The sequence below is a fragment of the Gemmiger formicilis genome (assembly GCF_024462815.1).
In the GTDB taxonomy this organism is placed as follows: Bacteria; Bacillota; Clostridia; order Oscillospirales; family Ruminococcaceae; genus Gemmiger.
On record NZ_JANGCG010000002.1, the window covers coordinates 1 to 114,908 of the forward strand.

General features: G+C 57.9%; 102 protein-coding genes, 5 tRNA genes and 1 pseudogene (1 of these 108 running past the window's edge). 37 read left to right on the plus strand and 71 right to left on the minus strand.

Annotated features, from left to right (window positions below; genetic code table 11):
• Positions 1-270: 270 nt before the first annotated feature.
• From NE623_RS02470 to NE623_RS02510, 9 genes and pseudogenes are all read right to left on the minus strand, one after another.
• A complete protein-coding gene (locus NE623_RS02470) occupies positions 271-567 on the minus strand; it encodes a hypothetical protein (protein WP_256271832.1) in 297 nt (98 codons plus the stop codon).
• Between the two features lie 133 nt (positions 568-700).
• Positions 701-892 carry a transposon-encoded TnpW family protein gene (locus tag NE623_RS02475; RefSeq protein WP_129872992.1) on the minus strand — a complete coding sequence of 64 codons (192 nt, stop codon included), beginning with the start codon at positions 890-892 and terminating at the stop codon, positions 701-703.
• Positions 893-971: 79 nt separating this feature from the next.
• Positions 972-2,843, minus strand: a complete 1,872-nt coding sequence (locus tag NE623_RS02480) for a recombinase family protein (RefSeq protein ID WP_256271831.1) — start codon at positions 2,841-2,843, stop codon at positions 972-974.
• A gap of 32 nt (positions 2,844-2,875) precedes the next feature.
• Positions 2,876-3,166: pseudogene (locus NE623_RS02485) on the minus strand (conjugal transfer protein TraG); the annotation flags it as partial.
• Complete coding sequence (locus NE623_RS02490) at positions 3,163-3,654, minus strand: PcfB family protein (RefSeq protein WP_256271830.1); 492 nt, start codon at positions 3,652-3,654, stop codon at positions 3,163-3,165. The pseudogene NE623_RS02485 and the gene NE623_RS02490, both read right to left, overlap by 4 nt.
• Positions 3,655-4,551, minus strand: a complete 897-nt coding sequence (locus NE623_RS02495; RefSeq protein ID WP_256271829.1) for a DUF6017 domain-containing protein — start codon at positions 4,549-4,551, stop codon at positions 3,655-3,657.
• A gap of 170 nt (positions 4,552-4,721) precedes the next feature.
• On the minus strand, positions 4,722-5,036 hold the full coding sequence (locus tag NE623_RS14990) for a DUF5720 family protein (RefSeq protein ID WP_442490232.1): 315 nt from the start codon (positions 5,034-5,036) through the stop codon (positions 4,722-4,724).
• Positions 5,037-5,316: 280 nt separating this feature from the next.
• A complete protein-coding gene (locus NE623_RS02505; RefSeq protein WP_114000934.1) occupies positions 5,317-5,514 on the minus strand; it encodes a helix-turn-helix domain-containing protein in 198 nt (65 codons plus the stop codon).
• A gap of 469 nt (positions 5,515-5,983) precedes the next feature.
• A complete protein-coding gene (locus tag NE623_RS02510) occupies positions 5,984-6,220 on the minus strand; it encodes a hypothetical protein (RefSeq protein WP_370866668.1) in 237 nt (78 codons plus the stop codon).
• Positions 6,221-6,412: 192 nt separating this feature from the next.
• Between NE623_RS02510 and NE623_RS02515 the strand changes: the two genes are divergently transcribed.
• The 4 genes from NE623_RS02515 (at position 6,413) to bsh (ending at position 12,086) form a co-directional block, all read left to right on the plus strand.
• Entirely contained in the window at positions 6,413-7,723 is a 1,311-nt protein-coding gene (locus tag NE623_RS02515) for a chloride channel protein (protein ID WP_256271827.1), read from the plus strand.
• Between the two features lie 64 nt (positions 7,724-7,787).
• Positions 7,788-8,969, plus strand: a complete 1,182-nt coding sequence (gene alr / locus NE623_RS02520; protein ID WP_256271826.1) for an alanine racemase — start codon at positions 7,788-7,790, stop codon at positions 8,967-8,969.
• Entirely contained in the window at positions 8,969-10,777 is a 1,809-nt protein-coding gene (lepA, locus tag NE623_RS02525) for a translation elongation factor 4 (protein ID WP_256271825.1), read from the plus strand. Before alr ends, lepA begins: the two co-directional genes overlap by 1 nt.
• Positions 10,778-11,111: 334 nt before the next feature.
• Positions 11,112-12,086, plus strand: coding sequence for a choloylglycine hydrolase (gene bsh, locus NE623_RS02530; RefSeq protein WP_256271824.1), 975 nt, complete (start codon positions 11,112-11,114; stop codon positions 12,084-12,086).
• An 88-nt stretch (positions 12,087-12,174) separates the two neighbouring features.
• Here the strand turns inward: bsh and NE623_RS02535 are convergent, their stop codons facing one another.
• Genes NE623_RS02535 through NE623_RS02550 form a run of 4 tightly spaced genes read right to left on the minus strand, consistent with a single transcriptional unit; the run spans position 12,175 to position 17,931 of the window.
• Positions 12,175-14,574: a glycoside hydrolase family 2 TIM barrel-domain containing protein gene (locus NE623_RS02535; RefSeq protein ID WP_256271823.1), complete on the minus strand. Its 2,400-nt coding sequence runs from the start codon at positions 14,572-14,574 to the stop codon at positions 12,175-12,177.
• A 13-nt stretch (positions 14,575-14,587) separates the two neighbouring features.
• Positions 14,588-15,328, minus strand: coding sequence for a polysaccharide deacetylase family protein (locus NE623_RS02540; RefSeq protein ID WP_256271822.1), 741 nt, complete (start codon positions 15,326-15,328; stop codon positions 14,588-14,590).
• A 2-nt stretch (positions 15,329-15,330) separates the two neighbouring features.
• Positions 15,331-16,455 (minus strand): GDSL-type esterase/lipase family protein, encoded by a 1,125-nt coding sequence (locus tag NE623_RS02545; RefSeq protein ID WP_256271821.1) that lies wholly within the window; start codon positions 16,453-16,455, stop codon positions 15,331-15,333.
• Between the two features lie 12 nt (positions 16,456-16,467).
• A complete protein-coding gene (locus NE623_RS02550; protein WP_256271820.1) occupies positions 16,468-17,931 on the minus strand; it encodes a family 43 glycosylhydrolase in 1,464 nt (487 codons plus the stop codon).
• Between the two features lie 88 nt (positions 17,932-18,019).
• Here NE623_RS02550 and NE623_RS02555 point away from each other — a divergent pair, with 88 nt between their 5' ends.
• Positions 18,020-19,042 (plus strand): AraC family transcriptional regulator, encoded by a 1,023-nt coding sequence (locus NE623_RS02555; protein WP_256271819.1) that lies wholly within the window; start codon positions 18,020-18,022, stop codon positions 19,040-19,042.
• A gap of 3 nt (positions 19,043-19,045) precedes the next feature.
• Here NE623_RS02555 and NE623_RS02560 read toward each other — a convergent pair whose 3' ends face one another.
• Positions 19,046-20,518 carry an MFS transporter gene (locus tag NE623_RS02560; protein ID WP_256271818.1) on the minus strand — a complete coding sequence of 491 codons (1,473 nt, stop codon included), beginning with the start codon at positions 20,516-20,518 and terminating at the stop codon, positions 19,046-19,048.
• Between the two features lie 576 nt (positions 20,519-21,094).
• On the opposite strand from NE623_RS02560, the gene NE623_RS02565 reads away from it, so the two are divergent.
• Positions 21,095-21,289 (plus strand): hypothetical protein, encoded by a 195-nt coding sequence (locus NE623_RS02565; RefSeq protein WP_256271817.1) that lies wholly within the window; start codon positions 21,095-21,097, stop codon positions 21,287-21,289.
• A gap of 112 nt (positions 21,290-21,401) precedes the next feature.
• Here the strand turns inward: NE623_RS02565 and NE623_RS02570 are convergent.
• A tRNA-Tyr gene (locus NE623_RS02570) sits at positions 21,402-21,486 on the minus strand.
• A gap of 212 nt (positions 21,487-21,698) precedes the next feature.
• Here NE623_RS02570 and NE623_RS02575 point away from each other — a divergent pair.
• Entirely contained in the window at positions 21,699-22,775 is a 1,077-nt protein-coding gene (locus tag NE623_RS02575; protein WP_256271816.1) for a 6-phosphofructokinase, read from the plus strand.
• 53 nt (positions 22,776-22,828) lie between these two features.
• Here NE623_RS02575 and NE623_RS02580 read toward each other — a convergent pair whose 3' ends face one another.
• From NE623_RS02580 to NE623_RS02610, 7 genes are all read right to left on the minus strand, one after another.
• Positions 22,829-23,632, minus strand: coding sequence for a tyrosine-protein phosphatase (locus NE623_RS02580; RefSeq protein WP_256271815.1), 804 nt, complete (start codon positions 23,630-23,632; stop codon positions 22,829-22,831).
• A 114-nt stretch (positions 23,633-23,746) separates the two neighbouring features.
• On the minus strand, positions 23,747-25,672 hold the full coding sequence (locus NE623_RS02585) for a PTS fructose transporter subunit IIABC (protein ID WP_256271814.1): 1,926 nt from the start codon (positions 25,670-25,672) through the stop codon (positions 23,747-23,749).
• Between the two features lie 30 nt (positions 25,673-25,702).
• Entirely contained in the window at positions 25,703-26,611 is a 909-nt protein-coding gene (gene pfkB, locus NE623_RS02590; RefSeq protein ID WP_256271813.1) for a 1-phosphofructokinase, read from the minus strand.
• On the minus strand, positions 26,608-27,363 hold the full coding sequence (locus NE623_RS02595; RefSeq protein WP_256271812.1) for a DeoR/GlpR family DNA-binding transcription regulator: 756 nt from the start codon (positions 27,361-27,363) through the stop codon (positions 26,608-26,610). The genes pfkB and NE623_RS02595 overlap by 4 nt, the downstream gene beginning before the upstream one ends.
• Positions 27,364-27,575: 212 nt before the next feature.
• Positions 27,576-30,050, minus strand: coding sequence for an excinuclease ABC subunit UvrA (locus NE623_RS02600; RefSeq protein WP_256271811.1), 2,475 nt, complete (start codon positions 30,048-30,050; stop codon positions 27,576-27,578).
• A gap of 51 nt (positions 30,051-30,101) precedes the next feature.
• The gene (locus tag NE623_RS02605; protein ID WP_256271810.1) at positions 30,102-30,401 is read right to left on the minus strand and encodes an AzlD domain-containing protein; all 300 of its coding nucleotides are present in this window, start codon (positions 30,399-30,401) and stop codon (positions 30,102-30,104) included.
• Positions 30,398-31,126 (minus strand): AzlC family ABC transporter permease, encoded by a 729-nt coding sequence (locus NE623_RS02610; RefSeq protein WP_256271809.1) that lies wholly within the window; start codon positions 31,124-31,126, stop codon positions 30,398-30,400. The genes NE623_RS02605 and NE623_RS02610 overlap by 4 nt, the downstream gene beginning before the upstream one ends.
• Before the next feature lie 163 nt (positions 31,127-31,289).
• Between NE623_RS02610 and NE623_RS02615 the strand changes: the two genes are divergently transcribed.
• From NE623_RS02615 to NE623_RS02630, 4 genes are all read left to right on the plus strand, one after another.
• Complete coding sequence (locus NE623_RS02615; RefSeq protein WP_256271808.1) at positions 31,290-31,988, plus strand: TraX family protein; 699 nt, start codon at positions 31,290-31,292, stop codon at positions 31,986-31,988.
• A gap of 133 nt (positions 31,989-32,121) precedes the next feature.
• Complete coding sequence (locus tag NE623_RS02620; RefSeq protein ID WP_256271807.1) at positions 32,122-34,170, plus strand: ATP-binding protein; 2,049 nt, start codon at positions 32,122-32,124, stop codon at positions 34,168-34,170.
• A gap of 137 nt (positions 34,171-34,307) precedes the next feature.
• Positions 34,308-34,380 (plus strand) — tRNA-Pro (locus NE623_RS02625).
• Positions 34,381-34,777: 397 nt separating this feature from the next.
• Positions 34,778-35,524 carry a hypothetical protein gene (locus tag NE623_RS02630; RefSeq protein WP_256271806.1) on the plus strand — a complete coding sequence of 249 codons (747 nt, stop codon included), beginning with the start codon at positions 34,778-34,780 and terminating at the stop codon, positions 35,522-35,524.
• A 445-nt stretch (positions 35,525-35,969) separates the two neighbouring features.
• On the opposite strand, the gene fucO is transcribed toward NE623_RS02630, so the two are convergent.
• The 11 genes from fucO to NE623_RS02685 form a co-directional block, all read right to left on the minus strand.
• Positions 35,970-37,118 carry a lactaldehyde reductase gene (gene fucO / locus NE623_RS02635; protein ID WP_256271805.1) on the minus strand — a complete coding sequence of 383 codons (1,149 nt, stop codon included), beginning with the start codon at positions 37,116-37,118 and terminating at the stop codon, positions 35,970-35,972.
• A 165-nt stretch (positions 37,119-37,283) separates the two neighbouring features.
• A complete protein-coding gene (locus tag NE623_RS02640; RefSeq protein WP_256271804.1) occupies positions 37,284-37,907 on the minus strand; it encodes a V-type ATP synthase subunit D in 624 nt (207 codons plus the stop codon).
• Between the two features lie 137 nt (positions 37,908-38,044).
• Positions 38,045-39,439, minus strand: coding sequence for a V-type ATP synthase subunit B (locus NE623_RS02645; protein ID WP_256271803.1), 1,395 nt, complete (start codon positions 39,437-39,439; stop codon positions 38,045-38,047).
• 16 nt (positions 39,440-39,455) lie between these two features.
• Positions 39,456-41,210 carry a V-type ATP synthase subunit A gene (locus NE623_RS02650; RefSeq protein WP_256271802.1) on the minus strand — a complete coding sequence of 585 codons (1,755 nt, stop codon included), beginning with the start codon at positions 41,208-41,210 and terminating at the stop codon, positions 39,456-39,458.
• An 11-nt stretch (positions 41,211-41,221) separates the two neighbouring features.
• Positions 41,222-41,812: a V-type ATP synthase subunit E gene (locus tag NE623_RS02655; RefSeq protein ID WP_256271801.1), complete on the minus strand. Its 591-nt coding sequence runs from the start codon at positions 41,810-41,812 to the stop codon at positions 41,222-41,224.
• 11 nt (positions 41,813-41,823) lie between these two features.
• On the minus strand, positions 41,824-42,129 hold the full coding sequence (locus NE623_RS02660) for a V-type ATP synthase subunit F (RefSeq protein WP_256271800.1): 306 nt from the start codon (positions 42,127-42,129) through the stop codon (positions 41,824-41,826).
• 4 nt (positions 42,130-42,133) lie between these two features.
• Positions 42,134-42,508, minus strand: a complete 375-nt coding sequence (locus NE623_RS02665; protein WP_256271799.1) for an ATP synthase subunit C — start codon at positions 42,506-42,508, stop codon at positions 42,134-42,136.
• 39 nt (positions 42,509-42,547) lie between these two features.
• Positions 42,548-44,464, minus strand: a complete 1,917-nt coding sequence (locus NE623_RS02670) for a V-type ATP synthase subunit I (protein WP_256271798.1) — start codon at positions 44,462-44,464, stop codon at positions 42,548-42,550.
• A 65-nt stretch (positions 44,465-44,529) separates the two neighbouring features.
• Positions 44,530-45,588, minus strand: a complete 1,059-nt coding sequence (locus tag NE623_RS02675) for a V0D/AC39 family V-type ATPase subunit (RefSeq protein WP_256271797.1) — start codon at positions 45,586-45,588, stop codon at positions 44,530-44,532.
• Positions 45,585-45,917, minus strand: coding sequence for a hypothetical protein (locus NE623_RS02680; protein ID WP_256271796.1), 333 nt, complete (start codon positions 45,915-45,917; stop codon positions 45,585-45,587). The genes NE623_RS02675 and NE623_RS02680 overlap by 4 nt, the downstream gene beginning before the upstream one ends.
• Before the next feature lie 182 nt (positions 45,918-46,099).
• On the minus strand, positions 46,100-46,576 hold the full coding sequence (locus NE623_RS02685) for a DUF2798 domain-containing protein (protein WP_256271795.1): 477 nt from the start codon (positions 46,574-46,576) through the stop codon (positions 46,100-46,102).
• 342 nt (positions 46,577-46,918) lie between these two features.
• Here NE623_RS02685 and NE623_RS02690 point away from each other — a divergent pair, with 342 nt between their 5' ends.
• Positions 46,919-47,623 (plus strand): YoaK family protein, encoded by a 705-nt coding sequence (locus tag NE623_RS02690; protein ID WP_256271794.1) that lies wholly within the window; start codon positions 46,919-46,921, stop codon positions 47,621-47,623.
• A 151-nt stretch (positions 47,624-47,774) separates the two neighbouring features.
• On the opposite strand, the gene NE623_RS02695 is transcribed toward NE623_RS02690, so the two are convergent.
• From NE623_RS02695 to prfB, 3 genes are all read right to left on the minus strand, one after another.
• Positions 47,775-50,141, minus strand: coding sequence for an HAD-IC family P-type ATPase (locus NE623_RS02695; RefSeq protein ID WP_256271793.1), 2,367 nt, complete (start codon positions 50,139-50,141; stop codon positions 47,775-47,777).
• Positions 50,142-50,303: 162 nt separating this feature from the next.
• The gene (locus tag NE623_RS02700) at positions 50,304-50,774 is read right to left on the minus strand and encodes a MarR family winged helix-turn-helix transcriptional regulator (protein WP_256271792.1); all 471 of its coding nucleotides are present in this window, start codon (positions 50,772-50,774) and stop codon (positions 50,304-50,306) included.
• A gap of 1 nt (position 50,775) precedes the next feature.
• Positions 50,776-51,897, minus strand: coding sequence for a peptide chain release factor 2 (gene prfB, locus NE623_RS02705; RefSeq protein WP_256271791.1), 1,122 nt, complete (start codon positions 51,895-51,897; stop codon positions 50,776-50,778).
• Between the two features lie 167 nt (positions 51,898-52,064).
• Between prfB and NE623_RS02710 the strand changes: the two genes are divergently transcribed.
• From NE623_RS02710 to NE623_RS02720, 3 genes are all read left to right on the plus strand, one after another.
• Entirely contained in the window at positions 52,065-53,081 is a 1,017-nt protein-coding gene (locus NE623_RS02710; RefSeq protein ID WP_256271790.1) for an RING finger protein, read from the plus strand.
• Between the two features lie 57 nt (positions 53,082-53,138).
• On the plus strand, positions 53,139-54,068 hold the full coding sequence (locus NE623_RS02715; protein ID WP_256271789.1) for a nucleotidyltransferase family protein: 930 nt from the start codon (positions 53,139-53,141) through the stop codon (positions 54,066-54,068).
• Positions 54,069-54,421: 353 nt separating this feature from the next.
• Positions 54,422-56,005: a UDP-glucose--hexose-1-phosphate uridylyltransferase gene (locus tag NE623_RS02720; RefSeq protein ID WP_256271788.1), complete on the plus strand. Its 1,584-nt coding sequence runs from the start codon at positions 54,422-54,424 to the stop codon at positions 56,003-56,005.
• Positions 56,006-56,110: 105 nt separating this feature from the next.
• Here NE623_RS02720 and NE623_RS02725 read toward each other — a convergent pair whose 3' ends face one another.
• The 3 genes from NE623_RS02725 to NE623_RS02735 are packed head-to-tail and all read right to left on the minus strand — an operon-like array spanning position 56,111 to position 58,117.
• A complete protein-coding gene (locus tag NE623_RS02725; protein ID WP_256271787.1) occupies positions 56,111-57,433 on the minus strand; it encodes a DUF4153 domain-containing protein in 1,323 nt (440 codons plus the stop codon).
• The gene (locus NE623_RS02730; protein ID WP_256271786.1) at positions 57,430-57,645 is read right to left on the minus strand and encodes a helix-turn-helix domain-containing protein; all 216 of its coding nucleotides are present in this window, start codon (positions 57,643-57,645) and stop codon (positions 57,430-57,432) included. Before NE623_RS02730 ends, NE623_RS02725 begins: the two co-directional genes overlap by 4 nt.
• A gap of 13 nt (positions 57,646-57,658) precedes the next feature.
• The gene (locus NE623_RS02735) at positions 57,659-58,117 is read right to left on the minus strand and encodes a DUF2975 domain-containing protein (RefSeq protein ID WP_256271785.1); all 459 of its coding nucleotides are present in this window, start codon (positions 58,115-58,117) and stop codon (positions 57,659-57,661) included.
• 185 nt (positions 58,118-58,302) lie between these two features.
• On the opposite strand from NE623_RS02735, the gene NE623_RS02740 reads away from it, so the two are divergent.
• Both NE623_RS02740 and NE623_RS02745 read left to right on the plus strand, forming a co-directional pair.
• On the plus strand, positions 58,303-60,033 hold the full coding sequence (locus NE623_RS02740; protein WP_256271784.1) for an SGNH/GDSL hydrolase family protein: 1,731 nt from the start codon (positions 58,303-58,305) through the stop codon (positions 60,031-60,033).
• Between the two features lie 32 nt (positions 60,034-60,065).
• Positions 60,066-61,835: an ABC transporter ATP-binding protein gene (locus NE623_RS02745; RefSeq protein WP_256271783.1), complete on the plus strand. Its 1,770-nt coding sequence runs from the start codon at positions 60,066-60,068 to the stop codon at positions 61,833-61,835.
• A gap of 146 nt (positions 61,836-61,981) precedes the next feature.
• Here the strand turns inward: NE623_RS02745 and NE623_RS02750 are convergent, their stop codons facing one another.
• Positions 61,982-63,298 carry an oligosaccharide flippase family protein gene (locus NE623_RS02750; protein WP_256271782.1) on the minus strand — a complete coding sequence of 439 codons (1,317 nt, stop codon included), beginning with the start codon at positions 63,296-63,298 and terminating at the stop codon, positions 61,982-61,984.
• A 168-nt stretch (positions 63,299-63,466) separates the two neighbouring features.
• Between NE623_RS02750 and NE623_RS02755 the strand changes: the two genes are divergently transcribed.
• The 4 genes from NE623_RS02755 to NE623_RS02770 all read left to right on the plus strand — a co-directional run bounded on the left by NE623_RS02755 (position 63,467) and on the right by NE623_RS02770 (position 71,034).
• Complete coding sequence (locus tag NE623_RS02755) at positions 63,467-64,291, plus strand: Mrp/NBP35 family ATP-binding protein (protein ID WP_256271781.1); 825 nt, start codon at positions 63,467-63,469, stop codon at positions 64,289-64,291.
• A gap of 40 nt (positions 64,292-64,331) precedes the next feature.
• Complete coding sequence (gene mscL, locus NE623_RS02760) at positions 64,332-64,754, plus strand: large conductance mechanosensitive channel protein MscL (RefSeq protein WP_256271780.1); 423 nt, start codon at positions 64,332-64,334, stop codon at positions 64,752-64,754.
• 241 nt (positions 64,755-64,995) lie between these two features.
• Positions 64,996-69,546: a glutamate synthase large subunit gene (gltB, locus tag NE623_RS02765; RefSeq protein ID WP_256271779.1), complete on the plus strand. Its 4,551-nt coding sequence runs from the start codon at positions 64,996-64,998 to the stop codon at positions 69,544-69,546.
• A 15-nt stretch (positions 69,547-69,561) separates the two neighbouring features.
• Positions 69,562-71,034, plus strand: coding sequence for a glutamate synthase subunit beta (locus tag NE623_RS02770; protein WP_256271778.1), 1,473 nt, complete (start codon positions 69,562-69,564; stop codon positions 71,032-71,034).
• 119 nt (positions 71,035-71,153) lie between these two features.
• Here NE623_RS02770 and NE623_RS02775 read toward each other — a convergent pair whose 3' ends face one another.
• The 4 genes from NE623_RS02775 to NE623_RS02790 all read right to left on the minus strand — a co-directional run bounded on the left by NE623_RS02775 (position 71,154) and on the right by NE623_RS02790 (position 74,344).
• Positions 71,154-72,476, minus strand: a complete 1,323-nt coding sequence (locus NE623_RS02775; RefSeq protein ID WP_256271777.1) for an alpha-amylase family glycosyl hydrolase — start codon at positions 72,474-72,476, stop codon at positions 71,154-71,156.
• Positions 72,477-72,494: 18 nt separating this feature from the next.
• Positions 72,495-73,034 carry a hypothetical protein gene (locus NE623_RS02780; protein ID WP_256271776.1) on the minus strand — a complete coding sequence of 180 codons (540 nt, stop codon included), beginning with the start codon at positions 73,032-73,034 and terminating at the stop codon, positions 72,495-72,497.
• A 167-nt stretch (positions 73,035-73,201) separates the two neighbouring features.
• The gene (locus NE623_RS02785) at positions 73,202-73,468 is read right to left on the minus strand and encodes an ROK family protein (protein ID WP_370866671.1); all 267 of its coding nucleotides are present in this window, start codon (positions 73,466-73,468) and stop codon (positions 73,202-73,204) included.
• A gap of 63 nt (positions 73,469-73,531) precedes the next feature.
• On the minus strand, positions 73,532-74,344 hold the full coding sequence (locus NE623_RS02790) for a polysaccharide deacetylase family protein (RefSeq protein ID WP_256271775.1): 813 nt from the start codon (positions 74,342-74,344) through the stop codon (positions 73,532-73,534).
• A gap of 112 nt (positions 74,345-74,456) precedes the next feature.
• Here NE623_RS02790 and NE623_RS02795 point away from each other — a divergent pair, with 112 nt between their 5' ends.
• Positions 74,457-74,885, plus strand: a complete 429-nt coding sequence (locus tag NE623_RS02795; RefSeq protein ID WP_256271774.1) for a hypothetical protein — start codon at positions 74,457-74,459, stop codon at positions 74,883-74,885.
• A gap of 114 nt (positions 74,886-74,999) precedes the next feature.
• Here NE623_RS02795 and NE623_RS02800 read toward each other — a convergent pair whose 3' ends face one another.
• Together NE623_RS02800 and trkA are read right to left on the minus strand one after the other, a co-directional pair.
• Positions 75,000-76,475 (minus strand): TrkH family potassium uptake protein, encoded by a 1,476-nt coding sequence (locus NE623_RS02800; RefSeq protein ID WP_256271773.1) that lies wholly within the window; start codon positions 76,473-76,475, stop codon positions 75,000-75,002.
• A 10-nt stretch (positions 76,476-76,485) separates the two neighbouring features.
• Complete coding sequence (gene trkA, locus NE623_RS02805) at positions 76,486-77,850, minus strand: Trk system potassium transporter TrkA (protein ID WP_256271772.1); 1,365 nt, start codon at positions 77,848-77,850, stop codon at positions 76,486-76,488.
• Between the two features lie 263 nt (positions 77,851-78,113).
• On the opposite strand from trkA, the gene rpsF reads away from it, so the two are divergent.
• From rpsF to rpsR, 3 genes are read left to right on the plus strand one after another with little or no spacing between them, the layout of a single operon-like run.
• The gene (gene rpsF, locus NE623_RS02810; protein ID WP_078785370.1) at positions 78,114-78,398 is read left to right on the plus strand and encodes a 30S ribosomal protein S6; all 285 of its coding nucleotides are present in this window, start codon (positions 78,114-78,116) and stop codon (positions 78,396-78,398) included.
• A gap of 11 nt (positions 78,399-78,409) precedes the next feature.
• Entirely contained in the window at positions 78,410-78,886 is a 477-nt protein-coding gene (locus NE623_RS02815) for a single-stranded DNA-binding protein (protein WP_256271771.1), read from the plus strand.
• A gap of 36 nt (positions 78,887-78,922) precedes the next feature.
• Positions 78,923-79,165 carry a 30S ribosomal protein S18 gene (gene rpsR, locus NE623_RS02820; protein ID WP_040917474.1) on the plus strand — a complete coding sequence of 81 codons (243 nt, stop codon included), beginning with the start codon at positions 78,923-78,925 and terminating at the stop codon, positions 79,163-79,165.
• 245 nt (positions 79,166-79,410) lie between these two features.
• Here rpsR and NE623_RS02825 read toward each other — a convergent pair whose 3' ends face one another.
• From NE623_RS02825 to NE623_RS02835, 3 genes are all read right to left on the minus strand, one after another.
• A complete protein-coding gene (locus NE623_RS02825; RefSeq protein WP_256271770.1) occupies positions 79,411-81,042 on the minus strand; it encodes a protein kinase domain-containing protein in 1,632 nt (543 codons plus the stop codon).
• Between the two features lie 123 nt (positions 81,043-81,165).
• The gene (locus NE623_RS02830; RefSeq protein WP_256271769.1) at positions 81,166-81,903 is read right to left on the minus strand and encodes a YebC/PmpR family DNA-binding transcriptional regulator; all 738 of its coding nucleotides are present in this window, start codon (positions 81,901-81,903) and stop codon (positions 81,166-81,168) included.
• A 99-nt stretch (positions 81,904-82,002) separates the two neighbouring features.
• Positions 82,003-83,370 (minus strand): RsmF rRNA methyltransferase first C-terminal domain-containing protein, encoded by a 1,368-nt coding sequence (locus tag NE623_RS02835; protein WP_256271768.1) that lies wholly within the window; start codon positions 83,368-83,370, stop codon positions 82,003-82,005.
• A 99-nt stretch (positions 83,371-83,469) separates the two neighbouring features.
• On the opposite strand from NE623_RS02835, the gene NE623_RS02840 reads away from it, so the two are divergent.
• The gene (locus tag NE623_RS02840) at positions 83,470-83,610 is read left to right on the plus strand and encodes a hypothetical protein (protein WP_256271767.1); all 141 of its coding nucleotides are present in this window, start codon (positions 83,470-83,472) and stop codon (positions 83,608-83,610) included.
• Between the two features lie 111 nt (positions 83,611-83,721).
• Here NE623_RS02840 and NE623_RS02845 read toward each other — a convergent pair whose 3' ends face one another.
• The 8 genes from NE623_RS02845 to NE623_RS02880 form a co-directional block, all read right to left on the minus strand.
• On the minus strand, positions 83,722-84,114 hold the full coding sequence (locus NE623_RS02845; protein WP_256271765.1) for a Mini-ribonuclease 3: 393 nt from the start codon (positions 84,112-84,114) through the stop codon (positions 83,722-83,724).
• 14 nt (positions 84,115-84,128) lie between these two features.
• Positions 84,129-85,412, minus strand: a complete 1,284-nt coding sequence (gene obgE, locus NE623_RS02850) for a GTPase ObgE (protein ID WP_256271764.1) — start codon at positions 85,410-85,412, stop codon at positions 84,129-84,131.
• A gap of 64 nt (positions 85,413-85,476) precedes the next feature.
• Positions 85,477-85,728 carry a 50S ribosomal protein L27 gene (rpmA, locus tag NE623_RS02855; RefSeq protein WP_007047068.1) on the minus strand — a complete coding sequence of 84 codons (252 nt, stop codon included), beginning with the start codon at positions 85,726-85,728 and terminating at the stop codon, positions 85,477-85,479.
• 14 nt (positions 85,729-85,742) lie between these two features.
• Positions 85,743-86,054, minus strand: coding sequence for a 50S ribosomal protein L21 (rplU, locus tag NE623_RS02860; protein ID WP_078785378.1), 312 nt, complete (start codon positions 86,052-86,054; stop codon positions 85,743-85,745).
• A 163-nt stretch (positions 86,055-86,217) separates the two neighbouring features.
• Positions 86,218-87,078, minus strand: a complete 861-nt coding sequence (folD, locus tag NE623_RS02865; protein WP_256271763.1) for a bifunctional methylenetetrahydrofolate dehydrogenase/methenyltetrahydrofolate cyclohydrolase FolD — start codon at positions 87,076-87,078, stop codon at positions 86,218-86,220.
• A 36-nt stretch (positions 87,079-87,114) separates the two neighbouring features.
• The gene (gene lgt / locus NE623_RS02870; protein WP_256271762.1) at positions 87,115-88,155 is read right to left on the minus strand and encodes a prolipoprotein diacylglyceryl transferase; all 1,041 of its coding nucleotides are present in this window, start codon (positions 88,153-88,155) and stop codon (positions 87,115-87,117) included.
• A gap of 17 nt (positions 88,156-88,172) precedes the next feature.
• Positions 88,173-89,471 (minus strand): EF-P 5-aminopentanol modification-associated protein YfmH, encoded by a 1,299-nt coding sequence (yfmH, locus tag NE623_RS02875; protein ID WP_256271761.1) that lies wholly within the window; start codon positions 89,469-89,471, stop codon positions 88,173-88,175.
• Positions 89,461-90,762 (minus strand): M16 family metallopeptidase, encoded by a 1,302-nt coding sequence (locus NE623_RS02880; protein ID WP_256271760.1) that lies wholly within the window; start codon positions 90,760-90,762, stop codon positions 89,461-89,463. The genes yfmH and NE623_RS02880 overlap by 11 nt, the downstream gene beginning before the upstream one ends.
• Positions 90,763-91,026: 264 nt before the next feature.
• On the opposite strand from NE623_RS02880, the gene NE623_RS02885 reads away from it, so the two are divergent.
• The gene (locus NE623_RS02885; protein WP_256271759.1) at positions 91,027-92,307 is read left to right on the plus strand and encodes an amidohydrolase family protein; all 1,281 of its coding nucleotides are present in this window, start codon (positions 91,027-91,029) and stop codon (positions 92,305-92,307) included.
• 123 nt (positions 92,308-92,430) lie between these two features.
• On the opposite strand, the gene NE623_RS02890 is transcribed toward NE623_RS02885, so the two are convergent.
• From NE623_RS02890 to NE623_RS02910, 5 genes are all read right to left on the minus strand, one after another.
• Positions 92,431-93,636, minus strand: coding sequence for an aspartate kinase (locus tag NE623_RS02890; protein WP_256271758.1), 1,206 nt, complete (start codon positions 93,634-93,636; stop codon positions 92,431-92,433).
• Positions 93,637-93,660: 24 nt separating this feature from the next.
• A complete protein-coding gene (gene thrB / locus NE623_RS02895; protein ID WP_256271757.1) occupies positions 93,661-94,551 on the minus strand; it encodes a homoserine kinase in 891 nt (296 codons plus the stop codon).
• Between the two features lie 15 nt (positions 94,552-94,566).
• The gene (locus NE623_RS02900) at positions 94,567-95,796 is read right to left on the minus strand and encodes a homoserine dehydrogenase (RefSeq protein ID WP_256271756.1); all 1,230 of its coding nucleotides are present in this window, start codon (positions 95,794-95,796) and stop codon (positions 94,567-94,569) included.
• Between the two features lie 25 nt (positions 95,797-95,821).
• A complete protein-coding gene (locus tag NE623_RS02905) occupies positions 95,822-96,250 on the minus strand; it encodes an ACT domain-containing protein (protein WP_256271755.1) in 429 nt (142 codons plus the stop codon).
• Positions 96,251-96,520: 270 nt separating this feature from the next.
• Positions 96,521-99,106 carry a transglycosylase domain-containing protein gene (locus NE623_RS02910; protein WP_256271754.1) on the minus strand — a complete coding sequence of 862 codons (2,586 nt, stop codon included), beginning with the start codon at positions 99,104-99,106 and terminating at the stop codon, positions 96,521-96,523.
• A 134-nt stretch (positions 99,107-99,240) separates the two neighbouring features.
• Here NE623_RS02910 and NE623_RS02915 point away from each other — a divergent pair, with 134 nt between their 5' ends.
• The 5 genes from NE623_RS02915 (at position 99,241) to NE623_RS02935 (ending at position 102,152) form a co-directional block, all read left to right on the plus strand.
• On the plus strand, positions 99,241-99,552 hold the full coding sequence (locus tag NE623_RS02915; protein WP_256271753.1) for a hypothetical protein: 312 nt from the start codon (positions 99,241-99,243) through the stop codon (positions 99,550-99,552).
• A 100-nt stretch (positions 99,553-99,652) separates the two neighbouring features.
• Positions 99,653-99,892, plus strand: coding sequence for an acyl carrier protein (locus NE623_RS02920; RefSeq protein ID WP_256271752.1), 240 nt, complete (start codon positions 99,653-99,655; stop codon positions 99,890-99,892).
• 64 nt (positions 99,893-99,956) lie between these two features.
• On the plus strand, positions 99,957-100,373 hold the full coding sequence (locus NE623_RS02925) for a MaoC family dehydratase (protein ID WP_256271750.1): 417 nt from the start codon (positions 99,957-99,959) through the stop codon (positions 100,371-100,373).
• A 50-nt stretch (positions 100,374-100,423) separates the two neighbouring features.
• Positions 100,424-101,164 carry an SDR family NAD(P)-dependent oxidoreductase gene (locus NE623_RS02930; protein WP_256271749.1) on the plus strand — a complete coding sequence of 247 codons (741 nt, stop codon included), beginning with the start codon at positions 100,424-100,426 and terminating at the stop codon, positions 101,162-101,164.
• Positions 101,157-102,152: a hypothetical protein gene (locus NE623_RS02935; RefSeq protein WP_256271748.1), complete on the plus strand. Its 996-nt coding sequence runs from the start codon at positions 101,157-101,159 to the stop codon at positions 102,150-102,152. Before NE623_RS02930 ends, NE623_RS02935 begins: the two co-directional genes overlap by 8 nt.
• A gap of 38 nt (positions 102,153-102,190) precedes the next feature.
• Here NE623_RS02935 and NE623_RS02940 read toward each other — a convergent pair whose 3' ends face one another.
• The 3 genes from NE623_RS02940 to NE623_RS02950 form a co-directional block, all read right to left on the minus strand.
• The gene (locus tag NE623_RS02940; RefSeq protein ID WP_256271747.1) at positions 102,191-103,087 is read right to left on the minus strand and encodes a YitT family protein; all 897 of its coding nucleotides are present in this window, start codon (positions 103,085-103,087) and stop codon (positions 102,191-102,193) included.
• A 148-nt stretch (positions 103,088-103,235) separates the two neighbouring features.
• Positions 103,236-103,308: transfer RNA gene (locus NE623_RS02945), tRNA-Pro, on the minus strand.
• Between the two features lie 35 nt (positions 103,309-103,343).
• Positions 103,344-103,417 (minus strand) — tRNA-Gln (locus NE623_RS02950).
• Between the two features lie 1,539 nt (positions 103,418-104,956).
• On the opposite strand from NE623_RS02950, the gene NE623_RS02955 reads away from it, so the two are divergent.
• The gene (locus tag NE623_RS02955) at positions 104,957-106,927 is read left to right on the plus strand and encodes a replication initiation protein (protein WP_256271746.1); all 1,971 of its coding nucleotides are present in this window, start codon (positions 104,957-104,959) and stop codon (positions 106,925-106,927) included.
• Positions 106,928-107,037: 110 nt separating this feature from the next.
• Here NE623_RS02955 and NE623_RS02960 read toward each other — a convergent pair whose 3' ends face one another.
• Positions 107,038-107,973 carry a CobW family GTP-binding protein gene (locus tag NE623_RS02960; protein ID WP_256271745.1) on the minus strand — a complete coding sequence of 312 codons (936 nt, stop codon included), beginning with the start codon at positions 107,971-107,973 and terminating at the stop codon, positions 107,038-107,040.
• A 2-nt stretch (positions 107,974-107,975) separates the two neighbouring features.
• A complete protein-coding gene (locus NE623_RS02965; RefSeq protein WP_256271744.1) occupies positions 107,976-108,947 on the minus strand; it encodes a Gfo/Idh/MocA family protein in 972 nt (323 codons plus the stop codon).
• Positions 108,948-109,205: 258 nt separating this feature from the next.
• Between NE623_RS02965 and NE623_RS02970 the strand changes: the two genes are divergently transcribed.
• The 4 genes from NE623_RS02970 (at position 109,206) to NE623_RS02985 (ending at position 112,534) form a co-directional block, all read left to right on the plus strand.
• Entirely contained in the window at positions 109,206-110,381 is a 1,176-nt protein-coding gene (locus tag NE623_RS02970; protein WP_256271743.1) for an IS110 family transposase, read from the plus strand.
• 244 nt (positions 110,382-110,625) lie between these two features.
• Positions 110,626-110,702, plus strand: a tRNA-Val gene (locus tag NE623_RS02975).
• Positions 110,703-110,942: 240 nt separating this feature from the next.
• A complete protein-coding gene (locus NE623_RS02980; protein ID WP_256271742.1) occupies positions 110,943-111,545 on the plus strand; it encodes a Type 1 glutamine amidotransferase-like domain-containing protein in 603 nt (200 codons plus the stop codon).
• A 221-nt stretch (positions 111,546-111,766) separates the two neighbouring features.
• Positions 111,767-112,534 (plus strand): zinc ribbon domain-containing protein, encoded by a 768-nt coding sequence (locus NE623_RS02985; RefSeq protein WP_256271741.1) that lies wholly within the window; start codon positions 111,767-111,769, stop codon positions 112,532-112,534.
• A gap of 72 nt (positions 112,535-112,606) precedes the next feature.
• On the opposite strand, the gene NE623_RS02990 is transcribed toward NE623_RS02985, so the two are convergent.
• The 4 genes from NE623_RS02990 to NE623_RS03005 form a co-directional block, all read right to left on the minus strand.
• Complete coding sequence (locus NE623_RS02990; protein ID WP_256271740.1) at positions 112,607-113,761, minus strand: FprA family A-type flavoprotein; 1,155 nt, start codon at positions 113,759-113,761, stop codon at positions 112,607-112,609.
• 141 nt (positions 113,762-113,902) lie between these two features.
• A complete protein-coding gene (locus tag NE623_RS02995; RefSeq protein ID WP_256276133.1) occupies positions 113,903-114,550 on the minus strand; it encodes a 4Fe-4S binding protein in 648 nt (215 codons plus the stop codon).
• Entirely contained in the window at positions 114,513-114,752 is a 240-nt protein-coding gene (locus tag NE623_RS03000; protein ID WP_256276134.1) for a (Fe-S)-binding protein, read from the minus strand. Before NE623_RS03000 ends, NE623_RS02995 begins: the two co-directional genes overlap by 38 nt.
• Before the next feature lie 18 nt (positions 114,753-114,770).
• Positions 114,771-114,908, minus strand: the final stretch of a protein-coding gene (locus NE623_RS03005; protein WP_256271738.1) for an electron transport complex protein RnfA. It continues 504 nt past the right edge of the window; only the last 138 of its 642 coding nucleotides appear in the window; its start codon lies beyond the right edge, outside the window; it ends in the stop codon at positions 114,771-114,773.

A 114,908-nucleotide genomic window follows, 5' to 3' on the forward strand; every position in this document is an offset into this window, starting at 1 on the left:
GTTTTGTCTGGCGGCGTTAATTGCACTTTGGCTGACGCTATTTGTGCTGCGTCCAGATTTTTATATGGTTTTTTCCCCATTGTAAACAGAAAGACCATTACCACAATGCACAATAAGACCATGCACACCATTGTGATTATTAACCATTTCTTTTTCATAACAGAAGCCTCCTTTATCTTTCATTTTTCTGTTATTTATATAGACGCAAAAAAGAGGAAAAGGTTTCATTATTCATAAATATCATAGCACAAGAGTATGAACAAATCCATATCAATTCAGCCTGTCGGCGGCATTGTTCTCTCTGGCATACTGACGCGCCTTTTCCCGGCGTTCCTCGCTGTATGGGGCGGTCAGACGGAAAGAGAAACGCTCCTTGCGGATTTCAAACTCCATGCAGCCCGTTTCGGGGTCTGCGTCGGTCTGGCGGCACACATCGGGGTGCTGTCCGGCGTAGGCGGCAAGCCGCTTCTTTAAGTCGGTGTTGTGGGTACGGATATGGATAATCGGGTTTTTCTCGTCAAACCAAATATCTGTGGTCTTTTCCTGCTTCGTAAGCCCTGTTCTCATAAACTCTCCTTTCTGCGCCCCTGTTACGCAATAGGGGCATTTTTCGAGTGTTTTTCCCGGCTCTTGACTTGGGGAAAATGAGGATTTTCAAATAGAAACCGCCCGGACGGGGAGTGTATCGTCAGGGCGGCTGTTATCGCAAGATTTCTGTTTTTTCCGGCTCTTGACCGTCAGACGCGGATAAACGCGAGCTGTCGGCAAGTGCCAGTTTGAGCAGCTTGTCGCGGAATGTTTCTGTGCTGCTTTGATTGAAAAATAACTCCGCAACAATGGTCTGCCCGTTCCTCTGGGTCGTGATGATACTGTCGGGGGTCTGTTCTGCCATAGGCGGCTCCTTTCTTTGGGCGCAAAAGAGGGATTTCCCGTAGTTCGGAAAATCCCTCTTGGTTGACTGTTATTCTGTTTTACTGTGCGGGCTGTGCGGCTGCCTGTGCCTTTCGCCTTGCCCGGTATTCCCGCGCTTTCATGCGGTCATACTCCCGCTGCTTTTCAAGGTTTCTCGCCCGGTACTCCCTTGAATACTGCCGGTGGTAGGCGCGGCTCTTTTCCTTTTTGGCTTCTTCGATTTCCTCCCGCATTTGCCGGATTTCCTGCTCGGTCGGTTCTGCAAGCTGCGTCACTTCATTCTCAAACTTGCCGATATAATTGAAATATATGCTGATGTGCTGGATTGCGTATCTCGCCCTTTTCTGGTCGCGCTCATGCACTTCAATCCGGCTGATAAACTCGTTGAGAATGGCGGGTGTAAGGTCGGTAAAGGCAGCATGGCGTTCCGTCAGCTTCAAAAACTTCTGCGCCCGTCCTCCCGCGTTCTCGTAAGCGGATAGCTGCTCTTGGAGCGTGGCAAGCTCCGCTTTCAGCGCGTAGTATTCTTCCGAATACTTCTGCGACATCTGCTCATAGCGGTCTTGCGGGATCGTGCCGAGGGCGTTGTCCTCGTAGAGCTTATTCAGCACCTTGTCAATCTGTTCAAGGCGCGTCATGATTTGCGGGATACGCTTCTGCTGCTTTTTGGTCTGGTCGGTCTGCTGCATGGCAAGGTTCTTTTTCACTAAGGCTTCAAACTCTGCCCGGTTGCTGATAGAATAGTCCTCGATTTTCTTCAGCACTTCCGCGATGGTCTGCATGAGCAAGTCCGCGTCCATGATGTGCGGGGAATGGCATTTGGGGTTCTTGGCTTTCCCCTTGTGGTACTCGCTGCAATAGGCAACATGACGCTTGCCGCCGTTCCGGTAATCTATACGAATGTGCATTTTTGCGCCGCAGTCTTTACAGAAAAGCAAGCCGGACAGAGGGTGGATTTCCCCGTCCCCGTTGGGGCGTTTGACGGGTGCGTTTTCCAAAATCCGCTGTACGGTTTCAAAATCGCTGCGGCTGATAATCGGCTCATGCACATTTTCTGTGATGTGCCACTGGCTCCGGTCTACATAGTGGTTATGTTTATCCCGGAAATGCTTTGTGGTCTTGAAGTTGACTACATCTCCGCAATACTCCTGCCGTGTGAGGATATTGGTCAAGGTGACTTTGTTCCACTTGCAGCGGTTATCCTCATTGAGCGTCTTATTTTTACAGGTTCCCCGCCCCCGGTCTTTCATGTAGAAAGTGGGGGTTGGGATTTGCTCCTGTGTCAGATATACGGCGATTTGATTGCGGTTCTTCCCGCCGATAAACAGACGGAAAATCAAACGGACAACCTCGGCGGCTTCCTCGTCGATTATCCAAAAATCCTTGTTGTCCGGGTCTTTGACATAACCGTAGGGGGCTTCGGTGACAATCGGCTTTCCGCTCATGCCTTTGGTCTTAATGCCCGTTTTCACTTTCTTGCTGATGTCCTTTGCGTACCACTCCGACATGATATTGATAAAGGGCGCAAACTCCAGCGTGTCGGGCTTCTCGCTGTCTATGCCGTTGTTGACCGCGATAAAGCGCACATTGTTCCGTCTGAATATCTCCATCGCGTTGCCGACTTGGAGATAGTCGCGCCCCCAGCGGGTAAGGTCTTTCATAATGCAGACACCGATTTTCCCGTTTTCCACATCGTCCATCATGCGGGAGTAGGCAGAACGGTCAAAAAACCTGCCGCTTTCGTCATCGTCGATGTAGTGCCGGATATTGGTTAGGTGCTGCCCTCTGGCATAGTTCTCTAAAAATATTTTTTGGTTCTGTATGCTGTTGCTCTCGCCGCCGTCCCTGTCCTCGTCGCCCACGGAAAGGCGGGAGTAAAGGGCTGTAATTTTGCTATAATCAGTCATGTGCATAACCTCCTGTGCGTCCATGTATGTGTCATTTACACTTAAAATTATGCACTCCAGCGGGCAGAACCATACTCGATCCCGTGGCGATACTTCTTAACGTTCTTGCCTTTCAGGTAGACCGCCATGCGAAGGATCACCGCACCCGCTATGCCGATCAACAGGTCCGTGGGATGGAAACTGAGCCACGGGGAGGAAAGGGCTGCCGTGAAGCCGTCCCCAATGGAGAGCAGCTTGCCGGAAAGGTCAGCACCGGGCGCAAGCCGGAAAGCCTGTGCCAGCTTATCGAAGGGATACACGAACAGAAGATACGGGAGATTCAGCAAAAACAGTTTTTTCATGTTCATCTCTGCACGCTCCGATCTTTGACCTTTACTTTCTCCCGGTCAATGGTGCGGTGTTCCACTTTCTCCGCCGCCTGTTCCTTCGCCTGGGTCAGCCGTTCCCGGATGTAGGGCTTTTCCTCACGGCTCATTTTCCGGCTGGCAAACTCCTGAAATGCCGCTGTGATGGCATCCGCGTCCCGGCTTTTGAAAAAGACCAGGTAACGGGGCTGCTCTGCAGTGGTGTCCTTCTTCAAGGCAAAATCCACATGGTATTTCTTCGCCACACGGGAGAAAGCCTTGATATTCTTGTCACTGATCTCGATATTGGCAAGACCGGCGTTCTGGCTGGCAAGCTGTTTAAGGCTCTGCCTGCCGCGGTAGATTTTGGGCTTCTGGCTTTTCTGGATTTCCTCCAGGAACTTTTTGACGGCTTTTTCAAAGACTTGCTCGCTTAGCTTGGCTCCGTCAACAATGAGCGTTACGGCGCCCCGCGTTACTTCCTCTTGCATTTAGCCTCGCCCCCTTTGCCCGTCCCCGTACATATCGTGCTGCACCAGGGAAGAATAGTAGCTGTTGATGGTGGTCGGGGCGTTATACAGCGCCGCCAAAAGATATTTCTTGATATTGCGGACATAGGTGGTGTTGTCCTTCATACAGTCCATGACATACTGAACATGGGAACTGTCCAGCTTCATAAACCGGGACTTTACCACCTCTGCCGGATAATCATCTCCGGCAATGCGGATGACTTTGCGGGCAGAACATACGGTATCCACGATCAGGTCAACGATCTCGTCAAGCTGCTCACGGTCGATATGGCTGTCCTGCACCAGATAGCTGTACTCGATGTTGTCCAAAATCACTTCACGATAACATTCTCTGGCTCCCATCCGATCCATTCCCATCCTTGCCCCTGCGGGGGTAGGGGGATTTGATGGGATAGGATTTGATATCTCCGTACTTGATAAATCAGTCTTTGTTTGATTAGTATTTAATTGTGCGGGGTTTTCCGTACACGGGTCCGCCGTATCCGGGATACCCATATCCGGGTTTTCCGTATATGGCTTTGCCGTACCCGGTAAAGGCGTACCTGGGCTTGACGGCGGCTCGCACTGAGGCATTTCGTAAATGACATACTCGGTATCCGTGATCTTGCCTTTTTCGTCCCGAAGCTGGGTGCGCCGGATATACCCGTGGGTCTCCAGCTCCTTCAATGCCGCGCCGATGCTGTCCACACCTTCCCGGCAGATCGCCGCAAGACCTCTGGTGGTGTAATTCCACTCGTCAGGGAGTGACAGCATCATGGACAGCAGCCCTTTGGATTTCAGGGTCAGCGTCCGATCTTTCAAGTGATGGTTCGACATGACCGTATAATCACGGGTCTTTTCAATACGAAAAACAGCCATCTTCGCACCTCCTTCCTGTGAAAATGAAAAGTGTTGATTTTGAGCGGTTTATCTGTCTGTACGCCTTCATAGCCTCCCGCATGGGAAAACATCCACGCCCTGTTCAGAACGCAAGCCACGGAGGAAGAAACAGAAGATATCCCACTGATTTTGATACATTTTTAGGGCGGCTACCTCTCACGGTCTTTATGGTCATAGTGGATGTCGCCGGAAAGCACCTTCGCATGGTTACGGATTTTGATATGTCCCTTTTCCTGATTTTCCAAAGCCTTGCTGTATCCGGTGTCGGTCAGGAACAGGCGCATTTTCTCACCCTTCCAGCCAACAGGCGAGTCATGGGTAAGAACATCAAAGACGATCATGTGTCTGGTTGCCGGGTCGAAACGCTCCAAAGCCATAATGTCATGGCCGGATAACTTCTGCGCCCCGGATCGTTGCCTGGCTTCTGCCAGCATTTCCCCGATGGTGCGGGCTTTCTCCGGCAGACGGTATTCGGCCTGCACCTTGCGGATCAAATCCATGCACTCCTGATCCGACAGTGGGCGGAGCTTGTCCAGCAGGCCTTCCGCCGTTTCTTTCGTTGCCGGGTTCGGCGCATAGCACCATGTCATGTAAATCTCATTCAGGGCAGCGTTCTGATTGGTACTTTCAATCTGAAACACCATCCTTATTTCTGCTTCTGTCAGTTTCATTGCCAGCCTCCTTCAAAAATGGGTATAAAAAAACGCCATAGGTTTTTTGAGCCTACGGCGTTTCTTGCGATATTCACAATTCCAAACTTTCCAGCCACTCGTCAAAAGATTTCTTGGAGACGCGGATCGCATTTCCTATGCGGACGATCCTGAACTCCTCCTGCTTGACGAGCTGATATGCGGTTGTGCGGCCAATGTTTAGCATGGCTGCAATTTGTTCCACGGTGTATGTGCGCGGTTCCGGCAGTGACTTTTTCTCTTTCTTGTCCATAGTAACCTCCATGTATTTGCCTTGTCATTTTGACTAAGGGAGTGGAGAATGGCAGTAGCAATCAGTTTTGGCTGGGTGTCCTCTTGCTAAGAATTTGCTAATAGGACCACCCAACGGATACATAAAACTGCGTCAGAATAGGTGTTTTGCACCATAAAGTTCGTTTACTACAAGTCATTCTGCGTAAGGGATGATATTGGAAGTTACATCCGAACCGTGTATCACATGGTAAGCCATACTCCTAAGCGTGGGGCCGGAGGTTCAAATCCTCTCTGGGACGCCAGAATGCACCGCTGCAAGCCTTTTTTCGGGGTTTGCAGCGTTTTTTGTTCCTCCTTCTCCCGGTAATTTCACTTCCGTTACTGGGAGATTTTTATACGCCGCAAGATGTATATTTGCTAATTGGACTCGAACGCTTTTCAGAAATTTGCTAAGAAAATTCTGCGTTTTGCTAATTCGATTTTTCGGATCACTTTGCCGTGGCTTGCGCCGCTATCAGAGCTGCGAGCGCACTCGCCAGCTCCGGCGACTTCTGAAGCTGCTCCACAAGGCTTTCAAGGTCCAGGGTCGCAGGCTCCGATTTTGCCGGTTCTTCCGGTGGACGGACGTTGCGAAGATCAGGCTTGGCATAGAAGGCTGTCTCGAATTTCTGAGCATTGACCTTTCTATCCTCGTCCAGAATGTGAGCATAGATACTGGTTATCATGTCAATCTCGGCATGGCCTGTATCGCCCTGGGTGGCTTTCAGATCACCGTGGTTGAGTTTCAGTTTGTAGGTGGTACTGGAATGCCGGAGAGAATGAAAGACCACCTTCGGCAGTTACGGCGTTTCTGTTGTCTTTTTTCTTAAAAAACGGTATAATAGCTTCAAATTCTGCATCGTGGGGAGGAAATCACTTTGGGACGTATCAAACGGCACCTGCGCAGTGCGGCAGGGTATCTGGCGGTCTGTGCCAAATGGCTGGTACTGGCGGCGCTGGTGGGCTGCCTTGTGGGGCCGCTGGGCGCGGCGTTCGGTCTGGCGTTGAACTGGGCCAATGCCACGCGGGCGGTGCACCCATGGCTTTTGTATCTGCTGCCCGCGGCGGGCCTTGTCATTGTGTTTTTGTACAATCACTTTGACCCGGACGGCGGCGGCTCAACCAATCAGGTCTTTGTGGCCGTGCGGGAGCACAAGCCCCTGACGCTGCGCACCGCGCCGCTGATCTTCTTTTCCACCGTCGTGACGCATCTGTTCGGCGGCTCCAGCGGCCGTGAGGGCGCTGCCCTGTTGCTGGGTGGCTCGGTGTCCGGGCAAGTGGGCCGGGCGCTGCATCTGGAAAACCGCGACTGCCGCCTGATGACGATGTGCGGTATGGCGGGCGCGTTCTCCGCCATCTTCGGCACGCCGCTGGCCGCAACCATCTTCACGCTCGAGGTTGTGGACGTCGGCTCGATGCAGTACGCAGCCCTTCTCCCCTGCCTCGTTTCAGCGCTGCTGGGCGTCTTTTTCAGCGGACAGATGGGGCTGCCCCCGGAGGCTTTCGTCCTGAAGGCCGAGGTTGCCGCCACGCCGCCGAACCTTGTTCGTGTTATCGTTCTGGGTGCGCTGCTGGCCGCGCTGAGCATCTTCTTCTGTGAGCTTCTGCACGCGGCACCGCGTGTTTATGCCAAGCTCCTGCCCAATCCGTATCTGCGTGTGGCAGTGGGCGGCGTGCTGATTGCCGCGTTGACCACCCTTCTGGGCACCACCGATTACAACGGTGCGGGCGGCGCGGTCATTGAGGCCGCCATGGACGGTGGAGCTATGCCCTACGCGTTCCTTTTAAAAATGCTCTTCACCGCGCTGACCTTGGGCGCTGGCTTTAAGGGCGGCGAAATCGTGCCCATCTTCTTCACCGGGGCAACCTTCGGCTGTGTTGCCGCGCCCCTGCTGGGTCTGCCGCCGCAGCTGGGGGCCGCGCTGGGTATGGTGGCGCTGTTCTGCGGCTGCACCAACAGCCCGCTGGCGTCCATCTGTCTGGCCATCGAGGTATTCGGCGGGCAGTGCATCTCGCTGTTTGCGCTGGCGTGCGCGGTTTCCTATATGCTGTCCAGCTATTTCAGCCTCTACCGGGAGCAGCACTTCCTGCACTCCAAGCTGCGCATTGTGGGTGTGCAGCGGGTACACGGCCACTGGTCCGAGACGGACGCCCAACATTTCCACACAAACGATGACGGCGAAAATTAGCGATTCAGTTGCAGCTACGCCGTTTTCATGCTATAATAAAGTGTTACGGAGGGGAAGGCGCACTATGAATGATTTTGCACTTGAAAAGCACTGCTGGGCTGAGATTGACTTGACTGCCCTGCGTGAAAACTTTGATTATATCTGCCGCACCGTCGGCGGGCCGGTCTGCGCCGTTGTCAAGGCGGACGCCTACGGCCACGGTGACACCGTTGTAGCCCGCGTGCTGCAGGAGCAGGGCGCGGCGGCCTTCGCGGTCAGTTCTTTGGGCGAGGGCCGTCATCTGCGCCGCAGCGGCATCACAAAGCCGATTCTGATTCTGGGCTATGCCGACCCGGCCTATGCGGCGGTGCTGGCCGACAATGAGCTGGCCACCGCCTGTTTTTCCACAGAATACGCCCGCGCTCTCTCTGCCGCCGCCGTGCAGGCCGGTGTGAAGGTCAAGGTGCATCTGAAAATCGACACCGGCATGGGCCGCATCGGCTTTGCGGTGCGCTCCGGGTTTGAGGAGACCATCCGCGAGCTGGAGGCACTGTATACCCTGCCGGGTCTGGACATCTGCGGCGTATTCCAACACTTTGCCGTGGCTGACAGTGTAGCCCCTGACGATGTAGACTACACAGATGAACAGCATTCCTTGTTTGCCCGCGTGGTGGCCCGCCTGCAGGCCGATGGCTTTGCCACCGGCACGGTGCACTGCGCCAACTCGGCCGCGCAGCTGCGCCACCCGGAGTGGCGGCATGACCTGACCCGCGCAGGCATCATCCTGTACGGGCTGGACCCTAGTGACGAGGTGCACTTCCCCGATCTGCGGCCGGTCATGTCGCTGAAATGCGTGGTCACCTTCGTGAAGGAGCTGCTGCCCGGACAAAGCGTCAGCTACGGCCGCACCTTCACCGCTGAGCACCCGATGCGCGCCGCCACGGTCTGCGTGGGCTACGCCGACGGCTACCCTCGCCGCCTGTCCGGCGGACTGGGCATCATGGGTGTGCATGGGCAGCCCGCCCCTGTGCTGGGCCGCGTCTGTATGGACCAGACGATGATTGACGTCACCGACATTCCCGATGTCAGAATGGGTGACGAGGTCACGGTCTTTGGCCTTGGCGGCGGTGATACCGCCGATACCATTGCCGCCAAAACCGGCACCATCAACTATGAGATTCTCTGCGGCCTTGCCCGCCGTGTGCCGCGTGTGTACAAGGAAAACGGCAAGGTCTGCGAGATTTGGAACGATTTGGAGGAAAACTGATGGCCCGCAAAAACATACGCAATTTCTGCATTATTGCCCACATCGACCACGGCAAATCCACCCTGTCCGACCGTATGCTGGAGCTGACCGACAGCGTTGACAAGCGCACCATGACCGACCAGGTGCTGGACGACATGGAAATTGAGAAGGAGCGCGGCATTACCATCAAGGCCCGCGCCGTGACCATGCGCTACAAGGCCGATGACGGCGAGACCTATGAGTTCAACCTCATCGACACCCCGGGCCACGTGGACTTTCAGTACGAGGTCAGCCGCAGTCTGGCCGCCTGCGAGGGTGCCGTTCTGGTAGTGGACGCCAGCCAGGGCGTGGAGGCCCAGACGCTGGCCAACTGCTATCTGGCACTGGACCACAATCTGGAGGTTGTGCCCATCCTGAACAAGATTGATCTGCCCAGCGCCGACCCCGACACCGTGGCCAAGGAGGTCGAGGACGTCATCGGCCTGCCCTGCATGGAGGCGCCCCGCGTTTCCGCCAAGCTGGGCATCGGTGTCAAGGAAGTGCTGGAAAGCGTGGTGCGGGATATCCCCGCCCCTACTGGCGACCCCACCCTGCCGCTGAAGGCGCTGATTTTTGACTCCATCTATGACAGCTATAAGGGCGTTATCGTCTACGTGCGCATCTTTGAGGGCAGCGTCAAGCCCGGCGATACCATCCGCCTGATGAGCACCGGCGCCGAGTTCCAGCTGGTGGAGGTCGGCCATATGGGTGCCACCAGCCTGACCCCCTGTGACAAGCTGGAGGCCGGCGAGGTCGGCTACCTGACAGCCAGCATCAAGACCGTGCGCGATACCCGCGTGGGCGACACGGTGACTCTGGCGGCGAACCCCACGCCGGAGCCGCTGCCCGGCTTCCGCACCGTGACGCCGATGGTGTTCTGCGGCATCTACCCCGCCGACGGCGCAGACTACCCCGACTTGAAGGACGCGCTGGAAAAGCTGCAGCTGAACGATGCCAGCCTGACCTTTGAGCCAGAAACCAGCGCCGCGCTGGGCTTCGGCTTCCGTTGCGGCTTTCTGGGCCTGCTGCACATGGAAATCATCACCGAGCGTCTGGAGCGCGAGTTCGACCTCGACCTCATCACCACAACGCCGGGCGTTCAATACCGCCTGACGCTGACTGACGGCACGGTGGAGGTTATCGACAATCCCTCCGCCTACCCCGACCCGACCCGCATCGTCAAGCAGGAGGAGCCGTTTGTCAACGCGCACATCTACACTCCCAACGATTACGTTGGCCCGCTGATGGATCTGTGCCAGACCAAGCGCGGCGTGCTGGTGGATATGAAGTATATGGACGAAACGCGTGTGGATTTGCACTATCAGCTGCCGCTGGGCGAGATTGTCTATGACTTCTTTGATGCCATCAAATCCCGCAGCCGCGGCTACGCCAGCTATGACTATGAGTGGGAAGGCTGGCACGAGAGCAAACTGGTGCGTCTGGACTTTTTGCTCAATGGCGAGGTTGTGGACGCACTGTCGATGATTGTGTTTGCCGACAACGCCTACGCCAAGGGCCGCCGCATCTGCGAGAAGCTGAAGGAGAATATTCCCCGCGCGCTGTTTGAAATTCCTGTGCAGGCGGCTGTGGGCGGCAAGGTCATTGCCCGCGAGACAGTCAAAGCCATGCGCAAGGACGTTCTGGCCAAGTGCTACGGCGGCGACATTACCCGTAAAAAGAAGCTGCTGGAAAAGCAGAAAGAGGGCAAAAAGAAGATGCGCCAGCTGGGCAGCGTGACCCTGCCCAGCGAAGCCTTCACCGCCGTGCTGAAGCTCGATTCGGATTCTTAATCGCGGGTTTTCCGGCCTTTTTGCAAAAAGGCCTCGGCGAAAAACTCCAATGCCTTGTAAAAAATGCACGTGGCCACGGCCATTGCGCAACTCCCCAAGCCTTCTCCCTCTGGGAGAAGGTGGCCCCGCAGGGCCGGATGAGGGGGCAGCTCCCCCTACAAATCCCTGTTTCCTTATAGTCACTGCGGCGCTGCCGTGCAGGCTCTTTCCTGTGCAGCAGCGCCGTTTTTAGCATTGCGGACGCAGCCCCGGTATTGTTCACAATTTACCGGTGGATTGTCCTGCCATAGCCGTGGTACAATACTATATTATAAAATAAAAAGGGGCGTTCATCATGTGTACCGCTGCAACGTATACCACAAAGGATTTCTACTTCGGGCGCAATCTGGATTATGAGTTTTCCTACGGCGATGAGGTCACCGTCACGCCGCGGGCGTATCCGTTCCGCCTGCGCTGCATGGGCGATTTCCGCACAAAGTATGCGATGATTGGTATGGCCTATATAGCCGGGGAGTATCCCCTCTACTATGATGCCGTCAACGAGAAGGGCCTCGGCATTGCCGGGCTGAACTTTGTCGGGAACGCCGTCTACCATCCGGTGGCCGAAGGCAAAAACAACATCACCCAGTTTGAGCTTATCCCCTGGCTGCTTGGCAGCTGCGCCACGCTGGCCGAGGCCCGCACCCTGCTGGAAAAGGCCAACATCGTCAACATTCCCTTCAGTGAGCAGCTTCCCCTTGCCCAGCTGCACTGGCTTATTGCCGACAAGACCGGCAGCATTGTGGTGGAGTCCACCGCCGACGGCCTGCACATTTATAACAACCCGGTGGGCGTGCTGACGAACAATCCGCCGTTCCCGCAGCAGCTTTTTGCGTTGAACAATTACCGCGCACTTTCGCCCCACACGCCTGCCAGCACCTTTGCCGAGGGGCTGGAGCTGCCGGTCTACAGCCGCGGGCTTGGCGCACTGGGTCTGCCGGGCGATTTGTCCAGCCAGTCCCGCTTTGTCCGCGCCGCCTTTGTGCGGATGAACGCCAAATCCGGTGACGGTGAGGCCGAGAGCGTCGGGCAATTTTTCCACATTCTGCATTCGGTCGAGCAACAGCGCGGCTGCTGTGAGCTGGACGGCGGCAAGTACGAAATCACCCTTTACACCAGCTGCTGCAACGCCGACAAGGGCATTTACTACTACACCACCTACGGCAACCACCAGATTACCGCCGTGGATATGCACCGGGAAAATCTGGACGGCGGCAAGCTGGCCCGCTATCCGCTGGTGCAGGGCGAGCAGATTGCCATGCAGAACTGACACACAATACAAGTACAAAAGGTGCTGCCGCACAGGATTCAACCTTGTGCAGCAGCACCTTTTTGTAGTATTAGCGTATGCCTTTTCCTCAGATCACATCCAATTCAAGCGTTTTGGCCTGCAGGCCTTTTGCTTTCACCGTGACCGTAATCTTTCCGGGGGCATCGCCGCCGCGGACCACGGCCAATGCCTTGCCGTAGTAGGTCGTGTGGGTATCGGAGAAAAAGTTTTCCCCCATGTTAGGACGTGCAGAACCAAGGGCCAGCAGCGTCCCGGCACCGTCAACCTCCACCGTGACCGCAGTATCCTCAGAAGATTTTGTGATGCCATCCGCCCCCGTCAGGTCAATGCTGATGTAGGCCAAATCCTGCGTTTTTGCCTGCAAGGTGCTCCGGTCGGCCACCACACGCAGTTCGGCAGGTCCTGCAGCTGTCTTCATGGAAGTCCGGCTCTGTTCTTTTCCCTCGCTATCGTAGCTGATTGCGGTGATGGTACCGGGCTCATAGACAACGTGTTTAAAGACAGCCTTGTATTCCTTCGTCTTTTTTCTGCCATAGGAATGCCCGTTGACAATGAGTTCCGCCGTTTCGCCGTCAGAGTAGACCGTGACCTTGGTTTTTTTGCCTTCACAGCCGGCCCAGGACCAGCTTGCCACTGCGTCTGTGTCACGCCACATGGATACAGAGCCGGTCTCCCCTGCGTGGGTATACGGTTCTACGCCGATGCCGGGGGTATGGTCCAGCCCCCAGACCAGCCGGTTCCACTGTACCTCGGGGCGAATCTTTCCGCAAAGGTCGATCACGCCGCAGCCGGCAGAGATGATGGGCGCGTCCTGACCGGGATTTTTGAAACTTTTGTAACGGACGGTACCTATGCCCGCCTCCCCCAGATAATCCCAGCCCGTCCACATAAAGTCGCCGATGACATAGGGGAATTTTTTCACCAGTTGCCAGTTATGATACAGGTTCTTGGGCAGGGTCTCGGACCCGACAATGACGCGGTCGGGATGGAGCGTACCGTCCTTCTCGTATCGGGACGCGGCGTAGTTGTAACCGCCAATATCCAGATAAGAGAAACTCACCTTTGTGGCATCGTCTGCGGCAGGTTTGGCGGCCATTTTTTCAATCATGCCCCCGGCCAGATTCATCAGCATATTGAAGAAGGCGCTGGTGGGAACGTTGTCCATCGTCTGACTGCCGTTTTTATTCTCTTCTCCATCCTTTTTGTTGCCGTATATGCCGCCACCCTTGGCCGACATACTGCACAGCATCAGGTTGACCCCCATCGTCACTGCTTTGTCCGGGTCCAGCTTTCGTGCCAGGACTGCTAATTTTTTACAGTACTCCTGTCCTTCGGGTATAGCCAGTTCGGAGATTTCATTTCCGATAGAGTTCATGACCACACTGGGATGGTTGTAGTTTTTGATGACCATAGCTGTGAGATCCTGCTGCCACCATGCGCGGAAATCCTGGTCCGCATAGTCGTAGGGGTTTTTATGTACCAGCCAGTTGTCGCAGAATTCATCCATGACATACAGACCCAGCCGGTCACAGGCATCCAACAGCGCCTTGGAGGCAGGGTTGTGGGCGGAACGTATCGCGTTGAAACCGGCCTCCTTGAGCAGACGGACACGGCGGAACTCGGCATCCTCAAAAGAGCAGGCGCCCAGAATACCATTGTCGTGGTGGACGCAGGCGCCACGGAGCAGCGTTTTCTTGCCGTTTACAAAAAATCCTCTGGTGCTCCAGCTAAGGGTACGGAATCCAAACCAGGCGTCCGCCTCATCCACCATCTCACCATTTTTCAGCAGTTCCGCTCTGCATCGGTACAGTTCGGGATGTTCCGCATCCCAAAGCCGCGGCTGGGAAACGGGAATGTCCGCCGACGCAGTGCCATCCTTGACCGCAGCTTCGGCCTGTGCTACCACCTTTTCACCATCCAGAACAGAGACTCTGACCGTATCACCACCGGTGACCGAAACTTTCACATGGGCCGCATCGTTTCCGGAGGTGGAGACGAGCAGTCCATCCGGGCGGATATGACTCTTATCCCCCAGGAAGAGGTTTACGCTGCGATAAATTCCGCTGCCGGAATACCAACGGGAATTGGGTACCGACGAGTTGTCCGCAATCACTTTGATTTCATTTTCTTCGCCATACTTCAGTTGTGGGTCCAGCACCACAAAGAAGTTGGTATACCCATACCGCTGTTCAGCCACAAGCGCATCGTTCACGAACACCTGCGCGTTTTGATAAACTGCCTCAAATTCCAGCACAGCGGACTGTGTCCGCCACGTTTCAGGCACAAGAAATCGTTTGACGTAGACATAGGCCCCGCCGGGAAAGTATCCGCACGCTCCCGCTGTTGCCGCATCCTTCGAGCGTTTCTCGTACAGCATGGCATCGTGGGGAAGCGTGACCGGCTGCATAGACGGTTCCTTTCCCACAGTGCCAAATAGCCAACCTCGGTTAAAATCTTTCTTTTCCACTTTCCTGCTCTCCTTAAATATGCGCGAATGCTTCGCTGTTTGTGCAATATACGATATCGTTTCGGCCTGCGATCGATTCAAAAAGCCGCTCCAAAGCATACCAACTGGCGTTTCCCTTGTCGTAGTCCATTTCATAACTGTGTGCCCACAGGAACAACAGCAGATCCTTTTCTCCGGGTTCCTCACATTTGAAACGTTCCACCAGCTTTGCGGCATTTTTCAGAATCAGCGAGGAGGAAGGCCGAAAGTTCATCGGATCCTCCGGGAACGCAAAGCCGCCGGAGGGAAAGACCACTCTGGCATATTGATACCCCTGCGCCTTCAGATACGCCTGGGCAGCCGGCGAGGTTGAACCCTGCGCATAGGCGTGACCCACGACCGTGGTGCCGAAGATTTTTTCCAGCGCGGCCTTGTCCGCATCCACCGATGCGCGCATTTCATCCTCGCTGACAGCCCCCAGCGGTTCATGCCGGAAACCATGGGTGGCAATCTCCATTCCCTCATAGACCTGGCACACCTCGTCCTGTGGGATTCGGTTGTGCTGCACATAGGAAAATGGAAACTTGTGCTTTACGCCTTCGGGGCAATCCTGAAAAGAGAAGGTTCCAAGCCCCTTCACCTCGCCGCGGGTGCCAAACAGGCCGGCATTGAGGTTGAAGGTTCCCTTGAGTCCGTATTGCCTCATGAGCCGGATTACCCGTTTGTCCTGTTCCAGTCCATCATCAAAGCTGAGCGTGAAATACTTTTTCCCCATGCCTACGCCTCCCCTGTCAGCTTTTGCAAATCATACGCCTGCGCCAGCAGCATTCCTCCGGCCTGATTCGGGTGCAGGTGATCCCCCTGGTGATAACGCTCGTCGGTGAACGAAGGATTCTTCGGATCGCGCAGCAGTGCATCCGCATCAACCATATAATCGAACAGCGCGCTATCCCGGATCCATTCATTGATGCTGACTCTCAGCGCCTCCATCTCCGGGGTATACCCTTTTTTCACAAAACCGCTGCGGGGCGGAAGCGTCTGGGCAATCACCCGGACACCGGCCTTATGAAGCCGATCCACAATATCGGTTACGGCCGAACCATATTGTTCCAGCGAGATGACCGCCCCTGTCTTTTGGGAATAGTAGGCTACATCATTGACCCCCAACGCCAAAATCACACCGCAGAGTTCTGAAAAACGGAGTACATCGCGCTCAAAGCGGGACACCCCTTTTTCCCCGTAGGAAACGCCCATCAGACCCGGGATATCATAAAGCAGACAATTCCCGCCGATTCCGGCGTTCATCAGTGCGTAGTCACCGCCGTACGCATCGAACAGACGCTTTTGCAACGGTTTTACCCAGCGGTTCATAGCCGTTATACTGTCCCCGAACGCCACGATGATTTTGGAAGGCTGACCGGTAAACACCTCGATCTGATCCATTCCGGGAATCGCTTCATAAAGGCTGTACTGTTCCATATATTTTTCCCGCCGGGGTGGGGGCAGCTCGCTGTCCGTCGTATGATTTCCCGGGTAGCTTACCGCATTTTCCTCGATCATATTGCTGTCCATGACCTTGGATGCATAGTAGAGTCTGATTTCCAGTTCTTCCCCCATCGTCACCGGGAGCGTCAACTCATCCGAATAGCAGCTTTCCCCCGCGGGAACCGTGAAAACACAGCTGCCGTCCCGCGTGACGGTATGCATCTCTCCCTGTGCCCACACGGTCAGTCCCCCAATGGTGTAGGGTTTCTTTCCATAGTGGTTGGAGAAACGGACCCGAAGTTTCTCGCCCGAAACCTGGGATATCACAGAATACACCACTGTTTTTTTCTTGCCCGCCAAAAAGCCCATCGCGAAGGCAGGGGCCGCGGCTTGGTGCCAGATTGGTGTCCAGTCCATCATTATTCTCCTTTATGCCAACGTAATATTCAAGATGTCAAGCGTTCCCTTTCCCTTATACCGGAAATACAGCGGGCAGGAATCAATGGGACGCCGGCACTCCGACGCCAAACGTCCGGCGTCGAATTTTACTCCGGCGGTTGTCCAGTCGGCTGTCCCGGCAAGGGGAATGGATGCTATGACAGAACCTTTTTCCCCGGGTAAGAGTTCCAGCACGCCGCCTGCGCCGCGAACCGTTACAGCAATGTGGGAGCTTTCAGTCAGATCAAAATATCGGAAACCGGCAATACTGCCATTCTTCATTTTGGAAATATACGCCTTTGGTGCCGCGCTCTCTGTCTCTATGGTCACTTCCCGTTCCGCGGGCTCCGGCGGCTCGTAGTCCGGACCATCCTGGGTGATCTCGGGTCCGTCCATCGGGTTGCGCAGACCAAACATTCCGGCATGGTGCAGGACGCAGGCAATGTAGGCCGGATAGGTCCCGGTTCCCTTCAAAGGGCCGCCATTCAATCCGCAGCTCGTGGACTCCACCATGTGGATGGTCCCGTCCTCACGGATCTCAATGGGCTCAGCTACCGCCTGCCGGTTTCGTTTGGCGCCATTGGTCGTTCGGTGGTCAAATATATACCATTGCCCGTGGACGCATACCATACCGCCGTGGCTGTTTCCCATCGGATATGCCGCATTCATGAGCTTTCTGCCCTCCAGACCGATATCACTTGAGGAATGGATCGGTCCCTTGTGGATAAATCCCTTGTCGGGGAACAAGCTCATCGCGTAATTGAGCCCGGTGATGTCCGTGGCCGGATAGACCAGATAATACCACTCACCGATGTGACGGATAGAGGGCCCTTCCCAATAGTTCGGTTTCTTGGGATCAAAATCCGCCGGCATGATGATGGTGGGTTCGCTGATGATGGTCAGCATATCAGAGCTGAGTTCCATCACAAACAGCCCCTTGATCTCGTGGCCGAATTGTCCGTTGGATTTCTGCCCGCTGCCCACGTAGAGAAACACCCGCCCGTCATCATCCACCAGAACGGCTGGGTCAAACATAAACCAATCCTCCGGCTTTGAGCCGTAGACTCGCCCGTCCGGGAAGTGAACATCGCCCAAATATTGGTATTTTCCCGCAGGTTTGTCACACACAGCGACCGATGTGATCGACGTATTGGCCACCGAATAGTAAAGGTAGTACCGTCCGTCTGTGCCGCGCACCACATCCGGTGCATAGTAGGACAGATTCTCTTTATTCCACGGCGTATCTTGCTTTTTGAAGATTACGCCTTCATACCGCCAGTCGGAAAGATCATCTACCGGGGTCGACCAGCATACGTAATCGCCCTCACAGTATTCCTTGGCGCCAAAGAGATCATGGCTCCCATAAATGTACAGCCGCTGACCAAATACTTTCGGTTCAGCATCGGGGATGTATTCCCAACTGGGAAGATAGGGGTTATAACATTGCCGTTTCACAGATATTTCCTCCTTCAAAAACACTCAATTCTATGTTATACTATACTCAATTCCATGCTATACTGCCGTAAAAAGGGGGGATGCTCGCATGGAACACCTGTTTTTTGACAGCATTGATGAAATGCGGAACCAGACCGGCAGCCATGGTCCGAACTATCTTCGCAACCATACGGCCGAACGGGACTATTTTTCTCCGTTGTCCATTGTAACCAGCATCCAGAAGCCTCAGGAGTATCTGTTTTCCAACTATATGGATGCATGGTCCTTTTGCGTTCACACTCCAAACAAACAAGAATTCTTTCATGAGACCTATATGCACAAGCATAATTTTTTTGAGCTGATGTATGTGCAGCGGGGTCGCGTCCGGGTGATGATTGAGGGAGCCGAGACCACCTATACGCAGGGAAACCTTTGTCTCCTCAATCGAAACACCATGCATCGCGAAACAGATATGTCGAATGCGGATATCGTTTACATCGGCATCGATGCCTCTCTGCTGACACAGTGGCCCAAATCATTTCCGCCGCCGTTTCAGTACAAAAGCATTCTCAATCAGTTTTTCAGCGACAATCTGTCGGAACGTGCCGACTATAAAAAGGACTACCTGGACTTTACCCTTTTAGGCGAAGATACGATCCCGCAGCTCACCCAGGAATTGATTCGCGCCTTTACGGTCAAGCGGATCGGATACCAGTTTGACATTTATTCCTCTCTGCTCCGGCTGTTTGCCGCCTTGGAGAATCCTGACATATACAAAGCAACACACATTTCGCTGAGGAACAGTCAAGAACTGCTGACGGCGGAACAGGTCAAGAAACTGATTGAAACTCACCACGGGGCTATCCAGCGGACCAATCTGGCGGAGGCACTTAACTACTCCTGCGAGCATATATCCCGCATCATCAAGACAAACACCGGATACACTCTGAAAGCGTACTGTCAAAAGGTACAGATGGCCGAGGCGGCGCGGCTTCTGAGAACCACAGAGCTGCCGGTCTGCCAGATTGCGGCATCCATGGGCTATGAAAACAGAACGCAATTCTACAAAGTGTTTCGGCGCGAGTACGGCCTCACCCCATTGGAATACCGCCGCCATATTGCGGAGGAATGATCCTTACCCGGCATTGCGGTGATCCAGGCATTCCCGGATTTTTCGGCGCTCATCGTCCTTGATCGGGTATGTCCGCAGGATCAAAGCCGACAATGCGCCGAGGATGGCAGGAACAAGACCCATGATAACGATAAACCAATTGAGCATGGTCGGAATCTGCGACAGTTCCCCCATGTATTCGGAGGTGACGGGATCCACGTTGTAGCCGATTGACATGAGCACAGCGCCAATAATTGCAGCCGAAAGCGCTGCCTGGGCTTTGACAATGAAACCGCCGGCAACCATTGTCAAGGCAGAACGATCCTTGCCGGTTTTGTAAATGTTGTAGTCCATAATCTCCATTTCCACCATGGATTGCGGGACAAAGTCAGTTCCCACCCCCACTGCCATGATGAACAGGGTAACGAAGAACAGCGCAGGAACCTTCGTAAGCAGACCCGCCATCTGGGTAATAAACAGGACCGCCCCGCCGACAGACTGCACAACCAGAAGGAAACAAGTCATTTTGATTGGGTTGTTCTTAAAGAGCTTCAAGAGCGGACGACCAATAACTGCACCAACCAGCAGCGGTATGAGCATCATCATGGAAGAAATGCCGTTGAGGACACCATACTGCTCCATGTTTGTGACGCCGGTGGTCAAATCCGTGCAGAATCCCCATTTTATGTAATACGCAGGCGTGGCAAAAATAAGGGACCAGATAAAACCGGAAAAGATGCATTTCAAATAGTAGACCACCATCGGCTTGTTCTCTTTGAACAGAAGAAAGAAGTCCTTGAACTTTACCGGCTCTGCCTTTTCTTCCTGCACACAGTGCTTTTCCTTGACAAGGAACCAGCCAATAAGGGAGAGCACCATCGCTGCACCAACAATACCGGTGATCAGGATGGCAAATGAGTCGTGATAGTTGCCCACACGTTCGTTGACCGCAACCAGCACAGCCGTAAAGGCGGACGTAACGACGCCCAGGATCATGGTCCAAACCCGCGGTCCGATAACCAGCTTGGAACGTTCGTTGGGATCATTGGTCATCGTTCGGAACAAAAGATTATCCTTATAAAAGGATGTTCCCACATCAAACAAAAAGTAGAAAACGATAACCCACACAACAACCATTACGGGCTTGGACGCCAACTCGGACGGGAACGAGTAGAGACATACACAGCCAATGCCGGTCAACAGTATGCTGAGGAGAAAAAAAGGCTTGTACTTTCCGATTTTGGTTCGTTTTCCGCGATCCATCAAAAATCCCTGAATGGGATCATCCACGGCATCAAAGATTCGCGCAAACAGAAGAAGCGATGTGGCCAAGGTCGCCCCCATAGCGCCCAGCCCGGCGTAGTCGGTCATATACTGCATAAACATACTGGACATAAACACGGTACACAGACCATTTACAGTAGACAGCACCGTTGCGCCGAAACAGTCCCGCAGTGTAATTGCGTCCGGATTTTTCACACAGACAGACTTGTGCATCATTATCCTCCTTATCATTTCATCAGTTATTCTCAACAATCAAAGCACGAATTCGTGCAATTCCAACAATTCAATGATAGAGTATTCCTTTGTATTCCACAATGACAAAAGGTCGCCCTTTTTCAATTTATTGTATCATTTTGTTTCTTTACGCCGAAGCGAGAAAGAATAATCACATTTTGTTACAACGCGGTATCTACCTTTCACAAAAATGGCGACAGATATCCCTCTTGGCCTTTCAAAAGCCTTCCGATGGGTACCCCATAAGTTCTGTGACATTATCGGGTGTAATCACAATCACATCACCAAACCTACAAAAACACAAATCCGAACGCATCTACAAAAAGTATGCGTTCGGATTTTTCAGTATGGTGCACAATTAGCGACCGGTCCCCGCGAGGCGAATGCAAGCGCTTGCGCGACGCATGAGCCAGCCCCGAAGGAGATGGTACAGTCCCCTTTTCCGGCCAATCAGGCCGTGGAGGGACTTGCGCTCTAAAAATGGTCCACTGCACCGTTTTGCCCGCCGGCACGCAGGGCGACACATTCGCATAATGGGGAAAGGAATGAAAGTGCGTGCAGTTTCCATTTTGCCAGCAACTGCAAAAAACGAAAAAATCGCGTCCAATGGGAAATTGGCTGCGGGAAATTGAAAACATTCTGAAAACAGCAGGATTTATTCTGTTTTTTCTCAAAAAAATTGCCCTCTCCCCTGCCAAATTCCGGAAAGCGGCAGGAAAAGTGGGCATCAAGTTGGGAAAACCGCACTAAAATGGTTGGACAACACTGTAAAACCGTGTTCAAAAATTGGTTGGCGAAATCGCTGATTTTCGACGATACAGCAAAGAAAAAAGACTGTGACATCTTTTTTGTCACAGTCTTTTGGTGGGAGCTGGTGGATTCGAACCACCGAAGCATTAAGCAGCAGATTTACAGTCTGTCCCCATTGGCCACTCGGGAAAGCTCCCATATTTTGTTTTGTATCCGCCGTGTCTCCCGGCGACGTATGTTATTATAGCAAAGCGCCACGCAAATTGCAAGCCCTTTTTTGAATTTTTTTAAAGTTTTTTCAAAAAAGTCCGTTTTGCACACAGCAGCGCGGAAAATCTTTTCTTGACATACGGTTTCGGTTAGCGTACATTTATAGTATACTAAAATTCTGCATCAGGAGGGTTTTACTATGGCAATTCGTGTTGGTATTCTGACTTCCGGCGGCGACTGCCCCGGTTTGAACGCCACGCTGCGCGGCGTGGCCAAGGCGCTGTACCACCGCATGGGTGACAAGGTCGAAATTGTAGGCATTATGAACGGCTATGACGGCCTTATCAACGGTAACTACCGCGAGATGTCCCCGGACGAATTTTCCGGCATCCTGACCGTGGGCGGCACCATTCTGGGCACCAAGCGTACCCCCTTCAAGAAGATGCGCGTGGTCGAGGACGACAAGGTGGACAAGGTTGCCGCGATGAAGAAAAACTACCGCGCTGCCAAGCTGGACTGCCTGCTCTGCTTAGGCGGCAACGGCACCCACAAGACGGCAAACCTCCTCAGTCAGGAGGGGCTGAACATCATTGGCCTGCCCAAGACCATCGACAATGATATCTACGGTACCGACGTTACCTTCGGTTTCCACACGGCAGTGGACATTGCCACCGAGGTCATCGACCGCATCCACACCACGGCGGGCAGCCACAGCCGCGTGATGTGCATTGAAATTATGGGCAACAAGGCGGGCTGGCTGACGCTGTACGCCGGTATTGCGGGCGGCGCAGACATCATCCTGCTGCCCGAGCTGCCCTATGACATCAAGAAGGTAGCCACTGCCGTGGAGAACCGCGCCAAGGCTGGCAAGAACTTCTCGATTCTGGCTGTGGCCGAGGGCGCGTTCTCGCTGGAGGAGGCCAAGATGAAGCGCAAGGAGTGGACCGCCAAACGCGCCGAGGCCGGTTACACCACCGCCACCGCCCGCATTGCCAAACAGATTGAGGAGATGACCGGCGCCGAGACCCGCATCTGCGTGCCCGGCCATATGCAGCGCGGCGGCAGTCCCAGCGCCTATGACCGCGTGCTGGCCACCCAGTTTGGCTCCTATGCGGCCGGTCTGGTTGCGGACGAGCACTACGGCGTGACCGTTGCCATGGTCAACCGCCACGTAACCGCCAACCCGCTGGCCGACATTGCCGGTAAGACCCGCGGCGTGCCCGGTGACTGCGATATGCTCAACGTTGCCCGCGCCATGGGCATCAGCTTGGGCTGATGCCTGCCAACAGTCTATAGCAAAACAGCTCCCTGCCGCAAGGGAGCTGTTTTTTATTCCAGATAAAAGTCCCGCATCGCCGCCAGCTTGTCGGCGGTCAGGCCGAACTCTGCCGCAAAGTAGGCTTCATAGCTGGGGTAGCGCTGCAAAATTGCATCAATCGCCCCCGCGCCCATCGGCTCACTGACGCCCTCAACCGGCAGCAGCAGCTCCCGCTCATCGGCGGGCTTATCGGCCAGAAAGCACTCAATGATTTTCCGGCGGTAGCGGTTTGTCAGCATATAGTCGGCCAGCGCGTCCTCCCGCGATACCCCCAGCGCCAGCAGAATCAGCATTGCCCCGATGCCGGTGCGGTCCTTGCCGCAGGAGCAGTGGAACAGCAGCGGCACACGGCGCTGCTCCAGCAGCGCAAACAGTGCGCGGTAGGCCGGGTTGCCAAAAGGCATCTGTGCGTATAGTACACTGAACCAGTAAAAATCGTGTACCGGGTGGCCGACACTGCGCTCATAGGCGTCCTTCTCCTGCTGTATCCGCGCAATGCCACGACTGGAAAAGTCCATCTCGCTGCCATCGGCGTTGCGCATACCACAGACCCGCTGGTAGTGGGCCCCGCGCACCGCGGGGTCCGGGTGCTGGTCGCTCTCCCCTTCACTGCGCAAATCCAGAATTTCCTTCAGGCCGAGGCCCTCCAGCTTTGCCCGGTCGGCAGCGCTGGTCAACGTATCCAGATTGCCGCCGCGGTAGAGCAGGCCGCGCCTGACATGCCGCCCATCGGCCGTGGGGTAGCCGCCCAGTTCACGGAAATTTTCCGCGCCCTCAAATGGAATTTCCGCCCCGGGGGTGAATCCTGTCTGCATAGTGTGTCTCCTCGTTTGTGTCGGTATTGTTTTTATTATAGCACAGCCCGGCGCATTTGGGTAGTCTATGCCAAAAGGCCGCCCCGTCCGGGGCGGCCTTCGTACAACAGCGTGTTATTCTTCTACGTAGTCCTTCTTGAGCAGGCTCAGGATGACAGCACCCACCGCGCTGCCGACGGCCAGCGCCACAACGTAGAGCAGCGCATGGTCAACGACCGGGAACACGAAGATGCCGCCGTGCGGGGCACGCAGGGCGCAGCCAAACACCATAGACAGTGCACCGGACAGTGCCGAGCCGATGATGCAGCTGGGCAGGACGCGCAGCGGGTCAGCCGCCGCATAAGGGATTGCGCCTTCAGTGACGAAGCAGAGGCCCATAACGTAGTTGACGATGCCGTTGCGGCGCTCATCGGGGCTCCACTTCTTGGGGCAGAAGGTGGTGGACAGTGCAATCGCGATGGGCGGAACCATACCGCCGACCATAACCGCAGCCATAACCTCGTAGTTGCCCATGGCCAGTGCCGCTGTGCCAAAAACGTAAGCTGCCTTGTTGAAGGGGCCGCCCATATCAATGCTCATCATACCGGCCACAATCGCGCCCAGCAGCACCTTGGACGTGCCGCCCATCGCTTTCAGCCAGTCGGTCATTGCCGTGTTGATGATGCCCATAACCGGGTTGACGCCGCACATAACCAGACCGGTGACGAGGATACCGCCCAGCGGGTAAATCAACATCGGGCGGATGCCGTTCAGACTGGCGGGCAGCTTCTCGGTGATTTTCTTGAGGAACTGGACGATATAGCCCGCTGCAAAGCCGGCCAGCAGTGCCGCCAGGAAGCCGCCGGAAATGCCGGTGGTCTCGCCGCTGGCCAACCCTGCAAAGTTGGTGCCGTTCATAGCCAGCACGCCGCCCGCAAAGCCGACAGCCAGACCCGGGCGATCCGCGATGGACATAGCGATAAAGCCCGCCAGAATGGGCAGCATATAGCCGAAGGCCGCACTGCCGACCGTCTTGAAGAAGGCTGCCACAGGCGTGTTCATACCGAAGTTGGATGGGTCAATCGTGTAATCGTCCAGCAGGAAGGCCAGCGCAATCATAATGCCGCCGCCCACAACGAAGGGCAGCATATGGGAAACACCGTTCATCAGGTGCTTGTACAGGCTGTGGGCAAAGGTATCGTTTGCGCCGCCCGCGCTCTGCTGGGTCTTGGCCCCGGCCTCGGCGTGGTAGATGGGGGCTTCGCCGTGGGCAATCTTCTTGATGAGCTCCTCCGGCTTATGGATGCCGTCATCCACGCGGGCAAAGATGACCGGTTTGCCGTCAAAGCGGGCGGTCTCGACGTTCTTGTCCGCCGCAATAATAATGCCGTCGCAGGCGGCGATTTCCTCTGCCGTCAGCACGTTCTTGGCACCGTCCGAGCCGTTGGTTTCCACCTTGGTGGGCAGACCCAGCTTATCGCCCATCTTGGTCAGGGCCTCCGCCGCCATATAGGTGTGGGCAATGCCGTTGGGGCAGGCTGTGACCGCCAGCACGCGGTAGCCATTCTGGGGGATTTCCTGCTGGGTGAAGCTCTCCTCCCCGAACTGGGCCTCCTCCTGCGCGTCAATGGCATCCAGAAACTCTGCGGGAGTTCTGGCGGCGCGCAGTTTGGCCACAAAGTCCTCGTTCATCAGCATCTGCATCATACGCGCCAGCATATCAATGTGCAGGCTGCCGTTTTCCGGCGCGGCAATGGCAAATAGCAGATCAGTCTTGCCCTCATCGTCGGGGTTATACTGGACCGGGCTGCTCAGCCGCAGCGCCGCAAGGCTGGGGCGGGTCACGCAGGCGGCGCGGGCGTGCGGCACCGTGATGCCGTTGTCCACATAGGTGGACGCCTCCGCTTCGCGGGCGTAGAGGGCCTTTTTGTAGGCGTCCGCATCGGTAATGTTGCCGTGGGTTTCCTGCAGTGCAACGAGCTTGTCAAGGATAGCCGCCTGATCCGGCGCAGCAATATCCAACGCGATGGACTGGGCAGTGAACAGTTCCGTGATACGCATAAGTAAGGTCTCCTTCTTTATATACTTAACTCAAATGGTTTTGAGCAGCTTCTCAATATCCTGCCGCGTGGCCAGCCCCAGACTGAAGGCTGTGGCACTGCCGCAGGCCGTGCCAAGGCGCAGCGCCGTGTCATAATTGCCGCCGCTTTGCTGGTAGCCCGCCACAAAACCGGCCACCATGCTGTCCCCCGCGCCAACGCTGTTGACCACCGTTCCCTTGGGGCAGCCGATGCGGTGGACGCCGCCCTGCTCGTCCAGCAGCAGCGCACCATCGCCCGCCATGCTGACCAGCACGTTGCGTGCGCCCTTCTCCTGCAGCATTTTTGCCGCCGTAACAACCTCGTTATCGTTCGTCAGCTTGATGCCCACAATCTCGCTCAGCTCATGGTTGTTGGGCTTGATGAGGAAGGGGCGGTAGCGCAGCACATTTACAAGCAAATCGCGTGTGGCATCTACCACAGCACGGACGCCGCGCCCCTCCAACCGGGCCAGCAGGCGCTCATAGGTGGTCTGGGCCAGACTGGCCGGGATGCTACCCGCCAGTATCAGAATGTCATCCTTCTGCAGCCGGTCGAGCTTTGTCTCCAGCGCCTGCATGGCGCCTTCCGGGATGTCGGGGCCCGCGCCGTTCAGCTCGGTCTCCTTCTCGGCCTTGATTTTTACGTTGATGCGCGTCATACCGTGCTCCAGATGGACGAAATCGGTTTTCAGCCCCTGCGCGGCCAGACCGCGCTCCAGCCAGGCACCGGTCTCCCCCGCCACAAAGCCGAGGGCCACGCTCTCGCAGCCAAGTTCGGCCAGCACGCCGGACACATTGATGCCCTTGCCGCCCAGCACGCAGTCCTCACCTCTGGCGCGGTTGACATCCCCCACCTTCAGTTCGCGGTCAAGCCGCACAACGTAGTCAATGGCCGGATTGAAGGTCACTGTGTAAATCATAGCTCTGTCTCCTTTACCAGTGTCAGCTGTTTGTATTTCGGTTCTGGGCAGCGGTTTGTCAGAATCGCACCGCCGTATAGCTCGCTGATGACCGCCGGGTAGATGCGCCCGAATTTGGAATCATCCACCAGAAACCACGTTTCCCTCGCACGGCGGGCCGCGGCGGCCTTGACGGCGGCCTCCTCCGGGTCAGGCGTTGTGAAGCCTGCGTTCAACGCCACACCGTTGGCACCCAGAAAAGCCTTTGTGAAGTTGAACTGCTGCAGCGAGGTAATCGTCGCCGCGCCGATGATGGCCTCGGTGCGGGGGCGCAGCAGCCCGCCGGGCACGCAGACATGGCAGCTTTTCTGTGCCAGCAGCCGCGCATGGGCGATGCCGTTGGTCACATAGTGGGCGTCCAGCGCGGGGCCGCCCAGCGCCCGGACCATTGCCAGCGTGGTAGAGCCTGCGTCAATGTAGACAAAGTCGCTGGCGCGAATCAGGCTGGCTGCGGCCTGCGCAATGCTGCGCTTCTGGCCGACCGCCAGGCTCTCCTTATCGGTCATGGTCGGCTCATCGGCCAGAAACTGGCCGTCCGGCAGCGTTGCGCCGCCGTGTACCTTGTTCAGCCGCCCTTGCCGGTCAAGCTCGGTCAGATCGCGGCGGATGGTGGATTCACTGGCGTTCAGTGCCTCGCACAGCTCCTGCACGGTGGCGGTGCGTTTTTCCGCCAGCAAGTTCAGAATCAGGGCAAAGCGTTCTTCGGCTAACATAGTGCTTGGTGCTCCTTTCCCGGTCTTGATTGAGCGATTTTGGTGATTTATGACGTTTCATGATTGACTATGGCTTTATTATAGCAGGTTTTCCGTCAAATTCAATCAGTTTCATTCATTTTCGTTCACCAAAATTAGCGTGCATTTTTTGTGCAGAATATACAAAGAAAAAGCCGGCAGAGGAAAATCACGTTTTCCTCTGCTGGCTTTCTTCAGATATAGCGTCCTGTCCGGCTCTCCGGGGTTGCTTTAATCTGCGCGGGGGTGCCTGCGGCCACAATCCGGCCGCCCTCCTCCCCGCCGCCGGGGCCCATATCAATGATATAATCCGCGCTGCGGATTACGTCCAGATCATGCTCAATGACCACCACCGTTGCACCGTTGGCGATCAGCGTGCGGAACACCCCCAGCAGGGTGCGCACATCCAGCGGGTGCAGGCCGATGGTCGGCTCATCAAAGACAAACACCGTGTCATGCTGGGCACGGCCCATCTCGCTGGCCAGCTTCAGCCGCTGTGCCTCGCCGCCGGAAAGGCTGGGCGTCTCCTCGCCAAGGGTCAGGTAGCCCAGGCCCAAATCCTGCAGCACCTGCAGGCGTTGGGTCACCAGCTTCAAATCCGTGCAGGCCTTCAGCGCCGTGTTGATGTCCATATCCATCAGCTCCGGCAGAGTGTAGCTGCCGCCGTGCTTGTTCTCGTGCCGTATCTCGTCCGCGTCCCGGCTGTAGCGGGAGCCGCGGCACTCGGTGCAAGGGATCTCCACATCCGGCAGGAACTGCACATCCAGACTGATAACGCCTGTGCCATCGCAGACCGGGCAGCGCAGCTTGCCGGTGTTGTAGGAGAAATCGCCCGCCTTATAGCCAAGGCGCTTCGCATCGGCGGTGCGGGCAAAAACCTTGCGCAGCTCGTCATGGACGTTGGCATAGGTTGCTACTGTGGAGCGCACATTGATGCCGATGGGCGTTGCGTCAATCAGCTTGACCTGACGGATGCCTTCTGCCTGCACCGCCTTCACGTGGGCAGGCAGGGCGCTGCCCGCCGCCTGTGCCGCCAGCGCCGGGACAAGGCTTTCCAGTATCAGCGTGGTCTTGCCGGAGCCGGAGACCCCCGTCACCACGGTCAGGCGGCCCTTGGGAAGCGTCACCTCCAGCGGCTTTACCGTGTGGATGGCACCAGTCGAAAGCCGGATGCACCCCTCGGCGAAAAGCTCCTCCGCCGGGCAGTCTGCGGGGGCGGCGTTCCCTGCCCCGCTCAGAAAGGGGCCTATCTGGGATGCCGAGTTCGCGGTCAGGTCGGCCACCGTCCCCTGTGCAATGACGCGCCCGCCGCCTGCGCCCGCCTCGGGGCCCATCTCAATCAGCCAATCGGATTCCGCCAGCACCTGGGTATCATGGTCAACCAGCACCACCGAGTTGCCGTCCGCAATCAAATCGTGCATCACACCGTTCAGCCCCACGATGTTGGAGGGGTGCAGCCCGATGGACGGCTCATCCAGCACATAGAGCACGCCAGTGGTGCGGTTGCGCACGGCGCGGGCCAGCTGCATCCGCTGGCGCTCCCCTGTGGAAAGGGTGGATGAGGCACGGTCGAGCGTCAGATAGTCCAGCCCTAAATCCATCAGCCGCTTGGCCCCAACGCGGAAGGACTCGCAGATGCTCTCGGCCATCGGGCGCATTTCGGGCGGCAGGCTGGCGGGTACGCCGTCCACCCAGTCGCACAGGGCGGTCAGCGTCATTTTGCAAGCCTCGTCCAGGCCAATGCCCCGCAGCCGCGGTGCGCGGGCCGCCTCCGACAGGCGCGAGCCGCCGCAGTCAGGGCAGACATCGGTGCGCAGGAACTTTTCCACCCGCTTCATACCCTTCTCGTCCTTGACCTTGGCCAGAGCATTTTCCACCGTGTAAACCGCGTTGAAATAGGTAAAGTCGAGCTCCCCGGCCTCCGGGGTGTTCTTGGCCTTGTAGAAGATATGCTTTTTCTCCGCCGGGCCGTTGAACACAATATCCTTTTCCCGGTCGGTCAGCTCCCGGAACGGCACATCGGTGCGCACGCCCATTGCGCGGCAGACGTCGGTCATCAATGACCACATCAGGCTGTTCCATGGGGCGACAGCGCCTTCATCAATCGTGAGGGAGTCGTCCGGCACAAGGGTGGTGCGGTCCACAGTGCGCACCAGCCCGGTTCCGTCACAGGTGCGGCAGGCACCCTGGCTGTTGAAGGCGAGCTCCTCGGCGGACGGTGCGTGGACCCGCGCCCCACATTCCGGGCAGTAGATGGGCTGCTCTGCCGCCACGTTCAGCGTCGGCGGGATGTAATGCCCATTGGGGCAGCGGTGGCTGGCGAGACGGGAGAACATCAGCCGCAGGCTGTTCAGCAGCTCGGTTCCTGTGCCGAAGGTGCTGCGGATACCCGGCACGCCGGGCCGCTGGTGCAGCGCCAGCGCCGCCGGGACGTAGAGCACCTCATCCACCTGTGCCTTGGCGGCCTGCGTCATACGGCGGCGGGTGTAGGTAGAGAGCGCGTCCAGATACCGGCGCGAGCCCTCGGCATAGAGCACACCCAGCGCCAGCGAGGACTTGCCGGAACCGGACACACCCGCAATGCCGACAATCTTGTTCAGCGGCACATCCACGTCAATATTTTTCAGGTTGTGCACCCGCGCCCCGCGGATTTTTATGGCGTCAATCATAAGTTTTCCTCATACAGCGAAGTAAAAGGGCGGCCATTGGCCGCCCGCCTTTTATACAAACAGCTCAATCACAAACACCAACACGCAGCAGATGACCGACACCGGGAACAGCCCGGCACCGCACCATGCGGCAACAATGCCCGCGGCCAGCGCCACCGCGCCGGAAATCGGCGTCTGGGTGGCCGCGATGATGGCCGGGAAGGTCATAACCGCCAGCGTGACATAGGGCACATAGTACAAAAAAGACTGAATGAACTGGTTCTTGATGGGCTTGCGAATCAGGGTAAGCGGCAGGATGCGGATGGTGTAGGACACCAGCGCCATAACCGCTATATAAATGTAGTTGTTCATTGGGCCGTCTCCTCCTGCTTAACCGGGAACAGCACCGCCGCTGCGGCGGAGATAACCACCGTCAGGATGATGGTGCGGGTGCCGTCACTCAGCGCCGACACACCCGGCAGATAGTTGCAGGCGAAGCTCAGCGCAAAGCTGAGGAGCACCAGCGCCGCCACAATGCGGTTTTTCCGCGCCGGGGGGATGATGATGGCCAGGAACATACCGTACAGCGCCACACTCAGCGCGCTGACAATGCGCAGGGGCAGCGCGTTGCCCGCCAGAATCCCCAGTGCCGTGCCGATGGCCCACGCGGGGGCCGCCAGCAGGATGGCGCCGTAGGTATAGTAGGGGTTCAGCGGCCCGGGCCGCGCAATCGTGATGCCGAACAGCTCATCCGTGACATCGTAGCCGATGAGCAGCCGGTGGAAAAACGGCGTTTCGGGCGCAAACCGCTGGGCCAGCGCGCAGCTCATAAGCAGATACCGTGCATTGGCAATCAGGGTAATGACAGCCACCTCCCAGTAGGTGGCCCTTGCGGCAATCAGCGTAAAGGCTGCATACTCCCCCGCCGAGGCGTTGTTGAGCAGGCTGGCCCAGAAGCCCTGCATCGGGGTAAGCCCCGCATTGCGCGCCGCAATGCCCAGCGAGAAGGAGACCGCAAAATACCCCAGCGCTATGGGGAAGCCGTCACGCATACCATCGCAGAGCACCTTGCGGCTGAACTGTGTTGACTCTTTCATCTTCCTATAACTTCCTTTCACCGGGTTTTATTATAACGCAGCTGTGGCAAGAAAGAAAGCACGGAGCGCGAAAAAAGTGCATTTTCTGCAATGACGGCCGGCGGTTTCTCGTGGTATACTGTAGAGCAGCTGCTCGTTATTTTGCAAAAAAGAGGTTTTCCTTATGTCACGCGATTCCATCAAAATGCTGGCCATGCTTACCATGCTGCTGAACCATATTGCCAATGCACTGCTGCCCGCCGGGGCGCCGCTTACCAATCTGTTTTTGTACATCGGCTACTTTACCGCCGTGACAATGTGCTATTTTCTTGTCGAGGGGTACGGCTACACCCACTCCAAGCGGCGCTACGCCGGGCGGCTGCTGGGGTTTGCAGTGCTGGCCCAGCTGCCCTACCAGCTGGCCTTCCCGGAAAATGGCATGGCGGGCTTTGTACAGTTCAATATGCTGTTCACCCTGCTGCTCTGCTTTCTGATTCTGCTGGTGCAGGAAAAAGTCTCCGACCCCATCCTGCGCGGCGCGGCCATCGTGCTGCTAATCTGCGCCTCGCTGTTCTGTGACTGGGCACTGCTGGCCCCGGTGTTTACGCTGCTCTTTTCGTGGGCCGGGGCTTCCCGCCCGCGCAAAAAGCTCGCCTTTGTCATTGCCGCCCTGCTGTACGGCGGTATGGCGTGGCTGGGCAGCGGGCTGCTGGCGGATGCCCTCGGCTGCGGTTTGCCGATTCTTGTCTCCGGCTTCTTTATTCTGTACCTGTACAACGGCCAGCGCACCGGGCACGGACGTACCTTTTATAAATGGTTCTTCTATGCGTTCTATCCCGCGCACCTGCTGATGCTGGGCCTGCTGCGGCTCGCCGTGTTGTAAAGTTCTTTTTCCTACCGGAAAGCTATTTATTTGTGTTCCTGCCTGGCAAATCCCTTGCAAATTCCCCCAGGATTTACTATAATGAACATATATTTGCCCTTATTCTAGAATTTTACGTAAGAGTGTACTATATATGAAACAAGAACACAAACAGACGGCCATACAGCGGCGGGCGAATCTTGTCTTTTTGCTCTGCTTTCTGCTGCTGGCCGCTGCCCTTGCCCTATTCAACCACACCACCAAGCAGCAGGAGCAGCTCAAGGCCGCCTACACGGCGGAATCCACCGTTGCCAATGTGGAGGCACAGCTCAACCGCTACCTTGCCGAATCTGATTTGCTGAAGAATATCGTCAGCAGCGGCTACACCATCAGCAATCAGGAGTTTGCCTCCCTGTCCGAGCTGATGTCCGATGAGGACGGCGTCATCAAGGCCATTGAGCTGGCCCCCGGCGGCGTGGTGCAGAACGTCTATCCCCTTGCGGGCAACGTGGACGCCATCGGGCTCAATTTCTTGCAGCACTCGGAGCGCAAGGTCGAGGCCAACCTCGCCAAGGAAAGCGGCCAGTACACGATTGCCGGCCCATTTGAGCTGGTGCAGGGCGGCACCGGCGCGCTGCTGTTTGACCCCATCTACACCGCCGATGAAAGCGGAAACCAGAAGTTCTGGGGCTTTTCCATGCTGGTGCTGGACTGGGAGAGCTTTCTTGACAAAATCCAGATTGACAAGCTGCAGAACGCCTCCTATGAATACCTGATTTGGAAAGCCGGCCACGAGGGCGAGCACGTGGTCATTGCGCAGGGTGACACCCCTGTGGGCGGTGACTGCTATGAGGTTGCCTGCGCGGTGCCCAATGACACGTGGTATTTTGAGATACGCCCCAAGGCCGGGTGGATTACCCCCACGATACTGGCGTTTGAGGTTATCATCCTGTTTGTGCTGCCCGCGTTGATTGCGCTGGGCTACTGGCAGACCGCGCTGCGCCGCTATAAAGACACCGTGCACGCTGCCGAGCTGGAGAAATCCGCCCGCGAGGCGCAAGCCGCCAACGCAGCCAAAACGCGGTTTCTGTTCAATATGAGCCACGACATCCGCACCCCGATGAACGCCATCATCGGCTACGCCCAGCTGCTGGAGGACCATCTGGACGAGCCGGAGCGCGCCCGCGATTATCTGGGAAAAATACGCTCCTCCAGCGATTTTTTGCTTTCCCTTATCAACTATGTGCTGGAAATGGCCCGCATTGAAAGCGGCAAGGCCACGCTGAAACCGGAGCCCTCGGACGTGCGGGAGCTGGTGGAATCCCTGTCGGCCGTCTTTGACCCGCTGGCCGCGGAAAAGCACATCGAGACAAAGTCCACCGTACATATTGAGCACCCCTATGTGCTCAGCGACCGCACGAAGGTGCGCGAAGTTTTCCTGAATATCCTCAGCAACGCCATCAAGTACACCCCCGAGGGCGGCCACGTCAGCTTTTCCATGACCGAGCTTCCCGGCGAGGAGCCCGGCACCCTGCGCTACAAGGTTGTTGTGCAGGATGACGGCATCGGTATGAGTGAGGAATATCTGCCCCACATCTTTGAGGAATTTTCCCGTGAGCACACCAGCACCGAGAGCCATGTTGTGGGCACCGGCCTTGGCCTGCCGATCGTGAAATCGCTTGTGCAGCTCATGCACGGCACGATTGATGTAACGAGCAAGTCGGGCGTTGGTTCCACCTTCACGGTCATTCTCCCCTTCCCCATCGCCACCGAGGAGCAGCTGCCCCGCCGCCGGGCACAGGCCGCCAACCCCGCCGCCGAGCTGGCGGGCAAGCACCTTCTTCTGGCCGAGGACAATGACCTCAACGCCGAGATTACAATTACCTTCCTGCAGGAGAACGGAATATTGGTTGACCGCGCCGCGGACGGCCTGCAATGTCTGGAACTGCTGCAGAGCAAGCCCGCCGGGTATTACGCCGCCGTGCTGATGGATATTCAGATGCCCAATATGGACGGCTATGCCGCCGCCCGCGCCATCCGCGCCATGCCGGATGACCGCGCCGGGCTGCCCATCATCGCCATGACCGCCAACGCCTTTGAGGAGGACAAGCAGCGCGCCTTTGAGGCCGGTATGAATGACCACATTGCCAAACCCATCAGCGTGGACACCCTGCTGGCCACCCTGCGGAAAAATATGAAGTAACCTCCGGCCTCCCTTCACCGGGAGGCTTTTTTGCAGCCTGTGCCCCGCAAAGTGCTATAAAAAAGTGCTATAAAAAAGCACACGCCGGGGCTTGACGCGCACGCCGCACGTGTATTATAATAGGTAAGTTATAAGAACGAGGTGTTGCGCAGTTGGTAGCGCGCGTGGTTTGGGACCACGAGGCCGCAGGTTCGAGTCCTGTCACCTCGATTATATCGAGTGTTCATAAGGTATTTGACCTATGGACACTCGATTTTTGTTTTTCTATATAATTTGATGTACGGCTAGGGATGTCCCTCGCTTTTTTGTTTATACAGGTTTTGTAATATATTTCACAGATGCGCCCTTTGCGTGTGTCTACCGTAAATACATTGTAACGGCAAGCAGACCATTTTTATATCCACATCATACAAACGGCAATTTAAGGTCACCCTAAGACCTGTTAAAAATCTTGACATTGAATGGTACAAATGATAGCATTAAATCAAGATTCTTTGTGTTGTTCTTACACCTCGTCAGGTGCTTTTTGAACGTTCACTAAATAAAGAGAATTGTATCTTTATTTTGTTATTTTTTATTATTACTTATAAAAAGGAGTTGTTCTTTTATGACAAGCAGCGGTCAAATTATTCGTAGCCTTGATGGTATTAAATGCATTTCCGAAATGCCACCGCATATGTATCTTTCGACCATTGTAGAGCCGTCTCTTCAAACCATCCTATTATCGAAATGGTCAACTTTTCCTCGCTTTTTATCGTTTATTATTTCTGCTATAATTGGATTTCTGTTCATATCCTATAGTACCGAAATTCCAATTCTTTTCGCATCGCCTGAATATGGCTCACAATATGCGTTCATCTTTTTTATCGTCTGTGTTCTTCTTTTATCCATATTCTTATTATACAATTCACGATTTTACTTTATATGGGCAAATAACTTATGGTATAAATTTATTCTAAAAAGAAATTTCCGTCGCTTTTCTGCTGCTGACTCATACTGCAGACAGTATGTTGAATTCCGAAGCGACAATTCTATACTTCACAACCACTTGTACAGACCATTTAATGATCAGCCGCTCAATGTCCTATCCAAAGAAAAACTTCTATGCCTTTTTATTGCCAGTGATTTTATAATGATCCTCGCACTTAAAAATCCTAAAAAGATTACCGCTACGTTTTCAAATTTTGATATTCTGCAAAATTTATATAAAAGCAATCTTTCTTTTAGCGATAGTATTTATATTCCATCTTCGCTGTTTAGTCGTTCTGACTGGGATACTTTGCAAAGCGAAATCAAAGGAATGGGTTTCCCAACAGTTGAGATTTCGTCACCGATTTCTTCCACCAATGTATAACGTGGTTTACTGTGTAGTACAGCGAATTTGTTCATTACTCACCGTTTGCTTTACCTAATTTTAAAATTCTAAAGTTTTCCCTTTCCTGCCGTACCTGAATTTCCTGTATTCGTTAGGTTAGACCATGTAAAACTTATAATGGGAAAGAGGAGCCACCGTTTTGTGTGGCTCCTCTTTTCAGTTTTGTTCGTTCAGAGCGCTCTTCTCTTATGCAAGGGCGGGAATCACCATAAGGAATGCCATAACTACAACAAGTGCGAATGTTCAAAATTTGAATACGATTGCGTCTGCCGATGAAACTTTACTAAATCTCTTATGAGTATCTGCACCACAAGATTGCCCCGGAGGCTGTGCCTCCGGGGCTGTTTTTATGCAGTCCTGCACAAACAAAAAGAGGGAGGCTGCTCTTGCGGGCAGCTTCCCTCTTACTTTATGCGATTATCAATTACAGCAGGCCGCGGTACAGCTCCTTGATTTCCTCCACGCTGGTGTCGCGGGGGTTGCCGGGGCAGCAGGCGTCTGCAAAGGCGGACTCAGCCAGGAACTGGACGTCCTCCTCCTTCAGGATGCCCTTCAGGTCGGCGGGGATGCCGACATCGGCAGAGAGCTTCTTGACGGCGGCAATCGTTGCATCGGCAGCCTCGGCATCGTTCATCTCGTCAATGCCGGTAACGCCCATAGCCTTGCCGACTGCGCGGTAACGCTCGCCTGCAACGGTCTTGTTGTACTCCAGACCGGTGGGCAGGATGATGGCGCAGGCAACGCCATGGGGGGTGTCATACAGGGCGGACAGGCCGTGTGCCATGCTGTGGACAATGCCTAAGCCCACATTGGAGAAGCCCATACCAGCGATGTACTGGCCCAGAGCCATACCCTCGCGGCCCTCCGGGGTGTTCTGCACGGCGCCGCGCAGATTCTCGGAAATCAGCTTGATGGCCTCCAGATGGAACATATCGGAGATGGTGCAGTGGCCCTTGGTGATGTAGCCCTCAATGGCGTGGGTCAGGGCGTCCATACCGGTAGCGGCGGTCAGGCCCTTGGGCATACTGGACATCATATCGGGGTCAACAACGGCAATCTCGGGGATGTCATTGGTGTCAACGCAGACGAACTTGCGCTTCTTCTCAACATCGGTGATGACGTAGTTGATGGTAACCTCAGCAGCGGTGCCGGCGGTGGTGGGCACTGCGATGGTAAAGACAGCGTGCTTCTTGGTGGGGGCCACACCCTCCAGGCTGCGGACGTCCGCAAACTCGGGGTTGTTGATGATGATGCCGATGGCCTTAGCGGTATCCATAGAGGAGCCGCCGCCGATGGTGACGATGCAGTCTGCACCGGCAGCCTTGAAGGCAGCAACGCCGTCCTGAACATTCTGGATGGTGGGGTTGGGCTTAATCTCGCTGTAGACGCTGTAAGCGAAGTTGGCAGCATCCAGCAGGTCAGTAACCTTCTTGGTGACACCGAACTTAATCAGGTCGGGGTCAGAGCAGACAAAAGCCTTCGTGTAGCCGCGGGCGGTCAGCTCGGGAACGATGTTCTCGATAGCACCGTGGCCGTGATAAGAGATCGTGTTCAGTACAATGCGACTTGCCATAGAATTTCTCTCCTTTTATTGTATCGGCCGTAATGGCCGATGATTTCATAGCCTGTCTTAATTATACCGTTATTTTTTTATCAGCGCCATTTAGAAAAGTAGCGGTCACTTTGTGAAAATTCCACTAAAAAAGACCCGGCACCGGGCCGGGTCAAAACGGAAGCCTTACGCTTCCTCTTTTTCTTTTTGTGCCTTGATAACCTTCAGGCGGCTGAACTCCTCGCGCTCGCGCTCGCTCAGGACCTCGTCAATGGACTTGATGGTCTTTTGCATCTGGGGTATCTGCACGTTGCCCAGCGCGTTTGCACGCTTCTGGGTTTTCTGGATAGCCTGCGCAAGGCGGATAACGCTGGTCTCCACCTCGGCCAGCTCCACGGTCAGGGTCTTGACCTCATTGAATTTGAGGTAGGCCACGTCCAGCGTGCCGTTGGTGGATTCCAAATCATAGTACAACCCCAGCGGCGCGGTGGTGTTCAGCTTCAGCGTGGGCAGCTCCACACCCATAACGCTGCGGGTGCTCATCTGCACCCCGCGCTCCACCGGTACACCGGCGGCATAGCCGCCGACGGAGCCCAGCATGATGTTCGCCTTTTTCAGCGCGTCATAGGCTTCGGCATAGGCCGCGGAAATGCGGTCCTGAATCCCGGCAGCGCGGTCGATGAGCTGCATCATCTCACGCACCAGAATGTTGCGCTTGCGGTCCATCAGGTCATAGCCCTGTGTGGCCAGTGCCAGACTGCGCTTGGTCGCCATCAGGTTTGATTTTGTGGGAAAAACCTGCTGTGCCATTGTGAACTCCTTAACTTTAGATAATAGATAAAAGATAATAGATAATAAATACGGTGGTTCGCCGCTGACGCGGCTTGAAATATATTTTGTTTTGGCCTTTCGGCCAAAACGCCACACTTTTTATTATCTTTTATCTATTATCTTTTATCTTTCTCAATTCTCGCCTTGGCGGGCTCGTAGTATTTATCCAGCGTGGCGGCATCGCAGCGGTCCAGCGCGTTGCGGGGCAGCGTGGCCAGCAGCTCCCAGCCCAAATCGAGCGTCTGCTCCATCGTGCGGTCGGTGTTGCCCTGCCCGATGAACTCCTGCTCAAAGGCGCGGCCAAAGGCCATCAGCTGCTTATCGCTCTCGGAGAGCTCTTCCTCGCCGATAACACTGGCCAGTGCCTTGGCATCCTGCACCTTGGCATAGCAGGCGAACAGCTGGTTGGACAGCGTGACATGGTCCTCACGCGTGTAGCCTGCACCGATGCCGTCCTTCATCAGACGGGACAGGCTGGGCAGCACGGACACCGGCGGATAGAGGCCGGTGGCGTCCATACCGCGGTCCAGCACAATCTGACCCTCGGTGATATAGCCGGTCAGGTCGGGGATGGGGTGGGTAATGTCATCGCCGGGCATGGTCAGAATCGGAATCTGGGTCACAGAGCCCTTGCTGCCCTTGATGATACCGGCGCGCTCGTACAGGCTGGCCAGATCGGAATACAGGTAGCCCGGGAAGCCCTTACGGCCGGGAATCTCGCCCTTGGAGGAGGAGAACTCACGCAGGGCCTCGCAGTAGCTTGTCATATCGGTCAGGATAACCAGCACGTTCTTGTTCAGGTCAAAGGCCAGATACTCGGCCACGGTCAGCGCGGCACGGGGGGTAATGATACGCTCAATGATGGGGTCATTGGCCAGGTTCAGCAGCATGACCACACGCTCCATAGCGCCGCAGCTCTCAAAGCTCTCGCGGAAGTAGGAGGCAACGTCATTCTTGACGCCCATAGCGGCAAAGACGATGGCGAAGTCAGAGCCATCGGCCACACTGGCCTGACGGACAATCTGGACTGCCAGCTCATTGTGCTTCATGCCGGAGCCGGAGAAAATCGGCAGCTTCTGGCCGCGAATCAGCGTGGCCAGGCAGTCGATGGAGGAAATGCCGGTGTGGATGTAGTTGCGCGGGTAGACACGGCTGACCGGGTTGATGGGCGCGCCGTTGACATCGCGGCGGGCCACCGGGTAGATATCGCCCAGACCGTCAATGGGGCGGCCCAGACCGTCCAGCACGCGGCCCAGCAGCTCGGGGCTCAGATCCATCATCATAGGGTGGCCGGTCATAACCGTGCGGTTGTTGACCAGACTCAGGCCGCGGGTGCCCTCAAACACCTGAATCACGCAGCGGTCGCCGTCCACACGGACAACACGGCCGACGCGGGTGGAGCCATCGTCCAGATGCAGCTCCACCATTTCATCGTACTGGACGCCGGGTACGTCATCCAGCACAACCAGACTGCCGTTGATTTGGGAAAGTCCGATATGTTCCAGAATCAATGTTATTCCCTCCTCATCAGCCCTGTGCCACGGCAGCCAGCTTGGTGTCGATTGCCTTCTGCAGCTCGTCCAGCTTGGTAAAATCGTCGTTGGGCACGGTATACTTCATCTGCACCAGCTCATCAAACAGGCCGGTGGCCAGCAGACGGCTGACTGGCACCTGCTTGGCGACAAGCGCGGCGCACTTATCATACAGATACAAAATGGTTTCCATCATCTTCAGCTGCTTTTCCAGCGGGACATAGGTGTCCACGGCATGGAAAGCGTTCTGCTGCAGGAAGCCGACGCGAATCACGCGGGCAATCTCAATCGTCAGCTTCTGGTCATCGGGCAGCACGTCCGAGCCAATCAGCTTGACAATCTGCATCAGGTTGTTCTCCTGCAGAAGCAGGTTGGCAATGCGCTCACGGCAGGTCATAAAATCGTGGCCGACATTGTCATAGTACCAGCCGCCCAGATCGCCCAGATACTCGCTGTAGGAGTCGTTCCAGTTGATAGCGGGATAGTGGCGGGCGTAGGCCAGAGACTTATCCAGCGCCCAGAAGCAGCGGGTAAAGCGCTTGGTGTTCTGGGTGACCGGCTCCGAGAAGTCATTGCCCTGCGGGCTGACAGCGCCGATAACGGACACAGAGCCCTCGGCACCGTTCAGCGTCTTTACGTAACCGGCGCGCTCGTAGAACTCGGCCAGACGGCTGGGCAGGTAGGCGGGGTAGCCTTCATCGGCGGGCATTTCCTCCAGACGGCCGCTGATTTCACGCAGAGCCTCAGCCCAGCGGGAGGTGGAGTCCGCCATCATGGCGGCGTGGTAGCCCATATCGCGGTAATACTCCGCCAGCGTGATGCCGGTGTAGATGGACGCCTCACGGGCGGCCACCGGCATATTGGAGGTGTTGGCAATCAGCACCGTGCGGTCCATCAGGCTCTTGCCGGTGCGGGGGTCAACCAGCTCGCTGAATTCCTGCAGCGCCTGGGTCATCTCGTTGCCGCGCTCGCCGCAACCAACATAGATGATAATGTCGGCGTCGCACCATTTTGCAATCTGGTGCTGGGTCATCGTCTTGCCGGTGCCAAAGCCGCCGGGGATGGCCGCCGCGCCGCCCTTGGCCAGCGGGAACATCGTATCAATGACGCGCTGGCCTGTAATCAGCGGGCGGGGCGAGGTCATACGCTCAGCCGAGGGACGCGGCAGGCGGATGGGCCACTTCTGGCACAGGGTCAGCGTGTGCTCCTTGCCCTTGGCGTCGGTCAGCTTGACGACAGGCTCGTTGACGGTGTAGCTGCCGTTGTCGGCCACCCACGTCACCGTACCGGAAACCGTCGGCGGCACCATGCAGCGGTGCTGGATGGCCGGAGTCTCGGGGCAGGTGGCGTAAATCTGGCCGGGAGTCAGGGTCTCCCCTGCCTTGACGGTCACGGTCACGTCCCACTTGGCGCTCTCGTCCAGAGAGGGCTCATGGGCGCCGCGCTCGATAAAGCTGCCCATATGGCTCTCGATGGCGGGCAGCGGGCGCTGGATGCCGTCATAGATGTTGCGCAGGATGCCGGGGCCGAGGGTGACGGACAGCGGGCCGCCCGTGCTCTCGACCGGCTCCCCTGCCTTCAGGCCGCCAGTCTCCTCATAGACCTGGATGGTGGTTTCCTTTTCGTTCATACGGATGACCTCGCCGACCAGACGTGCCTTGCCGACATAGACCATCTCCATCATTTCCAGATTGGTTTTGCCCTTGATGGTGACAACGGGGCCATTGATGCTGTAAATTTTATTTTCCATTGCTTTGCCCCTCAAATATTGATTTCCAGCCCGGCGTTCTGCAGGAACCACTCATGCTGGGCGTCCAGACGCGCCGCCAGTGTATCGTCTGCAGCCAGACCCTTGGCGGCGTTCCTGCCCTTCAGACCGCCGATTCCGATGGTATCATCGGCGGTCAGCGTAGCGCCTGCGGGCAGCTTCACGCCCTGCAGCAGCGGCAAATCCGCCTTGCGAGCGTAGAGCTCCACATTCTCGCCCAGAGCCTCGGCCAGCGCAACGGCCTCGGTCTGCAGCCACGCGGCGTATTTTTCACCGGCGGCAAAGGCGGCCAGCTGCTCACGCGCCTTGGCAAAGGTTTCGTCTGCAATCTGCTGGCGCTGGGCGGCCAGCGTGGCGCGGGCGGCCATACGGGCGGCACTCAGGTCGCGGTTGGCGCGGGTGCGGGCGCGCTCGGTCTCAAAGCGCAGGGTGCGCTCCACACGGGTGTTTTCGGCCTTGCGCGTTTCCTCCAGCTGGCTGTCAATCGTGCGCTCGGTTTCGGCGCGGATTGCGGCGCAGGCTGCCTCGCCCTCAGCGCGGATGGACGCCAGAAAGCGCTCTGCGCGGGTATCTAATTCGTTCATGGTCACACCTCTCAAATCTTGACGCCGATGGCCTCGCGGATGTAGCGGGTCAGGCGGTCCTTACCGGCAGCACCGCCGCCGGTGGAGGGCACGGTGATGAGCAGCGGCCCCCCGGCTGCGCGGGCATTGTCCAGCACAGCCGTGTAGGTCTCGGCGATTTTTTCCGTGACCAGCAGCACGGCGATATCCGGCTGGTTGGCGGCGTCGGCCAGTGCATGGCGCAAATCGGCCTCGCTGCGGGCAACGGTGCCCTCAATGCCCGCCAGACGCAGGCCGTTCATAGCGTCGGAGTTATCGCTGATGAGAAAGAACCGCATGGCGTTACACCAGCTTGGACAGAATCATGATGGAGATAACCAGACCGTACAGAGCAATGGACTCGCCCAGAGCGACGAAGATCAGGCTCTTACCGAAGGTCTTTTCGTTCTCGCTGTTGGCAGCGATAGCAGCAGGCGCTGCGGAGGCAACGGCCATGCCGCCGCCGATACCGGCCAGACCGGTTGCCAGAGCAGCGGCCACCAGACCGATGCTCAGGGAGGAGTTGTGGTCATTGTCATTGTTGACCGTCTCGGAGGCGGTGGTGGCAGCGGCGGTGTCGGCGGTATCGTCGGCAGCAAAGACGCCCAGTGCGCCGCAGCAGGTCACGGCGGCAACAATCAGAATGGTAACAAACAGCTTGCTGAACTTGGTTTTCATAACGGAACCCTCCATAATTTTAAGTTTATACTTTCCTTTTTACACTTTGTTCTTGGCCAGATTGAAGGCCGTGAACTTGCGCCCGCCGCCCTTGTAGCAGCGGCTGAACATCTCATAGAATTCCAGACGGATGCCCTGAATGGCGGACAGCAACGCCTCCAGACAGATGACCACGATGTTGCCCAGAATGACAACCAGAATGTTGTTGGGCGTACCGGCCAGCGTAAAGACAACCATCATCATACTGGCGTGGACGATGACGAACGCGCCCACACGCAGGAAGGAAATGGTGTTGGACAGATAGCTCAACACCGTTTCCAGCAGCTCAAAAACGCTCTGCATCAGGTAGTTGCCCATACCGCCCGCAGGCTTCCAGGGCTTGCCCTCCACCATCGGGGCCAGCAGCTCGGCAAAGAGCAGCAGAATCAGGCCTGCCACCATACCGACCACCGCCAGCGTCTGCGGCATAAAGGTCACAGCACCCATAAAGGCGCTGGCCAGATCCACGCCACACAGGTAGGTAATCATACCCACCACGCCGTTGGGCGAAAAGATGAACTCGCCCCACTCCTTGTGACGGGCGTGGGTGTACATATTCAGGCACATGGCTGCCAGCACCAGAATAACGCCGATATACACGGCCACCATCAGGATGCCGGTGATGGAATCCATAACCGAGACAGGCTTACCAGCCATGCCCAGTGCGTGGTAAAGCGGGTCAAGGGCCTCCTCGTAGCCAAAGAGAGAACCATAAACCAGTCCGAAAATCGTGCTCGAAATGCCGCAGGGAATCATCAGGTGGAACAGGTCATTGTGCTTGACCTTCCACATAAAGGTGCTGAACAGCGCCAGCACAATGCCCTGCCCGACATCACCAAACATCATGCCGAACAGCACAGTGAAGGTGATGGCTACAAAGCCGGTGACATCTGTCTCGCCATAGGCAGGCAGACCGTACATTTCGACGAAAAACTCAAAAGGGCGGCTCCACCAGGGGTTTTTCAGCTTGGTGGGGGGTGTCATCCTGCCGGCGGATTCCGGTTCATCCACCGTGACGCGCAGGCCGCGGATGGCCCGCGCCTTGCCGACTATCTCCTCCACCTCTGACGCCGGGACCCAGCCGACGCAGAAGAAGTGCTGCCCCTTGACTGCGGCCATACGGCGCAGGTCATAGACGGCGGCGTAATAGCAGGCTGTGTTGTACAGCAGCTGCACCTTGTCCGCATTGGCCTGCCACAGGGCGGCAATGCGGCCGTTGACATCGTCCACGCTCTTGTTGACAACGTCAAGGTTTTCCTGGAAGTGGGCGATGATTTCCTCCGGCGAGCCCGCTGCGCCGGGCACGTGCACCGGCTCAAAGTAGAGCATTGAGAAGATACCGTCTGTCTCCAGCGCCTTCTCCCGGGGGGTCATATAGACGCCCCAGTAGCCGGTCTTGGTCTGGCTGCAGGGCACGAACAGCAGATACGGGTCATCGCCGTAGTTGTTCATCAGCTTGTTGTAGCCTTCCGTCGGCAGGAAGCCGAAGCGGATTTTGACGTGCTGGCAGTCCAGAATATCATCCATGTTGACCTTCAGGCCGGTAAAGTGGCTGTACTGCGCAATGCCGTCCTCGCAGAGCTTCTTCTGGTCCAGCAGAACCTTGCGCTCCGCGCAGAGGTCATCAATCTGTTCCAGCAGGTCGCTCAGATAACTGCGGCCCTCGGCATCCACCGGGTCGCTGTGCTGCTGGCCCTCGTGCAGCTCTATGTCTGCCTCTTTGGCCATTGTCTCAATCTGGTCACGAATCGCGGTATGGGGGTTTTCCTCATTCAGGGCGCCGTACCCCAGCGATTCCGACATATATCTGGTTGCCGGTTCCAGGTCAAAGCGTCCGTCCATGCAGCACGAGCCGATAAACTCGTTCAGCTGGTCCATTGTGCCCTGCACCCGCACCAGTTTCATCTTTTCAACCAATCAGTTCACACTCCTTATGCCGTTTTCTGCAGGGGCGGCCCCTGCAGGGCTTTCGGCAGGCTTACTCAGTCGTTCTCATCAAATCCCATCAGCAGACCTTTGAGCTCCTCGGGCGGCAGCTTGTAATGCACACCCTCGATGATGTGGTCAAGGTCCTGCACCTCACACCGGGCCAGCCATACATAGCACAGCATAACCAGCGTGGGGTTGGTGGAAAAGCGCAGCCATTTGCGGCACCAGTCGCACCGGTAGTGGAAGAAGCCCTCCTTCAGCACCGAATACTCATGGTGGGCCAGCAACGGGCCATACTTAGTCTTGGCAAAGCGCGCCTTGAAATCCGCCAAATCGTGTGCCGCCAGCAGATACTCCCACTCGGCATCGGTCAGGGCCGTGCAGTCGCGGCGGGCGTTGGTGCGCACCACGGAATCCGGCGCGCCGATGCGAATCAGCCGCGCTGCGTTGGACACCGCGGAGGTATCGCACTCGAGCTCAATCAGCTCCCGCAGGCCCGGCTCCGCCGCCGTCCCCTTCCCTGCCGGGGCCAGCGCCACAAGCGCTTTGTGACGGCGGTCCTGCAAAAGGGGCTCTGCCTGTGCGGTCAGGCCGCGGTCGGTTCTGGCCGTTTTCAGCGGTGCCAGCACCTTTTCCCACGGCGTGCCCACCACGGCAGCCAGAATCCCATCCAGACCCGTGGCCTTGGCCAGCGCGTAGAGGTCAATGCAGCAGCGCTGCTGCATGAACTCCGGCAGGCGGAACAGGTAATCGCCGGGGCGGCCTGCATCCAGGCAGCGCATGGCGGCGGTCAGCTCGTCCACCTCACAGCAGAGGGTGAAATACTCATACACCTTGCTGCCTGCGCTGCGGTCATAGCGGCAAAGGCTGTCATAGCGGGCGTACAGGCTCTGGCGCAGCAGGCCTTCCAGCTGGGCGCGGCGGGCGTACTGGGGGTTTACCTCCGCCAGTGCCTCCGCGTACAGCGGGTACTCCTTCAGGGCTGTGGCCAGCTCCGGCATGGTACGGCAGCCCATCAGGCGGCGGTAATCGTCCGCCCGCAGGCGGCGGCCGTACAGGGCGCGGGCCTTGGCCAGCACGGCATTGCCACTGGCCTTACCCGTATTGCTCATTGTGCAGCCTCCCCGCCCAAGGTGCGCTGTACAAGCTCAGCGCACCATGCGGCCTCGTGGGCCTTGGCGGCGGCAGTCATGGCCTCGGCCGCCTGCTGGCGCTGCTTTTCCAGCGCAGCCATCGCGGCGGCGTTGCCCTCCTCGGCTGCCTTGGCGGCGGCTTCGGACTCTGCCTTTTCGCGGGCGTTGCACTCCGCGAAAATCTTCTGCTTCTGCTCGTCCAGTGCAGCCAGCCGGGCGGTGCGTTCCAGTTTGGCCTTTTCGGTGGCCTTGCGCTGGGCAGCGTCCATCTCCAAAATGGTCTGCATCAGGTCGTTCACATCATTCATGCAATGCACCTCACTCTTTGAGAGCTTTTGAACCGGGGATTTGTTCCTACTTAAATAAGTGTACCCATTTCCCAAGTCCAGCCGTATTATAGCACTATTGCCAAATTTGGCAAGTGGTTTTTGTGCAGTTTTATTTGGACAAAATGCGGATTGTGTTTTTTTGTCGATGCTTTGTGAAATAATTATCTATCTTTCTTGACCAGTGCCAGTCCCTTGCCGAACAGGAAGCGCACCAGCGGGCCTGCGGCGCACAGCTGCCACAGGAAGGCCATGGGATAGTTCAGCGCGGTGGTCTGCACCCAGATGGCAATGAAGTTCGCGTTGTGGCTGTCCTTAAAAAGAAGCGTGGCAAAGAAGCTCATCAGCGGGCACATCATCCACGCGGACAGGCAGGAGATAGCAGCAATCAGGAAAACCTGCTTGTCCTTGCCGGGGGTGAACCAGCTTGTGGCAATGCGCATCGCCGTGGGGCCAACAAGGAAGGTGTCCAACAGGAAAGCAATCACGCCCATAATGGGCAGCTCACTGAAGGCGGCTAGAAAGACAAAGTTCTGCATCCCGCCGACTTCCAGCGAGATGTTGTAGCAGACCATTGCATAGACCATAACACAGACCATCATAATGGTGTAGGCGATTTCCTGTTTCTTTGTTTGCGGCATTGTTGAATACTCCTCTATATTACGTTATTTTTTCCAAAACAAAAACAGCCCCCGGACGGTCTGCAACTCGTTGCGACTTCCGGGGGCTGTTGTCTCACTGCGTTGGAAAGTGAAGCCAGTATACCGCATCTTGCACGTCTGTGTAATACCCTTACACAAAAATCTGTGCTTTGTATAAAAGTTATCTCCGTTTTGCGGCCACACTTTAGGCAATACCGCACAAATTCAAAGAGATTTCTTTGGTACAAATCACCAGTTCTGTCACCGCACGGCTTTACAAGCGTCCTTCCCCTGCGCTATAATGTCGAGTGGATTATTAAGAATGAAGAGGGTTGGAGAATTATGTCAAGCTCATTGCAGCATCACCGCGGCCAGATGTCGGAGGCGTTCCGCACGGTTATGTTTTTGTCGGCATCGGGCGGGCTGCAGGACGCCTATACCTACATCGGGCGCGGCAAGGTATTTGCCAATGCGCAGACCGGCAACATCGTGTTGATGAGCCAGAGCCTGTTTGAGGGCGATCTGGCGCGGTTCTGCCACTATTTTGTGCCAGTGCTTTCCTTTGCGCTGGGCGTAGCGGCGGCTGAGTGCATCCGCCTGCGCTGGCGGCAGGCCAAGCGCGTGCACTGGCGGCAGCTGGTGCTGCTGGCCGAGATTGCCATGCTGTTTGCGGTGGGCTTTTTCCCGTCCGAATGGGATATGGCCGCCAATGCGCTGGTATCCTTCTCCTGCGCCATGCAGGTGCAGGCGTTCCGCAAGGTGCACAGCTACCCCTTTGCCAGCACCATGTGCATCGGCAACCTGCGCAGCGGCATGGACGCGCTGGTCGCGTTCGGGCATACCCGCGATAAGCAGCTGCTGTGGAAGTCCCTGCATTACTTTGCCATCATCTTCATTTTTGCCTTGGGTGCAGGCGTCGGCGCGCAGTGCATCGCCCTGTTCGGGGCAAAAACCATCTGGCTTTCCTGTGCGCTGCTGGTGGTCAGCCTCTGCTTTATGTTCATCCGCGAGGATTTGCCGGAGCTGGAAACCGAGCTGAAGAAATAAGGTGCTTTCCCGGCAAATACCGGTTGCGGGAAGGCGGCGGGCGGAGCAAAGCCCCGCCCCTACTGCGTAACCGTTTCCGGGCAGCCTCCATACGGAGCACGCATCCCATTTCACCAAAAAATCCATCCGCATGGTTGTGCGGATGGATTTTTTATGCCTTCTTACGCTTTTTTCTGTTTTTCCAGTCATTCGCCATGCTTTGCAGGCGTTCACCCATAAAGGTGAGCCCGGCCAACGTGGGAGCACTGAGGGCCAGCATAACCACCAGCACCAGCGTGCCGCCCAGATCCAGCTGCACCAGCGGCAGCCAGCGGGCCAGCAGAACAGCCCCGCCGACACCCACCACGGTCATGGTGCCCCAGATGCCCCAGTGCAGCGGCGTGAACGGAATACACACGCCCCACAAAACTTGCAGGCCCACGCACAGAATCACAAAGGTGCAGATGGTTCCCACCATCTCGGAGGGAATGTCAAAGGCATGGCCGAAGCCCTGCACGCAGAACACCAGCAGGAAATCCGTCATCCCGCCGGGCAGCGCGGCGCGCAGCACATTGCGCAGGAAGCGCCCCCGCACCAGCTCATGGTTCGGCTCCAACGCCAGAAAGAACGCCGGTGCACCGATGGTGGCAAACGTCACCAGAGACAGCTGCAGCGGCTGGAACGGATAGGCCAACGGCAGCGCCAGTGCCACAATACTGAGCAGGAAGGAAAAGATATTCTTGACCAGAAACAGCGAGGCCGAGCGCTGAATGTTGTTGATAACCCGCCGCCCCTCGGCCACAACACCGGGCAGTGCGGCAAAGTCGGAATCCAGCAGCACCAGCTGGGCCACCTGACTGGCGGCCTGCGCGCCCGATGCCATTGCAATGCCGCAGTCGGCGTCTTTTAAGGCAAGCACGTCATTGACGCCATCGCCGGTCATGGCCACCGTGTGACCGCGGCGCTGCAGGGCGTGCACAAGCTGGCGTTTCTGCTCCGGCGTCACACGGCCAAAAACCGTGCAGGTCTCTGCCGCCTCGGCCAGCGCCTTCTCACTGCGCAGCGTTGCGGCATCCACCCAGCGTTCCGCCCCGGCAATGCCCGCGTTAGCCGCCACATGGCTGACCGCCTGCGGGTCATCGCCCGAGATAACCTTGACAGCCACCCCCTGCTTGGCGAAATAGCGGAAGGTCTTGGGGGCGTTCTCCCGGATGCGGTTCTGCACCGGCAGCAGCGCCAGAAATTCAAGCTGCGCTGCGTCCAGTGCGGCGGGCGGGTTCGGCAGTGCCGTGTTGTACTGGGCCAGCAGCAGCACGCGGCGGCCCTGTGCCAGCAGCGGAGAAAGCACATCGGCAAATTCCGCCGCCCGGCTTCCGGCCAGCACATCCGGCGCGCCGACCACATAGCACCCATGCGCCCCAAAGTCCTTGGCGCTGTACTTGTACGCCGTGTTGAAGGGGATGCTGCGCACCGCAAGCCACGGCGTGCTCCCCTGCCCGAAGCGCGCTGTCAGGGCGCGGCCCGTGTCGTTGTCGGGCTGCTCCCCCGCGTAAAAAGCCGCCAGAATCTCGCTGACAGGCGCATTTTCCGCCAGCGGCAGCGGGTCATCGGCCTGCATCGTGCTCTCGGTAATCGTGCCGGTCTTGTCCACGCAGAGCACATCCACCCGGGCCAGCGTCTCGATGCAGTTCATATCCCGGGTCAGCACCTTGCGGCGGGCCAGCCGCATCATGCTCACCGCCAGCGCCACGCTGGTCAGCAGATAGAGCCCCTCCGGTATCATACCAATCAGGGCGGCAACCGTGGAATCCACGGTCTCCTTCATCGTGAGCCCCAGCACCCAGTGCTGCTTCCAAATCAACACCGCGCCAATCGGAATCAGCGCCACGCCGATGAATTTTATCAGCTTATCCAAGCTGCGCATCATCTCGCCGCGGGCTACCTTGTGGCCGTTGGCCTGCGCCTCGGCGGTCAGCTTGCTGGCATAGCTCTCGGCTCCCACGTGGGTCAACCGCGCCGTGCAGCGCCCCGCCATCAGGAAGCTGCCCGAGCGCAGCTCTGCGCCGCGCTCCTTCGGCACCGCCCGGGCCTCGCCGGTGATGAGCGATTCATTGGCCTGCGCACTGCCGTCCACCACCACGGCATCCGCCACAATCTGGTCGCCCGCGCCAAATTCCACCACATCATCCTTGACCAAATCATCGGACAGCACGGCGCACCACTTACCGTCCCGCAGGCAGCGCACCTTCCGCGCAGAAACCAGCGTCAGCTTGTCGATGGTCTTTTTGGCGCGCAGCTGCTGCACAATGCCGATGAGGGTGTTCCAGAACACAATCCCCAGAAACCCCATATTGAGCCACGAGTGCACCAGCGCCAGCATGACCGCCAGCACCAGAAACACCAGATTGAAATAGGTACAGATATTGTCCCGCACAATCTCCCCGGTGGTTCTGGTCTGGGATTGAGGCGGCCGGTTTGTCTGGCCCGCCGCACGGCGCGCTTCGACCTCGGCAGCGGTCAGGCCGGTGATGGATGCCATAGAGGAAACTCCTTTCGGGTGGAATTGGGTAAGTTGTAGGGGCAGCCTATCCATACAAACGATTTATCTCTCCGCATTATTGCAAGTATACCCATCAACTATGAACAAAACAAGCGCCCGACTGCTTTTTTGGGCAGTCGGGCGGTTTTGTATGATTCTGTTTTAGTCGCGCTCCAATGGCTCAAAGGCCTCCGCCGGGTCGGCGTCCACGGCCTCCAGATTCCGGGTCAGCCGGTCAAGAACCTTATAAAAGGTAGCCAGCTCGGCGGGGTCTATTCCCTCGTCTGCGCGGCGCGACACATCGGCCACCACGGCCCTTACCCGCACAGCGCGGTCGCGGCCTGCATCGGTCAGCAGGTAGATAGCGTTATACTTGCCGGGCTGGCCCTGCTTTTCCACCAGCTCACAGCGGACCAAATCCGCCAGCACGCGGGAAATCATCGCCGGGTCCAAATCACAGCGGTCGGTCAGCTCCGAGAAGCGGTACCCCTCGGGTGCGGCGGCCAGCGTGCAGAGCACCAGCGTGTGGCCGGCCTTCAGCTCAATGCGGCTCATACCGCTGGCCTTGATGCGCTGAATGACCTTCTGCAGCCGCGCCAGCGAGACAGACAGCCGGATAAAACGGTCCTCCATATCAGACATCCTGCAGCTCGCCGCGGGAGCTTGCTTTCAGGTAGGCGTAGATGAAGCCGTCCAGATCGCCGTCCATAACGGCCTGCACGTTGCCGCTCTCGTAGTTGGTGCGGTGGTCCTTGACCAGCGTGTAGGGCATAAAGACATAGCTGCGAATCTGGTGGCCCCAGGCAATCTCGTTCTGCACGCCCTTGATATCGTCAATCTTGTCCTTGTGCTGCTGCAGGGCAATCTGGTACAGCTTGGCCTTCATCATCTCCATGGCGTACTCACGGTTCTGCAGCTGGCTGCGCTGGGTCTGGCAGCTGGTCACAATGCCGGTGGGCTTGTGAATCAGGCGGACGGCAGAAGAAGTCTTGTTGATGTGCTGGCCACCGGCACCGGAGGAACGGTAGACCTGCATTTCAATATCGGCGGGGTTGATTTCAATGTTGATGTTGTTGTCCAGCTCGGGCATAACCTCCAGGCTGGAGAAGCTGGTCTGGCGGCGGGCGTTGGCGTCAAAGGGGCTGATGCGCACCAGACGGTGGACACCGTGCTCACTCTTGAGCATACCGTAGGCGTTGGGGCCCTTCACCATCATGGAGGCGGACTTGATGCCGGCCTCATCGCCGTCCAGCACGTCCAGCACCTCCACGCTGTAGCCGTGGGCTTCGGCCCAGCGGGTGTACATACGGTAGAGCATCTCGGCCCAGTCCTGCGCCTCGGTGCCGCCGGTGCCTGCGTGGAAGGTCAGGATGGCGTTGTTGTGGTCATACTCGCCGTTCAGCATCGTCATGAGCTGCAGCTCATCGATGGCCTTCTCCACGCCCTCGACAGCCTCCTCACCCTCGGCTGCCAGAGAGGGGTCATTCTCCTCCTCAATCATGAGCAGCAGGGTCTCGGCCTCCTCATACTGGGTGGACAGCTTGCCGAAGCGCTCGAGCTTGTTCTTGACCTCGCCCATCTCGCTGATGATTTTCTGGCTGCGGGCCTGGTCATCGTAGAAGCCGGGCATCGTCATCTGGTGCTCCAGCTCGGCCAGACGCTTCTCGCTGGCTTCGATGGCCAGGGCATCCCGCAGGTCGTCCACGGCGGTTTTCATACCGCCGAGCTTTGCTTTCAGTTCGTCAATGGTAATCATATATTTTTCCCTCGTCACACATAAGTTGGCATAAAACTACATAGTAGCATTATAAGACAATTCCCGGAAGTTGTAAAGAAAAATTTAAAATGTATCGGTTTATTTGCATTTATCCATTTGATGCGGTATAATGGCTTTATGTTACGGAAAGGAAATACCAGTACACAATGACACGTTACACAGGAAACCACTGCCCTGTCTGCGAACAGGCATTTACCGACGAGGATGATATCGTCGTTTGCCCCGACTGCGGCACGCCCTACCACCGGGCCTGCTGGCAGAAGGTTGGGGCCTGTATGCACAAATCCGAGCACGCCGCCGGGTTTGAATGGAAGCCCGAGGTCGGCCCTGAGGCCGAACAGGCCGCCCACGAGGCCACCTGCCCCAACTGCGGCACCCACAACACGCCGGGCGCGGCGCGGTGCAGCCACTGCGGCTGCCCCCTGCCCAAGAGCACCGGCGCTGAGGACGCCAAGGCCGAGGATGAAAAGTCCGTGCCCATCTATGCCCGCGACCCCGCCGTGCACAGCAAGGATCGCACCGAGCCCGGACCACACATAGACGCCTACGGCACAGGGGCAGACGGCGGCATCTACCGCCGCGAAATCGGCCCCGAGGACACCATTGACGGCATCAAGGCCAAGGACTGGGCCGCCTATGTGGGCCGCAGCCCGATGTACTACCTGATGCAGTTCTTCCGCATGAGCCTGACGAAACAGAAGGTGGCGGTCAGTCTGTCCGCCTTCCTCTTTGGCCCGGCGTATCTGCTCTACCGCAAGATGTGGAAGGAGGGCCTGCTGACCGCCGTGCTGACCGTTGTGCTGAGTCTGCCCTCCCTCATCGCCATCGTGGCCACCTTCAACCCTTCCCTGTTCGGTGCCATGCCGCTGGGCTGGGTTCCCGTTGCGGCGGACGTCTGCGCGATTGCCGCATGGATTGTCAAAATCCTGCTGGGGCTGTTCTCGGTCTATCTCTACCGCAACCACGCCAAGAAAAACATTGATAAAATCTGCACCGACTACCCGGAAGGCAACGCCCGCACGGATGCCCTGCTGCAGAAGGGCGGCACCTGCCTGCCCGCCGCACTGCTCTACTACGGCATTATGCTGCTGCTGGCCTCGCTGGTCATCAATCTGGCCGGGCCCAGCTTTGTGCAGTACGCTATGGCAATGACCGGGTACTAAGCGCACCCGGAATAAAAGAGGCTATCACACCGCATGGTGTATATGTAGGAGGAAATTATGAAAACTGCATTGGTTATCATGGCCGCAGGCATCGGCTCCCGCTTCGGCGGCGGCATCAAGCAGCTGGCGGCTGTCGGCCCGAACGGCGAAATCATTATGGATTACTCCATCCACGATGCCATCGAGGCCGGGTTTGACAAGATCGTCTTTATCATCCGCCACGACATTGAGGATGCCTTCAAGGAAGCCATCGGCGACCGCATTGAGAAAATCTGCGCCGAACTGGGCGTTGAGATTGATTACGCCTTCCAGGCGCTGGAGAACGTGCCGGAGGGCTTCGCCGTGCCGGAGGGCCGTTCCAAGCCGTGGGGCACCGGCCAGGCCGTGCTGGCCTGCAAGGGCATCATCAAGGAGCCGTTTGCCGTCATCAACGCCGATGACTACTACGGCAAGGAGGCCTTTGTCCAGCTGCACAGCTTCCTGCAGGGCTACACGCCGGAGAAGCCCGGCGACCTAAGCATGGCCGGCTTTGTGCTGAAGAACACCCTGAGCGATAACGGCGCCGTGACCCGCGGCATCTGCCAGATGAATGACGCCCACTACCTGACCGGCGTGCTGGAGACCAGCGGCATTGAAAAGACCGCTGACGGCGCGGCTGCAGGCGGCAAGGACATCGACATTAACAGTCTGGTTTCGATGAATATGTGGGCGCTGACCCCCGAGTTCGTGGATCTGCTGGACGCCGGCTTTGTGGAGTTCTTTGAGAAGGCCGAGCCCGCCAACCCGCTGAAGGCCGAGTATCTGCTGCCCATCTACATTGATGAGCTGCTCCACGCGGGCAAGGTCAGCGTCAAGGTGCTGCCCACCCATGACAAGTGGTTCGGCGTCACCTACGCCGAGGACAAGCAGACTGTCATTGACAGCTTTGCCAAGCTGGTAGCGGACGGCGTCTACCAGAAGGACCTGTTCAGCGATTTGAAGAAGTAAGATGAAACAAGCGGCCCTGTGTGAGCAATTTCACGCAGGGCCGCTTGCGTTTTTGAGTTGCCCGTAGGGCGGGGCTCTGCTCCGCCCGGGGTGGTTGCCCATCAGCTTCCGCTTGCGGCAAGCGACCGGGCCGGGCGTGCCCGGCCCCTACAGGGCGGTGTTTCCGTCCTCCCCGCTTGACACCGGGCCATTCCTATGCGACAATGACAACAGGGACAAAATTTTCACGCGGGCAAGGGACTCTTTGGTTGAAAATTGCAAAAGACTGGCACACAACGCTATGGAAAGCGGAGGCAAAAGGCGGTATGGTTAATATAACAGAACACAACACACACCGCTACAGGAGGGTACTTATGGCAAAGAATGAACTGGACATTACGACCCTGACGCCGGAGCAGCGCGACGCACGTCTGGCGCTGGACGTGGAGCGCCTGCTGCGCTTTGGCCGCAAACACAAGCTGATTAAGGATTTGGACATTCTGGTGGCACGCAACACCCTGCTGGACACGCTGGCTCTGACCGCCCCCAGCGAGGCCAAGCTGCCGAAGGAGAACCTTGCCTCCCCTGCCGCCCTGCTGGATGAGATGGTGGAGCTGGCCGCCCAGAAGGAGCTGTTTGACGGTGCAGTCAACCAGTACCGCATCAACTTTGAGACCCGCCTGATGGGTGCCCTGATGCCCCGCGAGAGCGAGGTCTGCAAGAAGTTCCAGAAGCTCTACCGCAAGCAGGGTGCCAAGGCTGCCACCGACTGGTTCTATCAGCTCTGCGTGGACGCCAACTACATCCGCACCGCGCAGATTGCCAAGAACATCCAGTGGAACACCGCCACCCCCTATGGCGAGCTGGAAATCACCATCAACCTGACCAAGCCCGAGAAAGACCCCAAGACCATCGCGCTGGAGCGCCTGCAGCCGAAATCCGGCTACCCGGCCTGTATGCTCTGCAAGGAGAACATCGGTTACGCTGGGCGTATCAACTTCCCGGCACGGCAGACCCACCGCATTGTGCCCATCACGCTGGCGGGCGAGCAGTTCTATCTGCAGTACAGCCCCTACGCCTACTTCCATGAGCACTGCATCATGCTGCACGAGCAGCACAAGCCGATGGAGATGAACAAGCAGACGCTGGCCGAGATTTTCGACTTTGTGGCGCAGTTCCCCCATTACACCTGCGGCTCCAACGCCGATTTGCCCATTGTGGGCGGCAGCATCCTGAGCCACAGCCATTTCCAGGGCGGGCAGTATGTGTTCCCGATGCAGAAGGCAAGCGTTGCCGTGCCCATGGCGGATATCCGCTATCCGGGCGTCAAGGCCGGTATTCTGAACTGGCCTGTCTCTGCCGTGCGGCTGGTGGGCCGCAGCAGCCAGCAACTGCAGATTGTGGCCAACAATATTCTGACGGCATGGCGCAGCTACACCGATGAGAGCGTCGGGATTCTGGCCGAGACCGACGGCACGCCCCACAACACCGTGACGCCGATCCTGCACTATGACGAGACCGAGGGCTTCATCCTTGACCTTGCTCTGCGCAACAACCGCACCAGTGAGGAGTTCCCCGACGGCATCTTCCACCCGCACAAGGAATACCACAATATTAAAAAGGAAAACATTGGCCTGATTGAGGTCATGGGTCTGGCCATCCTGCCCGCCCGCCTGAAGGACCAGGGCGCACAGATTGCTGAAATTCTGGCGGGCCAGCGCCCCAACACCAGCCGCCAGCCCGGCGACGCACTGGCCGTGCACGCCGACTGGATTGACGAGCTGATTGCCAAGTACGGCACCGACATGAAGCCGCAGGACGCCAACAAGGCCGTGAAAGCTGAGATTGGCACCGTCTTCAGCCACGTGCTGGAAAACGCCGGTGTGTTCAAGCAGGACGCGCAGGGTCAGGCCGCATTCGTGAGATTTATGCAGAGTGTCGGCTTCAAAAAAGCATAATATAGAGCAGCAGGGGTTCCCGGCAAAACGGGAACCCCTGTTTTATTTGTGTTGTAGGGGCCGGGCATGCCCGGATGAGGGGCGGCCTTGCGTTGGCACCATCCATCACCGGGAAAACGGCTCTCCTTCATACCCACATTCCCACAGCACACCCCAGTCGAGGGTTTCGTCAATTCCGGCCTCATAGCGGGCCAGATTCACGTCGATGACACGCTGTTTTACATTCACGCAGCAGAGCAGTGTAAAGCTGACCGCCGCCGCAAAAATAGCGAGCTTTGCCGCCGGAATCGGCCTGAACACCCGCACCAGCGCCAGCACGCACCAGACCGCCAACACGCCGAGGAACCACCCCGCGATGACTCGCCGGGGCGTCAGGCCGTAGAGGACGACATAGACCGCCAGCTTGCCCGCCGCCAGCGCAGCAAACGCCAGCCCGAAGCCGCAGAACACCGCGGCCAGCGCTTTGGGCAGCGGTGCGCGGCCCAGAAAATGCACACCCGCCAGCACGCCGAAGTTGAGCAGCAGAATTTTTTGCAGCTCCCAGAAGCCGTCCACCGCAAAGGCAGCGGCGTCCGGAGCGCTTAACCCCAGGGGCGCGGCGGCGAACCACTCCCCTGCCTGCACGGCGAAGAACAGCGCGTAAACACCGCAGAGCGCGGCTACCGCTACCGTTGCCGTACTGCGCGGCACAATGCGGGCGTGTTCCAGCGCAGCGGTACATTGGGCCGCCGTTGTGGGCGGTTCGGTTCGGCGCAGTGCGCCGAACACCAGCCCGTACAGCCACGCGCCCACCGGCAGCGACAGTATAATATACATCAGTGTATCGATAAATTTTATATTATTGAGCAGGCTGTTCCACCAGTCGGCCACACTTTGGCCCAGTGCCGCAAAGTTGGTATCGGCGGCGGCCAGCAAGCCCCACGCCGTACCGCAGAGCGCCAGCGTCAGTGCCACCGTAGCCAGCACGCGCAGCGCCTTACGGACTTTGATGCGGCCATGCAGGCCAGTTTTCAGCGCAGAAAACACCGTGCGCACCCGCAGGAAGAAATTGCCGAAGGGCAGCCGAAAAAATCCCGCCACAGCGTCCAGAAAAACCAGACTGCCGCTCTGCCCCTGCGCCAGCATTCCGCACCGTGCCAGCACATACCAGACGGCGAAAATGTGCCACGCCATCCACTGCCACGTGCCCAGCGGATCCGGCTGGTAGCCGAACAGCGAGTACGCCAGTGACAGCGCCAGCCAGCACCCGGCCCAGATCGGGGTTTCCCGGGCGGCGGTGCGGTGGGCCGCCCGAGCGGCGAGGTCGGTATATAGAATAAAGAGAGCGGCGAAAATCGGCATCCCCCAGTCCGAATACCACGGCGGCAGCAGCACCCCGCGGATGTACAGATACGCCAGCGGGTACATCAGAATTGCATACAGCGTCATGGCTTTTCCTCCGGCACGTATTCCAGAATATCTGCAGGCTGGCAGTCCAGCGCCTTACACAGAGCCTCCAAGGTAGAGAACCGCACTGCCTTGGCCTTGTTGTTCTTTAAGATGGAAAGATTTGCCGGGGTAATGCCGATTTCCTCCGCCAGCTCCCCCGCGCCCTTGTGGCGGCGGGCCATCATCACATCCAGATTGACCACGATGGGCATTTTTCTGCCTCCCTTACACGGTGTAGTCCAGCTCGTCCTTCATGCGGACGGCCTGCGCAAAGGCGTTTTTCAACACCCGGACAATGAGCGCCATAAACCCGGCCGCCACCGCCAGAAAGGCAAACGGCAGATAGATGAACACACCCGCTGGCAGGCAGATGAACGCCGCGCCCACACAGCACCAGCTGATGCTCCGCAGGGCCGCAACGTTCCGGGCTACAAAGATTTCCCCCTGCTCAATGCGGCGCAGGAACCGATACAGCGTGCAAAGCATAACCAGCGCCAGCACCGCGCAGAGGTACCCCATGCCCAGCAGCACCGGCCCACTGGCGGCGGGCAGAGTGTGGGCGGTTACCATCCAGCGCACCAGCCGCGGCCCGCACACTGTCATAATAATACTGCCCGCAATGGCCAGCGCCACCACAATGCGGGTCAGCGTGATGCTTTTGCGGTCATCCCAGAGATTCTTCATAACGGCCTCCCTTTGCGGCAGCTCTGCCGCTTTGTGTTGGTTGCAGTATACCACAAGCCATATCGTTTTGCAAGTATTTTTTATCGTTTTTCGATAAAATTGTAAATCCTGCAGGATTCGTTTGCACGGCAGGGCAAAATGGTGTATGATAGGCTTATCGTATTCTATGAAAAGTGGTGTAACGCATGAATCTGCCCTTTTTCCGCGCACGGCGGCAGGCTGCTTTGCTGGCTGCAGTGCTCATGCTCGGCCTGACCGGCTGTAAAAACAAAACGGACGAGCTGCCCGCCTCTGCCACCGCCGAAACCGCCTCGATCACCGCCACGCCGCAGCCCACGGCGGCCACCACCGCCCAGCCTACTGCGGCGGAGGTCGGCACGGTGCTGCCCCAGACGGAGGATGCCGGGCGCAGCTACACGGATGAAACCCTGTTCATCGGCGACTCCAACACGGTGCGCTATACAATGTACGCCGATGAAACCGACACCCCCTTTACCGCCATCGGCAACAGCATCGGCGTTGTCAGCATGGGCGCGGGAGCCATCACCACGCTGAAATGCGAAAAATTCAAGGGTTCCTCCACCATGTACACCGTGCCGGAGGCCGTGGCCATGCTCAAGCCGCGCCGTATCATCATCTGCTACGGCACCAACAACCTCGGCGGCTCGTCCACGGATGCCACCAACTACATAACCACCTATCTGCAGGGGCTCAAAGCGATTGAAGCCGCGTGGCCCTACTGCGATATCATCGTCAGCGCCATTCCGCCGCTGGACAAGCAGCGGGAAAACACCAACCTGACCATGACACAGGTGGACGCCTACAACGCCGCACTGGTGCAGATGTGCGAGGAAAACGGCTACAAGTTCCTGAACAGCGCCGAGGTTCTGCGCGATAACACCACCGGCTGGGCCAAGGCCGATTACACCCTTTCCGACGGCGTGCACCTGTCCAAAACCGCCGTCACAGCGTATTTTACCTATGTGCGCACCCACGCCTATATCACCGAGGACCGCCGCCCCCAGCCGCTGGGCACCCTGCCCCAGCCGGACGGCGTGCCCGCCAACCTCATCACCAAGGACCCGATTGCCGTGCGCGGTGCAAAGGTCCCGCTGGAATTTGTGACCGAGAAGGGCGGCAAGTTGTCCGGCACAACCAGCCAGCTGGTCAAGAAGGGCGGCACAGCCAGCGCCGTGACCGCCGTCCCCGACGAAGGCTTTGTCTTTGACGGCTGGACCATCAGCTCGGGCGGCACCTTCAATGATGCCACCATCACCTTCACCATGCCGCAGAACGCCGACGCAGGCGGCGTAGTGCTGACGGCACATTTCAAGGTCGGCAAGCATGACCACGATTACGTGGAGATAGAAGACGCCCGGACCGACCCCACCTGCCTGAAGGACGGCGTTGCAAAGTACGAGTGCAAGATTTGCGGCGACATCCTTGAGAAAGATATTCCCGCGCTGGGCCATGACTGGGACGAGGGCCGGCGCGAGGGCAATGAAATCATCTACACCTGCAAACGCGAGGGCTGCAATGAGATAAAAAAGGAGGAAATTCAAGCCACACCCACACCGTCCCCGACACCATCGCCTGTGCCCGAAACATCTACGCCTGTGCCTCCTACAGCCACGCCTACTGCTGCCCCCACGCAGGAACCCTCCCCCACACCGCACGAACACAACTTCAAGCTTATCGAAGATACCTCCACCTGTGTGCAGGAAGGCGAAAAGACCTACCAATGCAGCGGCTGCGGCGAAACCAAAACCGAGTACTGCGCCGCCCATCACCGTTGGGTTGAAACCGGCCATGAGGACGCAACAGCCGACACACCCGCCAGAATTATCTACACCTGCTCTCTGTGCGAGGAAACAAAATACGTAGATCCGTCCGCACAGCAGACCCCCAGCGAATAACCCTGCACACATAAAAGAAAAAGAGGTACCCAATGTCTGACTTCCCTGCCCAGCGCCCTAAAAACAGCGCTTTGATACGCCGTTTTCTGCCCTATATGGTCAAATACCGCGCCGTGCTGGCGTTTGATTTGTTCTGCGCCGCGCTGACGACTCTCTGCGATATTGCACTGCCTAAAATTATGAGCACCCTCACCAACACCGTCACAGCGGCCGCGCTGACCGTGGACACCGTGCTGAAGTTGGCGGCGCTCTACTTTGTACTGCGCGTCATTGACAGCGCGGCCAGCTACTTTATGTCCGGCACCGGGCATATCATGGGCGTGCATATCGAGACCGATATGCGCCGCGACGCCTTTGACCATCTGCTGCGGCTTGACCACACTTATTATAACAATACAAAGGTCGGCCAGATTATGGGCCGCATCACCAATGACCTGTTTGATGTGACCGAGTTTGCCCACCACTGCCCGGAAGAGTTCTTCATCGCGGGCATAAAAATCGCTGCATCGTTTGTAATTCTCTGTCAGGCCAATGTGCCGCTGACGGTGATCGTCTTTGCCTGCGTGCCGCTGATGGGGGTTGTCTCGGTCAGGCTGAACCATCGCCTGCGCGAGCGCTTCCGCCAGCAGCGGTTCCAGATTGGCGAGCTGAACGCTTCGATTGAGGACAGCCTGCTGGGCCAGCGCGTAGTCAAGGCCTTCGCCGCCGAAGATTTGGAGCGTGCCAAATTTGAAAAGGGCAACCGCGACTTTGAGGAAATCAAGACCCTTGGCTACCATGCCATGGCCGCGTTCAACACCTCCACCCGCCTTTTTGACGGACTGATGTACTTTGTTGTCATTCTGGCGGGCGGTCTTTCGCTGGTATACGGAGCTATCAGCGCGGGCGATCTGGTGGCGTATGTGCTCTACGTCTCCACGCTGATTGCCACCATCCGCCGCATTGTCGAATTTGCCGAGCAGTTCCAGCGCGGTATGACCGGCATTGAGCGCTTTGCCGAAATTATGGACACGCCCATTGCCATTGCCGATGTGCCCGATGCCAGGCCGCTGGCCGTCACCGAGGGCGCCATTGACTTTGAGGACGTCAGCTTTGAATACCCCGATGACCACAACAAGGTGCTGCGCCACGTCGATCTGCACATCCGCCCCGGCGAGAATGTGGCACTGGTGGGGCCGTCCGGCGGCGGCAAGACCACGCTGTGCAACCTGATCCCCCGCTTTTATGATGTGACCGGCGGCAGGATCCTGATTGACGGGCAGGATGTGCGCGGCGTGACGCTGCACAGCCTGCGGGAGGCCATCGGCGTGGTGCAGCAGGATGTCTACCTGTTCAGCGGCACAGTGGCCGAGAACATTGCCTACGGCCGCCCCGGTGCCACCCGCGCCGAGATTGAGGAGGCCGCCCGGCTGGCCGGGGCCGACGCCTTTGTCCGTGCGCTGAAGGACGGCTATGACACCTACGTGGGCGAGCGCGGCGTCAAGCTCTCCGGCGGGCAGAAGCAGCGGATTGCGATTGCACGCGTATTTTTGAAGAACCCGCGCCTTCTGCTGCTGGACGAGGCCACCAGCGCCCTTGACAACGAGAGCGAGATTCTGGTTGGCCAGAGCCTTGACAAGCTGGCGAAGGGCCGCACCACCCTGACGATTGCCCACCGCCTGACCACCATCAAGAACGCCGACCGCATTCTGGTGCTTGGCCGCGACGGCATTGAGGAGGAGGGCAGCCACGAGGAGCTGCTGGCAAAGCAGGGCGTGTATTACCGCCTGTGGAATGGCCTGGTCAGCGGGGAGACCCTGTGACATAAGCCACCCACCAGCCTTGCGGGGCGTTGGGGACGCCATGCCTTCTCCCGCGGGAGAAGGTGGCGCGCAGCGCCGGATGAGGGCCGGCCTTGCCGGGTATGCCGTTTTCCTTTTTCCCATATATCACCCTTCCAAGCAGCCGTTCAGGCTGCTTTTTTGTTCAGCGTTTTCAGCATCCGGCACAGATTCAGCCCGAAGGTCAGTAGGTTGGAGGCAATCATCACGCCCAGAAAGCCCGCCATACCGTACCGGGGCAGCAGCAGCCAGATGGCCGTAATGCGCAGGGCGGAGTCCAGCAGCGAATAGCGGAAGCTCGCCAGCTGCTCCCCCAGCCCCTTCAGCACACCGTCCACCATGCTTTCCAGATACATAAACGGTGCCACAAAGCCCAGCACCTGCACATACCGGCCCACATCGGCATCCTGATAGAGGTACTGCGCCAGCGGGCGGCCCAGCAGCACAAAGCCCGCCCCGGCCAGCAGCGAAAACCCGCCGGTCAGGCGCAGCATCGTATAGACAAGGCGGCGGGTGGCAGCGGTGTCCCCCTTGGTGTGGGTGCGGGTGATTTCCGGCATCAGCAGGCCGGACAGCGCCCCCAGCACCGAAAACGGAAAGAACAGCAACGGCAGCGCCATCCCCTTCAGCGCGCCGTACTGGGCCACGGCCTCGGCACGACTGCCGGTGTACAGCGCCAGCGTGTAGGGTATCAGACTGCTCTCTGCCGCCTGTAAGGCACTGGCCAGCAGGCGGCTGCCCTCCACCGGCCAGAGGATTTCGTTCAGTTCCTTTTGGGTGTAGGGGTGCAGCGCCCCGCCGGGGCGCGGGGCAAATTCCGGCGTGCGGGCGGCAAAGGCCAGCATAATCCCGCAGGAGACCGCCTCGCTGACGGTATTGCCGAGCAGCACCGCGGCGCAGCCATACCCGGCACCCCACCCGGCCAGTGCCCGCAGCCCGGCCACGGCCACCGCCATCCGCACCAGCTGTTCAATCAGCTGCGCGGTAATGTTGGGCTGCACCCGCCGCGCCGCCAGAAAGCACCCCCGCACCGCCCCCGACACCGCCATAAACGGCAGACTGGGTGCCAGAATCAGCAGCGCGGTCTCGGCACGGGCGTCATGCAGCAAAAGCCGCGCACACGGCCCGGCCAGCACGCTCTGGGCCAGCATGGCCGCCGCGCCGAAGCACAGCGCCGTAAACACAAGCCCGCGCAGCGTTTCGGCCATACCGTTGCCGCGGGCAAGGCTCTGGGCGGCCAAGCGCGCCGAGGCCACATTGACGCCCGCCGTGGCAAAGGAGACAAACACCATATACAGCGCCAGAATCAGCTGGTACAGCCCCATCCCCTCGCTGCCCAGCGCCGCCGCCAGCACCACCCGGAAGCCCATACCCAGCACACGCAGTACCAGCCCCGCCCCGGTAAGCAGCGCCGCGTTGTGCACATACGTTCTGCGTTGGCTCATACGCCGCCCCCTTCCCCTGCTGATGGATATGCCCGCCGCGCTGCCGGTATGCTGCAGGCAGGCATAATTCTGCACCAATGTACGCTTTCCTGCCCCAGTGTCTTGCATTATGCCGCGATTTTTGGTAAACTGGAAAAAGAGCGATTTTTTTAAAGGAGCATAGTTACCATGAGTGAAGCCTGTACCCATGATTGCAGCAGCTGCCATTCCAACTGCGATCACCGTGCGCCGCAGCATGAGCCGCCGCACGCAAGAAGCCGTATCCAAAAGGTCATCGGCGTTGTTTCCGGCAAGGGCGGCGTTGGCAAAAGTATGACCAGCGCCATGCTGGCCGTCTCGATGCGCCGCCTTGGCTTTAAGGCCGGCGTGCTGGACGCCGACATCACCGGCCCTTCCATCCCCCGCCTGTTCGGCGTGAAGGGTCCCGCCACCGGTGACGGCGAGAGCATCAACCCGGTCACCAGCCGCACCGGCATTGAGATTATGAGCATCAACCTGCTGCTCGAGGACCCCGAGGCCCCTGTGGTCTGGCGCGGCCCCGTCATTGCGGGCGCTGTCAAGCAGTTCTGGCAGGAGGTTGTGTGGGATGTTGATTTCCTGTTTGTCGATATGCCTCCGGGAACCGGCGATGTGCCGCTGACCGTGTTCCAGACCCTGCCGGTGGACGGCATTGTCATTGTGTCCAGCCCGCAGGAGCTTGTCGGTATGATTGTCGGCAAGGCCGTGCAGATGGCCCAGATGATGCACGTGCCCATTCTGGGTCTGGTCGAGAATATGAGCTATGTCCAGTGCCCTGACTGCGGCAAGCACATCAACGTCTTTGGCGACAGCCACGTGGACGAGATTGCCGCCAAGTACCAGCTGCCTGTGCTGGCCAAGATGCCCATTGACCCCGAGCTGGCCAAGGAGGCCGACGCCGGTATGATTGAGGTCTTTGCCGGAGAGTATCTGGACAACGCCGCCCAGACTGTGGCTAAGCTGCTGAAGAAGTAAGGCGTACACAGCGTCTTTATTTTTTGAGGAGGTGCTACTTATGAAAAAGTTCTTTGAGGAATTCAAGGCGTTTGCCCTAAAGGGCAACATGATGGATATGGCCATCGGTGTCATCATCGGCGGCGCATTCTCCACGCTGGTCACATCCCTGACCGATAACCTCATCAGCCCCATTCTGGGCATCCTGGGCAAGGTCAACTTTGACGCCATGATGTGGGATGTTTTCGGCGATGGCAAGCTGGTTTTCAAGTACGGTGCCTTTATCACGGCGGTCATCAACTTCCTGATTATGGCCTTTGTGCTGTTCTGCATCGTCAAGGCCATGAACAAGCTGATGGAGGTGGGCAAGCATGAAAAGCCTGCCGAGGAGGCGCCTGCCGCCCCTGCCGCCCCCACGCAGGAGGAGCTGCTGGCGGAGATTCTGGTGGAGTTGAAAAAGCAGAACGAGGAAAAGACAGCTTAATTTTATTAAGTTTTCGCCTTTCGGATTTAATTTTCAGAGCTTTTTTGCTTAATTTCCGTAAAATCTTTTGCTTCAGCATTGTAAAGCGGCTGCATCTATGCTATGATGCAAGCAAGAACAAAGACGTTCCCACAAGGGGCCTGTGTGCCCTTAGGGAACGTCTTTTTTGTTTACCCTGTTCCGTGCAGAAAATGTGCGATACTGCGCGGAAAGGCAGGAGTGGGAAAGGAGCAAACGAGGTATGGAAAATTTTACCGAGCGCAAGTCCCCCGCCGGGCTGTACAGCCCGCAGTTTGAGCATGACAACTGCGGCATCGGTGCGGTGGTGGACATCAAAGGACGCAAGAGCCACAAGACCATCGACGACGCTTTGCAGATTGTCGAGCATCTGGAGCACCGCGCCGGCAAGGATGCGGAGGGCAAGACCGGTGATGGTGTCGGCATCCTGACGCAGATCAGCGACAAATTCTTCCAGAAGGTGGCCGCTGAGCTGGGGCTGACCTTGGGCGCAGAGCGCGAATACGGCATTGGTATGTTCTTTTTCCCGCAGGATGAGCTCAAGCGCAACCAGGCCAAAAAGCTGTTTGAGATCGTCTGCAAAAAGGAGGGCTTGCCCTTCTTAGGCTGGCGCGAGGTTCCCACCTGCCCCGAGGTGCTGGGCCACAAGGCCATTGCCTGTATGCCCAGCATCTGGCAGGGCTTTGTGGGCAAACCCCAGCGCATGGCGCCCGGCATTGCCTTTGACCGCCGCCTCTACGTGGTGCGCCGCGTGTTTGAGCAGTCCAGCCCAGACACCTACGTCTGCAGCCTGTCCAGCCGCACCATCGTTTATAAAGGTATGTTCCTAGTCAAGGAGTTGCGTCTCTTCTACCCCGATTTGCAGGACGCCGACTATGAATCCGCCATCGGCATGGTGCACAGCCGTTTCTCCACCAACACGGCCCCCAGCTGGAACCGCGCCCACCCCAACCGCTTCATTTTGCACAACGGCGAAATCAACACCATCCGCGGCAACGTGGATACCATGCTGGCCCGCGAGGAGACCATCGGCTCCAGCTATTTAAAGGACGATATGACGAAAGTTCTGCCCATCGTCAATCAGGGCGGCTCGGACTCCGCCCAGCTGGACAACACGCTGGAATTTATGGTTATGAACGGCATGGAGCTGCCGCTGGCCGTTATGGTCACGATTCCCGAGCCGTGGGACAACAACAAGTCGATGGACCCCAAAAAGCGGGATTTCTACCAGTATTACGCCACAATGCTAGAGCCGTGGGACGGCCCCGCCAGCATCCTGTTCAGTGACGGCGATGTGATGGGCGCGGTGCTGGATCGCAATGGTCTGCGCCCCAGCCGCTACTACATCACCAAGGACGGCCGCCTGATTCTTTCCAGTGAGGTCGGCGTGCTGGATATTCCCGCCGAGGATGTCGTCCGCAAGGACCGCCTGCGCCCCGGCAAGATGCTGCTGGTGGACACGGTCAAGGGTGAGCTGGTCGACGATGAAAAGCTCAAGGCCGACTACGCCAGCCGCCAGCCCTACGGCGAGTGGCTGGACCGCAATCTGGTGGCGCTTTCCAGCCTGAAGGTGCCCAACAAGAAAATTCCCAGCTACACAAAGCAGCAGCTTGTCCAGCTGCAGAAGGCCTTCGGCTACCGGTACGAGGATGTCTCCACGATTATCCTGCCGATGGCCAAGAACGGCGGCGAGCCCGCCGGTGCGATGGGGGCCGACACCCCGCTGGCCGTGCTGAGCCACACCCGCCCCTCCTTGAGCGAGTATTTCAAGCAGATGTTTGCGCAGGTCACGAACCCGCCGATTGACGCCCTGCGCGAGAAGATTGTCACCTCTACCACCGTCTATGTCGGCGCACAGGGCAACTTGCTGGAGGAGGGCGCCGACAACTGCAAGGTGCTGAAGATTGACAACCCGATTCTGACCGAGACCGATTTGCTGAAAATCAAGGCGATGGATGTGCCCGGCTTCAAGGTGGTCACGCTTTCCATCTGCTATTACAAAAACACCGATCTGGAGAAGGCCATCGACCGCCTGTTTGTCGATGTCGACCGCGCCTACCGCGATGGTGCCAACATCCTGATTCTCTCCGACCGTGACATTGACGAGTACCACGTGGCCATCCCCAGCCTGCTGGCCGTGGGCGCAGTCAGCAAGTATCTGGTCCGCACCCGCAAGCGCACCGCTATGGCGCTGATTCTTGAAAGTGGCGAGCCGCGTCTCGTGCACGACTTCGCCACTCTGCTGGGCTATGGCGCGGCAGCTATCAACCCGTACCTCGCACAGGAGACCATCGGGGAGCTTATCTCGGACGGTTTGCTGGATAAGGATTACTATGCCGCCGTGCAGGACTACAACAAGGCCGTGCTGGCGGGCATTGTGAAGATTGCCTCCAAGATGGGCATTTCCACGATTCAGTCCTACGCGGGCAGCCAGATTTTTGAGGCGCTGGGCATCAGCAAGGAGGTTGTGGACAAATACTTCACGAACACCGTGTCCCGCGTGGGCGGCATCACGATTCAGGATATCCAGAAGGATCTGGAGGCCCGCCATCAGGAGGCCTTTGACCCGCTGGGTCTGGACATCAACCGGGAGCTGCCCAGCCTGGGCGCGCACAAGTTCCGCGGCGGCCCCGCAGCCGAACAGCACCTCTATAACCCGCAGACAATTCATCTGCTGCAGCAGGCCTGCTGGACCGGCAATTACGATACCTTCAAGCAGTACACCGCCGCAGCCGCCAACGAAAACGGCGATGCCATGCATCTGCGCAGCCTGCTGGACTTCAACTACCCCGCCGAGGGCGTGCCGCTGGACGAGGTCGAGAGCGTAGACTCCATCGTGAAGCGGTTCAAGACCGCTGCCATGAGCTACGGTGCCCTGTCTGAGGAAGCTCACGAGTGCATGGCCATTGCGATGAACCGGCTGGGCGGCAAGTCCAACACTGGCGAGGGCGGCGAGGCCGAGGACCGCTTCGGCACCGAGCGCAACTCCGCCATCAAGCAGGTGGCATCCGCCCGCTTCGGCGTGACCAGCAAGTATCTGGTTTCCGCCAGCGAGATTCAGATTAAAATGGCGCAGGGTGCCAAGCCCGGCGAGGGCGGTCAGCTGCCCGGCGGCAAGGTGTATCCGTGGGTTGCCAAGACCCGCAACTCCACCACCGGCGTGGGCCTTATCTCTCCCCCGCCCCACCACGATATCTACTCCATCGAGGATCTGGCCCAGCTGATTTACGACCTGAAGTGCGCCAACCGCAAGGCCGCTATCAATGTCAAGCTCGTCAGCGAGGCCGGTGTCGGCACGATTGCCGCCGGTGTGGCCAAGGCCGGCGCGGAGGTCATCCTGATTTCCGGCTTTGACGGCGGCACGGGCGCTGCGCCTCGCAACTCCATCCACAACGCAGGCCTGCCGTGGGAGCTGGGCATTGCCGAGGCACACCAGTGCCTGATTATGAACGGCCTGCGCAGCCGCGTGCGCATTGAGGCCGACAGCAAGCTGATGAGTGGCCGCGACGTGGCCATTGCCGCCCTGCTGGGTGCTGAAGAATTCGGCTTCGGCACCGGGCCACTGGTGGCAATGGGCTGCGTGATGATGCGCGTCTGCAATCTGGACACCTGCCCGATGGGTATCTGCACCCAGAACCCTGAGCTGCGCAAGCGGTTCAAGGGCAAGCCGGAGTACATCATCAACTTTATGCGCTTTATGGCGCAGGAGCTGCGGGAGTATATGGCCCGTCTGGGCGTGCGCACCGTGGAGGAGCTGGTGGGCCGCACCGACCTGCTGAAGGTCAAGGCCGCGCCCGCAGGCTCCCGCGCCAGCGAGATGGACCTCTCCGCCCTGCTGCAGAACCCGCTGGTGGAAAACTCCAACGTGCACTTCAACCCGAAGGACGTCTACAACTTCCAGCTGGAAAAGACCCCCGATATGCGCGTGCTGATGAAGAAGTTCAAAAAGAGCTTTGATATGGCCGAGCCAAAGCCTGCCACCGTCACGCTGGATGTGGGCAACACTGACCGCGCCTTCGGCACGATTTTCGGCAGTGAAATCACCGCCAAGTTCGGCAACACCCTGCCGGAGGACACCTTCCACGTAATCTGCCACGGCTACGGCGGGCAGAGCTTCGGCGCGTTCATCCCGCAGGGGCTGACGCTGGAGCTGGTGGGCGATGCCAATGACTATCTGGGCAAGGGCCTTTCGGGCGGCAAGCTCATCGTCTACCCGCCGAAGGAGGCCGCTTTTGACCGCAGCGAGAATATCGTCATCGGCAACGTGGCACTGTACGGTGCCACCGGCGGCAAGGCATTCATCAACGGCGTTGCGGGCGAGCGTTTCTGCGTGCGCAACTCTGGCGGCGTGGCCGTTGTGGAGGGCGTTGGCGACCACGGCTGTGAGTATATGACCGGCGGCACGGTGGTTGTACTTGGCAAGAGCGGCAAAAACTTTGCGGCCGGTATGAGCGGCGGCATTGCCTATGTTCTGGACGAGGACTGGGACTTCTACCAGCGCGTCAACAAGGATATGGTCAGTCTGGAGCCGGTGGAGCACAAGTACGATGTATCGCTGCTGAAGGACCTTATCCGTGAGCACGTGGAGCTGACCGGCTCGCCCCGCGGCAAGGAAATTCTGGATAATTTCAGCGAGTATCTGCCCAAGTTCAAGAAGGTTCTGCCTCATGACTATGACAAGATGCTGCGACTGATTGCCCAGATGGAAGAAAAGGGCGAGGACAGCGAGCAGGCGCAGATGGAAGCATTCTATGCCATGAAAAACGCAAAGTAAGGGAGGCAGAGTACAATGGGCAAACCGACAGGATTTATCGAGCTTGCGCGGCAGACCAGCATGGAGCTGCCGCCCGAGGAGCGTATTCAGAATTTCAACGAGTTTCATATTCCGCTACAGACGGACGAGCAGCAGGCCCAGGGCGCACGCTGCATGGACTGCGGCGTCCCCTTCTGCCAGAGTGGCGTCCAGCTGGGCGGTATGTTCAGCGGCTGCCCGCTGAATAACCTGATTCCGGAATGGAATGACCTAGTCTATCAGGGCAAGTGGGATTTGGCCGTGCGTCGGCTGATTGCCACCAACCGTTACCCGGAATTTACCAGCCGGGTCTGCCCCGCCCTGTGCGAGGCCGCCTGCACCTGCGGCAACGTCACCGGCGAGCCGGTGACCGTCAAGGAGAACGAGCGTGCCATCGTGGAATACGGCTACGAAAGCGGTGCCATCCACGCCGTGCCGCCGCCCGCCCGCACCGGCAAAACGGTAGCGGTTATCGGCGCGGGGCCCGCGGGGCTTTCGGTGGCCGACCTTCTGAACAAGCGCGGCCACCGCGTGACGATCTACGAGCGTGCCGACCGCGCAGGCGGCCTGCTGATGTACGGCATCCCCAATATGAAGCTGGAAAAGTGGGTCATTGACCGCCGGGTGAAGATTCTGCAGGACGAGGGCATTGAATTTGTCTTTAACGCCGACGTCGGCAGCACGGTCAGCGCCGAGGAGCTGAAGGCCCGCTATGATGCCGTAGTGCTCTGCTGCGGTGCCAAACAGGCCCGCGACATCACCGCCCCCGGGCGCGACGCACAGGGTATCTATTTTGCCGTGGATTACCTGACCAGCGTGACCCGCAGCCTGCTGGACTCCCACTTTGCGGACGGCAAGGCTGTCTCCGCCGCAGGCAAACGGGTGCTGGTCATCGGCGGCGGCGATACCGGCAATGACTGCGTGGGCACAGCCATCCGCCAGGGCTGCGAGAGTGTACTGCAGCTGGAAATGATGCCCTGCCCGCCCAAAACCCGCGCTCCCGGCAATGACTGGCCGGAGTGGCCCCGCGTGCTGAAAACAGACTACGGCCAGCAGGAGGCCATTGCCAGGTTCGGCAGCGACCCCCGTGTCTACCAGACTACCGTGAAGGAGTTCTACAAGAACGAGGCCGGTCAGGTCTGCGGTGCGCTGATTGCCAAGCTCAAGAGCGAGGTTGTGGACGGACGCCGCCAGATGGTCCCCACCGGCGAGGAATTTACCATGGACTGCGACCTTGTGCTGATTGCGGCAGGCTTCACTGGCTGTGAGCGCTATGTGGCGGACGCTTTCGGCGTTGAGCTGACAAAGCGCGGCACCGTGGCAGACGTAAAATACACCACCGCCGACCCGAAGGTGTTTGCCTGCGGCGATATGCGCCGCGGCCAGAGCCTTGTGGTCTGGGCCCTGCGCGAGGGCCGCGACACCGCCGCCGTGGTGGATGAAAAGCTGATGGGCTACACGAACCTGTAACCCCCATAAAAAACACAACCCGCAGGAGTGCTGCTTTTGAACAGCCCCCTGCGGGTTTTTTCGTGATTCAAAATATGTGACACCGTAGGGGCGGGCATTGTCCGCCCGCAAATTACAGCTTATCGCTCACATTTCCAGAAATGGCAGCTGTACGGCTCCAGCGTGCTGCCGCCGCCGAAATCGTGCGGCGCGCCGGTAATCATATCCACAGCCTGCCCGCAGCCCGCGTCAAAGTGCGCGTCATAGGGGTTGCCATCCGCGTTGATGGCCACCAGAACGCGCTCGCCGTCGGCATAGCGCTCAAAAATCAGCTGGCGGGGCTGTACCAGTACATTGCGGTAGCTGCCCCAGCACAGCGCTTTGCTGGCCGTGCGGGCGTGTGCCAGCGCGGTTATCCAGGCGGTCAGCTCGTTCTCGGCGGGCTTTTCCACGGCAGGGCGCAGTGTCGGGTCGCCGTTTTTCTTGTCGCCCTCCATCCCCCACTCGCTGCCGTAGTAGACGGACGGCACGCCGGGCATACCGAACAGCAGACCATAAATCGGCTTCAGGCAGTTTTTGTCGGTCAAAATCGTGGCAATACGCGTTACATCGTGATTATCCACAAAGCTCAGCAGATGCTTTCCGGTGTACAGGCACCACGGCTCCGACCCGAACTGCCGGTTCAGACTGTAGCTGATTTCATGCATATTGCCGGTGTTGAAGCTGGAATACAGCCCTTTGTAGCACTCGTAATTCGTCACGCTGTGGCAGGCGTGGTCATTCATCCAGCGGTTATAGTCGCCGTGCAGTGTCTCACCCACCAGCGCAAATTCCGGCTTGATGGTATTGGCAAGGCCGCGCAGCTCCGCCAAAAAGCCCAGATCCAGGCAGTAGGCCACGTCCAGACGCAGACCGTCAACGCCATAATCGCGCACCCAGCCGCGCACCACGTCAAACAGGTAATTCTTGACCGCCGGGTTCTGCAGATTGAGCTTTACCAGCTCATTGCAGCCCTCCCAGCCCTCATACCAGAAGCCGTCATTATAGTTGGTGTTGCCGTCAAAGCTGATATGGAACCAGTCTTTGTAGGGGCTGTCCCACCGCTTTTCCTGCACATCGCGGAACGCCCAGAAGCCGCGGCCCACATGGTTGAAAACGCCGTCAAACAGAATCTTTATGCCCGCCGCGTGCAGCGCCGCGCAGACCTGCTTCAGGTCATCGTTCGTGCCAAGGCGGCTGTCCACCTTGTTGTAATCGCGGGTGTCATAGCCGTGGGCGTCGCTCTCAAACAGCGGGTTGAACAGCACACAGGTTGCGCCCAGCTTCTTGATATGCTCCACCCAGTCCAGCACGCGCAGGATACGGTGCTCGTCCGCCTGCGCCTGGTCGCCGCTGTTCTGCAGCGGCGCGCCGCAGAGTCCCAGCGGATAAATCTGATACACAACCGCTTCCTCATACCACATATTGTTTTCCTCCTCGAATCAGAATTTTTTCTTCAGTCTTGGCTTCAGTGCCAGATGGTAATACCTCGTCAGCGCCGCCAGTGCACGGTCACACAGCCAGAAACACAGGTTGCCTGCAGCCAGCAGAGCTACCAGCATTGCGGTTCCATCGGCCAGAAGCTCATCCAGCACGGTGGGACCGAGCAGGGCAAACAACAGCAGATAGACCACCACCGTGGCGGCATTGAAAATCGCGAATTTGAGTATCCACCGCAGCACCTTGCTTTTTATGCGGTTCAGCCGCACGCGCAGCACCGGGTAATACCCCATAACCAGCACATAAAAGAGTGCCAGCTCGGTTTCCGGCACAAACAGCACCGCCAGAATCGACACACAGACGTAGAGGGTCAGTGCGTACCGCGGGCCGTATTCCTCCAGCACCGGGATGCTCAGGAATGCCGCCAGCATCGGCGCGGCGTAGGTGCCAATCTGCAGCGCGCAGCCCACCAGCAAAAGCACCACCGACAGCGCCCCCAGCATCCCGCACAGCGCAATTTTCTGGCTTTCTGTCTTGCGCATCCGTCCGCCCTCCTCTCAATTCTTGTACATTATACCCTATTTTGTTTCACATTGCAAGAAAAACGCTGGGTGTTTTGCACAAATCCACATCCACGCGCCGTTATTTTTTGCACAGAAAAGCCGGGCTCCACTCCAATGGCAGGCCCGGCTGATATTATGTACTGCCTTTACCCCTGCTGCGCTGCCTGCCCCTTGGCAAGCAGCGCAGCGCCAATCACACCGGCGCGGTAGCCCAGTGTGCAGGTGGTAATGCAGGTATGCTTCTTGGCGAACTCATGGCCGAACACCATCGGCTCCACGGCGGCACGCAGGGGCTTGAGGAGGTTCTCGCCCTGATTGGCCACGCCGCCGGACAGGCCAACCACCTCCGGGAAGAAAATGTTGATCATATTGGCAACGCCCACAGCAAGGTAATGCACATAGCTGTCCACCACCTCGCGGCCTGCGGCGTCCCCCTGCGCGGCGGCGTCAAAAGCCGTGCGTGTTCCGCGTATTTGTCAGCCGTTTTTCAGCGCGTCCATCTGGGCAACTGTACAGAAGGTGTAGCCGCCCTCGCGGAAGTAGCGGATTATATCCGGCAGTGCCTTCACGGTCTGGCCAGTGGCCCTTGTGTCATGCAGCAGCACCACGCAGATATCGTGGCCGTCCGCGTCGCGGCGGATGTTGCGCAGAATCTGCGCCGCATCGGGGTGGCTGGCGGTGGCGTCCTCGGCGCAGACGTTCCAGTCAATCCAGTGGTAGCCCTTTTCCTCGGCCTGTGCTTTCAAGGCCTTCATAATGCCGCTGCCGCCGTAGCGGTGGCTGACCGTGTTGGTGCTGCCGCCGGGAAAGCGCAGCCAGTCGATGCCTTCAACGTCCGCATACGGCTCCAAAGCCTGCCGCAGCGCCTTGATATCCTGCCAGAAGGCATCGGTGCTCGCGTAGATTTTGGAATATTGGTGGGTTGCGCTGTGCAGGGCAAGCTGATGCCCCGCCGCGGCAATATCCGCCACCAGCGGCAGATACGCCTCGTTGGCGTCCTGCGCACAGACAAAGAAGGTGGCTGGCACCTGCTCCCTGTCAAGAATTTCCAGAATGGGCTGTGTGTTTTTGCTCGGTCCATCGTCAAAGGTCAGGCAGACCATTCTGGGCAGCGCCGTCTCGCCGGTTGCCGCTGCGGCGGCAAAGCAATCGTTCGGCGTGTCTGTCTCGGCGTATTCCTTGTGGTAAAGGCCGTGGATAACCCCCGCCAGCACCGCCAGCAGCAGCGCCGCCGCCAGCGCGGACAGCAGCCGCCCGCTTCGTTCCTCCCGGTTTGCATTGCGCCGCATGGCAAGCCCCTCCTCTGTTATGGTCTGGTAAAGGGTATGCGGGCGCAGCGACAAATAGACATGGGCAGCAGCGCATGGTATAATAGAGAAAACGCTGTGGGAGGCTCGCCGCATGAAGCTGAAAATTACCAAATCCGACAAGAAGGCGCTGCTGGCGGCGCTGGCCGTCTGCGGGATCGGCATACTGTTTTCCATCCTTATTGTGCTAGGGGTGGACATTTACCGCAAGCATACCTACACCAGCGTGATTTTGCCGGACGCCTACCGCATTACCGATATGAAAGCGAAGGAGCACACTTCCTACTCTGTCAATGGGGACAACACCGATTACGTCTACATCATCACGGTCAAATATGAGATCGACGGCACCAGCTACACGGACACACTGCAAATTTTGCAGGGCACCCATTTCGCCACCGAGCTGCACGCGCGCTATCTGGCCGACAACGCCCCGGAAGAAGTGCTGGGCAATTTGTATTATTCCGAGAAAGACCCATCCCATATTGGGCGGTATGGGAACGATTCGCTATTCGTAGAGTAAGTAACAAAACGCGGGAAACTGCCCTTTTACCAGCAGTCTCCCGCATTTTTCTTTATTTGTTTGGAGTTCTTTTCGGTTCCTTTTCTTGCAAGAAAAGGAACAAAACTCTCGTACTTATTTTGCTCTTGCCTCGTGCATCGCGTTGATGCGCTTGCGCCACAGGCGCGGGGCAAACAGTGTCAGCATCGGGTAAAGCTCCAAGCGGCCTGCCAGCATATCAAAGGCCAGCAGCAGCTTGACCGGGGCGGAAAATTCCGCAAAGCTGCCCATCGGGCCGACCAGCTCCAGACCGGGGCCGACATTGTTCAGGCAGGTCGCGACCGCTGTAAAGGTCGTGACCATATCAAAGCCGTCCAGTGATACCAGCAGCACCGACAGCGTGAGCATCAGCATATAAATGTTGAAGTAGTTGTGCACACCCCGCAGCGTCTTTTCCTCCAGCGGCTTGCCCTCAAACCGGACCGTGGTGACGGCGTGGCTGTGCAGCATCTTGTTCAGATCCTGCCGCGCTGCCTTGAAGAAGATGATAACGCGGGAGACCTTCAACCCGCCCGCCGTTGAGCTGGCGCAGGCACCGATAAAGGTCAGAATAACCAGCACAATGCGGGAATAGGTCGGCCAGAGGTTGAAGTCCGCCGTGGCGTAGCCGGTGGTTGTGACAATGGACGACACCTGAAAGAACGCCGTGCGCAGTGCCGTGCCCACATTGTCATACAGGCTTGCAATGTTGGCCGTGATGGTCAGCGTGGAGAACGCGACAATGCCCAGATAGACGTGCAGCTCCTCGGAGGCAAAGGCCTCCTTGAAATGACGCAGCAACAGGAAATAGTACAGGTTGAAGTTGACGCCGAACAGCAGCATAAACACGCCGATGACGATTTCAAAATAGGGGTCGTTGTAGGCACCCACGCTCAGCGCCTTGTTGCTGAAGCCGCCGGTGCCCGCCGTGCCGAAGGAATGAATCAGCGAGTCAAATAGCGGCATACCGCCCGCACAGAGCAGCACGGTTTCCAGTACCGTCATGGCGAGGTAAATAGCGTACAGAATCTTCGCACTGTCGCTCAATTTGCTCGAGATCTTGCCGCAGGTCGGGCCGGGCACCTCGGCGCGCATCAGGTGCATGGCGCGGCCGTCCGTCATGGGCAGCACCGCCATCGCAAAAACAAGAACGCCCATGCCGCCGATCCAGTGGGAAAAGCTGCGCCAGAACAGGATGCCGTGGCTCAGCGCCTCAACATCGGTCAAAATTGTGGAGCCGGTGGTTGTAAAGCCGGACACTGTTTCAAAAAAGGCGTCCACAAAGGACGGAATCTCGCCGGAAATCACAAAAGGCAGCGCGCCGAAAATCGACATCAGCACCCAGACCAGCGCCACGATGGCCAGACCGTCGCGGGCGTAGATGCGCGTATTTTTGGGTGTGCGCAGACTGGTCACAAGGCCCAGCACCAGCAGTATCAGGGCGGGCCACAGGAAGCAGAGCACAACGCTCCACTCGCCGTAAATTGCAGAGCAGACCATCGGTAAGAGCATCAGCGCCGCCTCAATCAGGAAGATGCGCCCCAGCACAAACCCTACCATTTTATAATTCATGCCGCCGCCCTCACTTTACAATGTCACGCAGCGCGTGCAGCGTCGTGTCGGTGGTGACAATGACCACATCGTCCCCCTCCTGCAGGGCGTCATTGCCGGAGGGAATGACCGTCTGGCCGCTGCGGCGCACGATGCCTGCCACCAGCAGACCCTTGCGCAGCGTCAGATCCTTGAGCGGCACACCGATGAAGGGCAGGCCCGGGGCCACATTGAACTCCAGTGCCTCGACCCGGCCGCCCACAAGGCGGTGCAGCGTCTTGATATTCTCGGACTCAAAGCTGTTCTGCATGGCGCGGACATACATGGCGATGGCCTCGGACGTGACCGATGCCGTGGAGACCACACTGTCCACCATGCCCTTGGCCGTAGCCAGCTCCGCAAAGGAATTGCGGTTGATTTTAGCCACCACCTTGCAGGAGTTCAGCTGGGAGGCATACATGGCAAGGATGATATTCGTCTCATCCAGACCGGTCAGGGCCACAAAGGCGTCCATCTCGGTGATGCGCTCCTCGCTCAGCAGCTCGGCGTCTGCGCCGTCGCCGTGGATGACCAGCACGCCGGGGAATTTCTCGCTCATTTCCTGGCAGCGGGCCGGATTGTTGTCAATGACGGTGACCCGCTTCTGGATGTCCTGCAGCTCCTTGACCAGATAGTAGGCCATCCGGCTGGCGCCGACAATCATAACGTTGTTTGCCTTCGCTTTAAAAAGGTTCAGCTTGCGGAAGAAGGCCTCCAGATCGCGGGCGGACGCTGTCAGGTAGACCTTGTCCCCTGCCTGCAGTGTAAACGCACCGGTGGGGATAATCGTCTCACTGCCGCGGGCCACAGCGCAAATCAGAATCTTGACGCGGATGTTGCGGTACAAATCCGCCAGCTGCAGGCCCACCAGCGGGTTATCTTCGGCCAGGCGGTACTCAATCAGCTCAAAGCGCTGGCGGCAGAACTGCTCACGCTTGATGGCTGTGGGAAAGCGCAGCACGCGGGCAATCTCACGCGCCGTGGCCTTCTCTGGGTTGACAACCATCGAGAGCCCCAGCTCGTCCCGCATGAAGCGCAGCTGCTTTTCATATTCCGGGTTGCGGATACGCGCAATCGTGTGCTGCGTGCCCAGCTTTTTGGCCACCAGACAGGCCAGGATGTTGCTTTCATCGCTGGAGGTGGTGGCAATCAGCAGGTCTGCGCCATCCTCAAAGGCCTCCTTCTGGACGTCATAGCAGCCGCCGTTGCCGGGCACGCCGCGCACATCATAGATGTTGACAATGTCCTCAATCAGGTCAGGGTTCTGGTCGATGACCACAATATCATTGTTTTCCGCCGTAAGCTGGGCGGTCAGGGCACGGCCGACTTTGCCGAGGCCGATGACCACGATTCTCATACGAACGCTCCGTTTCTCTTTTGCAAGACTTGTGCATTATTAAGCTCATTATAACAAAGCGGGCAGAAAAAGCAATAGGACATTTTCACAGATTGTCCAGATTTTTAACAAAAAAATCCGCAATTTTGTGCCGTACAGGGCCGGTTTTGCTGTTGACAAGCCGCGAAATCCTTGTTATAATTAGATGCTGTGTGAAATCACACAGTTTCCTTGCCCTTTGCTTAGGGCAGAGGGCCATAAGTCCAAAAGGAGGTGCACAGAATATGGCTAAGTACGAAACCATGATGGTTACCACCGCGAACCTCGACGAAGAGGCTTCCAACGCTCTGATCAACAAGTTCAAGAACCTGATCGCAGCGAATGGTACGATCGATTCTGTTGATGATTGGGGCAAGAAGCGTCTTGCTTACCCCATCAACGATGAGACCGAGGGTGTGTACACGGTGATCAGCTTCACCAGCGAGCCCGATTTCCCGGCTGAGCTGGACCGCGTTTTCAAGATCACTGAGGGCGTTCTTCGCAGCATGACTCTTGCTGTTGAGGAGTAAGGAGTAAACCAATGCTGAATGTTGTTGCTATTATGGGCCGCCTTGCCGCGGACCCGCAGCTTCGCCAGACCACGACCGGCAAAAACGTTGCCTCGTTCCGCATCGCTTGCGACCGCGGACGCCGCGACGCCAACGGCCAGAGTCAGGCTGACTGGCTGGATGTTGTTGCCTGGGATCGCACGGCAGAGTTTGTCTGCAAGTATTTCCAGAAGGGTTCCCTGATTGCTGTGGACGGCCGTTTGCAGAGCCGCCAGTATCAGGATAAGAATGGCAACAACCGCACCGCGATTGAAATCGTGGCCAACAACGTCAACTTTGCTGCTCCCAAATCCGCAAACGCCGCACCGATGGGTGATGCCGGCTACGGCGCACCCGTGGCAGCCCCCGCTTCCCGCCCCGCTGTGCAGGCCAATCCTGCGCCGAGCTATTCTGCCGGCAGCAACGATGACTTTGCACTGATTGAGGATGAGGGCGACCTGCCGTTCTAAAATCGAAAGTATCATTCTAACAAGGAGGTTTCCACAATGGCTATGGATCGTTCTTCTCGTCCGATGCATCGTGGCCGCAAGAAGGTTTGCTCCTTCTGCGTTGACCGCGTCGAGCACATTGATTACAAGGATCTGCCCCGCCTGCGCAAGTACGTGAGCGAGCGCGCTAAGATCATTCCCCGCCGTGTGACCGGTACCTGCGCTTTCCATCAGCGTGAGCTGACGGTTGCCATCAAGCGTGCCCGCTACATGGCTCTGATGCCCTACGTCAGCGACTAATTCGCCGCGTTGGCATTGCCAAAATGCACTGAAAAAGAGCAGTTCTTCACGAACTGCTCTTTTTTTGTTTCTTACACCGCAAACGGGAAGAGCCCCTCAGGCCTCGCAGGCTCGGCCAGCTCCCCGCATGGCGGGGAGCCTTTCTGACGGCGGCCTTTGGCCGCCTCAAAAAGCCTCCTCACGCAGTGGGGAGGTGGTCGAGCGAAGCGATGACCGGAGGGGCTTTTCCCACCTGCCGCTATCACTCACGCTTCCGGCTGCGGGGTCGGTTCGGGTGTACTCTCCCCCGCATTCCCCGTCTGGGCCACCAGCGTATCGTCACGAGGGCCAGCAATCCACACTGTAACTGCTGTTCCTTTCTGTATTTTAGTACCCGCAACCACGCTTGTTTTTACAACACACCCTTCTGCAACAGTCCCATCATTATCTTCTATAAGTGGTTGAGAATACACAATCCCCAATGCATCCAGCTGTTTTTTTGCCTGACTCCATATTGGGTTACCTGTCACTATGTCGGGCATCTCCACAAGATTCGGGCCGCTGCTGACCACAATCTGGAGTATCTGATCCTCCATCAGCTTTTCAGAGCCCGCCGACGGATCCTGACTGATGACAATCCCCTGCTCCACCGTGTCGGAGTTCTGCTCGGTCATCACAATGCGGTAGCCGTCATAGGCGGTGTTGCCCTTGATGTCGGTGGCGTAGCGCAGCCCCACAAGGTTGGGCACCGTCTCGCCCTGCGTGCTCTGCTCTGCCGGTGTGGGCTGCGGCGTAGCGGCGGGCTGCGCATCGCTCTTGCTGCCGCCGAGCAGGCTCCACAGCAGCAGCACAACCAGCACAAAGATAACCACCAGCGAAACGCCCATAATCTTGCGGGTGCTGATTTGGTTATCGCCGCGCTCAAACATGGCGTTCGCCACATTGGGGTCGGTCAGGGCACTCATCAGCTCGGGCACGGTCTGCATACGCTTGGCCGGGTCCAGCCGCAGCGCGCAGGCCAGCACCTGGGAAAACCACGTAGGCACGCCCGCTTCCAGGCTGTGGGCGGACTCCATGCTGTCCCGCACCTTGCGCTGGGGCGCGGCCACCGGCGTCTGCCCGGTGACCATCCTGTAGCAGACCGCGGCCAGCGCGTACACATCGGTGTAGCGGCCGCTGAATTCTGCGGCGGAATACTGCTCCGGCGCGGCATAGCCGGGATAGAGCTGGCTTTTCAGCTCGCTGCCGCCGGTGCGCAGGGCCAGCGTGCCATAGCCGGTCAGCCGGGCCGTGCCGTCAATGGGCAGCAGAATATTGTCCGGGCAGATGCCGCGGTGAATCAGGCCGGATTTGTGCAGCAAGGCCACGCCCTCCATAATGGGCTGCAGCAGGGTGCGGGCCTCGGCGGGGGTCAGCGTGCGGCTACGCAGATGGAGATAGTGGGACAGGGTCATCCCCTTCTCGCTCTCCTCCACGGCGTAAACCGTGTTGTTTTCCTCGATAACGTCCAGAATCGTGGACAGGCCGGTGGCCGGGGTCAGGCTGTGCAAATCATCGTACAGGTCCTTGAAATCCATGCGGCTGGTCTTGAACAGGACCTCCTTGTCCTCCTTGGGCATCAGCGCGCCGGAGGCACTGCGGCCATTGCAGAGTGTGACCGGGAAATATTCCTTGATGAGGACAAACCGCTTCTCGGCGTTCAGCACGCCGCGGTAGGCCAGACCGTCACCGTCGGCGCTCAGGTAGGCACCCACGGTGTACTTGTCGCCCAGCTGTGTGCCGAAGGGCAGCGCGCCTTCCGGGTTGCGGTTTTCCAGCGAGCGCCCGCAGTGGGGGCACTCGCCGTGATAGCCGTCCTCCAACGGCTGCAGGCAGTGCGGGCAAAGGAGTTTTGGCATAGTAACGCTCCTTTTTCATTAAAAACTTGCTTGTAGGGGGCGGGTATGCCCGGCCCCTACCGTTCCGTTGTACAAAAAAAGAGAGCAAAAGTCACCCTTTACTCTCTTTTTACATTCTGTGGTTTAGCGGTCGAGGTCTTCCTCGTTCTCCAGGGTGTGCCAGGCGTTCTGGACATCGTCATCATCGTCCAGCGCATCCAGCAGCTTGCCCATCTGAACCAGCTGGTCAGGGTCGGTCAGCGTGGTGGTGGTGGAAGGCACCTGTGCCACATCGGCAGAGATGAACTTGTAGCCCTTCTTCTCCAGTGCATCGCAGACAGCGGTGAAGTTCTCAGGGCTGGTGGTGACCTCGGCGGCATCTTCGCCGGCATCGAAATCATCCGCACCGGCGTCCAGCGCGTCCATCATCAGCTCATCGGGATCCTTGTCCTCCAAATCGACAACGATAACGCCCTTCTGGGTGAACATAAAGCCGACGCAGCCCATCTGGCCCAGATTGCCGCCGAACTTATCAAAGTAGTGGCGCATATTGGCCGCGGTACGGTTGCGGTTGTCGGTGAGGGTCTCGACCATAACGGCGATGCCGCCGGGGCCGTAGCCCTCGTAGGTTATTGCCTCATACTCCGTCTTATCGCCGCCCTCGGCGCGCTTGATGATGCGCTGAATGTTATCGTTGGGCACGCTGTTGGCCTTGGCCTTGGCAATCAGGGCCGCCAGCTTGGAGTTGGAAGCGGGGTTGCCGCCACCCTCCTTAACGGCCACGGCAATTTCGCGGCCAATCTTGGTGAAAACCTTGGCGCGGGCGCCGTCGGTCTTTTCCTTTTTACGCTTGATATTGTTCCATTTGCTATGTCCGGACATGGAAAAATCCCCCTAATTTGTATTCACACAGGCAACGGCGTTGCAGCCGATAATTACCAGTGAGATATTATACCACAACAGGGCGTGCTTTTCAAGTGTCTATTGCAGATTGCGCAGGCCCTTCGGGTAATGATTTTTGATGCGCCCGCCGCTGACCTTGCCGCAACCCAGCGGGAAGCCGTCCACCAGCACAGCGCACCAGCCGTTCTGCGCGGTGGCGGCGTCAATTTCCTCCCCGCGCAGCCACGCGGCCGTGCGCGGGTCATGCAGGGTCAGCTCCTCACGGTTTGTGCACTGGGTGCCGTAGGCCATAAACAGCGCGTGGGCGGGCTGAAACCGCTTTTTAACCACACTGCCCGCCAGCGCGCCGCCGCGCACCACGCGCAGCTTACCGGTGTTCAGCGTCTCGCTGCCCGGCGCGGGCAGCAGCAGCCACTCCCCCGCCCCGGCCAGCGGACAGGCCGCCAATGCCGGGAAATACGCCTTGGCAAAATCCAGCCATTCGGCCGGGGCCTTCAGCGCCTTGGCGGGCTTGGCCTTGCGCGGTGTGGGCGTATCGGCATCCGCCGCCTTCTGCAGCTTGGCCATAAAATGCCCCTCGCCGCCGTCGGCAGGCCAGATACGGCGGCAGTATTCCGCGGGAAAATCCGCCGGGGCACGGTTTTCCTCGCCCGGGCGGCCAAAGCCGCAGCCGGACAGGTCACAGAGGGTAAACTCCGGATGCTTTGCGAGGAAGGCGGCCATCTGACCCTCGTCCTCCGCCGGGGCGAAGGTGCAGGTGGAGTAGACCAGCACACCGCCCGGAGCCAGCAGCGTCGCGGCGTTTTCGAGAATTTCCGCACCCAGCTCTGCGCAGTGGGCCACCAGCGCATCGCTGTGCTGGGCGGCCGCCACGGCCTCCTTGCGGAACATCCCTTCGCCGGAGCAGGGCGCGTCCACCAGCACCCGGTCAAACTGCCCGGGCAGCGCCGCCGCCAGACGGGCCGTGTCCTCGTTGGTGACGATGGCGTTTGTCACGCCCATACGCTCCAGATTCTGGCGCAGAATCTCGGCGCGGGCCGCAACAAATTCATTGGCCAGCAGCAGTCCCTGCCCCTGCAGGGCCGCGGCCAGTTGGCTGGTCTTGCCGCCCGGCGCGGCGCACAGGTCGGCCACCCGCATACCGGGGCGCACATCGAGCAGCGCTGCCGGGGCGGAGGCGCTGGGCTCCTGCGCATACAGCACGCCTGCATGGTGCCATGCGTGGCGTCCCGGGCGGAAATCCGGCGCAGTGGTAAAGGCAGAAGCGCAAAAGCTGGACGGCTCTGCGGCAAAATCAACATGCTGTGCAAACCATTCCGGCGTGCAGCGCAGTGTATTCACCGTCACACCACGGGCAGGCTGCGGCGTGGCATAGGCATACAGCTCCTCAAACCGTGCGCCCAGCAGTGCCTGCTCCCGCGCCGTAAAATCCTTTGGAAATTCCAAAACAGTCCCCCTGCATAAAAAAGCCATGGGCGGGCAAACTACCTGTGCAGCCAGAAAGGCTGCAAATCGCTTTTTACTTGCGAAAGGAGCTTACCACCTATGGCAAAGAATCAGACAAACAATTCGACCAACCGCACGACCAATCGCACCACGGACAGCGCCCGCAATACAACCAACCGTACCCAGCAGAAAACCACAAACCGCACCACCAACACCACCGACAGCAAGAACTACAAGTGATATCTGCCGCACCCTGAATGGGTGCGGTACATAAGGCCGCGGGCGGATATGGAATTCGCCCCTACCCTATCCGGGGTCTGGCAGGTGGATTCTGTATCCGCCCGCACCTATTTATTCCGGCTTGTACCCAGCCCACAGGGCCTCGAACAGCTCTTCAATGCGGTCATTCCGGCCCTGCAGATAGAGCCATCCCAGCAGGCACTCAAAGCCGGTGGAGGCGCGGTACTCCTGCACGGTGGCGTGCTTGGCCACCGTGGCCTTGCTGGCATTTTTGCCGCGGCGCAGCACGGCGGCCTCGGCCTCGGTCAGCATCGGCTCCAGAATTTCCAGCTCCCGGTTCTGCGCGTGGGCGCTGACATAATGCGTGGCCACCGTGTGCAGGCGGTTGGGCTGCAGCCGGGTTGTACCCACAAGGCGGGCGCGCACCAGCAGCTCCAGCACGGCATCGCCCACAAAAGCCAGCGCCAGCGGCGACATTTCGTGAATGTCGACTTCGGATTTCATTTCAAACAGCATACTTAATACAGATAATCGAACTCATATTCGCCGATTTTGATGGTGTCCTCTTCCTCAACGCCCTGCGCGACCAGCTCATCCAGAATACCGGAATCACCCAGCTGCGTCTGGAAATACTGCAGGCTCTCGTAGTCCTCGACGTTGGTGCCGGCCAGAATACGCTCCAGCCACGGTGCATCCACCGTAAACTCGTGGTCTCCGGTGCGCTCCACCGTGAAGGGACGGGTGGGCTGGGCGTTCTTGTCGGGGCGCTTGTACTCAGCCTCATAGACCTTGACCGGGGGCAGGTCCTTCAGGCGGTTGTAGACCAGTGCGGGCAGACCGTCCACGCCCTGCCGCGTTGCCGCGGAGATGGGCAGGAAGGTCAGGCCCTTGGCTTCGATATAACTCTTGAACTCCTCGACCTGCTCCGGGGTGGCAATGTCGCACTTGTTGCCCAGCACAATCTGCGGGCGGTCGGCCAGCTCGGCGCTGAAGCCTGCCAGCTCATGGTTAATCTGCTCAAAATCAGCCTTGGGGTCACGGCCTTCGCAGCCGGAGACATCCACCACGTGCAGCAGCAGACGGCAGCGCTCGACATGGCGCAGGAAGTCATGGCCCAGACCCACGCCCTCGGCGGCACCCTCAATCAGGCCGGGAATGTCGGCGCAGACAAAGCTCTGCTCCGGGCCGACACGGACGACGCCCAGCACCGGGGTCAGCGTGGTGAAGTGGTAGTTGGCAATCTTGGGCCGCGCCGCGGAAATAATGCTGATAAGCGTGGACTTGCCCACGTTGGGGAAGCCAATCAGGCCAACATCCGCAATGACCTTCAGCTCCAGCTTGAGGTGCATATCCTCGCCGGGCAGGCCGGGCTTAGCAAACTTGGGAATCTGGCGGGTCGGGGTGGCAAAATGGCTGTTGCCCCAGCCACCGCGGCCACCCTTAGCCACAACCACCGGCTCGGAGCCGGTCAGGTCGGCCACAACCAGATCGGTCTCGGCCTCCTTCAGAACCGTGCCGCGGGGCACGCGGATGACAAGGTCATCGCCGTCCGCACCACTCATACGCTTGGCACGGCCATTTTCGCCGTCGGGCGCGGTGTACTTGCGCTTGTAGCGAAAGTCCATCAGGGTGGACAGGTTATCGTCCGCCACAAAGATAATATCGCCGCCGCGGCCGCCGTCGCCGCCGTCCGGGCCGCCCGCCGCCACGAATTTTTCGCGGTGGAACGTCACCGCGCCGTCGCCGCCCTTGCCGGCGTGCAGCCAGATCGTGGCGGTATCAATAAAGTTACTGGTTGCCATTGTGTACCTCTCTGATAACTACAAAAAACGAGCGAGCCGCGAAGGCCCGCCCGTACCGGTTTTTTTACTGCTTGACCGTGCAGCGCTTGCGGTCACGGCCCATGCGCTCGAAGTGAACGCGGCCATCGACCAGAGCGAACAGGGTGTCATCGCTGCCGATGCCAACGCCCTCACCCGGATGGATGTGGGTGCCGCGCTGACGGACCAGGATGTTGCCGGCCAGAACGAACTGACCGTCGCCGCGCTTGACGCCGAGGCGCTTGGACTCGGAATCACGGCCGTTCTTGGTAGAACCTACGCCTTTTTTATGTGCCATTGTGATTTACCTCCTTAGCCGTTGATCGCGGTGATTTCCACCTTGGTGTAGGGCTGACGATGACCCTTGCGGACCATGCTGCCCTTCTTGGGACGATAGGTCAGGATGTTGAGCTTCTTGCCCTTGCCGGTCTTGACGACCTTGGCAACAACGGAAGCGCCCTCAACAACGGGAGCGCCAACCTTGACAGAGCCCTCCTCGCCAACGGCGAGAACCTGATCGAAGGTGACTTCGGAGTTGTCCTCAGCGTTCAGCTTCTCGACGTAAACAACGTCGCCAACCTTAACGCTGTACTGCTTGCCACCGGTTTTGATAACTGCGTACATGTGATAACCTCTTTCAATAAGTCTCGCTGGTCTGCAGGGCGGTGTACCTACAAAAGCACACACTTTCAGAGCCCATACCATGCGGCTCTAGTATCATACCATACCACGCCGCAGCTTGTCAAGGGGTTTTCGGGCGTGGTTAGGTTAAAATTTTTCTGCTTCTTCAGATTGTCGCGCCATTCTGGCGGGCGGCGGCCTCCACCGTGTTCAGCATCAGCATGGCACGGGTCATCGGGCCGACACCGCCGGGAACCGGGGTGATGAAGGCAGCCTTTTCGGCAGCCTCAGTAAAATTCACATCACCGTGCAGCTTGCCATCCGCGCCGCGGTTGATGCCCACGTCAATGACCACTGCGCCGGGCTTGACCATATCGCCGGTCACAAAGCCCTCGCGGCCCACAGCGGCCACCAGAATATCGGCAGCAGCGCAGACCTCCTTGAGGTTCTTTGTCTTGGAGTGGCAGATGGTGACGGTGGCGTTCTTCGCCAGCAGCAGCAGCGCTGCTGGCTTGCCCACGATGTTGGAACGGCCGATGACCACTGCATTCTTGCCCGCAATTTCGGTGCCGGTGGACTCAATCATCCGGATGCAGCCCGCCGGGGTGCAGGGCAGATAGCAGGGCTCACCAATCTGCATACGGCCCACGTTGATGGGCGAGAAGCCGTCCACGTCCTTTTCCGGCGGGATGGCGTCAATCACGGCCTTCTCGTCAATCTGCGCGGGCAGCGGCAGCTGCACCAGAATCCCGTGCACAGCATGGTCCTCCGCCATCTTCTTCACCTCGGCCAGCAGGGCGTCCTGCGTGGTGTCGGCGGGCAGGTTGATGGAACGGCTCTCAATGCCGCACTGGGCGCAGTCGTTGATTTTGCCGCGCACATAGACCTGACTGGCGGGGTTCTCGCCCACCAGAATCACGGCCAGACAGGGGTTGATGCCCTGCGCCTTGAGCTGCTCGACCTTTTCCGCGGCCTCAGCCTTTGTAGCTGCTGCCAGTGCCTTGCCGTCAATGATGGTTGCTGCCATAGTAATCCCTCTTTTCTGTATTTGCTCCGCATGCGCTCAGTCAGTCTTCGGTTCCTCAATCTCTTCAATTTCCACTGCGTTCAAATCCAGCGCGGCCAGACGGTCATTCATGGCGTCGGTTGCCTTGACAAATTCCGCGTGGGGCGCGTTGGCGGGCAGGGTGTCCGGCGCGAAGCGTTCCCCTGCCTCGGCCTGCTTTTTGATGTCCTTCACGGCCAGCGTGACCATCAGTTGCTTGCCCTTGGTGCTGCGCAGGCCGATGACCATCAACACCGCGGCCACGATGACAGAGCCTATGGCCACCAGCTGGCTGGCGCGCAGGCCGGTGCTGCCAATCAGCAGCGAGTCGGTGCGCAGGCCCTCAATCCACGCACGGCCCAGGCCGTACCAGATGATGTAGCTCAAGAAAATCTGGCCGTTGAAGCGCCGTTTTTTGTAAAACGCTGCCAGCACCAGAAAGCCCAGCAGGCACCAGATGCTCTCATACAAAAAGGTCGGGTGCACCGGGGCTGTGGGATCCACCGTCATACCCGCGGGCAGCGTGACCTGCACCGATTTGAGGTAGGCCTCGGTGCCCTCGCTGTACATACCCCACGGAAGCGTGGTGTTGGTGCCGAAGGCCTCCTGATTGACAAAGTTGCCCCAGCGGCCGATGCCCTGCCCGATGAGAAAGCTCAGCGAGACCAAATCAAACAGCGGCAGCAGCGGTACCTTGCGCCATTTGGCAGCCAGCCCGCCGAACACAAACGCGCCGATGACTGCGCCGTAGATGGCAATGCCGCCCTTGCGGATGTCAATCATTTCCCAGACGCTCTGATACTCAAACGGTGCCATAGCCACGTAGTAAATGCGGGCGCAGACGATGGCCATGACCGTGCCGATGGCCACAACGTCCACCAGCCGGTCAGAGTCAATGCCGTAGTCCACGGCGTTGCGGAAAGCGTAGAGCATCGCCAGCAGCATACCCGCTGCAATGATAACGCCGTACCAATAAATGTTGAACCCACCGATGGCCAGCGCCACGCGGTTCACGGTCAAATCAAGCCCCAGACCGGGAAATTGTACATGATATACCATTTTCTACTTACCCCTCGTTATTTTTCTGACGGGTCAATCTGCACGTAGGCGCGGTTTTCCTCCCGCAGGGCCGTGCGCATCAGGGCGTTGGCGTCCTCCACAGTCAGCTCGGCCAGCGCGGCAATCTCGTCCGCCAGCGTGCGGCCCTTCAGGCAGGCAGCTGCGGCCTCCTCGGCGGCATCGTCCACGGCCTCCACATCGCCCAGCAGCTCGCCGTACATCTGGTTTTTCACCAGCATAAAAACCTCCGGGTCCACGCCCTCGCGGCGCATCCGTTCAATCTCCTCCTGCAGCAGCTCCACAACCTGACGCGGGGTGTCGCTCTCGCCGGTGAAGGCCACCGCGCAGGCGCCGCGCACGGCGATGAAATCGCCGGAAAATTCCGGGTTGACCAGCGCTTCATCGTAGAGACGGCGGTAGAGCTTCGTCAGACCGCCCACAACCAGATCGCCCAGCATATCCAGCAGCAGCTCACGCTTGAGGTCGCCCTCGGCCAGCGGCTCCTCGCGGTAGGCCACGCCGAAGCACGGCTTTGTGACCGGCATCGTGAAGAAGGCCTCCTTGTGGGGCAGCGGGCCGGTCTGGGCCGGAACGTCCCACTCGACCTCATGCGGGGCGCGGGCGCGGTAGAGACCGTTGCGCTTGCAGGCGTCCACGGCCTGGTCCAGCGTAATCCGGCCTGCCACGCTCAGCACCATATTGGAGGGTGCATAGAACGCCTTGGTGCAGCTGTACAGCAGCTGGGGCGTCAGCTCAGCAATGCTGTCCACCGTGCCGGCAATGTCATCCCGCAGGGGGTGGTCGGCGTACAGGCAGCGGAACAGCGCGTTGAGCAGCCGCCAGTCGGGGCTGTCATCGTACATCTTGATTTCCTGCCCGATAATGCCCTGCTCCTTGGCAATCGTAGCCTTGGTGAACCACGGCTTGCCCACCATGCCCAGCAGAATATCGAGATTTTCGTCAATCTTCTGCGTGGCCGAGAAGAGGTAGCAGGTGCGGTCATAGCTGGTAAACGCATTGGCCGAAGCGCCGGTCTTTGCGTAGAAGGTAAAGGAATCACCCTTGGGCGTCTCGCACATTTTGTGTTCGAGGAAATGCGCCGTGCCTGCGGGCAGTGTAATCTGCTTGCCGTCCAGCGTGAAGGCGCGGTGAATGGAGCCAAATCCCGTGGCGTAGATGGCGTGGACACTGCTGTAGCCCGGCATCGTACGGCAGAGTACGGTCAGGCCGCTGGGCAGCACAACGCTCTCACAGCTGACGGCTGCGGCAGCGCAGGCTTGGGCGGCGGCAAAGCTCTCATGGTCGTTATTCAACATCTTCGCTGCCTCCCTTCCCCTGCGTGCCCGGCTCGGCGGTCACGGCGTAGCATACCGAATAGCTGTAGCTCTGCAGCGTCTGGCGCACCTCGTCCAGCGTCACGGCGCTGGTCAGCACCTTGCCGTACTCGGGCGGATAGAGCGGCTCGCCGCGGGTAATCTGGCCGTAGTACCAGTTTTCCAGCGCGGCCAGACTGTCGCCCAGCGCGTCCATGCTGGACAGCAGACCGCGGCGGCAGTCATCCACTTCTTCCTGCGTGATGGGGCCGTTCTTCAGCCCCTCCAGCTCGGCCAGAATGGCGGCCTCCGCCTGCTGCTCCTTGCCCGGCTCAACGCCGGAGTCAATCATCATCACGCCGGTGGCCCGCTGGGCGGCAGAGCCGCAGTAGTAGCACAGGGACTGTTTTTCCCGCACGTTGCGGAACAGACGACTGGTGGCAGAGCCACCCAGCACACTCATGGCTACGCGCAGGATGCTGACGCTGGGCGGGTTGGGGTGCTCCTCCCCGGTGGTGAACAGCATACAGAGCTTGGCCTGCGTCAGGCCGGGGATTTCCTCCTTAAAATGGCGCAGCGGGGTGGCCGGCATGGCCACCGGCGCGGCAAAGGGATGCGGGTCGCGGCGGATGCCGTCCAGCTTTTTCAGCAGCATCTCGGCCACGCGGGCCTCGTCCACGCCCTGCACCATCACATCAATCGATGCGGTGGAGAGGATGCGGTCATACTCGGCCTTCAGGCTCTGGGGCGTCACGTTGACCAGCTCGCCGGGGTAGCCGCCCAGCTCGATGCCCGCCGGGGCATCGCCGTAGAACTTGCGGCGTGCCTGCCGCACACAGTAGAGCCGCTTGGAGTTGAACTCCGCTTCCAGACGGCGGGCCTGCGTCTCGGTCTCGATGCGCACGGCCTCCGGGTCAAACGCGCCATCCACAAGGTAGGGGTCAAAAATCGTACCAAAGACAATGTCCGCGTAGGCATCGGTCAGGTTCTCCCCCGCCAGCGCGTAGGCGTCCTTGATGCCGCAGATGTCGGCGGAGAGCACGCGGTCGGTGCCTGCGCTGGCAAGGTCCACCCCGAGGTCTGCGCCGTAGAGCTCCGCCAGACGGCGGGAAAGGGCGGTCATATCCGGGCAGGCCGCGTAGCCGCGCTCAAGCACCAGCGCCAGCACCGCGGCATCCGTGGCAGACTCCCGCCGGGCGGGAAACCGCAGATGCAGCGTAATGCGGCAGCGGTTGAATTTAGAAGCGTCCAGTGTGGTAATGCAGACACCGGGCGCGAGTTGTTTCCGTTCCAAATCATTATTCCTTTCAAATATCAATAGATATTGGTATTATACCGCTTTAACGACATAAAGTAAACAAAAAACTTGCAACAGATGCTATATATTGTTTATAATAGAGATTATGAAAGCCCGATTTGTAGGGCGGCCAGCCCTCTGGCCGCCGCGGGGTGAGGGCACCCCGCCCTACACCCCCATGAAAAGGGGTATCCACCGTACACTTGCGGGCCGGGCATGCCCGGCCCCTACAAAGCAATTTTATATAGAGAGGTCATTTCTATGGATTGTTTCGCCCTGAAAGGCACTTTTATAGACACCCCCACCCCGGATGCCCTGCGCGTGCGGGAGGGGTATATGCTGTGTGAAAACGGCCTGTGCGCCGGCTTCACCGAGGCCGCCCCCGCCGGGGTGGAGATTCTGGACTATACCGGCAAGCTCATCACGCCGGGTCTGGTGGATTTGCATCTGCACGCGCCGCAGTACAGCTACTGCGGCACCGCGATGGATTTAGAGCTGCTTGACTGGCTGCAGCAGTACACCTACCCCGAGGAGGCCCATTACGCTGACCCCGCCTATGCAAAGCTGGGCTACCAGTATTTTGTGCGGGATTTGAAAAACAGCGCCACCACGCGCGCCTGCATCTTTGCCACGCTGCACACCGATGCCACGCTGGAGCTGATGCACCAGCTGAAGGACGCCGGGCTTTCCGCCTTTGTGGGCAAGCTGGCCATGGACCGCAACAGCCCGGACAGCTACCGTGAGCCCAGCGCCGCCGCAGGGCTGGCCGAGACGCGCCGCTGGCTGGACGCCTGCAAGGCTGAGAACAGCCTGCACGCGGGCCCTGTGCGCCCGATGATTACCCCGCGCTTCACCCCCAGCACCGGGGACGAGTATATGGCCGGACTGGGTCAGCTGGCCGCCGAATACCACGTGCCCGCACAGAGCCACCTCTCCGAGAATCCGGGCGAGATTGCCTGGGTGGCCGAGCTGTGCCCCGGCACAAAGTTCTACGGCGAGAGCTACAGCCGGTACGGCCTGTTCGGCGGGGATGTGCCCACCGTGATGGCCCACTGCATCTACAGCCCCGACGACGAGGCCGCGCTGATGAAGACAAACCGCGTCATGATTGCCCACTGCCCCACCAGCAACGAGAACGTCATTGCCGGCATTGCCCCCGCCGCTAAATATCTGCGCGGCGGCTGGCGCATCGGTCTGGGCAGCGATGTGGCGGGCGGCCACACACTGGATTTGTTCACCGTGATGGCCACCGCCGTGCAGGTCAGCAAGCTGCGCTGGCGGTATGTGGACCAGAGCGAAAAGCCGCTGACCATGACCGAGGCGCTGTATATGGCAACGGTCGGCGGCGGTGACTTCTGGGCCGACTTCGGCGAGAAGGTCGGCCTGTTTGAGGACGGCTACACCTTTGACGCCCTTATGCTGGAGGATGCCGCCCTGGAAAATATGCGCAGCTTCACCCCCGCCGAGCGTCTGGAGCGCTATGCCTACCTTGGCAAGGGCACGCTGGCCGCTAAGTTTGCACAGGGACAAAAACTGCTGTAAGGCAAACGCCTGCCAACGGTACACCACCGGGCCGGGCGTGCCCGGCCCCTACAACCATATAAACCAAACGGCCCCCGTACACCATCGTGTGTACGGGGGCCAACCCATTTCCCTCTATAAAGCTCAGTTGATGAAGGCGTCATGGATGGCGGCCACAGCCTTGTCGGCGTCGGCCTCGTCAATGATGACGCTGATCTTGATTTCACTGGTGGAAATCATCTTGATGTTGATATTCTGGTTGAACAGCGCCTCGAACATCGTGGAGGCCACGCCGGAGTGGCTCTGCATACCGGCGCCCACGATGGAGATCTTGGCGCAGCCCTTGTCCACGGTGATGTCACCGCCGCCGATGCGGCTGGTGGCATTCTTCAGCGCGGAGACAGCGCTCTCAGCATCGCCCAGAGGGACGGTGAAGCTCATATCCTTCATACCGTCACGGCCGGTGGTCTGCAGAATGATATCCACGTTGATATTTTTCTGCGCCAGCAGGCTGAAAATCTTAAAGGACATACCCGGCACATCGGGAACATCCTTCACCGTCAGAACAGCAACGTCGGTGTCCTTTGCGACACCCTTGATGAGCATACCTTCCACTTTGGTCTCCTCCTTAACAATGGTGCCGGGCACCGGATTGATGCTGGAGATAACCTCCAGCTCGACATTGTACTTTTTGGCCAGCTCAACACTGCGGTTGTTCAGCACCTGCGCACCCAGAGAGGCCAGCTCCAGCATTTCATCGAAGGTGATTTCCTTCAGCTTGGTGGCCTTGGGAATCTTGCGCGGGTCAGCCGTGTAGACGCCCTCCACATCGGTGAAAATCTGGCAGCGGTCGGCGTGCAGGGCGGCGGCCAGTGCCACGGCGGAGGTATCGCTGCCGCCGCGGCCCAGCGTGGTGATATCGTCCGAACGGTTCAGCCCCTGGAAGCCTGCCACAACCACCACGCGGTTGCGGGCCAGCTCACTCTCGACACGCTCGGTGTCCAGCCGCTTGATGCGTGCCTTGGAGTAGGCGCGGTCGGTGTTGAAGCCGGCCTGCCAGCCCGTCAGGCTGATGGCGGAGACACCCAGCTCCTGCAGGGCCATCGTCAGCAGGGAAATCGAGATTTCCTCGCCCGCGGCCAGCAGCATATCCATCTCGCGGTGGGACGGATCGGATGTGATTTCCGCCGCCTTGGTAATCAGGTCATCGGTGGTGTCGCCCTGCGCTGAGACAACCACAACCACATCATTGCCTGCGTTGCGGGTGTTCATGACGATGCGCGCCACGTTGAAGATGCGGTCCCGGTCCTTGACCGAGGAGCCGCCGAATTTTTGTACAATCAAGCCCATCTGAATTACTCCCTCTCCCCTGTCTCAGCTTACCACTGCGCCGACATTGTCAGCCAGCAGACGATGCACGGTAAAATGCTGCAGCGGGCCCTGCGCTGCAAGGGCCGCCTCGGCGCGGGTAAAGAACTCGGTATCGTCCTTGTGCACCACGGCCATAATGGTCGGCCCTGCGCCCGAGATATACACGGCCTGCGCGCCCAGATCCTGCGCCAGTTCAAAGACCTCGTCGCCGCCCTCAATCAGCGGCAGGCGGTACTTCTGGTGCAGTACATCCTTGGTGGCCACGCCCAGCAGCGCATAGTTGCCCTCACAGAAGGCCGCCGTGGCCAGCGCGGCGCGGGACAGATTGTAGACCGCGTCCTTGTGACTGACCATATCCGGCAGGGCCGCACGGGCCTTGCTGGTCAGCAGGCGGAAATCCGGGACGAAGGCCGCAAAGGCCAGTTCGGGGTCAATGTCCTTTTTCACGCTGTAGACCTGACCCTCGTCAATCACGCTGGTGACAAAGCCGCCCAGCATGGCGGGGGCCACGTTGTCCGGGTGGCCCTCAATGGCGGTGGCCAGCGTCAGCATCTGGCGCTCGGTCAGCTTATCACCCAGCAGGGCGTTGGCGCCCATAATGCCCGCCACAATGCAGGCAGAGCTGGAGCCAAGGCCGCGGGCCATTGGGATATCGTTGCGCTGGGTGATGCGCAGCCCCTTCAGCGGGATGCCCAGCTGGTCATAGACCACGCGGGCGGAACGGTACACCAGATTGTTGCTGCCCGCCGGGACATGGGTGCCATCGACAGACGAAATCTGGATGCGGTCGGATTCCTCAAACGTAAAGACGTTGTGCATCGAGACCGCCAGCCCCAGAGAGTCAAAGCCCGCGCCTACGTTTGCACTGGTGGCCGGGACTGTCACTGTTACCATATGCCCTGCTCCCTCTTATTCTTCCAGTTTTTTCATGGCCAGCGCGACCTTGCCGCCCAGCACCTCAATTTTCTTGGTGATTTCTGCCACATCGGCAGCGGTGGCGGTGTCAATCAGGTAGGCAGCCTCGCCGTTCTCCTCAAAGACCACATGGCCTGCACCGGCCACGCTGGGCAGCAGTGCCGCCGCCACACCGGTCACGCGCAGATACCATTGGTAGCTGTTCTTGTCCTCAAGCTGGCCCTCCGGCTTCTCGGCGGGCTTCCAGAACAGAGAATCGTGAATCTTGACGCCCTCTTTCAGTGCGTCAATGACGTCAGCCACCACGGCGCTGGCGGTGGGCAGCTTGCCCGCGCCCTTGCCGTAAAAGACCACATCGCCCAGCATATCGCCCTTCATCAGCACAGCGTTGAACACATCGTCAACGCCCGCCAGCTGGTTCGCGTTGGAGACGAGCATCGGCTCCACACCGGCGGCCATCTGGCCGTTCTCGACCTCGTCATACCAGGCAATCAGCTTGATGGCGCTGTCCAGCTTTTCGGCGGCCTTGATGTCCGCCACGGTGATGTCGCGGATGCCGCGGGCCGGGATGTTGTCCGGGTAGACATGGTGCCCGCAGGCCAGACTGGCCAGAATGGCAATCTTGCGGCAGGCGTCACGGCCGTCCACATCGTCGCTGGGGTCCTTCGTCTCGGCGTAGCCCAGCTGCTGGGCAATCTTCAGCGCCTCGGCAAAGCCCATATTCTCCCGCTTCATCTTGGTCAGCATAAAGTTGGTGGTGCCGTTGACAATGCCGCGGATCTGGCTGATGTGGTTGGCGGCCAGACACTGGTGCATCGGGGTGATGATGGGCGTGCCGCCGCCGACGCTGGCCTCAAACAGGAAGGCTGCGTTGTGCGCCTTGGCAAGGGCCAGCAGCTCCGCGCCGTAGGTGGCGACCATCTCCTTGTTGGAGGTGCAGACGCTGCGGCCGCTTTCCAGACAGCGGCGCACATAAGGGTACGCGAATTTTGTGCCGCCGATAGTCTCGACCACAACCTTGATTTCCGGGTCGTTCAGGATGGTATCAATCGAGTTGGTGAACAGGGCGGCGTCCGGGGAATCGGAGAAATCCCGCACATCCAGAATATATTTGACCTCCACAGGCTCACCGACACGGCGGGCGATGGATGCCGCGTTGCGGCGGCAGACCTCCAGCACGCCGGAGCCGACTGTGCCGAAGCCCATAATTGCGATTTTAGCCATTGGAATTTTCCCTCTCTTACACTTCTTAAGCGCCGCGGTGAATCTCCACCACACAGGGCTGGTGGGACAAGCGGGTCAGCATCTCATCCACCGGCATCTGCATCGTGCCGGTGCGGACGGTGACCTCCACCTGCGCCGCACCGTTCTCCGGGCGGGACTGGGTGATGGTCACGATGGACGCGCCCGCCGCCGAAATGCCCGACAGCAGGCTTTGCAGCGCGCCGGTCTTATCCAGCAGTGTGGCCACCACCGTGATGGACTCGCGCCCATTCTCGGCGTCAAACACCGTATCCTTATATTTATAGAAGGCACTGCGCGAAATGCCCGCCTGCTTGGCGGCAGCGGAAATGTTGCTTACCGCACCGGATGCCAGCAGTTCCTTGGCCTGCAGCACCTTGACAAAAACCTCCGGCAGAACATCCGCATCTACCAGCAGAAAACGCCTCTCGGCCATTGTGTTTCCTCCTTGTGTACAAATGTTTCTCAACGTGTTCCATCATACCACGCCCTGGGGTGCGTTGCAAGCCTTTTCGGTCAGTTTTTGTGCAATTTGTCAGATTGCACAGCCCGCAACGGCCAAAAGTCGATATCTTTTGTCGGTGTACAGCTGTAGCTCACATAAAAACACCCCGCTGCGGTCCCTTCAGACCGTGGCGGGGTGTGACTGGTTATTGTGGGGTTTTGTGGGGAATCGGCAAGCCGGGAACGGCCGCATCGTAGGGGCTTATTCCGTGGGTGCTGCCTGTGCGGCGGCGGCTTCTGCGGCGGCCTGCGCCAAAGCGGCGTAGGGGTCCTCCTCGCTGGTGATATAGGTGCTGTCAGGGAGGTTATCCTCCGTGTAGTAGCCCACAGCACCGCCGCCGGAGACAATCGCGCCGGTGGAGGTGTCAAAGCGCTTCTCCACAACGTTCTCGCCCTTGGCGAACTCCTTGACCGGCAGGTCTGCCTGCAGATCCTCCATCAGGTACTTCCATGCGTACTGGATGGGCGAGCCGTTCCTGCCTGGCTTGCCCAGCTTGTCCATCTCGGTCGGGCGGTCACAGCCCCACCAGATAGCGGTTACATAGTAGGGGGTCAGACCGGCAAAGGTGTAGTCCTTGTAGTTGCTGGTAGTACCGGTCTTGGCCACAGAGTCCATCTCGCCGTCGGGGGCCTTGCCGTAAGCAGTACCCTTGCTGCTGTGCAGCACGTTCCGCAGCATACGGTTCATGATATACGCCGTGTCGGCGCTGATGGCCTGCGTGGTGTTGATATACTTGTTGTTGTCCAGAATCATATTGCCCTGGGAATCGGTGACCTCGGTGTAATAGTGGGGCGTGGTGAAGGTGCCGGTGTTGAACATTGTGTAAGCACCCGCCAGCTGTACCACAGTCAGGCCGCTGCTCTGGGAACCCAGCACCAGCGGGCCCAGATCCATATCGCTCTCGGCGCTGATATAGCTGCATTCCAGCGTATCATGCACAAAGTTGTACAGGTAATCGACGCCGACCAGATTGCCGACCCAGACAGCCACCGTGTTGTAGGACTGCTGCAGAGCATCGTAGACAAGCATCGTGTTGCCCTGACCGCCCGCACCGCCATAGTTGGTGGGCCATGCACGCCAGACATCACTGCGGGACTGCGCTGCCTGAGAGTGCGGGTCCATTTTGCCGATATACTCATCCTTCAAGACACGCTTGTCCTCTGCCGTGTAGTACGGAATATCCATCTGCGGGGAGGAGTAGGAAATCAGCTTGTAGTCCAGCGCCAGCGCATAGGCACCGATGGGCTTCATCGTAGAACCGGTCTGGTGGGGAGAGGTTGCGCGGTTGAAGCCCAGATCGTACTTTTTCTCGCCGATGCCGCCGCCGATGCCCAGAATGTTGCCGTCATAATCCAACACCGCCATAGCGGCCTGGGTGCGGACCTTCTCATATACACAAAGGTAGACGGTGGTATCATTGGGGTAGTCGGGGTCGGTGGATTTGCCGGTCTTGAGGGTTGTCCCCTCCTCGTCCTCATAGACAGGGATTGCCTCCTGCCCGTAGACGGCGTAGCCGTCCTTCGTGATGGGCAGGCCGGTGGCCTCGTCATACTGCACATCGTCCCAGCTGCTGGTGTCGGCGGGGTAATCGCGCAGGCAGACAGGCTCCTCGTGCCACAGGGCGGGAATGAGGTCATCCTCGTTGTACATCGTCTTTTCGACAGCCGCCTGCACGGTGGGGTCAACGGTGGAGTAGATGCGCAGACCGCCGGAGAAAATCAGCTCCTTGGCCTCTTCTGCGGTGTAGTTCAGGTCGGTCTGCAGCTGGTTCAGCAGCTCGGTGTAGAGGGCATCGGTAAACCAGGAGTTGCTGGAAGAACGGGTTGCGTTCTCGGTCGAAGCCGAGCTTTCCACCAGCGTGATGGTCTCCGCCTTGGCGGCGTTGTACTCCGCCTCGGTGACATAGCCCTGCGTGTACATCTCATACAGAACGTGGTTGCGGCGCGTGGTGAGCTGCTCCGGGTTGGTGGCCGGGTTGTACGCGGTGGGGTTCTTCGTGATGGAGGCCAGCGCGGCGCACTCCGCCAGCGTCAGATCCTCCACGTGCTTGCCGAAGTATTCCTGCGCGCCTGCCTCCATGCCGTGGACAATGCCGGTCAGCGGGATGGTGTTCAGGTACGCTTCCAGAATCGTTTCCTTGCTGTACTTGTTGTCCAGACCCAGTGCGCGGAAAATCTCACGCACCTTACGCATATTGTCCTGCTCATTATCGCCGGTCAGGTTCTTGATAAGCTGCTGTTCCAGCGTGGATGCACCGCGGTTGGTGCCCCAGATGCGGTTGCCGGTAAAGGCGTTGAGCGCTGCACCGATGGTGCCCTTGAGGTTGATGCCGGGCTCGGTGTAGAAGTTCTTGTCCTCAACGGCGATAACCGCGTGCTGCAGGTTTTCCGGCATGGCGGACAGGTCACGCCAGATGCGGTTCTCGTTGCGGGAGAGGGTCGCGTATTCATCAACGTTGATATCGTAGATGATGGACGTTTCCTTGTTTTTCTGGTTGTCCAGATCCAGCGTCTCGGCATCATCCGCCGTGACCTGCACGATGTACATGGACAGCAGCACGCCGCCCACGCTGGCCGCCATAATGCACAGGCAGAGCATACAGCCGATGAAGCTGAAAATCATACCGATAATGCTGCGGCGCTTTTTGGTTTTTTTCTTGGGTGCGGGGGCACCGGGCTGGCCGGTTGCGCCTGCGGTTGTCTTTACGCCCTCGGTTGAGATGTGGCGCTGCTGCTTGGGTTCTATGGGAACCGCCTCCTTTGGTCTGTATCGAAGCGTGTGTAACACGGAATTGCAGAATGCTATAGATTAGATTATAGCACAATTCGCCCCCAAAAGTACAGGGGCAGATGTAAAATTCACAACTTTCGGTGTTTTTGTCTGTACTGGCGGCCATACTAAGCGTGCAAGGGGGAAATATTATGCAAAACAGACAAATCGGGCCCCGCGGGGTGTATCTTTCACTGCTGGCTGCCGTGGCCGGGTTGTGCGTGGCCGCCGGGCTGTACTGGCTTATCCGCGGGCAGGACGCCCCTGCCCCGCCGCGCTACCTTTTAAAGGACAGCGGCGGCCATGTGGCGCTGTACACCGCCGAGGGCACCGGCCCGCTGGCCACCTACGAGGAGATTTACACCCGCCTCCTGCCGGAGAGCGACGTGCTGGCCCTGCAGCAGGGTGTTTTTGTCAGCGACGAGGCCGAGCTGCAGCGCCGGCTGGAGGATTATGGCCTGTAGCGCCGGGAGAAATGGCAATTCCCTTCCTCACAAATCTTGCGCCTGCCGCACTTTTATGCTATAGTATAGGTAACTACCAATATATAAAGGAGTTACAACAATGACTGAACAGGAAATTCTGAGCGCGGTACAGGATATTTTCCGCGATAATTTTGATGATGATTCCCTTGAGATTACCCGCAGCACCTGCGCCGATGATATCGAGGACTGGGACAGCCTGGAGCAGATCAATCTGCTGACGGCCATTGAGAAGAAGTTCAACATCAAGTTCAAGCTCGCGGATGTCCGCGGCCTGAAGGACGTGGGCGACCTGCTGGATCTGGTTGCACGGATGGTGTAATTCTTATACCTTAAATTGGGCGGCATCCTGCCGCCTTTTTTCAAATTGTAGAAGGAGCCCTGCCATGAATCACTATACACTGGCGGAAATGACCCCCGGCCTGACCGAGGAATTTACCGTGACGGTCACGCCGGAAATGATGGATGCCTTCCGCGCCATCACCGGGGATGTCTCCCCCATCCACATTGACGCCGACTATGCCAAGGGGCGCGGCTTTCCGGGCCGGGTCGTCTACGGTATGCTGGGGGCCAGCTTCTTTTCCACGCTGGCGGGCGTCTATCTGCCCGGCGAGCACTGCCTGCTCCACGGTGTTGAATGTAAGTTTGCCAAGCCCATCTTTATCGGCGATACCCTGACCGTGAAGGGAACGGTGGTTTCTGTCAGCGAGATTGGCAGCGAGGCCGAAATCAAGGCAGTCATCACCAACCAGGACGGCAAGCGCGTGACCCGCGGCATCATCAAGGCCGGATTGGCAAAATAACAGCTCCGCCGGGGCTGCTTTGCCCGCGGCGATTTCTGAGGAGAAAAACTATGCCTTATACCTATCTTATCACCGGCGCCACCAGCGATGTCGGCCGTGCGCTTATCGAACGTCTGCTGGCCGATGCGCCGGATGCCACCGTGCTGGCACAGGGCTGCGGCGATCTGGAAAAGCTGGCTGACCTGTGCAGCCGCTTCCCCGGTCAGGTGCGCCCCTTTGACGTGGACCTTTCCGACCGCGCCAAGGTGGACACCTTTGTGCAGCTGCTGGCAGCCTCGGCCCCCGCGCCGACCCATTTTATCCATCTGCCCGCCCTGCCGGTTGTGAACGCCAAGTTCAAGGCCTTTGACCAGACCCGCTTTGACCGCGACCTTGAAATTCAGGTGCACAGCGCCGTGCGCATCTGCCGCGCCGTGCTGCCCGCTATGGCCAAGGCCAAATTCGGCCGCGTGCTGTTCATCCAGACCAGCTACACCATCGGTTGCCCGCCCAAGAACACTGCCGCCTACGTCATGGCCAAGAGCGCCCTCGGCGGGCTGGTCAAGAGCCTTGCCGTGGAGTATGCCCGCTTCGGCGTCACGGTCAACTGCGTGGCCCCCAGCATGATGGAGACAAACTTCCTGAAGGACACGCCTGACCTGATTGTGCAGGCTGCCGCCGAGGAAAACCCGATGGGCCGCAACGCGACCCCCGCAGACGTTGTGCCCGCGATGGCGTTCCTGCTCTCTGACGAGGCGCGTTTTATCACCGGCGTAACGCTGCCGGTCACGGGAGGGTCGGCCATTGTCTGAGACAACGTTCCGGCTGGCGCGTCTGGGCGAGGACGCTGCCATCATTGACTTTATCAATGAAAATTTTGATATGCGCCTGCCGCTGCTGAACCGCCCCGAGCTGTACCACCACTACTACGCGGGCCGCGGCGGCGTCCCCCAGTTTGCCGTGGCGGAGGAGGACGGCCAGTACGTCAGCGCGGCCGGGTATATTCTGGCCAACACCAAGCGCCGCCCCGATGTCTGGGTCAGCGTCTGGGTGGCTGTCAAGGGCCACAACGGCGTGGGGCTGGAGCTGATGAACGCCCTGCCCGGCCTTCTGAACGCCGACGTGGTGGCCTGCAACAACATCCGCCCCAACACCTGCACCTTTTATCAGTTCCTCGGCTGGCAGGCCGAGCGTCTGCCCCACTACTACCGTCTGGGTCGGCGCCGCGCCTACTATCTGGCCAAGCCCCTGCGCTATTCCCTGCCCCCTGTTCAGCGCGATTTAGGGCTGGCCAAGGTGGAGAGCGCCGCCGATTTGCTCCCGCTGGGTATGCCCGCCACGCCCCACACCCCGCGCAAGGACATGTGGTACATGATGCGGCGGTATTTCCACTACCCGCATTTCAAGTATGATGTGTGGGCCGCCTGCGAGAACGGCAAGCTGCTGGCCTATGTTGTGACCCGCACCGTCACGGCCGAGGAAACCGGCTGCGCCGCCGTGGTGCGGCTGGTGGATTTCATCGGCGAGGACACCGTTCTGCCGCGCCTTGGCGCCGCGCTGGACGCCATCCTGAACCACGTAGGTGCCGAGTACATGGACTGCTACAACGCCGGTATACCGGCGGATGTCTGGCTGGCCGCCGGTTTTACCGAGCGCATGGAGGGCGACGGCTGCATTATTCCCAACTATCTGACCCCGCCCCTGCATGAGAACACCGAGTATTACTATTTCACAAACAAGCCCGAGAATTTCGTTATGTTCAAGGCCGACGGCGACCAGGACCGTCCGAATCTGAAATAAAAAAATCCGTAAGCATCACAAAAGTGCTTACGGATTTTTTATTGCGCGTTTTCGCGGCTGCCGTGCAGCAGGTCCGCCACGGCGGTAATGGTCATATAGGCGTCGGGATCCACCGTCTTGACCAACGCCTTCAGCTTGACCATTTGGAAGCGGTTGACCACCACATACAAAACGCTTTTAGGCGCGTCCGAATAAAACCCACGCGCATCCATAACGGTAATTCCTGTGCCGAACTGCTCCGACACAGCCGCCGCCAGCTCCTGCTGGCGGGATGTGACAATCATCGCCGCCTTGGAGCTGTCCAGACCGTCCACGATGAAATCCACGGTTTTGGAACCCGCCGCATAGGTGACAATCGAGTACAGCGGCAGAATCCAGCTGCCCATAATCACCCCACATATAATGTAGAGCAGCACGTTATAGACCAGCACAAAGGTACCGACCGAGACGCCGAGCCCCTTGGCAAAGATGACCGCCGCCACCTCAATACCGTCCATAGCGCCGCCGTAGCGGATGGCCAGACCACTGCCCACACCGGACACAATGCCGCCGAACAGCGCGCACAAAAACAGGTCTGTGCCTGCCAGCGGCGAAGCAATGCTGACGTCCACCGGCAGCACATCGGTAATCAGCCAGGCCGCCGCCGAGTAGACGCCTACCGTGAAGATGGCATACACCGAAAACACTGCCCCCTGCCGCTTAAAGCCCAGCAGAAGCAGCGGAATGTTGAGCAGAATCAGAAAGAATGAGAGCGAGAACGTGTCCGGCGTCAGCTGGGAAAGCAGGATGGACGTGCCGGAAATGCCGCTGTCATACAGCTGCACCGGCGCAATAAAAATCGTGACGCCGATGGCATTGATGACGCCCGCCAGAAACAGCATCAGAAAATTCAGCGGGGAGAGCTTTGCGCCAAAGGCAAGCAGCTTTTGTTTCATGGTTTGCACAGGGACCTCCTCGTGTATATTTTATAATGTATATAAAGTATACCGTATCCGGGGGACTGCTTTCATTAAAAAACCGTTAATTCTGGCAAAACAAAAAGCCGCAGACGCTACCAGAACGTCTGCGGCTTTTTATCAGAAGTCGGAGTGACGGGATTTGAACCCACGGCCTCTTGGTCCCGAACCAAGCGCGCTACCAACTGCGCTACACCCCGTAAAGAAAAACCGCAGCAGCTGGGCTGCTGCGGTGTGGTTGGGGATGAGAGGATCGAACTCCCACGGGCGGAGTCAGAGTCCGCTGCACTACCATTATGCGAATCCCCATCGCATTTGTGTCTTGGGCGTCTGCCCTCAACGCTCATATATTATAGCGTGCCCGGTGGGATTTGTCAACGCTTTTTTCAAAAAAACTTTTACTTTTTTTTTGCTTTTTAGATTCAGGCGTTGCTTCGCATTTTTTCATGGCAATACCATAAGGTGGGAATTGTGCGGGGTTGCCTTAGGATCCGTTCACCAGCTTGCCGGTCATATGCTCCGGGGTAAGCGCCAGACACAGTACGCGGGAACCAGCGGTGGCCATTTCCTTGGTAAAATAATTGTCATCGTCGGTAAACTTGCGGCAGAGCTCCCGGCAAATTTCTGCCTTCCGCGGGGCCGTGCAAGCCCTGCGGGTTGTTATTCACGGCACATTTCCCGGTGCCGGAGTTGGAACGGCCGACACATTTTTCTACAGGCTGTATTGTTATTTCCGGCACAATTTGCCCGAAAGGTATTGTTATCGGGCGCACATTTTGCAAAAATCGACGGTTGTTATCCGCGGCACAATTTCCGGCAGAGGCAGCGACAGAATTTTTTGGGTGGTTGTTATTCACGGCACAATTTGCAATTTTTCCGGCCCGCTGCGGGGTTGTTGTTCAGCGCACATTTTGAAAAGGGCCATCCGCCTCCCCGGAAAAGACAGGTTGTTATTCACGGCACATTTCGCAGGATTTTTCTCTTTCCGGGTATTGTTATGCAGCGCACAATTTCCATTCTGTAGAATATTGTGCGCTGCCTTTCCGGCTATTAGTTTTTTATAATACAGCGTTTATGCGCCATTTTACTGTTGTTATTCACGGCACATTTTGCAAAAATCCTGTTTTTATAGTTGTTATCCGCGGCACATTTCCCGGCAAAAATTCTTCTGCATCGCCGGGTTGTTATTTACAGCACAATTCGGCGGTATCAAAGGGCCGAGTTGTTATGTACGGCACATTTCAAACAACCCGAAAATTCTCTTTTTCGAGTTGTTATCAGGCGCACATTTCCCTTTTGCAGGATTTTTCCGGCAGAGTTGTAACGCTGCGCATAATTCCAAAAATTCTGTTTTGGAGGGTTGTTATTCTCAGCACTTTTTAAAAATTCCACAAAAAATCCGCACCGCACCTTTTTTGTTCAAAAAAATATTTTTTTGCGTTGTTATCCGCGGCACATTGTTATCTGCGGCACAATTCGGTTGTTAAAGCCAGCACAGCTTTGTTGTTAAAGGCTGCACATTTTTGTTGTAATTTTCGACATAGCTAAACCTTATTTCTAAATATATATAAATACAACCTAAAAATTCTGAAAACGAAAAACCGCAGATTCCGGGCCGGAAAAGCAAAATGTGTCGAACGTTACAATAATTGACATCCCGCGCACAATCTGCTATGATACGCATAACGAATCCTGCGTACTGTTTTGGGAAACTTCCATATACAGCGCCGGGGTCATTAGAAATTTTAGAATCGTGTTGTTATTCAGAACACATTTCCGGGGGCACCGGGGGCAGACAGCCCCACCCGGGAAGGTGATTTTTTCGTGTGCAAAATTGAGGTTATGTTTATGGCATCTCAGACAGGAGCCCAGCCGACGCCAAAGACAGCGTCCAAGTACAGTCACCCCAAAAAGCAGACCACCAAGACCGGTACGGCGGCCAAGGGCGATAAAGCCGGCAAAAACGGCAAGTCGCAGGCGCCTGTGGCCACCTACAGCGGCCGCGGCAGCCAGACCATCGTTCGCAAATCCAATGACCTGATTCAGAACGCAATGTACAGCCTTTCGTTAAGTCAGCAAAAGCTGATGCTGCACATTTTTGCGATGATCAAGCCCTCGGACACCGAGCTGCCCCGGTACGAAATGTCCATCTATGAGTTTCTGAAACTCTGCGGCGTGGACCCCCACAACGGCTCGATGTATCGTCAGGTCAAGCAGAACATTGAGGACATCGCCAACGCCAAGGTGCAGTGGATTCGTCTGGCTGGCACGCAAAAAATAACGATGTTCCGTTGGCTTTCCAGCGCGACCATTGATGAGGGCACCGGCAAGATTGTCCTGACGCTCGACCAGTCTTTGAAGCCGCACTTAATCCAGCTCAAAGAGTTCTACACTACCATGAACATCACCTATACGCTCCCGATGAAGAGCCAGTATAGTCTGAAAATTTATGAGCTGTGCAAAAGCTACCAGAATCTTTATCTCTCCAAGAAGGAAAAGGGCGAGCCGCTGGTCTGGAACATTGAGACGCTGAAAAAGCAGGTGGACTGCAATGCGTCCAACTGGGCCCACGTGCGCCGCACCGTGCTGGACAAGGCCAAGAGTGAGATCAACGGCCACACGGACATTTATTTTGACTACGAGGTCTTTGAAAAAGATCGTCAGCGCGTCATTGCCATTGCGGTCACCATTGAGCCGGTGGACAAGCAGGTGGCGGACGATAAGTTGAACGAGATTACCAAATCCATGTCCAACAAGGTGCGCAACAAGAAGAACAAGCTGACCCCGGCCGAGACCGGCACGCTGGACGATGATCCGAACGTGCTGACGCTGGAATATGTCTCCGTGCCCGAGACAACGATTCCCTATTCCTTCGGTGCTACGCCGGATTTGCTGCGGCAGGAGCTGGAAATCAAGGCCGAACCGGACAAGCTCATCCGCGAATTGACGGCTGACGAGATGGACGCCGTGCGCACGATTATTGACGCGATGGTCAAGATGGCAGGCACGCCCCGCGGCAATGACCGTATGATTGACGGCGGCAACGCGGCGTTCTTCCAGACGATGAACAACGTCATTGACAACTGCGGCGGTCTGCGCCGCTGGTTCGAGGGCGTGGCTACCCGCTACGCCACCAAGGTTATCCCGGTGGCGCGCACCAAGAGCGCTCCCCTGCCCTATCTGTCCCGCGCGATTCTCGAAGATTTGGAAAATTATCGTATCTACGTTACTGGTGGTATGCCGGAGGAGTTGGAGGACGACTACGATGCCGCCCCCGAAACGCCGGACATTGTGGAGACCACCGATTTTGTGGAGACCGATGCCGAGCCGGTCAACCAGCTTACTCCGGAGGACGCGGCAACGAAAAAGGACGTTACAGCAGCACTTCTGCGCTACATCGACCGCGATGCGCTCACGTCCCGGCTGACCACCGGCCAGATGGAAGCCTTTGACGATATTCTGCAGATGACGGCCTACTTCTGCCGCCGCAACGTCAAGGGTAAGGATGACGGCATGATGGAAGGCAAAGCCAATATGCAGTTCCTGAATTCGCTGAACAAGGTCATTGCCCGGTACGAAAGCCTGACCCCGCTGTTTGAGGCGATGGCTGTGATGATGGATTACGACACCTACTGGAAGGACCTGATGAAAAACCCGAAAATCAAGAACCCGAAGCTGGTTTTTCAGTCCGAGGTCGAAAAAGCGCTGCTGATGCCGTCCGCCATCATCGGTGAATATACCGCTCGCAAGGCCCAGAGTGATTCCGCCCACGCCGTGCACAAGGAATACAACTGGACAAAGGTATTTGACGAGGAATAAACGTAAGTACGGAAAAAATAGTAGAATTGTGCTTTGAATAACAACATCCCCGGTATTTTCCTGTTGCGGGAAACACCGGGGATGTATATTTATGCCGGATGAATAAATATTCACAACTGTTTTACAACTGCTTCGATGGCGGCTTTGTCCAGACCCTCGCCAATGACAATCAGAACCTCCTGCCCATTGGGGATGGGCTGGACGGTTATGGCGTCGCGGGCGGCGTTCAGCTCAACCCAGCCGCCGTCTGCGGGGATAAAGCCCTTGATGCGCAGCACATGGCCGTACCGGGCATCGTGTAGCAGCGTCTGCACGACGGCGCGCAGTTGCTCCACCGTGCGGCCAATCTCGAGAAAATACAACGAAGTAAAGGCTTCGTGCTCGTCAAAATGCAGCTTGACATAGCTGGTTTGCTGCCAGCTGCAGTGGTCAAGGCGGGCAAAATCTGCGTCAGTCAGCGTGTCCCAGACCTTGCGCAGCACGTCCGCGCCAAAGCGGCGGGCGCAGTGGCAACCCGCCAGCGCACGGTTCAGGTGCGCCACCACGGCGTCTGCTTCGGCCGCAGAAGCCTGCTGGACGCGGCTCAGCACAACCATACCGGCGCTGGCGGCCTCGGAGGCAAGCAGATAGTCCGCCTGCGGCGAGAGCGTCTCCTCCAGTCTGGCATCCACAATCGCAATGACATTGCCCAGCGTGTACCAGCGGTCCAGCGGCTCATCCCGCAGAATATCGTAAAACTCATCCACGTCAAAAATTCCGCTGGGCTCAATCACAACCCGGTCAAAGCCGCGCATGGCCATAGAAATCAGCTTGGTGCGCATCCGGCGCTGGTGGGTGTCGCAGTCGCAGCCGCCGCTGATGGTCTCTATATCGCAGTGCTCCCCGATGAGGTCCTGCAGCAGCATCGCATCCACGTTCACCGCGCCGAAGTCATTTTCCAGAATACAGACGTTGTGCCCCTGTTGAACCAGATATTGCACGTAGCGGCGCAGAAACGTTGTCTTGCCGGAGCCGAGGAAGCCGGTGATGAGGTCAACCTGTACCATGCTTACTCCTCCTCCGGGTAGGTCATACCCCACTGGCGGCGGATTTCCGTCATGATGCGCATAACATCCCGCGTGTAGTCCAGATGCATGGTCCCCTGCCCTGCCACGGAGCGCTCCATATCCTCCACCTCATAGAGCAGGGCATCGGCAGTGCTGCCGCCGCGCAGGGTCTCCTTGCTGCCGTCCTCCGTGTAGGTGATGACAGCTTCCTGCCCGCGGGGATAATCATAGATTTCCACATAGCCCTTGTCAAAGGCAATCGTGCCCCGCTTGGGCTGCTTGGCGTGGAGCGAGAGAATGACCGAGGCCATCTCCTGCTCCTTGTTTTTCAGCAGGATGCCCGCCTGCTCGTCCACGCCGGTGGGCGCGTACCGCACCTGCGACACAATCTGGTCCGGCGCGGAGGTCATAAACCACCGCACACAGGACAGCGCATAGACGCCGATATCCAGCAGTGCGCCGCCCGCCAGATTGCGGTTGAAGAAGCGGTTGGACATATCGTAGGGCTTGTAGCTGCCGAAATTCATCTGGATGAGCCGCAGCTCGCCCAGTGCGCCGGTGTCGATTTTCTGCTGCAGCTTCTGGTAGATGGGCATATGGTAGAGGGTCATGGCCTCAGCCAGCACCACGTGGTGTGCTTCCGCCAGGCGGATAGCCTCTTCCAGCTCATCGGAGTTCAGGGTGATGGATTTCTCGCACAGGACGTGCTTGCCCGCCGCCAGCGCCTTGCGCAGATACTGGATGTGGGTGTTGTGCGGGGTGGAGATATAAATGATGTCCACGTTTTCATCGGCAAAAACGTCATCAATCTGGTCATAGACCTTCTCAATGCCGTATTTCTCTGCGAAGGCGATAGCCTTGGCGTGGGTGCGGTTGGCAACGGAATACAGCTTCTGCCCGCGGCTGGCCAGCGCCTGCGCCAGCTCATTGGCAATTATGCCGCAGCCGAGGGTAGCCCAACGGTAGGTTTGCATAGATAAGACTCCTCGTATTATAAAGTAGTAGTTATTAGAGTCCCTCTCCAAGGACAAAATGCTACAATAGACAAGGTGCTGTGGATTGGTTTAAACCTCCTACCGCAAGACGGTTTCGGAAAGGCTCCAACCACGGCTCTTTGTTTTTAGTGTTAATCAGTTAGATACCGCCAGACGGTTTATATAGAACGAGGTTACATAGCAAAGAGGTGTGGCTCTAAGCAGCACTGTAAAATAAAACGCCGGAGGTAAAAAGAAATGATTTTTGTTGGTATCGATGTTGCAAAGGACAAGCACGATTGCTTTATCCTCAACTCGGAAGGAACGGTCTTGGCAGATGTATTTACCATTGCCAATAACCGCATCGGTTTTGAGACGCTTCTTTCAAGAATCCAAAGCTGTTCCCAAGGTGAAAGCAAAATAAAAGTAGGGCTTGAAGCCACAGGACATTACAGCTACAATCTGCTGGGGTTTCTTTTAGACAGCGGCCTGGCAACCTATGTCATTAACCCTCTGCACACGAACCTCTACCGGAAAAGTCTCAGCCTGCGAAGAACCAAAACAGATTGGATAGACGCGCGTACCATTGCAATGATGCTCATGTCTGATGTGGACCTCAAGTCCTACTCAAATACAGCATACCACAATGAAGAGCTAAAGTCACTAACCAGATACAGATTTGATAAGGTAAAAGAGCGCGCCAAGCTGAAAAGCTCCGTTGCGCGGTTAGTGAATATTCTATTTCCGGAGCTCGAAAAGCTGGTTTCAAGCCTGCACATCGCTGTTGTATACGCACTGCTGAGCAACTATCCGGGTGCAAGCTATATCGCAAACGCCAATACTGAAGAACTCGCTGAGACTCTTTGCACCGCCTCTAAAGGTCGTTATACCAAGTCTAAAACCGCGGAAATCCAAGTAGCCGCAGGGGTCTCCATTGGCTCGAAAATGCCTGCTAAGTCTATGGAGTTGAAACACACGATTGCTCTCATCCGCGAGCTGGACAAAGAAATTTCTGAGGTAGAATCCGCAATTGACAAGATTACATCTCAGATGGATTCTCCCATCTTTACAATCCCCGGTATTGGCCGACATATGGGTGCAATGATTCTTGCTGAAATTGGAGATTTTTCCAACTTTGCAAGCGCAGACAAGCTGCTGGCTTATGCTGGACTCTCTCCATCTACATATCAGTCAGGGCAACTGCAAAACTGTTATGCTCACATGGAAAAGCGTGGCTCCAGATATTTGCGATATGCTCTTTTCAATGCCGCCAAATATGTTTGCCTTTGGTGTCCTACATTCTCGGCCTATCTTGAAAAGAAGCGTTCTGAGGGAAAGCATTACAATGTTGCCATCTCTCATGCTGCTAAAAAGCTGGTAAGGCTTATTTTTGCTATGCAGCGTTCTGGGAAAGCCTTCTTAGCTGATTATTAAGCGTGCGATTTTATACGGAGCGAGTATCCGACAACGGATGCTCTTGTTTGCTATACCAATTTTCACCACCTTAAAATTTCTCTCGAAAATTTTGTTTTGGGGCTTGACTTTTAATAGTTAGTCTTTCCCGATTCTGCCAACAGTATAGCCCATTTGCCGCAAAAAGTCCACGACAAATAAATTTGAAATTCACACTTGACAAACGGGGCAAAATCCCTTATAATATCATTTGTCAATCGCCTATGGATGATTAGCTCAGCTGGTTAGAGCGCTGCGTTCACATCGCAGAGGTCGAGGGTTCGAGTCCCCCATCCTCCACCATATAGTTCGTACCCGAACCCGATTCTTTATGAAAAAGGGTTCGGGTACGTTTTTTGTTTACGGGAGGTTCTGCGGCGGGAGTACGCAGAACGGTGAGCAGGAACGAACAAAGGCGGGGTATCACCATGGAGGTGGTGCCCTGCCTTTTGCTTTGCTCTGACATAGAGGGGTAGCATTTCGGATGGCGGTATGATATACTCAGTTCAACAAATCGGAATTTATATATAAAGGAGAATATTGATGAAACTGTTTTTATGTTCGCACTTTTCAAGTGTAGGAAGTCTGATAAAGGAAGAAATTGAAAATAAAAAAGTCGCATTTATTCCAACAGCTTCGCTGCGTGAAGGCTACACCGGTTATGTCGGCTCGGCTCGAAAACTATTCAAAAAGTTGGGAGCAATCGTAACTGAAATTGATATTTCAACGGAGGCTTATTCAACGATACAGTCTGTTTTTGAAGATGCGGATGTGATATATTTTACCGGCGGAAATTCTTTTTTCCTTATAGACCAGCTCCGTAAAACGGGAACGGATGAGCTGTTGAAGAAAGAATTGGCAAAGGGAAAACTGATGGTTGGTGAATCGGCAGGTGCGATTATATGCGCTCCAAGCATCCAATATATCGAGCAAATGGATGAAAAGCCGGAGGACTACTCACAAGAAGATGATGCAGGGCTTGATTTGATTGATTTCTATGTTCTTCCGCATTATCTTACAGCACCATTTAAGAAAGTTACCGAGAAAATAATGACTGAGTTTTCGGATTTGAATCTATGCCCAATTAACAACCGTCAGGGAATTGTAATTGATGGTGAAGGTTCAAAGGTTATTTGCAAAGACTAATTTGAAAATTCCAGTTTGCCGAACACTGTTTTATAGCCATCTCCTGCGCATCGGAGGGGTCAAGACCCCTCCCTACAGGTGTTCCCCCTATAGCGCAGTAGGGGCGGGGCTCTGCTCCGCCCGCCCGCGCCCGGACATATGCCGTTTGACCCGCAACTGCGGGTTGCTTGCGGTTGCACCTGCCAACGCCTATAATTGGAATTACAAGGAGGTGCTTTCTATTGAACACCAAGGATGTAATCCATCAGCTCCGCACGAAAAAGCGGATGTCACAAGATGAGCTGGCCGAAAAAGTATTTGTGACACGGCAGGCGGTCTCGCGCTGGGAAACCGGTGAAACGGTGCCCAACACCGAGACGCTAAAGCTGCTTTCCAACCTGTTTGACGTTTCCATCAATACGCTTCTCGGCTCGCCGCGGCAGCTGGTCTGCCAGTGCTGTGGGATGCCGCTGCAGGACGATGCCGTCCTTGGCCGGAACCGTGATGGCACCCTGAACGAGGAATACTGCCAGTGGTGCTATGCCGACGGCACGTACACCTACCACGATATGGATGACCTGATTGCGGTCTGCGTCAAAAATATGGTGAACGAGCAGTTCACCGAGGAACAGGCGCGCGCCTATTTGAAGGAGCTGCTGCCGACGCTCGGCTACTGGAAGCGCTATGATGAGCTGAGCGACAACGGCCAGTTTGAGGCGTTCAAGCGGCAGCTGATACAAGAAATCAACGCCCTGCAGATAGAGGGTATGCCGAAGCTGGAAAAGCTGAACGCGCTGGTGGGCCGGTATGTGAACCTTGCCTATCGTTTGCCGAACGGCAGCACTGTCAGATTTCTGGAGGATGGAAAAACCTACCTCGGCAACCAGCTGGAGTCAGAATTTGGCGGGAACCGGTGCTTCGGCGTGGTGGCCGATATGGACTTTCTGCTGGTGTGCACCTATGAAAAGGACGGCGTAAACCCGGAGCTGGTCCTGTACAAAAAGAGATAAAGCAACCCCCGCCCCGAAGCGCGAAAAAACGCACCCGGGGCGGAGGTTTGCGGTTTGATAAGGGAAATTGGGTTACTTGCTCAGTTCATCGGCCAGTGCGGCAAGCTGCGCTTCGGAGACGTCGTTCAGCGCACCCTTGACGGTGACGGTGGTCTCGGCAAAGGTCAGGTTCTTGCTGGCTTCCAGCATCTTGCGCATAACCTTGGCGGCCATCGGCGCCCAGGAGCCGTTCTCAATAAAGGCGACTGTGCGGTTCTGGTAGTTGCGCTCGGTCAGGTGGTTGATGAAGTCCTTCATAAAGGGGAACACATCGGCGTTGTAGGTCGGCGTTGCCAGCACCAGCTTGCTGAAGCGGAATGCCTGCGCCACGGCCTCAGCCATATCGCAGCGGGCCAGATCCATTGCGATGGTCTCCATGCCCTTCGCACGCAGAGCCTCGGCCAGCTTGTTGGCAGCCTCTGCCGTGTGACCGTAGATGCTGTTGTAGGCCACCAGCACACCCTCGGTTTCGGGGCGGTAGGCGCTCCACGTGTCATAGGCGGCCAGCACATCGCCCAGCTGCTCCTTGTGCAGGATGGGGCCATGCAGGCTGCAGACGGTCTCGATGTCCAGCGCAGCGGCCTTTTTCAGCACGGCCTGCACCTGTACGCCATACTTGCCCACAATGCCGATGAAGTAGCGGCGGGCCTCCGGTAGCCAAGGCTCCTCCACGTCCAGCGCACCGAACTTGCCGAACGCATCCGCGCTGAACAGCACCTTGTCGGCATCGTCATAGGTCATGATGACCTCGGGCCAGTGAACCATCGGCGCGGTGACAAAATGCAGGGTGTGGCGGCCCAGCGGCAGGGTGTCCCCTTCCTTGACAATGATGCGGCGGTCGGCGTAGTCGGTGCCGAAGTAGGCCTTCATCATATTGAACGCCTGCGCAGAGGCAACGATGGTTGTCTTCGGGTAGGCCTGCGCAAAGGCATCCACAGAGCCGGAGTGGTCAGGCTCCATATGCTGCACAACGAAGTAATCGGGTGCGCGCTCGCCCAGCGCGGCGGCAATTTTGGTGATCCACTCATCGGTGAAGTGGGCGTCCACACTGTCCATAACCGCGACCTTGTCATCGCAAATCAGGTAAGAATTGTACGCCATACCGTTGGGAACGTCATACTGGCTCTCGAATAAATCGACAAGGTGGTCATTGACACCGACATAAAGAATATCTTTGGTGATTTCCATAACAGCAAACCTCCTGATGATTACAGTTGTTATTCTGAACACAGTATAGCACGACTTTAGGAATTTGTCTTGCTTTTTTGAAAAAATATTTGAAATTTTACAAAAAAAATCCCCGCCTTGCGGCGGGGACGGATGCTTGAATTATACGCGTGTTTTCAGCACTTCATGCTCGGGCACGGGGGCATCCATGGGGCGGGGTGTGCCCTCCACCCACTGGATGGCCTTCTTGGGGCACTTTGCAACGCAGGTGCCGCAGCCGTTGCACTTGGTGTAGTCAATCACGGCCACGTTGTCCTTCAGGAAGATGGCCTGATTCGGGCAGTTGCGCACGCAGAGACCGCAGGCGATGCAGCCGACCTTGCAGGTCTTGTTGACCACGGCGCCCTTGTCCTTGCTGGAGCACTTGACCGCGGGCTGCGGGGCAATGGGTTTCATCTGGATGACATGGCGCGGGCAGGCCACGGTGCAGGCCGTGCAGCCGGTGCATTTCTGGCGGTCGACAACGGCCACGCCGTTGACAATGTGAATGGCGTCAAACTTGCAGGCGCGGGTGCAGTCGCCCAGACCCAGGCAGCCGTAGGCGCAGGCGCTGGGGCCGCCGGCAATACTGGCGGCAGCGGCACAGGTCTGGATGCCCTGATAGTCAAAGCGCTTGCCGCAGTTCTCGCCGCCCGCGCAGATGACGGTAGCGCGCAGGCTGGGGCGGTCATCGGTGTCATTGCCCATAATGGTGTTGATGGCGTCAGCGGTCTTATCGCCGCCCGGCGCGCACTTGAAGGTGGGGGGCACCGTTCTCGACAATGGCCTTGGCGTAGTCGGCGCAGCCGGCATAGCCGCAGCCGCCGCAGTTGGCACCGGCCAGACACTCGGTAATCTGAGCGATGCGCGGGTCCTCATACACGGCCATAAACTTGGAGGCCAGCACCAGAATAACGCCGCCGGCCAGACCCAGCACCACCAAGACAACGATAGCAAATACGATAGGGTTCATTCTCTCCATTCCCCTTTCTTAGAATATCGCGTTGATGATGTTTTCGACCAGACCACCGAAGCCCATGAAGCTCATGGAGGTGATGGCGGCAGAAACCAGCGTGATGGGCAGACCCTTGAAGCTCTCCGGCGGGTTGGCAGCCTCCACGCGGGAGCG

What these genes read in the sequence shown, in the direction of transcription:
- NE623_RS02480 (WP_256271831.1), bottom strand. Translation starts at nt 2,843, where the DNA reads ATGGACGCACAGGAGGTTATGCACATGACTGATTATAGCAAAATTACA.
- NE623_RS02540 (WP_256271822.1), bottom strand. Translation starts at nt 15,328, where the DNA reads ATGGGGAAAAAGTATTTCACGCTCAGCTTTGATGATGGACTGGAACAG.
- NE623_RS02490 (WP_256271830.1), bottom strand. Translation starts at nt 3,654, where the DNA reads ATGCAAGAGGAAGTAACGCGGGGCGCCGTAACGCTCATTGTTGACGGA.
- rpmA (WP_007047068.1), bottom strand. Translation starts at nt 85,728, where the DNA reads ATGGCACATAAAAAAGGCGTAGGTTCTACCAAGAACGGCCGTGATTCC.
- NE623_RS02965 (WP_256271744.1), bottom strand. Translation starts at nt 108,947, where the DNA reads ATGCAAACCTACCGTTGGGCTACCCTCGGCTGCGGCATAATTGCCAAT.
- NE623_RS02795 (WP_256271774.1), top strand. Translation starts at nt 74,457, where the DNA reads ATGAAGCTGAAAATTACCAAATCCGACAAGAAGGCGCTGCTGGCGGCG.
- NE623_RS02650 (WP_256271802.1), bottom strand. Translation starts at nt 41,210, where the DNA reads ATGGAAAATAAAATTTACAGCATCAATGGCCCCGTTGTCACCATCAAG.
- NE623_RS02955 (WP_256271746.1), top strand. Translation starts at nt 104,957, where the DNA reads ATGGCATCTCAGACAGGAGCCCAGCCGACGCCAAAGACAGCGTCCAAG.
- NE623_RS02915 (WP_256271753.1), top strand. Translation starts at nt 99,241, where the DNA reads ATGCAAAACAGACAAATCGGGCCCCGCGGGGTGTATCTTTCACTGCTG.
- NE623_RS02605 (WP_256271810.1), bottom strand. Translation starts at nt 30,401, where the DNA reads ATGAACAACTACATTTATATAGCGGTTATGGCGCTGGTGTCCTACACC.
- NE623_RS02575 (WP_256271816.1), top strand. Translation starts at nt 21,699, where the DNA reads ATGGCAATTCGTGTTGGTATTCTGACTTCCGGCGGCGACTGCCCCGGT.
- NE623_RS02580 (WP_256271815.1), bottom strand. Translation starts at nt 23,632, where the DNA reads ATGCAGACAGGATTCACCCCCGGGGCGGAAATTCCATTTGAGGGCGCG.
- NE623_RS02665 (WP_256271799.1), bottom strand. Translation starts at nt 42,508, where the DNA reads ATGAAAACCAAGTTCAGCAAGCTGTTTGTTACCATTCTGATTGTTGCC.
- NE623_RS02655 (WP_256271801.1), bottom strand. Translation starts at nt 41,812, where the DNA reads ATGAACGAATTAGATACCCGCGCAGAGCGCTTTCTGGCGTCCATCCGC.
- yfmH (WP_256271761.1), bottom strand. Translation starts at nt 89,471, where the DNA reads ATGTTGAATAACGACCATGAGAGCTTTGCCGCCGCCCAAGCCTGCGCT.
- NE623_RS02685 (WP_256271795.1), bottom strand. Translation starts at nt 46,576, where the DNA reads ATGCCGCAAACAAAGAAACAGGAAATCGCCTACACCATTATGATGGTC.
- NE623_RS02730 (WP_256271786.1), bottom strand. Translation starts at nt 57,645, where the DNA reads ATGCCCATCGTGGTCAATCTGGATGTGATGATGGCCCGCCGCCACAAG.
- bsh (WP_256271824.1), top strand. Translation starts at nt 11,112, where the DNA reads ATGTGTACCGCTGCAACGTATACCACAAAGGATTTCTACTTCGGGCGC.
- NE623_RS02815 (WP_256271771.1), top strand. Translation starts at nt 78,410, where the DNA reads ATGCTGAATGTTGTTGCTATTATGGGCCGCCTTGCCGCGGACCCGCAG.
- NE623_RS02830 (WP_256271769.1), bottom strand. Translation starts at nt 81,903, where the DNA reads ATGTCCGGACATAGCAAATGGAACAATATCAAGCGTAAAAAGGAAAAG.
- NE623_RS02640 (WP_256271804.1), bottom strand. Translation starts at nt 37,907, where the DNA reads ATGGCACAGCAGGTTTTTCCCACAAAATCAAACCTGATGGCGACCAAG.
- NE623_RS03000 (WP_256276134.1), bottom strand. Translation starts at nt 114,752, where the DNA reads ATGAACCCTATCGTATTTGCTATCGTTGTCTTGGTGGTGCTGGGTCTG.
- NE623_RS02990 (WP_256271740.1), bottom strand. Translation starts at nt 113,761, where the DNA reads ATGGAAATCACCAAAGATATTCTTTATGTCGGTGTCAATGACCACCTT.
- NE623_RS02510 (WP_370866668.1), bottom strand. Translation starts at nt 6,220, where the DNA reads ATGATAACCAGTATCTATGCTCACATTCTGGACGAGGATAGAAAGGTC.
- NE623_RS02690 (WP_256271794.1), top strand. Translation starts at nt 46,919, where the DNA reads ATGTCAAGCTCATTGCAGCATCACCGCGGCCAGATGTCGGAGGCGTTC.
- NE623_RS02925 (WP_256271750.1), top strand. Translation starts at nt 99,957, where the DNA reads ATGAATCACTATACACTGGCGGAAATGACCCCCGGCCTGACCGAGGAA.
- NE623_RS02745 (WP_256271783.1), top strand. Translation starts at nt 60,066, where the DNA reads ATGTCTGACTTCCCTGCCCAGCGCCCTAAAAACAGCGCTTTGATACGC.
- NE623_RS02885 (WP_256271759.1), top strand. Translation starts at nt 91,027, where the DNA reads ATGGATTGTTTCGCCCTGAAAGGCACTTTTATAGACACCCCCACCCCG.
- thrB (WP_256271757.1), bottom strand. Translation starts at nt 94,551, where the DNA reads ATGGTAACAGTGACAGTCCCGGCCACCAGTGCAAACGTAGGCGCGGGC.
- NE623_RS02495 (WP_256271829.1), bottom strand. Translation starts at nt 4,551, where the DNA reads ATGGCTGTTTTTCGTATTGAAAAGACCCGTGATTATACGGTCATGTCG.
- NE623_RS02740 (WP_256271784.1), top strand. Translation starts at nt 58,303, where the DNA reads ATGAATCTGCCCTTTTTCCGCGCACGGCGGCAGGCTGCTTTGCTGGCT.
- NE623_RS02585 (WP_256271814.1), bottom strand. Translation starts at nt 25,672, where the DNA reads ATGCGTATCACGGAACTGTTCACTGCCCAGTCCATCGCGTTGGATATT.
- NE623_RS02845 (WP_256271765.1), bottom strand. Translation starts at nt 84,114, where the DNA reads ATGAAATCCGAAGTCGACATTCACGAAATGTCGCCGCTGGCGCTGGCT.
- NE623_RS02890 (WP_256271758.1), bottom strand. Translation starts at nt 93,636, where the DNA reads ATGGGCTTGATTGTACAAAAATTCGGCGGCTCCTCGGTCAAGGACCGG.
- NE623_RS02755 (WP_256271781.1), top strand. Translation starts at nt 63,467, where the DNA reads ATGAGTGAAGCCTGTACCCATGATTGCAGCAGCTGCCATTCCAACTGC.
- NE623_RS02675 (WP_256271797.1), bottom strand. Translation starts at nt 45,588, where the DNA reads ATGAGCAATACGGGTAAGGCCAGTGGCAATGCCGTGCTGGCCAAGGCC.
- NE623_RS02840 (WP_256271767.1), top strand. Translation starts at nt 83,470, where the DNA reads ATGGCAAAGAATCAGACAAACAATTCGACCAACCGCACGACCAATCGC.
- NE623_RS02630 (WP_256271806.1), top strand. Translation starts at nt 34,778, where the DNA reads ATGACAAGCAGCGGTCAAATTATTCGTAGCCTTGATGGTATTAAATGC.
- fucO (WP_256271805.1), bottom strand. Translation starts at nt 37,118, where the DNA reads ATGGCAAGTCGCATTGTACTGAACACGATCTCTTATCACGGCCACGGT.
- NE623_RS02905 (WP_256271755.1), bottom strand. Translation starts at nt 96,250, where the DNA reads ATGGCCGAGAGGCGTTTTCTGCTGGTAGATGCGGATGTTCTGCCGGAG.
- NE623_RS02660 (WP_256271800.1), bottom strand. Translation starts at nt 42,129, where the DNA reads ATGCGGTTCTTTCTCATCAGCGATAACTCCGACGCTATGAACGGCCTG.
- NE623_RS02725 (WP_256271787.1), bottom strand. Translation starts at nt 57,433, where the DNA reads ATGACGCTGTATGCAATTCTGATGTACCCGCTGGCGTATCTGTACATC.
- NE623_RS02610 (WP_256271809.1), bottom strand. Translation starts at nt 31,126, where the DNA reads ATGAAAGAGTCAACACAGTTCAGCCGCAAGGTGCTCTGCGATGGTATG.
- rpsR (WP_040917474.1), top strand. Translation starts at nt 78,923, where the DNA reads ATGGCTATGGATCGTTCTTCTCGTCCGATGCATCGTGGCCGCAAGAAG.
- alr (WP_256271826.1), top strand. Translation starts at nt 7,788, where the DNA reads ATGAATGATTTTGCACTTGAAAAGCACTGCTGGGCTGAGATTGACTTG.
- NE623_RS02615 (WP_256271808.1), top strand. Translation starts at nt 31,290, where the DNA reads ATGTCACGCGATTCCATCAAAATGCTGGCCATGCTTACCATGCTGCTG.
- rplU (WP_078785378.1), bottom strand. Translation starts at nt 86,054, where the DNA reads ATGTACGCAGTTATCAAAACCGGTGGCAAGCAGTACAGCGTTAAGGTT.
- NE623_RS02595 (WP_256271812.1), bottom strand. Translation starts at nt 27,363, where the DNA reads ATGTTAGCCGAAGAACGCTTTGCCCTGATTCTGAACTTGCTGGCGGAA.
- NE623_RS02715 (WP_256271789.1), top strand. Translation starts at nt 53,139, where the DNA reads ATGAAAACTGCATTGGTTATCATGGCCGCAGGCATCGGCTCCCGCTTC.
- NE623_RS02970 (WP_256271743.1), top strand. Translation starts at nt 109,206, where the DNA reads ATGATTTTTGTTGGTATCGATGTTGCAAAGGACAAGCACGATTGCTTT.
- NE623_RS02505 (WP_114000934.1), bottom strand. Translation starts at nt 5,514, where the DNA reads ATGGACAAGAAAGAGAAAAAGTCACTGCCGGAACCGCGCACATACACC.
- pfkB (WP_256271813.1), bottom strand. Translation starts at nt 26,611, where the DNA reads ATGATTTACACAGTGACCTTCAATCCGGCCATTGACTACGTTGTGCGG.
- NE623_RS02475 (WP_129872992.1), bottom strand. Translation starts at nt 892, where the DNA reads ATGGCAGAACAGACCCCCGACAGTATCATCACGACCCAGAGGAACGGG.
- NE623_RS02560 (WP_256271818.1), bottom strand. Translation starts at nt 20,518, where the DNA reads ATGCACAAGTCTGTCTGTGTGAAAAATCCGGACGCAATTACACTGCGG.
- gltB (WP_256271779.1), top strand. Translation starts at nt 64,996, where the DNA reads ATGGAAAATTTTACCGAGCGCAAGTCCCCCGCCGGGCTGTACAGCCCG.
- NE623_RS02700 (WP_256271792.1), bottom strand. Translation starts at nt 50,774, where the DNA reads ATGGAGGACCGTTTTATCCGGCTGTCTGTCTCGCTGGCGCGGCTGCAG.
- NE623_RS02775 (WP_256271777.1), bottom strand. Translation starts at nt 72,476, where the DNA reads ATGTGGTATGAGGAAGCGGTTGTGTATCAGATTTATCCGCTGGGACTC.
- NE623_RS02620 (WP_256271807.1), top strand. Translation starts at nt 32,122, where the DNA reads ATGAAACAAGAACACAAACAGACGGCCATACAGCGGCGGGCGAATCTT.
- rpsF (WP_078785370.1), top strand. Translation starts at nt 78,114, where the DNA reads ATGGCTAAGTACGAAACCATGATGGTTACCACCGCGAACCTCGACGAA.
- prfB (WP_256271791.1), bottom strand. Translation starts at nt 51,897, where the DNA reads ATGATTACCATTGACGAACTGAAAGCAAAGCTCGGCGGTATGAAAACC.
- NE623_RS02710 (WP_256271790.1), top strand. Translation starts at nt 52,065, where the DNA reads ATGACACGTTACACAGGAAACCACTGCCCTGTCTGCGAACAGGCATTT.
- obgE (WP_256271764.1), bottom strand. Translation starts at nt 85,412, where the DNA reads ATGGCAACCAGTAACTTTATTGATACCGCCACGATCTGGCTGCACGCC.
- NE623_RS02470 (WP_256271832.1), bottom strand. Translation starts at nt 567, where the DNA reads ATGAGAACAGGGCTTACGAAGCAGGAAAAGACCACAGATATTTGGTTT.
- NE623_RS02920 (WP_256271752.1), top strand. Translation starts at nt 99,653, where the DNA reads ATGACTGAACAGGAAATTCTGAGCGCGGTACAGGATATTTTCCGCGAT.
- NE623_RS02770 (WP_256271778.1), top strand. Translation starts at nt 69,562, where the DNA reads ATGGGCAAACCGACAGGATTTATCGAGCTTGCGCGGCAGACCAGCATG.
- folD (WP_256271763.1), bottom strand. Translation starts at nt 87,078, where the DNA reads ATGGCAGCAACCATCATTGACGGCAAGGCACTGGCAGCAGCTACAAAG.
- NE623_RS02790 (WP_256271775.1), bottom strand. Translation starts at nt 74,344, where the DNA reads ATGCGGCGCAATGCAAACCGGGAGGAACGAAGCGGGCGGCTGCTGTCC.
- trkA (WP_256271772.1), bottom strand. Translation starts at nt 77,850, where the DNA reads ATGAGAATCGTGGTCATCGGCCTCGGCAAAGTCGGCCGTGCCCTGACC.
- NE623_RS02980 (WP_256271742.1), top strand. Translation starts at nt 110,943, where the DNA reads ATGAAACTGTTTTTATGTTCGCACTTTTCAAGTGTAGGAAGTCTGATA.
- NE623_RS02940 (WP_256271747.1), bottom strand. Translation starts at nt 103,087, where the DNA reads ATGAAACAAAAGCTGCTTGCCTTTGGCGCAAAGCTCTCCCCGCTGAAT.
- NE623_RS02545 (WP_256271821.1), bottom strand. Translation starts at nt 16,455, where the DNA reads ATGGACTGGACACCAATCTGGCACCAAGCCGCGGCCCCTGCCTTCGCG.
- NE623_RS02680 (WP_256271796.1), bottom strand. Translation starts at nt 45,917, where the DNA reads ATGAATGATGTGAACGACCTGATGCAGACCATTTTGGAGATGGACGCT.
- NE623_RS02960 (WP_256271745.1), bottom strand. Translation starts at nt 107,973, where the DNA reads ATGGTACAGGTTGACCTCATCACCGGCTTCCTCGGCTCCGGCAAGACA.
- mscL (WP_256271780.1), top strand. Translation starts at nt 64,332, where the DNA reads ATGAAAAAGTTCTTTGAGGAATTCAAGGCGTTTGCCCTAAAGGGCAAC.
- NE623_RS02825 (WP_256271770.1), bottom strand. Translation starts at nt 81,042, where the DNA reads ATGCCAAAACTCCTTTGCCCGCACTGCCTGCAGCCGTTGGAGGACGGC.
- NE623_RS02780 (WP_256271776.1), bottom strand. Translation starts at nt 73,034, where the DNA reads ATGCGCAAGACAGAAAGCCAGAAAATTGCGCTGTGCGGGATGCTGGGG.
- NE623_RS02720 (WP_256271788.1), top strand. Translation starts at nt 54,422, where the DNA reads ATGGCAAAGAATGAACTGGACATTACGACCCTGACGCCGGAGCAGCGC.
- NE623_RS02930 (WP_256271749.1), top strand. Translation starts at nt 100,424, where the DNA reads ATGCCTTATACCTATCTTATCACCGGCGCCACCAGCGATGTCGGCCGT.
- lepA (WP_256271825.1), top strand. Translation starts at nt 8,969, where the DNA reads ATGGCCCGCAAAAACATACGCAATTTCTGCATTATTGCCCACATCGAC.
- NE623_RS02750 (WP_256271782.1), bottom strand. Translation starts at nt 63,298, where the DNA reads ATGAGCCAACGCAGAACGTATGTGCACAACGCGGCGCTGCTTACCGGG.
- NE623_RS02600 (WP_256271811.1), bottom strand. Translation starts at nt 30,050, where the DNA reads ATGATTGACGCCATAAAAATCCGCGGGGCGCGGGTGCACAACCTGAAA.
- NE623_RS02735 (WP_256271785.1), bottom strand. Translation starts at nt 58,117, where the DNA reads ATGAAGAATCTCTGGGATGACCGCAAAAGCATCACGCTGACCCGCATT.
- NE623_RS02900 (WP_256271756.1), bottom strand. Translation starts at nt 95,796, where the DNA reads ATGGCTAAAATCGCAATTATGGGCTTCGGCACAGTCGGCTCCGGCGTG.
- NE623_RS02555 (WP_256271819.1), top strand. Translation starts at nt 18,020, where the DNA reads ATGGAACACCTGTTTTTTGACAGCATTGATGAAATGCGGAACCAGACC.
- NE623_RS02695 (WP_256271793.1), bottom strand. Translation starts at nt 50,141, where the DNA reads ATGGCATCCATCACCGGCCTGACCGCTGCCGAGGTCGAAGCGCGCCGT.
- NE623_RS02800 (WP_256271773.1), bottom strand. Translation starts at nt 76,475, where the DNA reads ATGAATTATAAAATGGTAGGGTTTGTGCTGGGGCGCATCTTCCTGATT.
- lgt (WP_256271762.1), bottom strand. Translation starts at nt 88,155, where the DNA reads ATGGTATATCATGTACAATTTCCCGGTCTGGGGCTTGATTTGACCGTG.